This is a genomic window from Pandoraea morbifera, assembly GCF_902459575.1.
In the GTDB taxonomy this organism is placed as follows: Bacteria; Pseudomonadota; Gammaproteobacteria; order Burkholderiales; family Burkholderiaceae; genus Pandoraea; species Pandoraea morbifera.
The window spans coordinates 284,700-381,905 of record NZ_CABPSD010000004.1; the positions used below are offsets into that span (position 1 = coordinate 284,700).

The 97,206-nt window shown below is 64.5% G+C and carries 90 protein-coding genes and 1 tRNA gene (1 of these 91 cut by a window edge); 39 read left to right on the forward strand and 52 right to left on the reverse strand.

What is annotated here, in order from left to right; translation table 11 throughout:
- From PMO31116_RS09430 to PMO31116_RS09445, 4 genes are all read left to right on the forward strand, one after another.
- Nucleotides 1–120 carry the 3' portion of a spermine/spermidine synthase domain-containing protein gene (locus PMO31116_RS09430; protein WP_174971045.1) on the forward strand. Its footprint begins 807 nt before the window's first position, so the window shows 120 of its 927 coding nt (coding positions 808–927); its start codon lies off the left edge, out of view; it ends in the stop codon at nucleotides 118–120.
- A 144-nt stretch (nucleotides 121–264) separates the two neighbouring features.
- Nucleotides 265–687: a VOC family protein gene (locus PMO31116_RS09435; protein ID WP_150566472.1), complete on the forward strand. Its 423-nt coding sequence runs from the start codon at nucleotides 265–267 to the stop codon at nucleotides 685–687.
- Between the two features lie 176 nt (nucleotides 688–863).
- Nucleotides 864–1,601 carry a 16S rRNA (uracil(1498)-N(3))-methyltransferase gene (locus tag PMO31116_RS09440; protein ID WP_150566473.1) on the forward strand — a complete coding sequence of 246 codons (738 nt, stop codon included), beginning with the start codon at nucleotides 864–866 and terminating at the stop codon, nucleotides 1,599–1,601.
- Nucleotides 1,602–1,648: 47 nt separating this feature from the next.
- Nucleotides 1,649–2,281, forward strand: coding sequence for a YidB family protein (locus tag PMO31116_RS09445; RefSeq protein WP_150566474.1), 633 nt, complete (start codon nucleotides 1,649–1,651; stop codon nucleotides 2,279–2,281).
- 153 nt (nucleotides 2,282–2,434) lie between these two features.
- On the opposite strand, the gene PMO31116_RS09450 is transcribed toward PMO31116_RS09445, so the two are convergent.
- The 3 genes from PMO31116_RS09450 to PMO31116_RS09460 all read right to left on the reverse strand — a co-directional run bounded on the left by PMO31116_RS09450 (nucleotide 2,435) and on the right by PMO31116_RS09460 (nucleotide 5,986).
- Nucleotides 2,435–2,983, reverse strand: coding sequence for a barstar family protein (locus PMO31116_RS09450; protein WP_150566475.1), 549 nt, complete (start codon nucleotides 2,981–2,983; stop codon nucleotides 2,435–2,437).
- Between the two features lie 7 nt (nucleotides 2,984–2,990).
- Nucleotides 2,991–3,386 (reverse strand): guanyl-specific ribonuclease, encoded by a 396-nt coding sequence (locus PMO31116_RS09455; RefSeq protein WP_023594184.1) that lies wholly within the window; start codon nucleotides 3,384–3,386, stop codon nucleotides 2,991–2,993.
- A gap of 296 nt (nucleotides 3,387–3,682) precedes the next feature.
- Nucleotides 3,683–5,986: an NADP-dependent malic enzyme gene (locus PMO31116_RS09460; RefSeq protein WP_150566476.1), complete on the reverse strand. Its 2,304-nt coding sequence runs from the start codon at nucleotides 5,984–5,986 to the stop codon at nucleotides 3,683–3,685.
- A gap of 380 nt (nucleotides 5,987–6,366) precedes the next feature.
- Here PMO31116_RS09460 and thiL point away from each other — a divergent pair, with 380 nt between their 5' ends.
- From thiL to PMO31116_RS09475, 3 genes are read left to right on the forward strand one after another with little or no spacing between them, the layout of a single operon-like run.
- Nucleotides 6,367–7,428, forward strand: a complete 1,062-nt coding sequence (gene thiL, locus PMO31116_RS09465) for a thiamine-phosphate kinase (protein WP_150566477.1) — start codon at nucleotides 6,367–6,369, stop codon at nucleotides 7,426–7,428.
- On the forward strand, nucleotides 7,425–7,946 hold the full coding sequence (locus PMO31116_RS09470) for a phosphatidylglycerophosphatase A family protein (RefSeq protein ID WP_150566478.1): 522 nt from the start codon (nucleotides 7,425–7,427) through the stop codon (nucleotides 7,944–7,946). Before thiL ends, PMO31116_RS09470 begins: the two co-directional genes overlap by 4 nt.
- Nucleotides 7,947–7,959: 13 nt before the next feature.
- The gene (locus PMO31116_RS09475; RefSeq protein WP_150566479.1) at nucleotides 7,960–8,463 is read left to right on the forward strand and encodes a CinA family protein; all 504 of its coding nucleotides are present in this window, start codon (nucleotides 7,960–7,962) and stop codon (nucleotides 8,461–8,463) included.
- Between the two features lie 220 nt (nucleotides 8,464–8,683).
- On the opposite strand, the gene pyrF is transcribed toward PMO31116_RS09475, so the two are convergent.
- Both pyrF and corA read right to left on the reverse strand, forming a co-directional pair.
- Nucleotides 8,684–9,496: an orotidine-5'-phosphate decarboxylase gene (gene pyrF / locus PMO31116_RS09480; RefSeq protein WP_150566480.1), complete on the reverse strand. Its 813-nt coding sequence runs from the start codon at nucleotides 9,494–9,496 to the stop codon at nucleotides 8,684–8,686.
- A gap of 213 nt (nucleotides 9,497–9,709) precedes the next feature.
- A complete protein-coding gene (gene corA / locus PMO31116_RS09485) occupies nucleotides 9,710–10,672 on the reverse strand; it encodes a magnesium/cobalt transporter CorA (protein WP_150566481.1) in 963 nt (320 codons plus the stop codon).
- Between the two features lie 257 nt (nucleotides 10,673–10,929).
- On the opposite strand from corA, the gene PMO31116_RS09490 reads away from it, so the two are divergent.
- Together PMO31116_RS09490 and PMO31116_RS09495 are read left to right on the forward strand one after the other, a co-directional pair.
- Entirely contained in the window at nucleotides 10,930–11,805 is an 876-nt protein-coding gene (locus tag PMO31116_RS09490) for a mechanosensitive ion channel family protein (protein WP_150566482.1), read from the forward strand.
- A gap of 201 nt (nucleotides 11,806–12,006) precedes the next feature.
- Nucleotides 12,007–13,551: a zinc metalloprotease gene (locus tag PMO31116_RS09495; protein WP_150566483.1), complete on the forward strand. Its 1,545-nt coding sequence runs from the start codon at nucleotides 12,007–12,009 to the stop codon at nucleotides 13,549–13,551.
- Between the two features lie 28 nt (nucleotides 13,552–13,579).
- On the opposite strand, the gene mtgA is transcribed toward PMO31116_RS09495, so the two are convergent.
- The 7 genes from mtgA to mpl form a co-directional block, all read right to left on the reverse strand.
- On the reverse strand, nucleotides 13,580–14,323 hold the full coding sequence (mtgA, locus tag PMO31116_RS09500; protein ID WP_150566484.1) for a monofunctional biosynthetic peptidoglycan transglycosylase: 744 nt from the start codon (nucleotides 14,321–14,323) through the stop codon (nucleotides 13,580–13,582).
- A 10-nt stretch (nucleotides 14,324–14,333) separates the two neighbouring features.
- Nucleotides 14,334–15,206 (reverse strand): shikimate dehydrogenase, encoded by an 873-nt coding sequence (aroE, locus tag PMO31116_RS09505; RefSeq protein ID WP_150566485.1) that lies wholly within the window; start codon nucleotides 15,204–15,206, stop codon nucleotides 14,334–14,336.
- Nucleotides 15,207–15,295: 89 nt separating this feature from the next.
- The gene (lpxO, locus tag PMO31116_RS09510; protein ID WP_150566486.1) at nucleotides 15,296–16,192 is read right to left on the reverse strand and encodes a lipid A hydroxylase LpxO; all 897 of its coding nucleotides are present in this window, start codon (nucleotides 16,190–16,192) and stop codon (nucleotides 15,296–15,298) included.
- 101 nt (nucleotides 16,193–16,293) lie between these two features.
- Nucleotides 16,294–17,253, reverse strand: a complete 960-nt coding sequence (locus PMO31116_RS09515) for an energy transducer TonB (RefSeq protein ID WP_246185222.1) — start codon at nucleotides 17,251–17,253, stop codon at nucleotides 16,294–16,296.
- A complete protein-coding gene (locus PMO31116_RS09520; protein WP_150566487.1) occupies nucleotides 17,247–19,382 on the reverse strand; it encodes a ribonuclease catalytic domain-containing protein in 2,136 nt (711 codons plus the stop codon). The genes PMO31116_RS09515 and PMO31116_RS09520 overlap by 7 nt, the downstream gene beginning before the upstream one ends.
- A gap of 77 nt (nucleotides 19,383–19,459) precedes the next feature.
- Nucleotides 19,460–20,071, reverse strand: a complete 612-nt coding sequence (locus PMO31116_RS09525; RefSeq protein ID WP_150566488.1) for a YqiA/YcfP family alpha/beta fold hydrolase — start codon at nucleotides 20,069–20,071, stop codon at nucleotides 19,460–19,462.
- 49 nt (nucleotides 20,072–20,120) lie between these two features.
- The gene (mpl, locus tag PMO31116_RS09530) at nucleotides 20,121–21,515 is read right to left on the reverse strand and encodes a UDP-N-acetylmuramate:L-alanyl-gamma-D-glutamyl-meso-diaminopimelate ligase (protein WP_150566489.1); all 1,395 of its coding nucleotides are present in this window, start codon (nucleotides 21,513–21,515) and stop codon (nucleotides 20,121–20,123) included.
- Between the two features lie 118 nt (nucleotides 21,516–21,633).
- On the opposite strand from mpl, the gene PMO31116_RS09535 reads away from it, so the two are divergent.
- From PMO31116_RS09535 to PMO31116_RS09580, 10 genes are all read left to right on the forward strand, one after another.
- Nucleotides 21,634–22,290 carry a UDP-N-acetylmuramate--alanine ligase gene (locus PMO31116_RS09535; RefSeq protein ID WP_150566567.1) on the forward strand — a complete coding sequence of 219 codons (657 nt, stop codon included), beginning with the start codon at nucleotides 21,634–21,636 and terminating at the stop codon, nucleotides 22,288–22,290.
- 122 nt (nucleotides 22,291–22,412) lie between these two features.
- Nucleotides 22,413–22,937: a TlpA family protein disulfide reductase gene (locus tag PMO31116_RS09540; protein ID WP_150566490.1), complete on the forward strand. Its 525-nt coding sequence runs from the start codon at nucleotides 22,413–22,415 to the stop codon at nucleotides 22,935–22,937.
- A 147-nt stretch (nucleotides 22,938–23,084) separates the two neighbouring features.
- Nucleotides 23,085–23,531 carry a type II 3-dehydroquinate dehydratase gene (aroQ, locus tag PMO31116_RS09545; RefSeq protein ID WP_150566491.1) on the forward strand — a complete coding sequence of 149 codons (447 nt, stop codon included), beginning with the start codon at nucleotides 23,085–23,087 and terminating at the stop codon, nucleotides 23,529–23,531.
- A 69-nt stretch (nucleotides 23,532–23,600) separates the two neighbouring features.
- The gene (gene accB, locus PMO31116_RS09550; RefSeq protein ID WP_150566492.1) at nucleotides 23,601–24,062 is read left to right on the forward strand and encodes an acetyl-CoA carboxylase biotin carboxyl carrier protein; all 462 of its coding nucleotides are present in this window, start codon (nucleotides 23,601–23,603) and stop codon (nucleotides 24,060–24,062) included.
- Nucleotides 24,063–24,161: 99 nt separating this feature from the next.
- Entirely contained in the window at nucleotides 24,162–25,526 is a 1,365-nt protein-coding gene (accC, locus tag PMO31116_RS09555) for an acetyl-CoA carboxylase biotin carboxylase subunit (protein WP_150566493.1), read from the forward strand.
- 38 nt (nucleotides 25,527–25,564) lie between these two features.
- Nucleotides 25,565–26,458 (forward strand): 50S ribosomal protein L11 methyltransferase, encoded by an 894-nt coding sequence (gene prmA, locus PMO31116_RS09560; RefSeq protein WP_038618846.1) that lies wholly within the window; start codon nucleotides 25,565–25,567, stop codon nucleotides 26,456–26,458.
- A gap of 34 nt (nucleotides 26,459–26,492) precedes the next feature.
- Nucleotides 26,493–27,683: a DUF3426 domain-containing protein gene (locus PMO31116_RS09565; protein ID WP_150566494.1), complete on the forward strand. Its 1,191-nt coding sequence runs from the start codon at nucleotides 26,493–26,495 to the stop codon at nucleotides 27,681–27,683.
- Nucleotides 27,684–27,715: 32 nt separating this feature from the next.
- Nucleotides 27,716–28,216, forward strand: coding sequence for a thiol peroxidase (gene tpx / locus PMO31116_RS09570; protein ID WP_150566495.1), 501 nt, complete (start codon nucleotides 27,716–27,718; stop codon nucleotides 28,214–28,216).
- A 193-nt stretch (nucleotides 28,217–28,409) separates the two neighbouring features.
- On the forward strand, nucleotides 28,410–29,345 hold the full coding sequence (locus tag PMO31116_RS09575; RefSeq protein ID WP_150566496.1) for a carbohydrate kinase family protein: 936 nt from the start codon (nucleotides 28,410–28,412) through the stop codon (nucleotides 29,343–29,345).
- 19 nt (nucleotides 29,346–29,364) lie between these two features.
- Nucleotides 29,365–29,844: an outer membrane lipoprotein gene (locus PMO31116_RS09580; protein WP_150566497.1), complete on the forward strand. Its 480-nt coding sequence runs from the start codon at nucleotides 29,365–29,367 to the stop codon at nucleotides 29,842–29,844.
- A 381-nt stretch (nucleotides 29,845–30,225) separates the two neighbouring features.
- On the opposite strand, the gene PMO31116_RS09585 is transcribed toward PMO31116_RS09580, so the two are convergent.
- From PMO31116_RS09585 to PMO31116_RS09595, 3 genes are all read right to left on the reverse strand, one after another.
- Nucleotides 30,226–30,846 (reverse strand): histone H1-like DNA-binding protein, encoded by a 621-nt coding sequence (locus tag PMO31116_RS09585; RefSeq protein WP_150566498.1) that lies wholly within the window; start codon nucleotides 30,844–30,846, stop codon nucleotides 30,226–30,228.
- A 28-nt stretch (nucleotides 30,847–30,874) separates the two neighbouring features.
- On the reverse strand, nucleotides 30,875–31,177 hold the full coding sequence (locus PMO31116_RS09590) for a hypothetical protein (RefSeq protein WP_150566499.1): 303 nt from the start codon (nucleotides 31,175–31,177) through the stop codon (nucleotides 30,875–30,877).
- 399 nt (nucleotides 31,178–31,576) lie between these two features.
- Nucleotides 31,577–32,728: a ribonucleotide-diphosphate reductase subunit beta gene (locus PMO31116_RS09595; RefSeq protein WP_023594157.1), complete on the reverse strand. Its 1,152-nt coding sequence runs from the start codon at nucleotides 32,726–32,728 to the stop codon at nucleotides 31,577–31,579.
- 573 nt (nucleotides 32,729–33,301) lie between these two features.
- On the opposite strand from PMO31116_RS09595, the gene PMO31116_RS09600 reads away from it, so the two are divergent.
- Entirely contained in the window at nucleotides 33,302–34,300 is a 999-nt protein-coding gene (locus tag PMO31116_RS09600; RefSeq protein ID WP_174971050.1) for an aldose epimerase family protein, read from the forward strand.
- Nucleotides 34,301–34,410: 110 nt separating this feature from the next.
- On the opposite strand, the gene PMO31116_RS09605 is transcribed toward PMO31116_RS09600, so the two are convergent.
- From PMO31116_RS09605 to PMO31116_RS09625, 5 genes are all read right to left on the reverse strand, one after another.
- Nucleotides 34,411–37,371 (reverse strand): ribonucleoside-diphosphate reductase subunit alpha, encoded by a 2,961-nt coding sequence (locus PMO31116_RS09605; protein ID WP_023594155.1) that lies wholly within the window; start codon nucleotides 37,369–37,371, stop codon nucleotides 34,411–34,413.
- A gap of 373 nt (nucleotides 37,372–37,744) precedes the next feature.
- Complete coding sequence (gene ampD, locus PMO31116_RS09610; RefSeq protein WP_150566501.1) at nucleotides 37,745–38,344, reverse strand: 1,6-anhydro-N-acetylmuramyl-L-alanine amidase AmpD; 600 nt, start codon at nucleotides 38,342–38,344, stop codon at nucleotides 37,745–37,747.
- A gap of 546 nt (nucleotides 38,345–38,890) precedes the next feature.
- Nucleotides 38,891–39,403, reverse strand: coding sequence for a DUF1269 domain-containing protein (locus tag PMO31116_RS09615; protein ID WP_023594153.1), 513 nt, complete (start codon nucleotides 39,401–39,403; stop codon nucleotides 38,891–38,893).
- Between the two features lie 205 nt (nucleotides 39,404–39,608).
- Nucleotides 39,609–39,893: a PP0621 family protein gene (locus PMO31116_RS09620; RefSeq protein ID WP_150566502.1), complete on the reverse strand. Its 285-nt coding sequence runs from the start codon at nucleotides 39,891–39,893 to the stop codon at nucleotides 39,609–39,611.
- A 6-nt stretch (nucleotides 39,894–39,899) separates the two neighbouring features.
- Nucleotides 39,900–40,784 (reverse strand): cytochrome C assembly family protein, encoded by an 885-nt coding sequence (locus PMO31116_RS09625; protein WP_150566503.1) that lies wholly within the window; start codon nucleotides 40,782–40,784, stop codon nucleotides 39,900–39,902.
- A 136-nt stretch (nucleotides 40,785–40,920) separates the two neighbouring features.
- Between PMO31116_RS09625 and ffh the strand changes: the two genes are divergently transcribed.
- Together ffh and PMO31116_RS09635 are read left to right on the forward strand one after the other, a co-directional pair.
- A complete protein-coding gene (ffh, locus tag PMO31116_RS09630; RefSeq protein ID WP_150566504.1) occupies nucleotides 40,921–42,285 on the forward strand; it encodes a signal recognition particle protein in 1,365 nt (454 codons plus the stop codon).
- Between the two features lie 106 nt (nucleotides 42,286–42,391).
- The gene (locus tag PMO31116_RS09635) at nucleotides 42,392–42,940 is read left to right on the forward strand and encodes a hypoxanthine-guanine phosphoribosyltransferase (protein WP_023594149.1); all 549 of its coding nucleotides are present in this window, start codon (nucleotides 42,392–42,394) and stop codon (nucleotides 42,938–42,940) included.
- Between the two features lie 116 nt (nucleotides 42,941–43,056).
- Here PMO31116_RS09635 and PMO31116_RS09640 read toward each other — a convergent pair whose 3' ends face one another.
- Nucleotides 43,057–43,650: a MarC family protein gene (locus PMO31116_RS09640; protein ID WP_023594148.1), complete on the reverse strand. Its 594-nt coding sequence runs from the start codon at nucleotides 43,648–43,650 to the stop codon at nucleotides 43,057–43,059.
- Between the two features lie 111 nt (nucleotides 43,651–43,761).
- The gene (locus PMO31116_RS09645; protein WP_150566505.1) at nucleotides 43,762–45,501 is read right to left on the reverse strand and encodes a proline--tRNA ligase; all 1,740 of its coding nucleotides are present in this window, start codon (nucleotides 45,499–45,501) and stop codon (nucleotides 43,762–43,764) included.
- A 214-nt stretch (nucleotides 45,502–45,715) separates the two neighbouring features.
- On the opposite strand from PMO31116_RS09645, the gene PMO31116_RS09655 reads away from it, so the two are divergent.
- Both PMO31116_RS09655 and PMO31116_RS09660 read left to right on the forward strand, forming a co-directional pair.
- On the forward strand, nucleotides 45,716–46,363 hold the full coding sequence (locus PMO31116_RS09655; RefSeq protein ID WP_246185223.1) for an RNA pyrophosphohydrolase: 648 nt from the start codon (nucleotides 45,716–45,718) through the stop codon (nucleotides 46,361–46,363).
- Nucleotides 46,364–46,505: 142 nt separating this feature from the next.
- Nucleotides 46,506–47,081, forward strand: a complete 576-nt coding sequence (locus tag PMO31116_RS09660; RefSeq protein ID WP_174971053.1) for a CNP1-like family protein — start codon at nucleotides 46,506–46,508, stop codon at nucleotides 47,079–47,081.
- A gap of 212 nt (nucleotides 47,082–47,293) precedes the next feature.
- Here PMO31116_RS09660 and proB read toward each other — a convergent pair whose 3' ends face one another.
- The 4 genes from proB to rplU all read right to left on the reverse strand — a co-directional run bounded on the left by proB (nucleotide 47,294) and on the right by rplU (nucleotide 50,422).
- Nucleotides 47,294–48,427 (reverse strand): glutamate 5-kinase, encoded by a 1,134-nt coding sequence (gene proB / locus PMO31116_RS09665; protein ID WP_150566508.1) that lies wholly within the window; start codon nucleotides 48,425–48,427, stop codon nucleotides 47,294–47,296.
- A 106-nt stretch (nucleotides 48,428–48,533) separates the two neighbouring features.
- Nucleotides 48,534–49,673: an Obg family GTPase CgtA gene (gene cgtA, locus PMO31116_RS09670; protein ID WP_150566509.1), complete on the reverse strand. Its 1,140-nt coding sequence runs from the start codon at nucleotides 49,671–49,673 to the stop codon at nucleotides 48,534–48,536.
- Between the two features lie 148 nt (nucleotides 49,674–49,821).
- The gene (gene rpmA / locus PMO31116_RS09675) at nucleotides 49,822–50,082 is read right to left on the reverse strand and encodes a 50S ribosomal protein L27 (RefSeq protein WP_023594142.1); all 261 of its coding nucleotides are present in this window, start codon (nucleotides 50,080–50,082) and stop codon (nucleotides 49,822–49,824) included.
- 28 nt (nucleotides 50,083–50,110) lie between these two features.
- Nucleotides 50,111–50,422, reverse strand: coding sequence for a 50S ribosomal protein L21 (gene rplU, locus PMO31116_RS09680; protein WP_023594141.1), 312 nt, complete (start codon nucleotides 50,420–50,422; stop codon nucleotides 50,111–50,113).
- Between the two features lie 327 nt (nucleotides 50,423–50,749).
- Between rplU and PMO31116_RS09685 the strand changes: the two genes are divergently transcribed.
- Both PMO31116_RS09685 and PMO31116_RS09690 read left to right on the forward strand, forming a co-directional pair.
- Nucleotides 50,750–51,679: a polyprenyl synthetase family protein gene (locus PMO31116_RS09685; RefSeq protein ID WP_246185234.1), complete on the forward strand. Its 930-nt coding sequence runs from the start codon at nucleotides 50,750–50,752 to the stop codon at nucleotides 51,677–51,679.
- Between the two features lie 23 nt (nucleotides 51,680–51,702).
- Nucleotides 51,703–51,779 (forward strand) — tRNA-Pro (locus PMO31116_RS09690).
- Between the two features lie 165 nt (nucleotides 51,780–51,944).
- Here the strand turns inward: PMO31116_RS09690 and PMO31116_RS09695 are convergent.
- Together PMO31116_RS09695 and PMO31116_RS09700 are read right to left on the reverse strand one after the other, a co-directional pair.
- Nucleotides 51,945–52,475, reverse strand: coding sequence for a cytochrome b (locus PMO31116_RS09695; protein WP_150566511.1), 531 nt, complete (start codon nucleotides 52,473–52,475; stop codon nucleotides 51,945–51,947).
- Entirely contained in the window at nucleotides 52,475–53,566 is a 1,092-nt protein-coding gene (locus tag PMO31116_RS09700) for a catalase family peroxidase (RefSeq protein WP_150566512.1), read from the reverse strand. Before PMO31116_RS09700 ends, PMO31116_RS09695 begins: the two co-directional genes overlap by 1 nt.
- A gap of 156 nt (nucleotides 53,567–53,722) precedes the next feature.
- Here PMO31116_RS09700 and PMO31116_RS09705 point away from each other — a divergent pair, with 156 nt between their 5' ends.
- The 9 genes from PMO31116_RS09705 to yacG all read left to right on the forward strand — a co-directional run bounded on the left by PMO31116_RS09705 (nucleotide 53,723) and on the right by yacG (nucleotide 61,755).
- Entirely contained in the window at nucleotides 53,723–54,253 is a 531-nt protein-coding gene (locus PMO31116_RS09705; RefSeq protein WP_063598601.1) for a sigma-70 family RNA polymerase sigma factor, read from the forward strand.
- On the forward strand, nucleotides 54,250–55,005 hold the full coding sequence (locus PMO31116_RS09710) for an anti-sigma factor family protein (RefSeq protein ID WP_150566513.1): 756 nt from the start codon (nucleotides 54,250–54,252) through the stop codon (nucleotides 55,003–55,005). The genes PMO31116_RS09705 and PMO31116_RS09710 overlap by 4 nt, the downstream gene beginning before the upstream one ends.
- Before the next feature lie 113 nt (nucleotides 55,006–55,118).
- Nucleotides 55,119–56,411: an HlyC/CorC family transporter gene (locus tag PMO31116_RS09715; RefSeq protein WP_150566514.1), complete on the forward strand. Its 1,293-nt coding sequence runs from the start codon at nucleotides 55,119–55,121 to the stop codon at nucleotides 56,409–56,411.
- A gap of 120 nt (nucleotides 56,412–56,531) precedes the next feature.
- The gene (locus tag PMO31116_RS09720) at nucleotides 56,532–57,752 is read left to right on the forward strand and encodes a GspE/PulE family protein (protein ID WP_150566515.1); all 1,221 of its coding nucleotides are present in this window, start codon (nucleotides 56,532–56,534) and stop codon (nucleotides 57,750–57,752) included.
- A 156-nt stretch (nucleotides 57,753–57,908) separates the two neighbouring features.
- Nucleotides 57,909–59,129, forward strand: coding sequence for a type II secretion system F family protein (locus tag PMO31116_RS09725; protein ID WP_174971056.1), 1,221 nt, complete (start codon nucleotides 57,909–57,911; stop codon nucleotides 59,127–59,129).
- Nucleotides 59,126–60,049, forward strand: coding sequence for a prepilin peptidase (locus PMO31116_RS09730; protein ID WP_150566517.1), 924 nt, complete (start codon nucleotides 59,126–59,128; stop codon nucleotides 60,047–60,049). The genes PMO31116_RS09725 and PMO31116_RS09730 overlap by 4 nt, the downstream gene beginning before the upstream one ends.
- Complete coding sequence (coaE, locus tag PMO31116_RS09735) at nucleotides 60,046–60,669, forward strand: dephospho-CoA kinase (protein WP_150566518.1); 624 nt, start codon at nucleotides 60,046–60,048, stop codon at nucleotides 60,667–60,669. The genes PMO31116_RS09730 and coaE overlap by 4 nt, the downstream gene beginning before the upstream one ends.
- Nucleotides 60,670–60,800: 131 nt before the next feature.
- On the forward strand, nucleotides 60,801–61,556 hold the full coding sequence (gene zapD, locus PMO31116_RS09740; protein ID WP_023594072.1) for a cell division protein ZapD: 756 nt from the start codon (nucleotides 60,801–60,803) through the stop codon (nucleotides 61,554–61,556).
- 4 nt (nucleotides 61,557–61,560) lie between these two features.
- On the forward strand, nucleotides 61,561–61,755 hold the full coding sequence (gene yacG / locus PMO31116_RS09745) for a DNA gyrase inhibitor YacG (protein WP_023594071.1): 195 nt from the start codon (nucleotides 61,561–61,563) through the stop codon (nucleotides 61,753–61,755).
- 144 nt (nucleotides 61,756–61,899) lie between these two features.
- Here yacG and PMO31116_RS09750 read toward each other — a convergent pair whose 3' ends face one another.
- The 4 genes from PMO31116_RS09750 to secA all read right to left on the reverse strand — a co-directional run bounded on the left by PMO31116_RS09750 (nucleotide 61,900) and on the right by secA (nucleotide 67,724).
- Nucleotides 61,900–62,334 carry an NUDIX domain-containing protein gene (locus PMO31116_RS09750; RefSeq protein WP_150566519.1) on the reverse strand — a complete coding sequence of 145 codons (435 nt, stop codon included), beginning with the start codon at nucleotides 62,332–62,334 and terminating at the stop codon, nucleotides 61,900–61,902.
- An 83-nt stretch (nucleotides 62,335–62,417) separates the two neighbouring features.
- Entirely contained in the window at nucleotides 62,418–63,302 is an 885-nt protein-coding gene (locus tag PMO31116_RS09755; protein ID WP_150566520.1) for an ATP-binding protein, read from the reverse strand.
- Between the two features lie 218 nt (nucleotides 63,303–63,520).
- On the reverse strand, nucleotides 63,521–64,750 hold the full coding sequence (argJ, locus tag PMO31116_RS09760) for a bifunctional glutamate N-acetyltransferase/amino-acid acetyltransferase ArgJ (RefSeq protein WP_150566521.1): 1,230 nt from the start codon (nucleotides 64,748–64,750) through the stop codon (nucleotides 63,521–63,523).
- A gap of 163 nt (nucleotides 64,751–64,913) precedes the next feature.
- A complete protein-coding gene (secA, locus tag PMO31116_RS09765; protein WP_150566522.1) occupies nucleotides 64,914–67,724 on the reverse strand; it encodes a preprotein translocase subunit SecA in 2,811 nt (936 codons plus the stop codon).
- A gap of 302 nt (nucleotides 67,725–68,026) precedes the next feature.
- Between secA and PMO31116_RS09770 the strand changes: the two genes are divergently transcribed.
- Nucleotides 68,027–68,494 carry a DciA family protein gene (locus tag PMO31116_RS09770; RefSeq protein WP_174971062.1) on the forward strand — a complete coding sequence of 156 codons (468 nt, stop codon included), beginning with the start codon at nucleotides 68,027–68,029 and terminating at the stop codon, nucleotides 68,492–68,494.
- 92 nt (nucleotides 68,495–68,586) lie between these two features.
- Here the strand turns inward: PMO31116_RS09770 and lpxC are convergent, their stop codons facing one another.
- From lpxC to coq7, 17 genes are all read right to left on the reverse strand, one after another.
- Nucleotides 68,587–69,501 carry a UDP-3-O-acyl-N-acetylglucosamine deacetylase gene (gene lpxC / locus PMO31116_RS09775; protein WP_150566524.1) on the reverse strand — a complete coding sequence of 305 codons (915 nt, stop codon included), beginning with the start codon at nucleotides 69,499–69,501 and terminating at the stop codon, nucleotides 68,587–68,589.
- A gap of 540 nt (nucleotides 69,502–70,041) precedes the next feature.
- Entirely contained in the window at nucleotides 70,042–71,232 is a 1,191-nt protein-coding gene (gene ftsZ, locus PMO31116_RS09780) for a cell division protein FtsZ (RefSeq protein WP_023594064.1), read from the reverse strand.
- 106 nt (nucleotides 71,233–71,338) lie between these two features.
- The gene (ftsA, locus tag PMO31116_RS09785) at nucleotides 71,339–72,571 is read right to left on the reverse strand and encodes a cell division protein FtsA (RefSeq protein WP_010806905.1); all 1,233 of its coding nucleotides are present in this window, start codon (nucleotides 72,569–72,571) and stop codon (nucleotides 71,339–71,341) included.
- A 22-nt stretch (nucleotides 72,572–72,593) separates the two neighbouring features.
- Nucleotides 72,594–73,427, reverse strand: coding sequence for a cell division protein FtsQ/DivIB (locus PMO31116_RS09790; RefSeq protein WP_150566525.1), 834 nt, complete (start codon nucleotides 73,425–73,427; stop codon nucleotides 72,594–72,596).
- 56 nt (nucleotides 73,428–73,483) lie between these two features.
- The gene (locus PMO31116_RS09795; protein ID WP_150566526.1) at nucleotides 73,484–74,542 is read right to left on the reverse strand and encodes a D-alanine--D-alanine ligase; all 1,059 of its coding nucleotides are present in this window, start codon (nucleotides 74,540–74,542) and stop codon (nucleotides 73,484–73,486) included.
- Nucleotides 74,469–75,878: a UDP-N-acetylmuramate--L-alanine ligase gene (gene murC, locus PMO31116_RS09800; RefSeq protein WP_023872391.1), complete on the reverse strand. Its 1,410-nt coding sequence runs from the start codon at nucleotides 75,876–75,878 to the stop codon at nucleotides 74,469–74,471. Before murC ends, PMO31116_RS09795 begins: the two co-directional genes overlap by 74 nt.
- Before the next feature lies 1 nt (nucleotide 75,879).
- Nucleotides 75,880–76,983, reverse strand: coding sequence for an undecaprenyldiphospho-muramoylpentapeptide beta-N-acetylglucosaminyltransferase (gene murG / locus PMO31116_RS09805; protein ID WP_174971067.1), 1,104 nt, complete (start codon nucleotides 76,981–76,983; stop codon nucleotides 75,880–75,882).
- A complete protein-coding gene (ftsW, locus tag PMO31116_RS09810) occupies nucleotides 76,980–78,248 on the reverse strand; it encodes a putative lipid II flippase FtsW (protein WP_150566527.1) in 1,269 nt (422 codons plus the stop codon). The genes murG and ftsW overlap by 4 nt, the downstream gene beginning before the upstream one ends.
- Nucleotides 78,245–79,771: a UDP-N-acetylmuramoyl-L-alanine--D-glutamate ligase gene (murD, locus tag PMO31116_RS09815; protein ID WP_150566528.1), complete on the reverse strand. Its 1,527-nt coding sequence runs from the start codon at nucleotides 79,769–79,771 to the stop codon at nucleotides 78,245–78,247. The genes ftsW and murD overlap by 4 nt, the downstream gene beginning before the upstream one ends.
- Nucleotides 79,772–79,903: 132 nt before the next feature.
- On the reverse strand, nucleotides 79,904–81,073 hold the full coding sequence (mraY, locus tag PMO31116_RS09820; RefSeq protein WP_023594057.1) for a phospho-N-acetylmuramoyl-pentapeptide-transferase: 1,170 nt from the start codon (nucleotides 81,071–81,073) through the stop codon (nucleotides 79,904–79,906).
- Between the two features lie 15 nt (nucleotides 81,074–81,088).
- Entirely contained in the window at nucleotides 81,089–82,492 is a 1,404-nt protein-coding gene (locus PMO31116_RS09825) for a UDP-N-acetylmuramoyl-tripeptide--D-alanyl-D-alanine ligase (RefSeq protein ID WP_150566570.1), read from the reverse strand.
- Nucleotides 82,492–84,030 carry a UDP-N-acetylmuramoyl-L-alanyl-D-glutamate--2,6-diaminopimelate ligase gene (locus tag PMO31116_RS09830; RefSeq protein WP_150566569.1) on the reverse strand — a complete coding sequence of 513 codons (1,539 nt, stop codon included), beginning with the start codon at nucleotides 84,028–84,030 and terminating at the stop codon, nucleotides 82,492–82,494. Before PMO31116_RS09830 ends, PMO31116_RS09825 begins: the two co-directional genes overlap by 1 nt.
- A gap of 32 nt (nucleotides 84,031–84,062) precedes the next feature.
- The gene (locus tag PMO31116_RS09835) at nucleotides 84,063–85,838 is read right to left on the reverse strand and encodes a peptidoglycan D,D-transpeptidase FtsI family protein (RefSeq protein ID WP_145864594.1); all 1,776 of its coding nucleotides are present in this window, start codon (nucleotides 85,836–85,838) and stop codon (nucleotides 84,063–84,065) included.
- Nucleotides 85,835–86,179, reverse strand: a complete 345-nt coding sequence (ftsL, locus tag PMO31116_RS09840; RefSeq protein WP_145864595.1) for a cell division protein FtsL — start codon at nucleotides 86,177–86,179, stop codon at nucleotides 85,835–85,837. The genes PMO31116_RS09835 and ftsL overlap by 4 nt, the downstream gene beginning before the upstream one ends.
- On the reverse strand, nucleotides 86,176–87,105 hold the full coding sequence (rsmH, locus tag PMO31116_RS09845) for a 16S rRNA (cytosine(1402)-N(4))-methyltransferase RsmH (protein ID WP_425494785.1): 930 nt from the start codon (nucleotides 87,103–87,105) through the stop codon (nucleotides 86,176–86,178). The genes ftsL and rsmH overlap by 4 nt, the downstream gene beginning before the upstream one ends.
- A gap of 46 nt (nucleotides 87,106–87,151) precedes the next feature.
- Nucleotides 87,152–87,580 (reverse strand): division/cell wall cluster transcriptional repressor MraZ, encoded by a 429-nt coding sequence (gene mraZ, locus PMO31116_RS09850; protein WP_010806918.1) that lies wholly within the window; start codon nucleotides 87,578–87,580, stop codon nucleotides 87,152–87,154.
- Between the two features lie 501 nt (nucleotides 87,581–88,081).
- Nucleotides 88,082–88,732: a 2-polyprenyl-3-methyl-6-methoxy-1,4-benzoquinone monooxygenase gene (gene coq7, locus PMO31116_RS09855; protein ID WP_145864597.1), complete on the reverse strand. Its 651-nt coding sequence runs from the start codon at nucleotides 88,730–88,732 to the stop codon at nucleotides 88,082–88,084.
- A gap of 318 nt (nucleotides 88,733–89,050) precedes the next feature.
- On the opposite strand from coq7, the gene PMO31116_RS09860 reads away from it, so the two are divergent.
- A complete protein-coding gene (locus tag PMO31116_RS09860) occupies nucleotides 89,051–90,208 on the forward strand; it encodes a porin (RefSeq protein WP_150566530.1) in 1,158 nt (385 codons plus the stop codon).
- Between the two features lie 153 nt (nucleotides 90,209–90,361).
- On the forward strand, nucleotides 90,362–90,841 hold the full coding sequence (locus PMO31116_RS09865) for a MarR family winged helix-turn-helix transcriptional regulator (RefSeq protein ID WP_023594048.1): 480 nt from the start codon (nucleotides 90,362–90,364) through the stop codon (nucleotides 90,839–90,841).
- A 199-nt stretch (nucleotides 90,842–91,040) separates the two neighbouring features.
- Here the strand turns inward: PMO31116_RS09865 and PMO31116_RS09870 are convergent, their stop codons facing one another.
- Nucleotides 91,041–92,198, reverse strand: coding sequence for an aminopeptidase (locus tag PMO31116_RS09870; RefSeq protein WP_246185225.1), 1,158 nt, complete (start codon nucleotides 92,196–92,198; stop codon nucleotides 91,041–91,043).
- A gap of 146 nt (nucleotides 92,199–92,344) precedes the next feature.
- Nucleotides 92,345–94,420 carry a molybdopterin-containing oxidoreductase family protein gene (locus tag PMO31116_RS09875; RefSeq protein ID WP_150566531.1) on the reverse strand — a complete coding sequence of 692 codons (2,076 nt, stop codon included), beginning with the start codon at nucleotides 94,418–94,420 and terminating at the stop codon, nucleotides 92,345–92,347.
- 212 nt (nucleotides 94,421–94,632) lie between these two features.
- Here PMO31116_RS09875 and PMO31116_RS09880 point away from each other — a divergent pair, with 212 nt between their 5' ends.
- A complete protein-coding gene (locus PMO31116_RS09880) occupies nucleotides 94,633–95,829 on the forward strand; it encodes a M20 aminoacylase family protein (protein ID WP_150566532.1) in 1,197 nt (398 codons plus the stop codon).
- A gap of 95 nt (nucleotides 95,830–95,924) precedes the next feature.
- Here PMO31116_RS09880 and PMO31116_RS09885 read toward each other — a convergent pair whose 3' ends face one another.
- Complete coding sequence (locus PMO31116_RS09885) at nucleotides 95,925–96,764, reverse strand: DUF3047 domain-containing protein (RefSeq protein WP_174971070.1); 840 nt, start codon at nucleotides 96,762–96,764, stop codon at nucleotides 95,925–95,927.
- Nucleotides 96,765–97,206 lie beyond the last annotated feature (442 nt).

Below are 97,206 nucleotides of genomic sequence, written 5' to 3' on the forward strand. Positions count from 1 at the left end.
TCCTCCGACGTGTTGCCGCAACCCCTGCGGGGCTTGCGCCACTTCTCGCCGGCACGTATGTCCGCCTTGCTGGACATCGCACCGGAGCTGGCCGACATCCTCGGCGAAAATGGGCCGTGATGCGATGGTGCGCAAACGGTGAAGCGCATTCGCGTTCCTTGTATATTTAGGGCTAGTCACGACCGTCGGCGCCGCCCGTTCCCGCCTTCGAAGGCAGGGCTCGCCCCCGTTGCCCTGTGCCGGCGGATTTACCGGAGCCCATTCATGCCCGATCCCCGTCCGTCTCACGTGCCATGGCTGACGCCATATCTGACCGTGCACGACGCCAAGGCCGCCGCCGCGTTCTACGAGCAGGCATTCGGCTTCACCGTGCACGACACGATGGACGACGACGGCGCCATCATGCACGTCGAGATGTTCTATCAGGGTCAGTTGATCGTGATGTTTGCGCCCGAAGGCGCTTTCGGCACCACGGCGCGCACACCGCGCACCTCAGGCGTGGAAGCGCCGCAAAGCTTCTACGTCTACACCGAGGATGTCGATGCCCTGTATGCGCGCGCCACCGCTGCGGGAGCGAAAGGATTGATGCCGCCCAACGACCAGTTCTGGGGCGACCGCTTCTGCCAGCTGGAAGACCCTGACGGGTATCGCTGGGGCTTCGCGCGCCCTATCGCCCCGCGCGGCTGACGCCGCTTGCGGCCTGCGTTGGGGTATGCTGCCGGTCCCGGCGTGATGCCCCGGCGCTTCGGCATCGTGTGTCGTGCACTGTCCCCTGCGCCAGTTATCCGCTCGTGCTTGCGTGGCCGTTGCCCTTTGTTCCTTCCAGCGCGCCCCTTGGCGCCGTTTCCTGATCCTCCATCCGTATGCCTCGCTTTTTCATCGACGCGCCGCTCCACGCGGGCGCACTGCTGGAACTCCCCGAAGGGGTGGTGCGCCACGTTCAGGTGCTGCGCCTGAAGGTCGGCGACGCGCTCACGCTCTTCAACGGCACGGGCGGCGAGTATCCCGCGGTCCTCACCACACTGGAAAAACGTCACGCCACCGCCCAACTGGGTGAGCATGATGCGCGCGAGGCGGAGACACCCTATCGCGTCACACTCGCCCAAGGCGTCGCCGGCGGCGACAAGATGGACTGGCTGATCGAGAAAGCCATTGAGCTCGGCGTGTCGGAGATCCAGCCCCTCTCCACCGAGCGCTCGGTGATCCGCCTCGACGCCGAACGTGCCGCAAAGCGCATCGCACATTGGCAGGCACTCGTCCAGGCGGCGTGCGAGCAATGCGGGCGAAACCGGGTGCCTCGCGTGCTGCCGCTCCGCCCGATCATCCCCTGGCTGCAGGACAGGGACACGGTGACGAGCTACGAATGGCGTGTGCTATTGTCACCTAGAGCAGACGGCGGTCTCGATTCGCTACCGCCTGACTCGCCGACACAACCCGGCGTACTGCTCTTTGGCCCCGAAGGCGGGCTGGCGCCTCAGGAGGAAACGCTTGCGCGGGCGGCTGGATTCACGGCAATTCGACTCGGCGAGCGAATCCTGCGTACAGAAACGGCGGGAATCGCGGTCCTCGCCGCACTGGCCGCGCGCTGGGGCGGTTGGTAAGTCACAATGACTCGAAAAATGGCCTCACAAGCCAAAGGAGTGTCGTCATGGGTATCCTCGATTCCATTCTCGGTGGTGCGGCCGGCAATGAGGCCGGTGGCAATAGCGGCGGCGGCAATACGAAGATGTTGCTGCTCATGGGCCTGCTGGCGATGATCGCCAGTCGATCGGGCGGTGCGCAGGGTCAGGGCGGTCAGGCCGGCGGCGATCTGCTCGGGTCACTCGGCGGCGCCTTGGGGGGCATGTTGGGCGGCGGCGCAGCCAGCGGCGGTCTGGGAGGCCTGCTGGGAGGGCTGCTCGGCGGTGGACAAGCCCCGGCCACAGCGGGTCCCGGTGCACCGGCGACGTCTGCCGGTGATCTCATTGGTGCGCTGGGCGGGTTGGGCGGGCTGACGCAGGTTCTGGAAAGCGGTGGCCTGGGTGACGCCGTGCGTTCGTGGGTCGGCACCGGCAGTAATCAGGCCGTCTCGCCCGATCAGGTGGCGCAGGCGCTCGGCCCGGGCGGTCAATTGCAGCAACTCGCCGACACGGCGGGGGTGAGTCAGGGCGAGGCGGCGCAACAATTGTCGTCGCTGTTACCCGAGGTCATCAACCACCTCACACCGAATGGCGACGTGCCGCAGGGCCCGCTCGATCTGGCGAGCCTCGCGCAGCAATTCCTCGGCGGACGCACCGGCTAACGCGCGTCGTCCGCACGGGAAAACAAAAAAGGTCCGCCATGCGGACCTTTTTTCGTGGAGACCGACGCGTCGACGCGACCTGTGCCGACGTCACGGCCGTCAACACCGAACGCGGAACACGCGCCCCCTGAGGGACAAGACGCCGGCGAAATCTCAGGCGAAAGAGTAGAAAACGCGGAACGTGACGCGGCGCTCGGCCCAGAATTCGGCCGCATCGCGGAAAACGTCGAGCAGGGTTTCGCGCCCATCCTTGTCGAACTTGGTCGCAATCGGCAACCCTTCGAGCACCACCACGAAACCCGGCTGCGGGCCGCTATGGCTCACGAGATCGGTCAGGCAATCGTGCAGCGCATCGTAATTCTTTCCGAAGTGCCTGGGGAAAAGGAACGACGTCGCGATCGTCTCCAGCACCTCGGCCTTGCTTTGCGCCTGGGAACAGTTGGCGTACAGGAAGTGCTGACCGAGTCGCTCGGCCTCTGCGGCCAGTTCCGGCACGCGGAATGCGCGGATCGACTGCACGATATTCGGCCTGACGGTCTTGAAAAGACTCATATCTCCCTCTTCCGATAAGGTATGGCGGTGGCCGGCCCGCGCTACAGCATGCAGGCCCAGCACCTGCTTGAACAAGTTGCCCTCGCCCGCACCGAATGGATCTGCCATAAGATCTTTCCCGCGTTCCTGTGCGAAAACCGGCTCACTCATACTGCTGTCATTCCCTTATGCGTTTAAAGCTGTTGTAGTGATCTTTGGTGTAGTAGCACGGATCGACCGCGCGTTGATTACCGCCGCAGATGATGCGCCTCGCGCCTCTGTTGCGAGCACCAGGCGTCGGCACCGTATATTCATGGTAATAGCCACGCGGCATTTTGGGCAGGCGCTTTTCGTAGTTCCCAAACACGATGCCGTCTTTGGCATAGGGATACGGCCCGCCCTGGGCAATCAGCGACAGCGTGCGCTGTGCTTCGCGTGGCAAATCGGCAACGGATACCTCTGCCGTTTGATCCGTGACGTATGGCGCGGTTTCACGCGCTACGGCATGCGCCCCCAGAAACACACTGCCAGCCGCCGTCAGCGCCACGATGCCCCGGTGAAGCCAACGTGCCATTGTCATAGCTAGCCTGTCGCCCCGACGCCGTTTTGCGCTGCGGGCTTGTTCTGGTGGGTGAAGCCGTAAGGTTATCGCTATTGGTCACGAGAATCAATGTCGGCTTACATTTTGCAACCAAACCACTCAACAAATTCATGAAAACACAGGGATTTTCACGACAGTGAGTGCCTACATGACGGTATACGACGCATGACGATCGTCGTCAAAATGACAAAACGCCGCCCCGAATGGGTGCGGCGTTTTGTCGTTAACGTGTGCCTAACGGCGGCGAACCGCCGATGGCGATCGACAGATCAGCGTGCTTCTTGCTGCGCTGCCGCATCGGCCACCACGAGCGCGGCCATGTTGATGATGCGACGCACCGTCGCCGACTCGGTCAGGATGTGCACCGGCTTGGCCGCCCCAAGCAGGATCGGCCCGATGGCGACGTTGTTGCCTGCGGCGGTCTTGAGCAGGTTGTAGGCAATGTTGGCGGCGTCGATGTTCGGCATGACGAGCAGGTTCGCGGCACCGGTCAGCGTCGAATCCGGCATGATGCGCGCGCGCAACTCCGGGTCCAGCGCGCAATCGCCGTGCATTTCGCCATCAACTTCGAGATCCGGCGCGCGCTCTTGCAGAATCGCCAAGGTATCGCGCATCTTGCGTGCACAGTTCGCGTCACTCGTGCCGAAATTCGAATGCGAGAGCAGCGCGACCTTCGGCTGGATGCCGAAACGGCGAATCTCCTCGGCGGCCATGAGCGTAATCTCGGCCAGATCCTCGGCGCTCGGGTCCTGGTTGATGTGAGTGTCGACGAGGAAGATCTGCCGGTTGGGCAGAATCAGTGCGTTCATGGCGCCATAGACGTGGCCGCCCGCGCGCTTGCCGATCACGCGATCGATGAAGTGCAGGTGACGCCCTGGCGTGGAAACCGTGCCGCAGATCATGCCGTCCGCCTCGCCCTTGCGCACCAGCATGGCGGCAATGAGCGTGGTGCGGCGGCGCATTTCGACGCGCGCGTACGATGCCGTCACGCCCTTGCGGTTGGTCAGTTGGTGATAAGTTTCCCAGTAATCGCGGTAGCGCTCATCGTGCTCGGGGTTGACGATCGTGAAGTCGACGCCGGGCGTGAGACGCAGACCGTACTGCTGGAGGCGATGCTCGATCACGGCCGGGCGCCCCACCAGAATCGGCGTGGCGACGCGTTCGTCGACCAGCACCTGCACGGCGCGCAGCACACGCTCCTCTTCGCCCTCCGCGAAGGCGATTCGCTTCTTGTCCGCCGGCACGCTGCGCGCCACGGAGAACAGCGGCTTCATCAGACCACCGCTGTGATACACGAACTGCTGCAGCGACTGCGAGTATGCGTCGAGATCCGCGAGCGGGCGCGTGGCGACACCGGCCGCCATCGCGGCTTCAGCGACGGCCGTGGCCACCTTCACCAGCAACCGCGGATCGAACGGCTTGGGAATCAGATATTCGGGGCCAAACGACAGATTCTTGATGCCGTAGGCCGACGCGACGATGTCGCTCTGCTCCTGACGCGCCAGTTCCGCCAGCGCGTTCACTGCCGCGATTTCCATCGACCGCGTGATCGTCGTGGCGCCCACGTCGATCGCGCCCCGGAAAATGAACGGAAAGCACAGGACATTGTTGACCTGGTTCGGATAGTCGGTACGGCCCGTCGCCATCACGCAATCGGGGCGCACCTCCTTCGCGAGCTCCGGCGTGATTTCCGGATTCGGATTGGCCAGCGCGAAAATGAGGGGCTTCTCCGCCATGGTCTTGACCATTTCCGGCTTGAGCACGCCAGCCGCCGACAGCCCGAGAAAAACGTCCGCGCCGCCGATGACGTCGGCCAGTTCGCGCGCATCGGTCTTCTGCGAGAAGCGAATCTTCTCCGGGTCCATCAGTTCGGTGCGGCCCTCATAGACCACTCCCGCGAGGTCCGTCACCCAGATGTTCTCGATGGGAAGCCCCATGTCGACGAGCAAATCCAGGCATGCGAGCGCCGCAGCCCCCGCGCCGGAGGTCACGAGCTTCACCGAGCGAATATCCTTGCCGACGACCTTCAGGCCGTTGATGAGCGCCGCCGCGACCACGATGGCCGTGCCGTGCTGATCGTCGTGGAAGACCGGAATCTTCATGCGCTCGCGCAGCTTGCGCTCCACGATGAAGCATTCGGGGGCCTTGATGTCCTCGAGGTTGATCGCCCCGAACGTGGGCTCGAGCGCGGCAATGATGTCGACGAGTTTCTCGGGGTCCTTCTCGTCGATCTCGATATCGAACACGTCGATATTGGCGAACTTCTTGAACAGCACGCCCTTGCCTTCCATCACCGGCTTGGAGGCGAGCGGACCGATGTCGCCCAGTCCGAGCACGGCCGTGCCGTTCGAAATCACGCCGACAAGATTGCCGCGCGCCGTGTAGCGCGAAGCGTTGAGTGGATCGACGACGATTTCCTCGCACGCGGCGGCAACGCCCGGCGAGTATGCGAGCGCCAGATCCCGCTGGTTGAGCAACTGCTTGGTCGGCGCGATGGCGATTTTGCCGGGCGTGGGGAATTCGTGATACTCGAGCGCAGCTTCGCGCAATTTCGGATCGATCGGCGTGGGCATGGGGAGAAGCTCTGGGCGGACAAGACAAGTCAAATTTTCAGTGCGAATTGTAGCCCCATTTATTCACGCCATTTATGCAAAAAGCGGATAACGGCCGCACCCGCACTGGGCTGCTTTCCTGTCGATAGTGTCCAAAAACCGGGGCAAACACAACGCTGCATCGCACCATCGGGCGCCTTTTCGGACCACGGATGAAACATGACCGGGGGGTTGTCCGAGACAGCCATCGGAAACCCTCTGAATTCGCACGCGCGGTGCGTTTGTCCGCTTGGGAAAGCGAGGATGCCCTCTTAGAATAGGGGTTCGCGCTGTGCCTCGCGCAGCCCCTGATGATTCGCCCGTCGCGCCGCCTCGCGCGCCCGGCACCCGTGCCGCCGCCCATGACCAACCGTTCCGACTTGCCGTCACCCTCGTCGCCCCCCTCTTCCGCGACTCGTTCGCCGTCCGCACGGGACGAGGCATCCGAGGCGCGGCTGTCCGAGTTCTCGTTGATCGACCGCTTTTTCGCGCGGGCGACGCGCCAGGGCGAACAGGTGACGCTCGGGATCGGTGACGACTGCGCGCTGCTGCGAGTACCGGCTGGCGAGCAACTCGCGGTGTCCACCGACATGCTCGTGGAGGGTCGCCATTTCTTCGCCGACGTCGATCCGCGCTCGCTGGGCCACAAAACGCTCGCGGTCAATCTGTCCGACCTCGCGGCCATGGGGGCCCGCCCGCTGGGTTTCACGCTGGCGCTTGCGTTGCCTGACAGCGACCCCGCGTGGCTCGCGCCGTTCGCCGAGGGACTGGCCGCGCTGGCCGACCGTTTCGCCTGTCCGCTGGTGGGCGGCGACACGACGCGCGGGCCGCGCAATCTCTGCGTGACCGTCTTTGGCAGCGTACCGGGTGCCCACGCCTTGCGCCGCGACGCCGCGCGACCGGGCGACGACATCTGGATTTCGGGCACAGTGGGCGATGCGCGTCTGGCGCTTGGTGCGATCCGGGGGGAATGGTCGCTCACGGACGACGATCGGGTCGTTGCAAGTCGCGCGTTGGAGTGGCCCGAACCGCAGGTGGCGCTCGGCCTCGCGCTGCGCGGCGTGGCGCACGCGGCACTCGACATCTCGGACGGTCTGCTGGGCGATCTCGGCCATATCCTGACGCGCTCCGGTGTCAGCGCGCGCATCAACGTGGACGACGTACCGCGCTCGCCGCTGCTCGCCGCACAGGCGCCGGAAATACAGCGACTGTGCACGCTTGCGGGAGGCGACGACTACCAGCTTTGCTTTTGCGCCGACGCCGCGCAGCGACAGCGGATCGAGGCCATCGGCAACGAACTGGGCATGCGGCTCACGCGTATCGGTACAATAGCGTTACTCGACGCGCGCCATATGATGCAACTCCACGACAATACCGGCGCTGCCGTCGCCGCCGACTTCAAAAGTTTCGACCATTTCCAATGAGCACTGATCAGACGGCCACCGTCAACCCGGGCAGCGGCCCGCGCCGGCCGACCTCGCGTTTCCTGCTGTCGCATCCCGCCCACCTCTTTTCGCTCGGCTTCGGCACAGGCCTGTCTTCGTTCGCACCGGGCACGGTCGGCACACTGTTCGGCTGGGCGTCGTACCTGGTGCTCAATCTGTATCTGACGGTCACGGGCTGGGGGGTGCTGATTGCCGCGTCGATTCTCGGCGGCATCTGGATCTGCGGCTTTTCGGCGCGCAAGCTTGGGGTGCAGGACCCGAGTGCGGTGGTCTGGGACGAAATCGTGGCCTTCTGGATCGTGCTGTTGCTCATTACCCCGGCGAGCTTCGTCGGGCAATTGGTGGCGTTTGTCCTGTTCCGCTTCTTCGACGCGGTCAAGCCGCCACCGATCAGCTATTTCGACCGAACCGTCAAGGGCGGCCTGGGCATCATGCTGGACGACCTTGTCGCTGCGTTCTGCACGTTGCTCGTTATCGCGCTGTGGCGCTCGATTTGATAGGTAGGTTCACGTGGTCTCAGAACAAGCGCTTCTCGCGCAACTGTCGGTCAAGGTCGGCAATCGTCTGCGTGACGAGCGACTGATGCTGGTGACGGCCGAGTCGTGCACCGGCGGCCTCGTTGCCGCGGCGATCACCGACATTTCCGGCAGCAGCCACTGGTTTGAGCGTGGATTCGTCACGTACTCGAATCAGGCCAAGGCAGAGATGATTGGCGTGCCCGCCGAGCTCATCGACAAGCATGGCGCCGTGAGCGAACCCGTGGCACGCGCCATGGCCGAAGGAGCGCTGCTCAATAGCCGGGCGCAAATCTCCCTGTCGATCACCGGCGTGGCCGGACCAGGCGGCGGCACCGTGGACAAACCGGTGGGCATGGTGTGCTTCGGGTGGAGTAACCGCGTGACGACCGTCGTCGAGACGAAGCACTTCAAGGGTGACCGCACGCAGGTGCGGAGCCAGGCCGCGCAGCACGCGCTTCGCGGCGTTCTCGAGCTACTCGACAAAGGCGACGCGTAAGACACCGCGTCAAGAGTGCGTCGTCATCGCGTCGCCACCTACCGATTCGCATCATTCGTGCAATTCGCTCAAGTCACTCGATTAACTCGATTAACTCGATTAACTCGATTAACTTGATTAACGCGATTCGGTCGATCTCGTCCGAGCTGTCCGGGCTGACCACCTCGTCCGGTCTGTCCGCTTCACCTCGCGTTGCCCGCACGTAAGGCGGGCAACGCGATCAGCGATAAGCGTTGATGCTGTCGCGCGTCTTTTGCGCGGCGGACGCGGCGGCGGCGGCGAATTGTTCGTCACGGCCGGCGTAGATGATGGCACGCGACGAGTTGATCATCATGCCCGTGCCGTTGGCGGTGCGACCGGCCTTGACCGTCGCTTCGACGTCGCCGCCCTGCGCTCCGACGCCGGGAATCAGCAGCGGCATGTCACCGACGATGGCGCGCACCGTCGCGATTTCCGCCGGGAAGGTCGCCCCGACGACCAACCCGATCTGCCCGCTCGTGTTCCACGGGCCGGATGCCAGACGCGCCACCGTCTGATACAGGGGCTTGCCGTCCACATCGAGGAATTGCAGATCGCTGCCACCCGGGTTCGACGTCCGACACAACACGATGACCCCCTTGTCGGCGTGCGCCAGATAGGGCTCGAGCGAATCGAAACCCATGTACGGGTTCACCGTCACGGCGTCGGCGCGATAGCGCTCGAACGCCTCGCGGGCATATTGCTCGGCCGTGCTGCCGATATCTCCGCGTTTGGCGTCGAGAATCACGGGCAACCCCGGATGATCGGCGTGGATATGCGCAATCAATTGCTCGAGCTGGTCTTCGGCGCGATGCGCGGCGAAGTAGGCAATCTGCGGCTTGAACGCGCACGCGAAAGGCGCGGTGGCGTCCACAATCTCGCGGCAGAACTCGAAAATCGCGTCCGGCCGTGCCTGCAGATGCGCGGGAATGCGCGAAGGCTCGGGGTCGAGCCCCACGCAGAGCAGGGAATTGTTGCGCGTCCAGGCGGCGCGCAGCGCTTCGGTGAAGGTCATGACGGTGTTCCAGCGGAATGCCGCGCCGGGCGCGGCGCAGCGTGATTCAATTCGGGCCGATCCGTCGTTGGATCGAGCAAGGCCGTTATTTTACCCGCTCGGCGGCCCGCCCCCCACCGCGCACGGCAAATCGTCACGAATCGTGTCGAATCCTTATCCACCGCCGCGCATCACCCCGGCCGGGCATCGCGACGGACGCGCAGCGCCTGCCGCTCAGTCGAGCCAGCCCCGGTGCCGGAAGTACAGGAACGGCGCAATCGCCGAGAGAATCATCAGGCCGATCGCGAATGGGTATCCGACCTCCCAGCGCAGCTCCGGCATCATCTGGAAATTCATGCCGTAAATGCTGGCGATGAGCGTCGGCGGCAAAAACGCCACCGCCGCGACCGAAAAGATCTTGATGATCTTGTTCTGGTTGATGTTGATGAAGCCGATGGTGGCGTCCATCAGAAAGTTGATCTTGTCGAAGAGGTAAGCCGTGTGATTGTCGAGCGATTCGATGTCGCGCAGGATTTGCTTGCCCTCCTGGTATTGCTCGTCCTTGAGCATGCGCGCGCGCATCAGGAATGAGACCGCACGACGCGTATCCATCACATTACGGCGGATACGCCCGTTCAGATCCTCTTCGGCGGCAATGCTCTCGAGCGCCTTCGCGGCATCGGCGTCGGTGAGGTTCTTACCCAGAACCCGCTTGCTCACTTCCTCGAGCGCCGCATACACGCCTTCGAGCGCATCGGCCGAATATTCCGCATCGGTCGAGTAGAGATCAAGCAGCACGTCCATCGCGTCGCGCACCGAGCCGGGGCGAATGCGCGCACGCATGCGAACCAGGCGGAACACCGGCAGATCTTCGTCGTGAATGGAAATCAGCAGATCCTTGAGCACCACGAACGCCACCGGCACGTTGCGCGATTGCTCTTCGTCGTCGAGCAGGAAATCCGTGCGGATATGCAAGACGCCGTTATCGTCCTCGTAATAGCGGGCCGACGCCTCGATATCGGTGATCTCGTCGCGCGTCGGCAATTTGACCTTGTAAGCCTCTTCAACCCAGCGGCGCTCCTCTTCCGATTCGCTGTGCAGATCCACCCAGACCGGCGACACGCTGGTCAGGTCACTGGGATGGTCACAAGTCACCTGTTGCAGGCGGCCATTATTGATGACGAAAGCATTGATCAAACGAGAGTCTCCCTGCGACACGGCGACGCCAAGTGTAGCAGCCGCGCCACAGGCACGCCAAGCGCGGCACATCGGCGCGCCGGAACGCGCGCCGCATGTGGACCATTGCAGAACCCATCGGTGGGATCGGCCCTAAATTCCTCGATGTCGGCCCGTGTGGCGGCGATCGACGGCAAGCGGATCGAACCAATCCACGCCCTTTGCGTCAACCTTGATATCGGCACCGCCCGGTGCCCGTCGAAAGGGAGAACAGCAAAATGACGGAAGTGACGACCCCGCTCGCGTCGATCGACGCAGTCATGGGTTTTTTGGCGGCGAATGCCGTCCGATACGGCTTGTCGTTCGTGCAGGCCGTGCTGATCCTGCTGATCGGCTTCTGGATCGCCAAGCGACTGTCGCGCGTGGTGCACACCACGCTCAACCGCTCACCTCACTTCGACGCCACGCTCAAGCCGCTCATCGAGTCCGTGGTGTTGTGGTCGGTGCGCCTGATCACGATCATTGCGGTACTTGCGCAGTTCGGTGTGCAAACGGCGAGCATCATCGCCGTGCTCGGCGCGGCCGGTCTCGCGATCGGTCTCGCATTGCAGGGCACGCTGCAGAATATCGCCGCGGGCACCATGCTGCTCGTGCTACGCCCCTTCCGCAATGGCGACTACATCACGGCCGGATCGGCGGTGGCCGGCACGGTCGAGGAGATCGGCCTGTTCACGACCACGCTCACCAGTGCCGACGGTATCTATGTCTGCGTGCCGAACAACCAGATCTGGGGCCAGCCGATCACGAACTTCAGCCGCAATGCCACGCGACGCATGGAAATCACGGTGGGCATTGGCCTGAGCGACGACCTCGACGCCGCCATGCACGCCTTGCGCAGCCACGTGGGCGACGACAGGCGTGTGCTCAAGGCGCCGGCGCCGGAAATCATGGTCAAGCAGGTCAGCGACAGCGCCATTATCGTGAATGTGCGCGTCTGGGCCTCGCAGGGCGATTACTGGGGGCTGTACTGGGATCTCCAACGCGGCGTGAAGGAGACCGTCGAGCGCGCAGGCTGTTCGCTGCCTTATCCCACCCGCACCATCGTGCAGGTGCCTGCCCCCGCAGTGGAGGACGCCGCGCAACCCCGCCACTGATGCAGCCCGCCGCAAGTCCGTCGGCTTTGCGGGACAGGCGTCCTGGCTGCCGATCCGCCGAACTTCCCGGTGTTGGCGCGTCAGGTTCAGCTTGGCCTGTCGCCCAATGTCACCGGAGGTCTTCCCAAAGCCATCCGCGATCGTTAGCAAAACGAACTTTGCTTTCTATCGTTGAGAGATCCCGTTCGAAGAGGATCTCCAATGAAGCCCGGTCTGCTCGCCCTGGTCTGTGTTGCGTTTCTCGCGACACTCCCGCCTGTCGACGCCTTCGCGGCACCCGCCCCGTCTCTCCCGGAGGCTGGCTATGCGCCGTTGAAAATGACGATCGGTGGAGAAACACGGTGTCTCACCGCCGACGGCGACGAGACGAAATCATGGCAATACGTCGCCCTGAAAGCCTGTGAAGACGGCTCGCGATTGCAGAACTGGAAGCTCAAGTCCATCGGCAACGCCCGCTATTTCATCTTCAACGAATACTTCGGCGAGAAGCGATATCTGCGGACCTACAGCAAGGCATCATCGATCGCGCTCGATAGCGACACGAGCGGCTACTCCACGATGCGAAGCTGGGAAGTTTCGAACGGCGCCCTCAACGACATCCGCCTGTGGAACGTGTACAGCCGGGATATCGGTCAGTGGAAGACGCTCGATGCCGATCCGCAGAGCCAATCGGTCGGCATTTCCATCCCCGGCGGCACGAGGGTGGACGTCTGGCAATACGGCATCGACATGCCGACCCCGCAGTTCCCGGTCGCCGGCACGAGGAAGATTCTCGTCATGGCAACGCACTTCAGCGATGAGACCTCGGCGGATTCAGCGCCCGTGCGCGACACGGTGCTCGGCGTGTTCGGTACACCGTATTACGAGGATCGGTCAGCCCGGAACTACCTTATGCAGGCCTCGGGAGAACGATTGACGCCAAACATGGATTTCCTCGACGAGGTCGATATCGGCGAGCGTCCCGACGCCTGCAATGCCAGCCAGATACTCAGCGCCGCGCGCGATGCGGCCCGGCATCGCGAAAAAAATCCACAGGACTACGATTACCTGTTCGTCAGTATTCGCCAATGGCGCCAGTGCCCCTGGGTCGGACTGGCCTCGGTTCCGGGCAACTGGGTGCTGGCTCAGGGCAGCTCCGCCCACAAGTTCTGGACCTGGACGCACGAATTCGGCCACGCACTGGGCTTCCATCACGCCCGGATCCTCTACGGCTGCCCGCCACGCGACGGCGTGGCGCAACTCGGCGGCGACTGCACCACGTACAACTACGGCAAGGCACCGACCGACCCGATGGGCGGCGGCGGCGCGTCGATGTTTCCCGTGGCGTATCAACACTTCGCCGGCTGGCTGAGCGATGCGGACGTTCCGTGGATCAAGCACGACGGCACCTACAAGCTCGATCCGCTCTGGCGACGCGGCAGCGCGGCCCAGGGTTATCGGATAAGGCGTTCGGACGGCTCGGTGCTGTTCGTCGAATTTCGTCGGCCCAGTCAGCCGTTCGAGACGTGGTGGGGCGCCTCCCCCTACGTGAGCGGCGTCACCGTCTATGTCGTCAACTACGCGCCCAAGGCCCGATCGATGACGAGCACGTTGGTCAACACCACGCCCGGCAGCGGGCGGTCGATGGGCGACGCCCCGTTGCTGCCGAATCATTCGCTGGACGATACATTGTCGGGCATGCGTCTCACCGTGACGCTGGCGCACAACGACGGCGCGGAACTCAAGGTCGAGAAGCTACCGAAGTGAAGCCGCGCGTTGTGCGGCCCGGAAACGGTCATTGCGGCAATTCGGCCGCGCCCATGCGACGCGCGATGACACCGGCGCGCTGCGAGAGGTACGGGGAATTGCGATGCGCATCGAAGTAACGCGGCCGCGGCAGCATCACCGCGAGTCGCGCCGCCTGCCACGGCGAGAGTCTCGACGCCGGAATGCCGTAGTAGTAGCGCGACGCCGCTTCGGCGCCGAACACACCTTCGCCCCACTCGACCGAATTCAGATAGATTTCGAAAATCCGCTGCTTGTCCATCCAGAACTCGAGCATCCAGGTGATGCTGAGTTCCTCGGCCTTGCGCAGATAGCTCTTCTCGCTCGAGAGAAACAGATTCTTCGCGAGTTGCTGCGAAATGGTCGAGCCTCCGGCGACGATGCGACCTTTCTTCTGGTTCTTCTCCCACGCGCCGAGCATCGCATCGATCTCGAAGCCGTCGTGATTGACGAAGTTCGCGTCTTCGCTGGCGATGATCGCGCGCTTCAGATTGCGCGAGATCTGGTCGTACGGCACCCATTGATGCCGGAGTGTCGCGTTGGGATCCGTCTCACGCAGACGCGCCTCGGCAGCGCGCATGAATGCCGTCGATTGCGGGTCGAAGTGCACCCACCACCCGATCTGCAGGAAGTAATAAAGCTGCGTGGCCAGCACGCCCGCGATCAGCAGCGTGATGACGTATGCCGTCCATTGCCAGGGTCCCCACTGGCGTTTGCGGGAGGGGGTGCGGGCGTGACGTCTCTGCGAAGGCATCGGGATACGATCAGCCTTTTGCGTTGAGGCGTGCGCGCAATGCGGCACGCACCGCATCGGTGGACGGGCGCACGCCGCGCCACACCGCGAACGCTTCGGCCGCCTGTTCCACCAGCATGCCGAGGCCGTCGGCGGCCCGCGCGGCGCCGTCCGACAAGGCCCGCGCCATGAAGACGGTCGGCTGCGCCCCGTACATCATGTCGTAAGCCAACGCTCCTGCCGCGTACACGCCGGCGGGCAGCGGTGGCACATCGCCCTGAAGACTCCCCGCCGTGGCATTGATCACCACGTCGAAACCGGCGGGCACCGCGTCCCAGCCGCCGCCGGCCAGCGCAACGCCGTGACGCCGTGCCGCATCCGCGAATCGGGCGACCAGTTCATCCGCGCGCGCGGCCGTGCGATTGGCCACGAAGACCGCCGCCGGCGACGCCTCGATCAAGGGCAGCATGGCGCCGCGCGAGGCACCGCCGGCGCCGAGCAGCAATACGCGACGCCCCTTGAGCGACACACCCAACGGACCTTCGATGTCGCGTACGAGCCCCACGCCATCGGTGTTGTCGCCCGTAATGCCCTGCGCATCGAAAATCAACGTGTTCACAGCGCCCGCGGCCTGCGCGCGCGGCGTCAGGCGATCGGCAAGCGCGTGTGCTTCCAGCTTGAAGGGAACCGTCACGTTGGCGCCCCTGGCACCATGTTCGATGAACGTGCGAACGGTCGCGGCAAAGGCGTCGAGCGGCGCTAGCAGGCGTTCATACGTCAATCGTTGTCCGGTCTCTCGCGCAAACTCGGCGTGGATGAACGGCGACTGGCTGTGTTCGACAGGATGACCGATCACGGCGTAGCGATCGGCCGGAAGGTCACCGGTAGGCGTATGGTTTGTCATCGTTGTCAAAGCTGCGGCGCCTGGCTTTCGCGCAGGCGCCGCTTTTGCGTCCATCGAATTGGCGGAGGGCCGGGTTCAGACGGCGTCCGTCACCAGAGAATCCACAGCAGGATGCCCCCGAACAGCGCCCATTTCACCGCATAGTACACATACCGGTTCCAGGCCTTGAGGCGTTTGCCGACGATGCGGATCGAGTAAATGTACTTGAAGGCCTTGTTCAGGCCGCCGGTACGATCGCCTGCGTCGTTGGGCGACGCCGCCGCGCCGACCAGATGGCGGCCGAACCAGTGATTGACGGCCTGCGTCCAGCGGTAGCGCATGGGACGCTCGACGTCGCAGAACAGGATGATGCGATTCTGCCCGCTCTGGTTCTCGGCGTAGTGAATGTACGTCTCGTCGAACACCACGCCTTCGCCGTCGCGCCAGCTGTAGCGCTGGCCGTCGACGTCGATGTAACAGCGGTCGTCGTTCGGCGTGACCAGCCCGAGGTGATAGCGCAGCGACCCGGCGTATGGATCGCGGTGACGCACGAGTCGGCTGCCATGCGGCAGTTCGGCGAACATGGCCGCCTTGATCGTGGGTATCTTGCGCACGAGTTCGGTCGTCACCGGACACAGCTCGCTCGCCGACGGATGGGCTTCGTCATACCACTTCAGATAGAAGCGCTTCCAGCCGCTCTTGAAGAACGAGTTGAAGCCGACGTCGTTGTACTTGTCGGACGCCTTGATCCGGCTCGCTTCGAGCAACGACACGGCCTCGGCGCGAATCGCCTCCCAGTTCTGCCGCAGCGGCTCGAGCTCGGGGAAATTGTCGGTCTTCAGATACGGCGTCGTCGGCACACGCGAGAACGCGTACATGAACACGTTCAGCGGCGACAGAAACGTCGAATGGTCGGACAATTGCCGGAAGAATTTGTGGCGAACCTTGCCTCGCAAATGCACGTACACCGCGCACGCCGCAATAATCGCCAGGACAATCCATTTCATTACAGACTTTCCAGGTCGGGGAAAACCCCGTAATTATAGAAATATTTGGAAAGCTTGACCGGGCACGCCCAACGCCGGTGACACTGGCGCCCGCGACTTCGCTATCGGCCCGCACCGCCCGTCGGCGTCGCCAGCGTCTCGGCACGGACCCCCTGACGGGAAAACGTCATTCGGGTGACGATCTCGAGAATGTCGTAGCGCTGCTTCATCTCCTGCGAAAAGTCGCCGAACGGCGCGCTCGCCTGGACGATGGCGACCGCGCGCCGATCCAGATCCCGATTGCCCGAACTGCGCGTGATCTCCACGCCCGCGACGTTCCAGCCGTCCTTGTGATAGCCGAGCCCACCACGCTGGTTGACGTTGAGCGTGACGATCAGCTCGCCGTACAGGCGCTCGTTGCCGATTTGCGGGAAGTGCTCCGTGCCGTAACGCTCCACGCGATGGCGCAACGCATCGAAATAGCGGGCGTATGCCACTTCACGCGTGTTGGCCGTGACTTGCCCCCGTTTCGGGCGTGTCTGGTAGGCGCGTAACTGCTTGTCGATTTCCGCCTGCAAGCGAGCGATCTGCTGATCGACGTTCTGGTCGTCCACACCCTGACCGTGCTGCGGGGCATCCGCGCGTTTGCGCTGCGACGCCGGCGCCGCCGCATACTGGCTGCGCAGTTGTGACAGCAGTTTTTCCTGCATCGCCTCCAGTTCGCTCACGTTGCGCTGCATTTGCGCCACGGGAGCGCCATCACGCTCGAGCGCACGCGAGGGCAGCGGCGACGCGGCACGCTCCCCGTCATGCTCGCCGCCGCCCACGAGATTGGCTTGTGCGAGCGCGGTGGCCTTGTCGGGCGCGCTCGCCGATTTCGCGTTGACGAGCACGACCTCGAGCGGGGTGTCCGCGCTGTGCAACCGGAAACTGTCGGGTGCGACGAAATGCACCCCCAACGCGAGCAAGTGAACCAGGGCCGAAAATACGAGGCCCGTGGCCAGTGGATGCTCGCGCATGAGCGACCAACCACGGCGACGCGCCGCGTTGACGTTCCCGGAGGCGAGCGCCGGTTTCAGCACGCGGTACTGGCGGATGCGTCGCGCGCACCCGCGGCCATCAGTGCGGCGGCAAGCGGCGAGGCGTCAGCGGACGCGGCGCCGCCGCCAGCGCGATCATCCGAGCCGTCGGCATCCGCGGAACCGTCTTCGCCATCGGTACCTTCGGCACCCTCATTGCCCTCATTGCCCTCATTGCCCTCGCCGCCCTCACCTCCCCCGCCATCGCCCTCGTCATCGTCGTCTCCGAGCAGCGTCTGGCTGGCGTCGAGCACCTGCGAGACGCGCACCGAGATGCTCAGGGTGACGACGTCGAGCGAAAGTACGTCGAGCATGATCTGCGTGCCGCGCGCGTGCAATCCCAGGCCAGGCACGATCAGCGTGAGCGGGATGTCGTTCAGGCGAACGGTATCGCCCTTGAGTACGCTCGCCTGCACCTGAGACTTGTTCTCCTGGATCAACCAGCGCAGGCACCAGTACCGCTCCATGCGGCTCTGGTGCTCCCCATACGCCGCATAGGCGGCCTCGAAGCTCGACACCGTGGCATAGAGGTCGGCATCCTTCGGCTTGAACGGGGCCGCCAGCTTGGCGGTGACGCCGTGGCGCACGCAGGCGATCAACTGCCACTGGTTCACCAGATCAACGTAGCGGCGCAGCGGCGACGTGCTCCACGCGTACTGCTCCACGCCGAGCCCCTCGTGCGGCGCGGGCGAGGTCTGCATGCGCGTGCGATTCACGCCGTAGGCACGTTGTGCACGATAGATGCCGGGCACGCCGCATTCCGCGAGCAGGCGTCCCCAGCGGCTGTTCGCGAGAATCGCCATCTCGGCAACGATCAGATCGAGCGGCGCGCCACGCAGACGCTGCTTGATCGTCACATGCTCGCCGTCGACATAGAAGTTGAAGTCGGTCTTGTTCTGCACCTCCGGACGCAGGCCGTAGCCCACGCGCGCCGCCTGGCGCTTGTCGTAGAGCGACTGCGCGAACGGCCACAGCAGGCGAAGCTCATCCTTGTGCGGATAGTCGCCGCTGCCGTCGGCCAGCGTTTCGGCGGTGATGATCGAATCGAGCTCGTTGTGACGCAGGTTCGCCGAGATCGGCACCCGCTCGGCCCGGGTCTCGGTCGCCACGATCTCGTAGGTATCCGCCTTGACCACGACGTAAAGCGAGAGCGCCGGGCGAGCGCCACCCTCGGCGAGGGTATAGGCCTCGACCACGGCATCGGGCAGCATCGTGATCTTCTCGCCGGGCGCATAGACCGTCGACAGGCGCACGCGCGCGATTTCGTCGATGGGATCGCCGCGCGACAGCCCCAGCGCCGGCGCCGCAATGTGGATACCCACGCGCAGCAGGCCATCGGGCAGCACCTGCACCGAGAGGGCGTCGTCGATCTCCGTGGTCGTGGAGTCGTCGATCGAGAATGCCTGCACCTCGGCCAGCGGCAGGTCGTCGGCCGGCAGGGGCACGGGCCCCACGTCGGGGAAGCCGGTGCCACGCGGGAAGTGCTCATAGAGGAACGCCGCCTCGTGATACGCGCGCGGCGACGCAATGCCGCCGCACGCCAGCATCACCTCGGCGTGCGTCTTGCCCAGGGCAATCGCCGCCGCGTCGAGCGCCTTCCACTCGATGGTGTTCTTGTCCGGACGGAACAGCAGCACCAGTTCCTTGCCCCTGAGCGCGTCCGGCAGCGTACCGGCGATCAGCTGATCGGCGTACCCCGCCTGCAGTTCGGCTTGCTGCTGCTTGCGCGCCAACCCGGCGAGCGCGGCCTGCAACTGCTCCTGCGGCGCGCGCTGATACTGTCCGCGCCCCTTGCGCCGAAAGTAGATCGGCGACGCCTGCAGGGCCAGTGCCAGCCCCGCCTGCTGGGCAACGCTCGCCCCTTCGCCGAAGTATTCGGCGGCGAGCGTCGGGAACGGAAATTCTTCGGCAGGCGCGCACTCCCACAGGAAACTCATGTCGATGTCCTGTGCCGCGGCCTGCGCTTGCGCGATCAGTTCGGCGGGGGTGGGCGTCTCGAAGCGCAACAGAACGTCGCGCCCCTTGATCTTGCTCCGGCGCCCGCCGGGCAGCTCCACCTGGTACGACTCGCCCTGCTGCGACAACACCGTGCCAGCCTTGAAGCCGCCGGATTCCTCAAAAAAAATGTTCATGAAACAGCCATCGATCGCAATAGGCGATATTGTAGCCCGCCAATGTACGGCGGTTTAGCGCGGAACGGGCAAACGTGTCATTCGCCCGCGGAGAGGCCCGCGGCGGCGGGCGAAGGGGGAACGTCGATGCCGGCGAAACGCAGCACGTCGTCCATATAGTCGACGAAATCGGAAATGCCGTGGTCGCTGCCCTCGATCAGCGTGAGCTTGGCCCCGGGGAACTTCGCCACCATGTCGCGGTAATCGAGCGTCTGATCGCCCGTCGCGGCCACGAGGTAGTAGCGTTGCGCCCGCGTGATCTGCGGCACGTCGATCATGCGCAGCTCATCGAGATGGCGCGGCTCCACGACGATCGTCCCGCCCCCATGCCACATCGGCTGCTCGCCGAGCCATTTGCCGAGGTCGTCGTACGGACGGGTGGCCGGATTGAGCAGCACCGCTCGACACCCGAGCTTTTCGGCCAGGTACGTGGCGTAATATCCGCCGAGCGAGCTGCCCACGATGGTCAGGTCGTCGCCGTCCACGCCGGCCAGCAACCGCTGCGCATCGACCACGGCGGCCAGCGGCGAGGGAGGTAATTGCGGGCACGCCCACTGGTGCCCCAGTCCGAGCCGGTGCATGCGCGCGGCCATCAATTGCGCCTTGAAGGAACGCGGCGACGATCGGAAGCCGTGCAGGTAAAGAATCATGGGAGCTCCCGATAGATACGAATGAAGCGACGTGCCAGCCGGTCGCGCATCAGGCGCGCGCCGCGAGCGCGTCGAGCAGTTTCTGGTGGATACCGCCGAACCCGCCGTTGCTCATCACCACGATCTGATCGCCCGGCCGGGCGGCCGCGCTCACCGCGCGCACCAGACCGTCGATGTCGCTGAACGCCTGGGCACGCGCGCCCAGCGGCGCCAGCGCTTCGGCCAGATTCCAGCCCAGGGCGTCCTTCCCCGAAGGAGCGCCATAACCGAACACCAGATCGGCGTCGGCGAGACTGGCCGGCATTTGCGCCTTCATCACGCCAAGCTTCATCGTATTCGAGCGCGGCTCGAGCACCGCCAGAATGCGGGCATTGCCCGCGCGGCGACGCAGCCCGGCAAGCGTTGTCTGAATCGCGGTCGGATGATGCGCAAAATCGTCATAGACGGTCACGCCCGCCGCTTCACCGCGAACTTCCATGCGGCGCTTCACGTTCTGGAACCGGCCGAGCGAGCCAGCGCCCTGCTCCGCGGGTACGCCCACATGGCGGGCGGCAGCCAGCGCGGCCAGCGCGTTCATCCGGTTGTGCTCGCCTTGCAGCGCCCACTTCACCTCGCCCGCCGCTCCCGGGCCGTGATGCACCCAGAACGCTTCCTGGGTTGCCGCGGCGCTCGGGGTGCCGTCGTCCTTGGCCGGTGTGGCGTGCCAGCCGTCGGCCACGCCAAAGCGTTCGACCTCGCTCCAGCAGCCGCGAGCCAGCACTCGCTCGAGCGCCGGTTCGCGACCGTTGACGATCAATCGTCCCTGCCCGGGGACGGTGCGTACCAGATGGTGGAATTGCGTCTCGATCGCGCCAAGATCCGGAAAGATGTCGGCATGATCGAATTCAAGGTTGTTCAGGATGGCGGTACGCGGCCGGTAGTGGACGAATTTGGAGCGCTTGTCGAAGAACGCCGTGTCGTATTCGTCCGCCTCGATCACGAAGAAGTCGCTGTCGGTCAGGCGCGCGGAAATGCCGAAATTCATCGGCACGCCGCCCACGAGAAATCCCGGATCGTAGCCCGCATCCTCGAGAATCCAGGCGAGCATCGACGTCGTCGTCGTCTTGCCGTGCGTGCCCGCCACCGCTAGCACCCACTTGTTGGCGAGCACATGCTCACCGAGCCACTGCGGGCCCGATGTGTAGGGCAAGTTCCGATTCAGGATTTCTTCCATGAGCGGATTGCCGCGCGAGACCACGTTGCCGATGACGAACAGGTCGGGCGCGAGCGACACCTGGTCGGCATCGAAGCCTTCGATCAACCGGATACCCTGTGCCTCGAGCTGGGTGCTCATCGGCGGATAGACGTTGGCGTCGCAGCCCGTGACGGTGTGTCCGGCCTGGCGCGCGAGCACGGCCAGACCGCCCATGAACGTGCCGCAGATGCCAAGAATATGAATATGCATGGATGGGGAGCGTGATGAGACGGGCCGAACCCGTGCGGGAAATGGAGATGCACAAACGACAAGGGCACCATTGTACCTGCGGCATGCGCCGCCATGCCTTTCGGGTATCATCGCTCGCATGACACGTAAATCCTGGACCGATGCCCAACGCCTGCGCGAAGAGATCGCGCTGGCCGCCGCCCGCCTCATTGCCGAGGAAGGCGCCGATTACGCCACGGCCAAACGCAAGGCGGCGAAGCAGGTCACCGGCGAGACGCGCATTGCCGGCGAATGGCTGCCGGATAACGATCAGATCGAAGCGGAAGTGCGCGAGTACGTGCAGACGTTTCTCTCCGATACGCAACCGGCCGAATTGGCGCATCTGCGGCGGGTGGCGCTCGCTGTCATGACCGAGCTGGCCCGCTATCGACCGTATATCACCGGTGCGGTCCAAAACGGCACGGCGACGGCGATGTCCGATATCTATTTGCAGGCTTTTTGTGACAACCCGAAAGATGTAGCGATCGATCTGCTCAATCGCGGCATCGACTACGAAGTCTCGGAGAGCCGTCACTTCAACGGACGCGGCATGGTCGAGACGCTGAGCTTCCTGTGGCGCGAGCGTGGCCAGCGAGGTGAACCGGCGGGGGTGCATCTGTCGCTCTATTCGTTAGACGACATGCGCGGCGCGTTGAAAGCCACCGACGGCAACGGTCGCGCGATCCGCACGGATGCCGACGGCCTGCGCACCCTGATCACACAGGCCGACGCCCCGGAACATGAACCCAGCCATTGAGCGAGTGCTGGCAGTTGACACCGGATTCGCCTCAAATCGCCACGACTTCTTCGCAATTGCCGCTTTCGAAACGCGCCCTTTTCGTCTAACGTCGACTCCCGGATCTCTCGGCCCTACTCAACATGGCAAAGCGCATCGTTATTCTGGTGATTCTGGCACTCTCCGGACTGGCGGCCGGTTTCTGGCTCGGCCAGCGTAATACGGCGCCCAGCGGAGCGTCGAACGCCGCCGTCGCGCAACTGCTGGCGACCCGACTGCCCGACCTGAGCGGCAGCGAGCAGGCCATGTCGCAGTGGCGTGGCAAGACCCTGGTGGTGAACTTCTGGGCACCGTGGTGCGGCCCGTGCGTGGAAGAAATGCCCGACCTTCAGGCGCTTTCCAGCGAATTCCGCAGCAAAAACGTCCAATTCGTTGGAATCGGCATTGATACGACGCAGAACATGATCGCATTTGAGCAAAAGGTAAAAGTCGACTACCCATTGCTCGTGGCAGGGTATGCGGGCACTGACCTCGCCCGCGCACTGGGTAACAAGGCCGGTGCACTGCCCTTTACCGTCGTGATCGACCCGCAGGGGCGCCTGCATTACGAAAAGCTGGGCCGGATTACCTCGGACGAGGTTCGCGCCGCACTCAAGCCCCTGATCTGACCCCATTGACGGAAAGCGGCGACGGCGGGGAAGCCCCGCCAGATTTGAGTCGCGGGAACCAGGGACACGGCACCTATTTCGCCCCACTGGACAAAATCCACCAACTGGCGTTTAATTGCGCCCAATTTCGTGAAATTTGATTCGCCGATGCCTCACCGCATTCTCGTGCTCCACGGCCCTAACCTGAACCTGCTCGGTACTCGCGAGCCGGAGGTGTACGGTCGCACGACGCTGGCGGACATCGACGCGGCGCTTCTGGCTCAGGCCCAGTCCGCCGGCGCCGAGGTCGCAACGTTTCAAAGCAATCACGAAGGCGCACTGGTTGACCGGATCCAGGCGGCGCGCGCAGAGTCGATCGACTTCATCGTCATCAACCCTGCGGCCTATACCCACACCAGCGTGGCGATACGCGACGCGTTGTCGGGCGTAGGCATTCCGTTCGTGGAAGTTCACCTCTCGAATGTCCATGCGCGCGAGGCCTTTCGGCATCACTCGTACTTTTCCGACATTGCGCAAGGCGTGATCTGCGGCCTGGGCTGGCGCGGGTACACCTACGCACTCGATTTTGCCCTGCGGCGACTCGCCGGCGGGTAGTCCTCTCATCTCCATTTCCCATCGCGGGGCGCTGCCCCCGCGTCGATACAGAATCAAGGAGCTTCCTTCATGGATTTGCGCAAACTCAAGACGTTGATCGACCTCGTGGCCGAATCGGGTATTTCCGAACTCGAAGTCACCGAAGGCGAAGGCAAGGTCCGCATCGTCAAGGCGCCGCCCCAGGTGATCGCAGCCCCGATGCAAATGGCCATGCCGGCTGCCGCGCCGCAGATCGCCGCGCAAGCGCCCGCCGCGGCAGCGGCCCCGGCCGCACCGGCCGCGCCGGCGGTCCCGCAAGGTCATATCGTGACCTCGCCGATGGTCGGCACGTTCTACCGTGCGCCGTCGCCGGGCGCCGATCCGTTCGCCCAGGTTGGCGACTCGGTCAAGGAAGGCCAGACGTTGTGCATCATCGAAGCCATGAAGCTGCTCAACGAAATCGAGTCCGACAAGGCCGGCGTGATCAAGGAAATCCTCGTCGAGAACGGTCAGGCCGTCGAATACGGTCAACCGCTGTTCGTGATCGGCTAATGCCGGTTGTCGGACACCCGCGCCCGCGCAGGCATTCTCCGTGCGGCGCCATCCGGTGTCCGGCCCCGCTCCTCTCCCCTACGGGCAGGACTGCACATAATGTTTGAAAAAATCCTCATCGCCAACCGCGGCGAAATCGCTCTGCGCATCCAGCGCGCGTGCCGCGAGATGGGCATCAAGACCGTTGTCGTCTATTCGGAAGCGGACAAGGAGGCGAAGTACGTCAAGCTCGCCGACGAGGCCGTTTGTATCGGCCCGGCCCCTTCGCCCCAAAGCTACCTGAACATGCCCGCGCTCATCAGCGCGGCCGAAGTGACCGACGCCCAGGCGATCCACCCGGGCTACGGTTTCCTCTCGGAAAATGCCGACTTCGCCGAGCGCGTCGAAAATTCGGGCTTCACGTTCATCGGCCCGCGCCCCGACACCATTCGCCTGATGGGCGACAAGGTCTCGGCCAAGCAGACGATGATCAAGACGGGAGTGCCGTGCGTGCCGGGTTCGGAGGGCGCGTTGCCCGACGATCCCAAGGAAATCGTGCGCATTGCACGCCAGATCGGCTACCCGGTGATCATCAAGGCCGCCGGCGGCGGCGGCGGTCGCGGCATGCGCGTGGTGCACACCGAAGCGGCACTGGTGAACGCGGTCAACATGACCCGCGAGGAAGCCGGTCGCGCTTTCGGCAACCCGGAAGTCTATATGGAGAAGTTCCTCGAGAACCCGCGCCATATCGAGATCCAGGTGCTTGCCGACAAGCACAAGAACGCCGTCTGGCTGGGCGAGCGCGACTGCTCGATGCAGCGCCGCCACCAGAAGGTGATCGAAGAAGCCACCGCTCCGCTGATTCCGCGCCGTCTGATCGAGCGTATCGGCGATCGCTGCGCCGACGCCTGCAAGAAGATGGGCTATGTCGGCGCCGGCACGTTCGAATTCCTGTACGAGAACGGCGAGTTCTATTTCATCGAAATGAACACGCGCGTCCAGGTCGAGCATCCGGTCACCGAGATGATCACGGGCGTGGATATCGTGCAGGAACAGATTCGCATCGCGGCCGGCGAAAAGCTCGCATTCCGCCAGCGCGACATCCAGTTCCAGGGGCACGCGATCGAATGCCGCATCAACGCCGAAGATCCGTTCAAGTTCACGCCGTCGCCGGGTCGCATCACCGCGTGGCACATGCCGGGCGGCCCGGGCATCCGCGTCGACTCGCACGCCTACAACGGTTACTTCGTGCCGCCCAACTACGATTCGATGATCGGCAAGCTGATCGCCTACGGCGCTACGCGCGAGCAGGCAATTCGTCGCATGCGTGTGGCGTTGTCGGAAATCGTGATCGAAGGCATCCAGACGAACATTCCGCTGCACCGGGAACTGATGCTCGACGCCAAGTTTGTCGAAGGCGGCACGAGCATCCATTATCTGGAACACAAGCTGGCGCAGAAGTCCGCCGTCGGCGGCGGCAATTAAGCAATTCATCAGTCGTTAATCAGTAGGAAACGCTCGCCATGTATCGCGAACTCGTCGTAGAAGTTGCCCGCGCCCAGGCCGAGGCCCTGTCAGACGCCCTGCTCGACCTCGGCGTGCTGTCGGTCTCCGTTGAAGACGCGGACGCCGACACGCCCGACGAGCAACCGATGTTCGGCGAGCCGGGACTCACCCCGCCGGACACTGCGTGGCAGCATTCGCGCGTGGTGGCCCTGGTGGGGGAAGACCAGGACGCCGCCGTGCTGCTCGCGGCGGCCGTCAACGAACTGGGGCTCGCCGAGTCCCCCGCGTTCACGTTGCGTGACGTGGAGGAGCAGGACTGGGTGCGCCTGACACAATCGCAGTTCGAGCCAATGCAGATCGGTCAGCGGATCTGGGTCGTGCCGTCCTGGCACGACGCCCCCGATACCGACGCGCTCATCCTCGAGCTCGACCCCGGCCTCGCGTTCGGCACCGGCAGCCATCCGACCACGCGTTTGTGCATGGAATGGCTCGAGCAGCATGTTCAGCCGGGCCAGTCGCTACTCGATTACGGCTGCGGCTCAGGCATTCTGGCGATCCTCGCACGCAAGTGCGGCGCCGATCCCGTGATCGGTATCGATATCGATCCGCAGGCGGTCGAGTCGGCCCGCTACAACAGCGAACGCAACCACGCGCCGGTCGAATACGGTTTGCCCGACGACCTGCGCGACGGTCAGTTCAACATCGTGGTCGCCAACATCCTGTCGAATCCCCTCAAGCTGCTCGCGTCGATGCTGACGTCGCGCGTGGCACCGGGCGGGCGCCTCGCGCTGTCAGGCGTGCTCGAACGACAGGCCGACGAGGTGATCGCGGCCTACGCGCCCTATATGAAGATGTCGGTCTGGCGCGCTCACGACGGCTGGGTCTGCCTGCACGGGCAGGCCGCCGGCTAAGGCGCGCGCCACGCGCCGAGTCTCCCGGAGTCCCATGACCCAGTCCTCGCGCGTTCTCGCTACTCGCTGCCCACACTGCCATACGGTCTTTCGCGTCGTCGCGGACCAGCTCAAGCTGCGTGACGGTCTGGTGCGTTGCGGCCATTGCCGGGAAGTGTTCGACGGCCGCGCCTATCTGTGCGACCCGCCAGCCGACGACGAGAGCGGATCGACTCCGGACATGTCGCCTGACGCCACGGGCGCCCCTGCGCCGACAGCGGCCGAAGCGCCTCGCGCCGAGAACCGCGAGCCCGATGTCGTCGCCTCGGAATCGGCATCCGGGGCCGCACCCAATTCCCCCTTCCCGGCGCCCGTTGCCGTGGCGTCGGCGTCCGGCGATGCGCCCCCGGGCGACAGGGCTGACAGGGCTTCGGCGGGCAAACCGCCGGTGCCCGAAATGCTTACCCCTACCGCCATCGCCGCCCTGCTCGGTGCGCCGGACGAGAGTCGGGCGCAGATGCGACACGGTCCGGGCCGCTACATCGACGACGAGGGCGCCACCGCCCTCACCGCACCGACAGCGACAGGAACGACAAAGCCCGCGCAAAAGGCCGACGCGTCAGCGACGACGAATCGCGCGCGGCCGCAGACGCCGCGGCCCGGCGTCGCCCGAATGATCTGGCGCACGGCGATGGCCCTTGCCGTCGCTGCCATGCTCGCGCAGTGGGCGTGGCTGGAGCGCGCAGCCCTCGTCGACCGCATGCCCGCGCTGCGCGGCGTCTTCGCGGTGATCGGCCGCCCGCTGCACGTGTCGATCGCGCCGCCACGCCAGCCGGACATGATCCAGATTTCGAGCGTAACGCTCGTGACCGACCCCGACGCGGGACGCGACAGCGCGACGGGCGCGGCCGGCGACTCGGCGAACCTCCCCGGGAATATCGCCGCGAACGACGGCACGGCGAGTGGCGCCTTCGCCCCGGCTGACGGCACGGTGCCGATGACGCTCACGGTGTTCATGCGCAATCAGGCCAGCTACGCCGTGGCCTGGCCATCGCTCGAGCTGACGCTGTCCGACATCGACGGCCAGCCGGTGGTGCGTCGCGTTTTTTCAGCGAATGACTACGTAAGTGATGGGGCACAGCGCGAAGCCGGTTTGTCCCCACGCAATGAACGCACGATTCGGTTACGATTGTCGGCGCAGGCAGCGCTAGCCAGTAATTACCGGGTGCTCGCGTTCTATCCGTGATAGCGCTGTTGCACTCAACCTAGGAGATATCGATGTCCCAAGTCACGCTCGGGGGCAACCCCATCGAAGTCAACGGCCAGTTCCCGCAGAAGGGGCAGACCGCACCGGCGTTCTCGCTGGTCAACGCCAAACTGCAGGACGTCAAGCTCGACGACTTCGCTGGCAAGCGCAAGGTCCTCAACATTGTGCCGAGCCTCGACACGCCGACCTGCGCCACCTCGACCCGCAAGTTCAACGAAGCCGCCGGCAAGCTCGAGAACACGGTCGTGCTCGTCATCTCGGCCGACCTGCCGTTCGCGATGAGCCGCTTCTGCGCCACGGAAGGCCTTAACAACGTCGTTCCGCTCTCGCTCATGCGCGGTCGCGAGTTCCTCGAGAACTATGGCGTCGCCATCGCCACCGGCCCGCTCGCCGGTGTGACGGCGCGTGCCGTGGTCGTGCTCGACGCCGACAATCGTGTCGTGCACGCCGAGCTGGTGCCGGAAATCAAGAACGAACCGAATTACGACGCTGCGCTCGCCGCACTCTTGTAATCGATAAGTCGTCGCCGTTGCGCCGGCACGTCCGATCCTTCGGTTCGTGTCGGCGTCGCAGTTCGCACGCCGGCCTGGTGGATATCCCGGCCTGAAGTTTCCCGCGGCATCGCAAACATTGCGCCCCGCGATGGCGCAGGCGTTCGCCGCCCTGTGCCGCCCCCCCTGCTCACCCTTTAGAAGGACTCACTCCGTGACTACCGTGATCTGCGGCTCGCTCGCCTACGACAACATCATGACGTTCGAAGGCCGCTTCGGAGAGCATATCCTGCCCGATCAGGTGCACATTCTGAACGTCAGCTTCCTCGTGCCGACGATGCGCCGGAACTTCGGCGGCTGCGCCGGCAACATCGGCTACAGCCTGAAGCTGTTGGGCGGCTCGCCGGTCGTCATGGGCGCCGTGGGCGAAGATGGCGGCGCATACATCGAGCGCCTGGAGTCGCTCGGCATGTCGACGGCATTCGTTCGCACCATCGCCGACAGCATGACCGCCAATGCGATGATCACCACCGATCTGGACAACAACCAGATCACGGCCTTCCACCCGGGCGCGATGATGTTCTCGGCACAGAATCGCGTGGCCGACGTCAAGGACGCCACCCTGGGCATCGTCGCGCCGGACGCGCCCGACGCCATGCTCACACACGCCGAGGGTTTCGCTGCCGCGGGCGTGCCGTTCGTGTTCGATCCGGGCCAGGGCCTGCCGCTGCTCTCGGCCGAGGCACTGCGTCGCATGGTGGAACTCGCCACTTATCTCGCGGTCAACGACTACGAAGCCAAGCTCCTCTGCACGAAGACCGGATGGTCGATGGACGATCTCCAGTCACGCGTCGAGGCACTTGTCGTCACGCGCGGAGAACACGGGGCCCTGATCTTCGCCGACGGCAAGCAGCACGACATTCCCGCCGTGACCGCCAAGCGAGTCGTCGACCCCACCGGGTGCGGCGACGCTTTTCGTGGCGGGTTGCTGTATGGCATCGAAAAGGGCCTCGACTGGCCGACCACTGGCCGCCTGGCCAGCCTGATGGGTTCGCTCAAGATTGCCGAGCAAGGCCCGCAGACCTACGCACCGACGCGCGCCGAGATCGAGGCGCAATATCAGGAAGCGTTCGGCCACCGCTTCGAATGATTCTACGAAAGGCATAACGATGGCACGACTGACCACACCGCTGATTCTTCTCACCGCCGCCGCATCGCTCTCGCTGTCCGGTTGCACGGCGTTCGGCCCGAGCAACTCCGCGAGCGTCTACAGCAGCCGCCAGGCGCAACGCGAGCAGGTCGTGCGCATGGGCACGGTCGAATCGGTTCGTCCGGTCACGATCGACAGCAGCAATGGCGACCCCGGCATTCTGGGGATTGCCGGCGGCGGCGCGCTGGGTGCGATTGGCGGCAGCGCCATCGGTGGTGGCCGGGGGTCGATCGCCACGGGCATCGTGGGCGGCCTGCTCGGTGCCGTGGCCGGTCAGGCCATCGAAAGCCGCATGAGCAAGAAAGCCGGGCTGGAGATCACCGTGCGACTCGATAACGGCGAGCTGCGTGCGATCACGCAAGATGCCGACGAATCGTTTCAGCCGGGCCAGCGCGTGCGCCTGCTCTCGAGCGGCGGCGTGACGCGCGTGACGCACTGACGTCACCCCGCGCCCGCGCATCGCCTCCCCGGCGACGCTCGGTCACGTTCGGTAATGCTTGGTAACGCGGTATCACGAAGCGACCCACGGGCGACAGATGTCGCCCGTGATTCGTTTACGTCAGGTGACGCACGCGGACGTCGCCCGACGCGTCAGGGAGCCATCTCGCTCGCGTTGCTTCGGCGTACGCCCGAGCGCGTATCAACGAACTCGCGAGCGCGAACGGGCCTGATGACGTGGGAGCGTGGAGGGACAAGGCCAGTCGGCAGGGCCATGAAAAAACCCGCTGTGACGATCGCTCATCACAGCGGGTTTCGGATCGAGTAGGCCTACTCGATCAAGAGACACCGAAGTGCCTTGGTTCCTGCATCGGCACTCGAATTACGGACGGCTGCCGGTCGGGAACGGCCATGCCGCTGCCGGATTCAGCGCCGTCTTCGGTGCTGCCGGCGCTGCGGCCGGAGCGGCAGCAGCGGGCTTGGCGGCAACCTTCTTGACTGCCGGCTTCTTGGCAGCAGCGGGCTTCTTCGCCGCAGGCTTGGCAGCCGCCTTCTTCGCAGCAGGCTTCTTGGCCGCAACCTTCTTGGCTGCCGGCTTCTTCGCAGCAACCTTCTTCACCGCGGCCTTCTTGGCGGCCGGCTTCTTGGCGGCAACCTTCTTCACTGCGGCCTTCTTGGCGACCGGCTTCTTGGCGGCAACCTTCTTCACCGCTGCCTTCTTGGCGACCGGCTTCTTGGCGGCAACCTTCTTCACCGCTGCCTTCTTGGCAACCGGCTTCTTGGCGGCAACCTTCTTCACTGCTGCCTTCTTGGCGACCGGCTTCTTGGCGGCAACCTTCTTGGCTGCCGGCTTCTTGGCGGCAGCGGCCTTCTTCGCGACCGGCTTCTTCGCAGCCACAGCCTTCTTCGCGACCGGCTTCTTGGCGGCGGCAGCCTTCTTTGCTACCGGCTTCTTGGCAACAGCCTTCTTTGCTGCGGGTTTTTTCTTAGCAGTAGTAGCCATCACTTTGCTCCTTAACGTGAGAGATCACTCAAACATAACCACCTGAGAAGGAAACCCGACCACCGTGCGGAAAACCGCCGGCGAGCGGGCTATTCATCGGCGTACGCATCGGACTTCGACGGCTTACGCTAATGAATTCGGCGCTGCGCGCATGACGCGAACCGTGAGTGGTCACGCGCGCAAAAAAATTGCCGGCGACATTGCCGCCAGCAATTCGAATGTCTTGAGAAAGGGGATTCGCCAGATTCTTCGGGGGGTAGCTTGCCTGTCCCGTCATCGGGATGGAGGAGATTGCGATAGCGGATAAGCGATACTGCTTGCTATGCACCAAGGTTTTTACGCTCCGTAACTACCAGCTCTCTGTCGCGGGAGGAAAGCAGTGAGTGCTTTCGTGAGTTCATCGAGACTGCAATTTATTTGAGCGAATAATAATTCTTTTGTGATGCGATGTTAATACTTTGTGCGTAAAAAAGCGCACATCATTCGCACCGAAGAAGTCAATCTGTTGTATTTGATGCACATCGCGCCCGCGTGTCGATGCACATGAAGCGCATGCGAAGCTCGACGACAGCGACGCGAGCGAGGTGAGTGAGACGATGATGTGCGTGACGTGCGCGTTCTCTTTTGCTTCTCTTGCTGCCAGTCACGCGTGCTCGACAAGCACACACCACCCTCTCGAAACCCGCATGGATGCTCGCTTTCCAGCGAGCATCCATTTCACTGCAACCACTCAGTCCCAGCTCAGCGCGCCACCGGTCTGGTACTCGATCACTCGCGTCTCGAAGAAGTTGCGCTCCTTCTTCAGGTCGATCATCTCGCTCATCCACGGGAACGGATTTTCTTCGTTCGGGAAGAGTGCCTCGAGACCGATTTGTGCGCAGCGACGGTTCGCGATGAAGCGCAGATAGCTCTTGAACATGCCCGCATTCAGACCGAGCACGCCGCGTGGCATCGTGTCTTCGGCATAGCGGTACTCGAGCTCGACTGCCTTCTTGAACAGTTCGCGGATCTCTTCGCGGAACTCCGGCGTCCACAGGTTCGGGTTTTCCAGCTTCACCTGGTTGATCAGGTCGATGCCGAAGTTGCAGTGCATCGACTCGTCGCGCAGGATGTACTGATATTGCTCAGCGGCGCCGGTCATCTTGTTCTGGCGACCCAGTGCGAGGATCTGCGTGAAGCCGACGTAGAAGAACAGGCCTTCCATGATGCAGGCGAAGACGATCAGCGAGCGCAGCAGCTTCTGGTCGGCTTCCTGCGTGCCCGTCTGGAACGACGGATCGGCCACCACCTCGATGAACGGCAGCAGGAACTCGTCCTTGTCGCGAATCGACGGCACTTCATGATAGGCGTTGAAGATCTCGCCTTCGTCCAGACCCAGGCTCTCGACAATGTACTGATACGCGTGCGTGTGGATGGCCTCTTCGAACGCCTGGCGCAGCAGGAACTGGCGGCACTCCGGCGCGGTGATGTGGCGATAGGTGCCCAGCACGATGTTGTTCGCGGCGAGCGAGTCGGCCGTCACGAAGAAGCCAAGGTTGCGCTTGATGATGCGGCGCTCGTCCTCGGTCAGACCGTTCGGATCCTTCCACAGGGCGATGTCGCGCGACATATTGATTTCCTGCGGCATCCAGTGGTTCGCGCAGCCGGCGAGATACTTCTCCCAGGCCCACTTGTACTTGAACGGCACCAGCTGGTTCACGTCCGTCGTGCCGTTGATCACGCGTTTGTCCGAGGCGCTCACGCGACGCGTCGACTGCGAGGCGATCACACTCGGGGTATCCCCCTGGGTGCCGAGGATGTTCGACGCAGGCGCAGCGGCCGGGCTCGGAGCGGCGGCCGGAGCCGGCGATTTGGCAGTGGTGTCTTCTTCCCAGTTCAGCATAGGGTCTCAGTCCGTTCAGGTTGATGCGATACACGCGCGAACGTGCATCGCCGAAGTGACAGATCAGCCGTTCGGGTTCGAAGGCTGACGAAAAATTTGCGATCCGGCGACCGACAGCTCGTTGCCGGTGGCGTAACGTGCATGACGTCCATCAGATCCGCCGGAAAAATTGCCGTGTTTCGGGGGTAATGCAGATGCGCTGATGCGCAATGTTGACCAACAACGCCGACGCGAGAGCGGTAACAACATCATGTCCTCCCGACGTCGAATTGAACGTCTCCAATTTAGCACAATTACGTCACTCATTCCAGCACGCAACACTACATATAGTGCCGCATCGCACGACGACCACTATACCTAGTGTCCAGCGGGTTTCCCCTCGTGCGCCCCGGGCGGCCTCGCGGGACCGGCATCTTGCCACGAAACGCCGCCGCGCGACAGCGGGTCGCACGCGTCGAAATGGCGCGGCGCGACATTGGCGTATCCTTGTCAGCGAGCGCCACCGCATGGACAGCCGGCACGACAGATTGCGGCGCATGCCACATCACGGCGCAGACGAAGGAGATACCGACGATGACTTCCCCAGGCCCCGACGGCCGACCGGCGAATACCCCGCCGACACCCAGCGACTCACCTTCCGCCGCGCCGCCGTCACCCGGCCCGACACCGCTCGTCCTCAGCCCCGGCAAACCGATTCGCCTGACCAGCGGCGCGCTCCTTGCCGAGGTACAGCCGGGCGCCGGCGGCCGCCTCTCGCGGCTCGCGCGCCGCGACACGCGCGGCGATCTGTTCGACTACCTGGTTCCGCTCGGCAACGACCCGTTCCCGTCGGACGAGTGGCCGAAGGCCGGCGCATTCCCGATGCTGCCCTATACCAATATGCTGCGAGACGACAGGTTGCACTGGCGCGATCGCACGATCACCGTTCGCGAGCAGCCGGCGGCGTCGAGCTCGCTGCACGGCTGGGGGCTGCGCCGCGAGTGGGAAGTCGTCGACGAAAGTCCCCACTGCTGCGTGCTGCAACTCGACTGCCCCGCCCAGCCCGAGTGGCCCTGGCACTATCAGGCGTACCTGTCGGTCACGCTCGACGCGCAGGGCGTCGACATGCAGCTCTCGCTCACCAATCTGTCCGCCGACGCCATGCCTGGGGGGCTCGGTCTGCATCCCTACTTCCGCTGGCCGGCCGGCGCGCGACTGACGTTCGAATCGGAGGCCGTCTGGCATTCGCCCTCCGAAGACGTGAGATGGCCGAGCGAGCAACGCATTCATGTGGGCGCCATCGAGGTGGTGTCCGTCGGCGGCGGGCTTGACATGGAGGGCCGCTCGACGTGGTTCGCCGAAGCGCCCTCCGGTTCCGGGTGCTTCGATGCCCGCATCGACTACGCCGGTGGCCTGCGCTCTGCCACGGTGCGCAGCAGTGACGCACCTTGGCTCGTGGTGCACTCGCCGGCGGGTCGCCCCTACCTGTGCCTGGAGCCGTCCACGCATCGCGTGGGCGAGTTCGACCACGATCACGTTGTCATCGCTCACGGCCAGACACTCGATCTGACGATGCGCATCGATCTGGCCTGACGCCCGGGCGCCGGCAAGAAAAAACCCCGTCGGCCCGCAAGGGCGACGGGGTTTTTTTGCGACCGGGGCAACGTGCACGCCACCCCGGTGCGCCAGGCGCGAGCTTCAGCTTACTGGCAGGCTTCGCACTCGTCGAAGCCGGGGTCGCCCGGGCGCATCGTGCAGACCGCGCCTTCGGCGTCCGGCATCGGCTGGGCCAGCGGCGAGAGCGGCGCGCTCGGTTCGGCCGAGAAACCACCCGACATGCCGCCCGAGCTCGGCACCGCGTTCAGCGCACCGTGGCTCACCGTGGACTTCTCGACGTGCGTCGCGGCCATCGTACGGAGGTAGTACGTGGTCTTCAGGCCGCGCGTCCATGCCAGCTTGTACGTCTCGTCGAGCTTCTTGCCCGAGGCACCGGCCATGTAGATATTGAGCGACTGGGCCTGATCGATCCACTTCTGACGACGCGACGCCGCCTCGACCAGCCACTTCGGCTCGACTTCGAACGCCGTGGCATAGATCTCGCGCAGGTCGGCCGGCACGCGGTCGATACGCGAGAGCGAACCATCGAAATACTTCAGGTCGGCGACCATCACTTCATCCCACAGACCGCGGGCCTTCAGGTCACGCACCAGGTACTCGTTGACCACCGTGAATTCGCCCGAGAGGTTCGACTTCACGTACAGGTTCTGGAACGTCGGCTCGATGCAGGCCGACACGCCGATGATGTTCGAGATCGTTGCCGTCGGCGCAATGGCCACGCAGTTCGAGTTGCGCATGCCGTGCGCGGCGATGTGCTTGCGCAGGCTGTCCCAGTCGAGCGAGCTCGACAGGTCGACGTCGACGTAGCCGCCGCGCTCTTCGGCCAGCAGCTTGAGCGAGTCTTGCGGCAGGATGCCGCGATCCCACAGCGAACCCTTGTACGACGAATACTGACCGCGCTCCTTGGCCAGCTCGGTCGACGCCCAGTAGGCGTAGTAGCACACGGCTTCCATCGAACGATCGGCGAACTCGACGGCAGCGTTGGACGCATACGGCGTACGCAGCAGGTGCAGGCAGTCCTGGAAGCCCATGATGCCCATGCCCACCGGACGGTGATGCAGATTCGAATTGCGCGCCTTCGTCACCGCGTAGTAGTTGATGTCGATCACGTTGTCGAGCATGCGCATCGCCACGCGGATGGTGCGCTGCAACTTCTCGTGATCGAGCTCGTAGCCGTTGGCGGTCTGCTTCAGGTGAGCCACGAGGTTGACCGAGCCGAGGTTGCACACGGCGATTTCGGTCTCGCTCGTGTTCAGCGTGATTTCCGTGCACAGGTTCGACGAATGCACCACGCCCACGTGTTGCTGCGGCGAGCGGATGTTGCACGGATCCTTGAACGTGATCCACGGGTGGCCGGTCTCGAACAGCATGCCCAGCATCTTGCGCCAGAGCGCCTGCGCCGGAATCTTCTTGAACAGCTTGATTTCGCCGCGCGCCGCCTTCTCTTCATAGGCGGTGTACGCCTGCTCGAAGGCCTTGCCGTACTTGTCGTGCAGGTCCGGGCAGGTCGACGGCGAGAACAGTGTCCACTCGGCGCCCTCCATCACACGCTTCATGAACAGATCGGGAATCCAGTTCGCCGTGTTCATGTCGTGCGTGCGGCGACGGTCGTCGCCGGTGTTCTTGCGCAGCTCGAGAAATTCCTCGATGTCCAGGTGCCACGTTTCCAGATAGGCGCACACCGCGCCCTTGCGCTTGCCGCCCTGGTTCACGGCGACGGCCGTGTCGTTGACCACCTTCAGGAACGGCACCACGCCCTGGCTCTTGCCGTTCGTGCCCTTGATGTGCGAGCCGAGCGCGCGCACCTGCGTCCAGTCGTTGCCCAGGCCGCCGGCGAACTTCGAGAGCAGCGCGTTTTCCTTGAGCGCTTCGTAAATGCCCTCCAGATCGTCCGAGACGGTCGTGAGGTAGCACGACGAGAGCTGCGAGCGGCGCGTGCCCGAGTTGAACAGCGTCGGCGTGGAGCTCATGAAATCGAAGCTCGACAGGATCTGGTAGAACTCGATCGCACGCGCTTCGCGTTCGACCTCGTTCAGCGCCAGCCCCATGGCCACACGCATGTAGAACGCCTGCGGCATTTCAATGCGATGACCGTCGATGTGCAGGAAGTAACGGTCGTACAGCGTCTGCAGGCCGAGGTAGTTGAATTGCAGGTCGCGGTTGGCGTCGAGCGCGGCGGCCAGCTTGGCCAGATCGTACGAGAGCAGTTGCTCGTCGAGCAGCTCGGCCTCGACACCCTGCTTGATGAAGCGCGGGAAATAGTCGATGTAACGCGCGGCCATGTCGCCCTGCAGCACTTCCTCGCCGAGAATCTCGCGGCGGATCGTGTGCATCAGGATACGGGCGGTGACCTGGCTGTAAGCCGGTTCCTTCTCGATGAGCGTGCGCGAGGCGAGGATCGCCGAGTCGTAGACCTGCGACAGCGGCACGCCGTCGTACAGGTTCTTGATGGTCTCGGTCAGGATCGGCTCGGCGTCGACTTCATTGCCGAGGTTCTCGCAGGCGGCCTGCACCACGCCACGCAGGGCGGCCATGTCGAGCGGGCGCGACACGCCGTTGTCGGTGACATGCAGCACCGGCATGTCGGGCGCGGCGGCTTCGGGCGCAGCCTCGACCGCATGAGCGCGCTCCTGCGCGCGCTTCTCGCGATACAGCACGTAGGCGCGGGCCACGTTGTGCTCGCCTTCGCGCATGAGCGCGAGTTCGACCTGATCCTGAATGTCTTCGATGTGGAACGTGCCGCCGTTCGGGCGGCTGCGCATCAGCGCGCGCACGACGTTTTGCGTCAGTTGCTCCACGAGCTCGCGAACACGTGCCGACGCCGCGCCCTGACCGCCGTTCACGGCCAGGAACGCCTTGGTCACGGCGATCGCGATCTTCGACGGCTCGAAACCCACCACCGCGCCGTTGCGTCGAATCACTTTGAAGTCGGCGTTGGTCGCCGGCTCGAAGGCACCCGTCGTCTGGGGCGCCGACGCACCCGGGCCGGTGCCGGTCGTCGCGGCGGGCGTCGGGTTCGGGCGGGTGAGGTTTTCGTTAGTCTGCATGTAAAAACTCCCGTTCCAATGAGATGGTGCTGTTAGCGCGTCTCTACCAGTTTCACGACCGGCAAAAATACGCCCTGGGGGCGCCGATGGAGCGAAGTGCTGAACACCGCACGACCGACGGACGGCCAAGGGTTCAAGGTGTCCGCTGCACGGCTTTGCTGCTGCGCCGCCCCACAAAACGCCGCGGGACAAGCACGGTATTGATGGTTACTGCCTCCGGTGCCGGACTTCACATTAACCACTACATATAGTGGTCAGCACCGGAATTGGCACTAAGTATAGTGGAGATGACGCACTCCGCAAACCTGAAAATTTGATCCCCGGGAAGGCCCGTGGCATCGCCCTGTCAAGCAAAACCTACCCCGTCATCGGGTTAATCCGCTGCCCGAAACGGCAACGTTTCCGGAGCCAGGTCCGCCATTTCGCGCAACCGCCGCCACTCGAAGTGCGGCCCCGGGTCCGTCTTGCGCCCCGGTGCGATATCGGCGTGTCCGGCCACGGCTTGAATCGGATAATGCTCACGCAAGACGCGCGTCAGCGCCGCCAGCGTCACATACTGCGCCGCGGTGAACGGCAGGTCGTCGGTGCCCTCGAGCTCCACGCCGATCGAGAAATCGTTACAGCGGGTGCGTCCTTCGAACGTCGACGCACCGGCATGCCAGGCCCGCGCATTGCACGACACGAACTGCTGCAACGCACCATCGCGTCTCACGAGGAAGTGCGACGAGACGTGCACACCGCGAATCTCGTCGAAGAACGGATGCGCATCGTGATCGAGCCGGTTCTGAAAGAACGCCGCGATCTCGCCACCACCGAACTGTCCCGGCGGCAACGAGATGTTGTGCACCACGAGCAGGTCCGTCGGCATTCCGGGCGGCCGCATGTCGAAGTTGGGCGACGGCAGGCGCTCGGCCTCGACGATCCAGCCGTCGGCGTCGAGCGTGAGCACGGGCAGATCGCGTGGCGCGTTCATACGGCGCCTCGCGCGAGCGGGGCACGACGCACGGCATGCGCACGCGACCGGGGGAAAACGTTATGGGACGCAGAGGAATGGAGCATGACGGGCACCAAGAACTCCCGTAGAGCGAGGGGCGCCATTGTAGCCCACTTGAGGTGACGTCGTCGGCGCGTGGCCCGGGCCAACCCGGGCCGGCCTCCCCCGATGTCGCCGCTCGTCCGGCGAGTCGCACCGCGCACGGATGCCTGGCGTGGCGTCCCCGCACATCGGCATTCGTCGCGACAGATATCCACGTCCGGCGCTGCGGCGGCAGGTGCCCGTGCCCGCCGGCGCGCAACGTCCGACAAAGAAGAAGCCCCTCGCCCGACCTGGCCGAGAGGCTTCCATGGGCGTGACCACGCCCGGGGATGGCGTCGCTCTCGTGTCGTACGACACGCGCACCATCCCGCGCCGCTCACAGGTGCGGCGCCCTGGGCCGTTGCCGGCCGGTAACACTCTTGCGCTGCGTGACGCCGTTCACTGTCAATACGCTTGCCTCGCTTGTCTCGTACCGCAAGCCGATCAGGGGAATGCCGGAATCGCGGCCTCGACCCCTTCCATGTGCGCCTCCGGATGATGCGCCTTGAGCATATCGCGAATCTCGTCGACGCGGCTGTCGCGCACATCCACCATGAGCAGGATCATGCCGCGCTCGAGCGGTTCGCGGAACGTCTTGAGTCGCGAGTTCGGCACCGAGACGCCGATCATGCTCGACACCCACGCGCCGAAGAGCGCACCGAGCGGTGCCGTCACGATCATCAACTCCCACTGGGGACGTGTGCCCACGATGGGGAAAAACGCGGCGACCGCACCGACCGCCAGACCGCAGAAGCCGCCGATCACGAGTCCGGCTTCGGCGCCGTGCACGATATCGGACGTCTGCAGCAGGTTGGCCTCGTGCAGTCCCTCCAGGTCCATTTCGTCACGTGCCATGAAGTGGATGTGACGCTCCTCGATCCGCGCGAGCAGCAAGTCGCTCATCGTGCGCTGCGCACTGGCCAGATCCGGGAGAAGGAAATACATCCGTCTGCGCATTAGCATGTCGCGCCCTCCTGTCGTCGCCCCCTGAGTTGTCGTTCTTGTGGACGGGGTCAGTAACTGTGTTTTAGTGCATGCGAAAGGCATGCGCAAGCCACCCCGCGGGACGACCGCGAGAAAGTGACGAAGTCTGGAGAGAGTCTGTCGCGAACCCGGGGAGGAATCGGGACGCTCGCCGCGCGATCTGGCCGCGCGGCGGCATTCAGACGCGGTGTTCGCGCGCGAGGTACGCGTCGCGATGCGCGCCGCTGCAAAAATGCTTGCCGTCGGCACCGGCGACGGCGTCACTCTCGGGAAGATACGTATCGCACTCGCTGCAACGCACCATTCGCTCGGCGGGCGGCAACGACTGACGCGGCGACGCGCCGGCCCCGTTGGGCGACGACGCCCGCATGCGCGCATCGCGAGCGTTGCGCTTGCGTTCGTTGTTTCGCATCCACCAGGTGCCCGCAATCAACAAAAGCAGTAACAGCAGGATATTGCGCATCGCGCCTCAAGTCTCCGTCATGCGATGCAGCACCACCTCAAGCACGAAGCGAGAGCCGACATACGCCAGCAACAGCGCCACGAACGACGCCAGAACCCAACGCAGCGCGACCTTGCCGCGCCACCCGTAGAAATGCCGGCCCAGCAGCACCGCGCCGAACATCAGCCACGACACCACCGCGAACACGGTCTTGTGATCGATGCGCACCGCGCGCCCGAACAGCGCCTCGGAGAACATCACACCGGAGACCAGCGTCAGGGTCAGCAGCACGAACCCGGCGCCGATCAGCCGGAACAGCAGTTTTTCCATCGTGAGCAGCGGCGGCAGCGTCTCGAGCCAGCGCGAGAGCCATCCGGTTGCCTCGCCGCCGCGCGACGGGTGCAGTTGCCGCTCGGCATAGATCATCAGCAATGCGTGCAGCGCCGCGAGCGCGAACAGTCCGTAGGCCATGTTCGCGATGATGAAATGCGCCTTGAAAATCGGTTCGGCGGCGAAGCCCAGAATGCGCACATCCGGAAAGATCATCGGCACCAGGCACGCCACGGCCGCCACGGGCGTGACCATCAGACGCAGGCTGTCGAGCGGGAAGAAGAAACTCTCGATCCAGTAGATCCCGACCGACAGCCACAACATCGCCGAGAGCATGTACGCAAACCCGAAGTGCATGCTGTCGGCGCGGAAGATCGTCTGATGCAGCAGCACCCCGTGCAACACGAGCACGACGAACAGCGAGAGCTGCATCGGCCAGCGCGATGCGGTGCCCGTGACCGGCGCAGGCGCGACCTGCCCGCCCGCGAGTGCGAGCGCGGCGTCGCGCCGATACCCTTGCCACGAACAAACCGCCAACCCGGCGTAGAGGATGGCGGTCAGCGCATACAGTAAAATAGTCATGCTTGAAGTTTACACCAGCCCATGACGGGCGCGCTGCCGTCCCCGCAGACATCCCCGCTTCGGCCCGCCGGCGGCGGGTCGCGGTCCGCGGGCGGGGCCGAACCGGGCCACTTGCAGGTTTTACTGGATACGTTTCATGCTCGACAATCTCACTACGCGCCTCGCCAAGGTCGTCAAGACGTTGCGCGGCGAAGCCCGCCTGACCGAGGCCAACACGCAGGAAATGCTGCGCGAAGTGCGTCTCGCCCTGCTCGAGGCCGACGTCGCCCTGCCGGTGGTCCGCGATTTCATCGCCAAGGTCAAGGAAAAGGCCCTGGGCGAGGAAGTCCTCGCCAGCCTTTCGCCGGGCCAGGCGCTCGTCGGTGTGGTACAGCGCGAACTGACCGCACTCATGGGCGGCGACTACGAAGGTCGCGCCGCCGAGCTCAATCTCGCCACGACTCCGCCCGCCATCATCCTGATGGCCGGTCTGCAGGGCGCCGGCAAGACGACCACCGTCGGCAAGCTCGCCAAGCTGCTGCGCGGCCAGAAGAAAAAGGTGCTGACGGTCTCCACCGACGTCTACCGCCCCGCCGCCATCGCCCAGCTCGAGACGGTCACGCAGCAGGTCGACGCCGACTTCTTCCCGTCGCAACCCGACCAGAAGCCGGTCGACATCGCCCGTGCGGCCGTGGACTGGGCGCGGCGTCACCATCATGACGTGCTGCTCGTCGATACCGCCGGCCGTCTGGGTATCGACGAAGCGATGATGCAGGAGATCAGCGCCCTGCATGCCGAACTCAAGCCGATCGAGACGCTCTTCGTCGTGGACGCCATGCTGGGTCAGGACGCCGTGAACACCGCGCGCGCGTTCAACGACGCCCTGCCGCTCACCGGCGTGGTGCTCACCAAGCTCGACGGCGACTCGCGCGGCGGCGCCGCGCTGTCGGTGCGCCACATCACGGGCAAGCCGATCAAGTTCGTCGGCGTGGGCGAAAAGCTCGACGGCCTCGAAGTCTTCTACCCGGATCGCATGGCGAACCGGATTCTCGGCATGGGCGACATTCTCGCGCTCGTCGAGGAAGCGCAGCGCGGTGTGGACGTGCAGGCCGCACAGAAGCTCGCCGACAAGGTCAAGAAGGGCGGCGACTTCGACCTGAACGACTTCAAGGCGCAAATCGGTCAGATGAAGAAGATGGGTGGCCTGTCGTCGCTCATGGACAAGCTGCCCGCGCAGTTCCAGGCTGCGGCCAGCCAGACGAACATGGACCAGGCCGAGAAGCAGGTGCGCCGCATGGAAGGCATCATCAATTCGATGACGCCCGCCGAGCGCGCCAAGCCGGAACTCATCAAGGCGAGCCGCAAGCGCCGCATCGCCGCCGGCGCCGGTGTGCAGGTGCAGGAGGTCAACCGCATGCTCAATCAGTACGACCAGATGCGCACCATGATGAAGAAGCTCAAGGGCGGAGGCATGATGAAGATGATGCGCAGCATGAAGGGCATGATGCCCGGCATGCGCTGACCTTTGCTCGTCCGGCAGCGGTTCGGACGTAGCGCCGGGTTTTCCGGCGATACTCCGGGCCGCCGTTAGCGACATCCCCGCAACACGTTCCACAGGGTCGCCCCATATGAACCGCGAAGAAGCCCTCGAAGTATTCCGTAATTCCGAAGAAATCGTCACCGCCGAGCAGGTGAACCGCTCCGTCGACACGATGGCCAAGGCCATCAAGGACGCCATCGGCGACGAGTTCCCGATGGTGCTGTCGGTCATGGGCGGCGCGGCCGTCTTCACCGGCATGCTGCTCCCGCGCCTGGACTTCCCGCTGGAGTTCGACTACATCCACCTCTCGCGGTACAACAACACCACCACCGGCGGGGCCATGCAGTGGCGCGTGGCGCCGCGCGACTCGGTGCGCGATCGCGTGGTGCTCGTGCTCGACGATATCCTCGACGAGGGCGCCACCATGGCGGCCATTCGCGACCGGATCCTCGAGATGGGGGCGTCGAAGTTCTACAGCGCCGTGCTGTGCGAGAAGATCCTGACCAAGGACAAGCCGTCGCACCCGGACTTCTGCGGCTTCACCGTGCCCGATCGCTACGTCTTCGGCTGCGGCATGGATGCCAAGGGCTACTGGCGCAACCTGCCGTCGATCCGCGCACTGACGACACCGCGCTGAGCCGGGCGGGACATTGTCCCCGGAACGAAGTCAAAGGGGCCTTGCGAGGCCCCTTTTTCATTGCCGATCCTCCGATTACCCACCGCGCCGGGCGGTGCGTCCCCGTACGAAAGGTCTCAAAACTGATGCACGAAGACCTTCACGCCCTTGAGGATCATCTCGACCGAGATCGCCACCAGAATCAGTCCCATGAGCCGCTCGAAGGCCGCCACCACGCGCGAGCCGACCCAGCGCTCGATGCGATCGGCGAGCAGCAACACCACCGCGCACACGGCCATCGTCACGCACAGCGCGGTAATCCATTCGACCATGCGTCCCGGTTGCTGCGACACGAGCAGCATGACCGTGGCAAGCGCGGAGGGCCCGGCGAGCGCCGGAATCGCCAGCGGGACGATGAGCGGCTCGCCCGCGTCGGGCAACGAGCCTTGGTCGGGGCGGGGAAAGATCATGCGCAGCGCGATCAGGAAAAGCACGATGCCGCCGGCGAGCTGCAGCGACAAGTCGGTGAGACTCATCATGCGCAGAAAGCGCTCGCCCACCAGCATGAACAGCAGCAGGATCGCGAAGGCGATCATCACCTCGCGCACGATCACGCGTGGGCGCCGATGGGCGGGCACGTTTTTCAGCGCGTTCACGAAAATCGGGATATTGCCGAACGGATCGGTGATGAGCAGCAGCAGTACCGTGGCCGATGCGAAGGTGTATTCCATGCGCGGATCGCTTGCAGATAAGACAACGGCAGCCGCGGGGGCGACTGCCGTCGGGGATTGCCATGGCCGTCGGGAGACGCGGGAAGCCTCTCCCGGACCGATGCCAGGAACTCAGACCGCCTTGGCGGCGCGCACCTTGCCGGCGACCAGGTCGGCGACCGACGCGGCGTCGAGCAGTTGCGCCTGCTCGTCTCGACGGCCCTGATATTCGATCTTCCCCTCCTTCAGGCCGCGGTCGCCGATCACCACGCGATGCGGCACGCCGATCAGCTCCCAGTCGGCGAACATCACACCGGGACGCTCGCCACGGTCGTCCAGAATCACGTCGATGCCGGCGGCGAGCAGATCCTCGTACAGTTTGTCGGCGGCGGCGCGCACCGCGTCGCTCCGGTCATAGCCCATCGGGCACAGCACGACCTCGAACGGCGCGATCGATTCCGGCCAGATGATGCCGCGATCATCGAAGTTCTGTTCGATCGCGGCGCCGAGAATACGCGTGATGCCGATGCCATAGCAGCCCATTTCCATCGGTGCCGGCTTGCCAGTCTCGTCGAGGAAGGTCGCGTTCATGGCGTCCGAATATTTGGTACCGAGCTGGAACACGTGCCCCACTTCGATACCGCGGCAAATCGCGATTTCGCCCTTGCCGTCCGGCGAGGCGTCGCCCGCCACCACGTTGCGCAGATCGAACACCAGGTCCGGCTCGGGCAGATCGCGGCCCCAGTTCACGCCGGTGATGTGGAAATCGACTTCGTTCGCCCCCACCACGAAATCGCTCATCTTGGCGACCGTGCGATCGGCCACCACCTTGACCGGCTTCTTCGTGCCGACCGGGCCGAGGTAGCCCGGGGGCGTGCCGAACCATTCGACGATCTCGGCCTCGCTGGCGAAGCGGAAGCCCGAGAGCCCCGGTACCTTGCTCGCCTTGATCTCGTTGAGCTCATGATCGCCGCGCAGCAGGAGCAGCCACACGGTCGTGCCGGCATCCTCGCTGTCGGTTGCCAGCACGATCGACTTGACGGTGCGCTCGAGCGGGATCGACAACAGTTCCGCGACCGCCTCGCACTTTGCCTTGCCCGGCGTGGCGGTCCTGGTCATGGCTTCGGCGGGCGCGGCGCGCTCGCCTTGCGGCGCCATGGCTTCGGCCATCTCCACGTTGGCGGCATAGTCCGACGTGGGGCAGTAGGCGATGGAATCCTCGCCAGTCTCGGCGATCACGTGAAATTCGTGCGAGCCCGAGCCGCCGATCGAACCGTTGTCCGCGACCACCGCGCGGAACTCCAGACCCAGGCGCGTGAAGATGCGCACGTAGGCATCGAACATCTTCTGGTAGGAAACCTGCAGGCCGGCGCGATCCTTGTCGAAGGAGTAAGCGTCTTTCATGATGAACTCGCGCCCGCGCATCACGCCGAAGCGCGGGCGGATCTCGTCGCGGAACTTCGTCTGCACCTGATAGAAGTTCACCGGGAGTTGACGGTAGCTCTTGATCTCGCGACGTGCGATGTCCGTCACCACTTCCTCGTGGGTCGGCCCGACGACGAATTCGCGGTCATGACGATCCTTCAGACGCAGCAGCTCCGGGCCGTACTGCACCCAGCGCCCCGATTCCTGCCACAGTTCGGCCGGCTGCACGGCCGGCATGAGCAGTTCGAGCGCGCCGGCGCGGTTCATTTCTTCACGAACGATGGCTTCGACCTTGCGGATCGAGCGCAGGCCGATCGGCAGGTAATCGTAGATACCGCCGGCAACGCGGCGGATCATGCCGGCACGCATCATCAGCTTGTGGCTGACGATTTCGGCGTCGGCGGGAGCTTCCTTGAGGGTGCCGATGAAGAAACGGGAGGCTTTCATGCAGATTTCCGGAAAAATGAGGGTCAACGGCGCGCGCAGCGGTTCGGTCAATGGTCGGGAGCGAGGCCGGGGCGTGCCAGAACGGCGTCGCAGCCCCTGAGACACCCGCCGGCCGTACGCGCCGCCCCGGTCTTACCCGAGCCGCCGCCGGCCGCCGCGCCGGTGATTATCTGTTTATAATCGAAGCAATTTTAAAGGATTCAAGGGTGGTTGTATGCTGGACCGTGAAGGCTTTCGCCCGAACGTCGGCATCATCCTCTTAAACGCACGCAATGAAGTGTTCTGGGGCAAGCGGCTGGGAGAGCACTCCTGGCAGTTTCCGCAAGGCGGCATCAAGTACGGCGAAACGCCGGAACAGGCCATGTTCCGCGAATTGCACGAGGAAACCGGGCTAAAGCCAGAACACGTCAAAATCATCGGTCGCACACGCGACTGGCTGCGTTATGAGGTGCCGGACAAGTTCATCAAGCGCGAAGTGCGCGGACATTACCGGGGCCAGAAGCAAATCTGGTTCCTGCTGCGCATGGTGGGTCGCGATTGCGATATCTGCTTGCGTGCGACCGATCATCCCGAGTTCGATGCCTGGCGCTGGAACGAGTACTGGGTGCCGCTCGATGCCGTGATCGAGTTCAAGCGCGAGGTGTATCAACTCGCCCTGAACGAACTCTCGCGCTATCTGCGACGCTCGGCGGCGCGGGCCCAGCAGGACCGGCGGCGATTTCCTCGCGCGGGCGCACGGGTCGGCGAGTTGCCACCGGGGGGTACGAGCGGACAAGACGCTCCGGACAGTGGGGCCGGCGTGACCAACATGTCCGGCGCCAACGGGCCGGCAGGTACCGACGCCCCCCACCGGGAGCACTGAACCACCGCCGGCAACGGCGTGTCACATCACCGGACGCGGGCGTCGTGCCCGCGTCCGCTTTCGATCCGGCGTCCTGCGGGATGCCATGCGGATGATCCGCTCTCGTTCACCAGACATCCAACCGATTTCCCGACCACATTCCATGCGCTCCTCCCTCGCCCGCCGCGCGCCGCGCCTGGCCACGCTCGCCTCTCTGGCCGCCCTGTCGCTGATCGCCGCCTGCAGCAGCACGCCTTCGCAACCCGTGCAGGATTTCGACGAATACCTCGCCCAGCAGGAGGCCGCCAAGGGCAAATGGAAGGAAGCCGAGGTCACCCTGCCCACGGCCGCGCCGAACGACGCCGATCTCGTGAGCTTTCCCACGCTGCCCAATGCGACGCTCGACTACGCCATCGACGCGAAATCGGTGCAGGTCACGGACGACGGCGTGGTCCGCTACATCGCCGTGATCCGCAGCAAGCAGGGCGCACGCAATGTTTCGTACGAAGGCATGCATTGCTCGACGTTCGAGACGCGTCTGTACGCGACGGGCCGTCCCGACGGCACGTGGGTTCCCGCGCGCAACAGCGAGTGGCGCCCCATCCGCCCCTACGGCGCGACAGCCTATCAGGGCATTCTGTACCGCGACTACCTCTGCCAGGACAAGACGCCGCTGGGCAACGCCAAGGCCATCGTGCAAGGTCTGCGCTACCCGACCACCCACCCCGAATACCGCTGATCGTGCAGGGCGACACCCGCCCCGCATGATCGGCTCCGCACGGCTCGTCGGCCACATTCCGCGCGCCGTCGCGGGTGGTGGATCGCAGGTTCTGGGGCGTGGGGCGTGGGTCGCGACACGGGCGCCCGCCCCCGCCGCGCGCCTCATGAAAAAAACGCCGGTCGCGTCTCGCGGGCCGGCGTTTGCTGCCTGAATCGAACGTCGTCGGACGTTCAGCGCAGGATCAGATTGTCGCGATGGATCAGTTCGGGCTCGTTGGCGAAGCCCAGCACCTGCTCGATGTCAGTGCTCGGGTGGCGGCGAATCAGTCGCGTCTCCGAGGCGCTGTAGTTCGACAGCCCGCGAGCGACTTCATGACCGGCCTCATCCACGCAGGCGATCACTTCGCCGCGGGCGAACGTGCCTTCCACATCGATCACACCGATCGGCAACAGGCTCTTGCCCTCTTCCACCAGCTTCTTGCAGGCGCCGGCGTCGATCACGACGCGGCCACGCACCTGCAGATGGTCGGCCATCCACTGCTTGCGCGCCGTGAGGACGGCCGTGCGCGCCACGAGTTGCGTGCCGATGGCCTCTCCGCCGGCCAGGCGTACGAGCACGTCGGCCTCGCGACCCGATGCGATCACGGTGTGCGCACCACTCGTTGCGGCGCGTTTGGCGGCCAGAATCTTGGTCAGCATGCCGCCGCGCCCGATGCTGGAACCGGCACCGCCGGCCATCGCCTCCAGGCGCTCGTCGCCCGCCTTCGCTTCGTGCACGAATTCAGCGTCAGGATGCTTGCGCGGGTCGGCCGTGTACAGCCCCGACTGATCGGTCAGGATGACGAGGGCGTCACCGTCGATGAGGTTGGTCACGAGCGCGCCCAGGGTATCGTTGTCGCCGAACTTGATTTCGTCGGTCACGACCGTGTCGTTCTCGTTGATGATCGGCACCACGCCCAGACGCAACAGTGTCAGCAGCGTCGTGCGCGCATTCAGATAACGCTCGCGATCGGCCAGGTCGGCATGCGTAAGCAGGATCTGCGCGGTACGCACGCCATGCTCGGCGAAGCGCGTTTCGTAGACCTGCGCCAGGCCCATCTGCCCTACGGCGGCGGCGGCCTGCAATTCGTCGATGGCCTTCGGACGGCGCGCCCAGCCCAGGCGCTGCATCCCCTCGGCGATCGCGCCCGAGCTCACCAGCACGACCTGCTTGGGTGCGCGCCCGTCTCCACCGTGGCGCAATGCGGCGATCTGCTGCGCCCATCGCGCAATCGCGACATCATCCAGCCCGCGACCGTCATTGGTTACGAGACTGGACCCCACTTTCACCACGAGCCGCTTGGCATCGGCGATGACCGAACGCATGGACCTGGATTCTCCTGCGGATGTATTGGGAAGACTGGCCGCGGGGCGCGGCCGGATCGCCGACACGGACACAAGGGCCCACGCCGGCGTTTCGAGTGATGGGAGTTTACGCCTTTGGCGCGTCGTCCGGGGACGTTTGTGGGGGCATGCCGGCTGCGTCGGCAACCGGCGCGGCGCTGCCTGCGCGGAAGCGCGGATCGAGTGCGGCGTCCTCGATCGCTTCCTCGACGGCGCCACGTTGCTGATACAGATACTCCTGCACGGCCAGGCAGAGCTTTTCGCAGCCCTCGCCCGTCAGCGCGGAGATTTCGAACGTGGGCCCGCCCCAGCCGAAGCGCCCGAGGAAATCGGCCACGCGCTCTGCGCGCTCGGCCTCCGGCACCATGTCCACCTTGTTGAGCACCAGCCAGCGCGGCTTCTGGAACAGCGCTTCGTCGTACTTCTGAAGCTCGAGCACGATGGCCTTGGCGTCGGCCACCGGATCGACGCCTTCGTCGAACGGCGCGATGTCCACGATGTGCAGCAGCAAGCCGGTGCGCTGCAGGTGACGCAGGAACTGGTGACCGAGGCCGGCACCCTCGGCCGCGCCTTCGATCAGACCGGGAATGTCGGCAATCACAAAGCTCTTGCCCGGCGCGGTGCGCACCACGCCCAGGTTCGGATGGAGCGTCGTGAAGGGATAGTCGGCGACCTTCGGTCGCGCATTCGACACCGAGGCGATGAACGTCGACTTGCCCGCGTTGGGCATGCCGAGCAGTCCGACGTCCGCGAGCACCTTGAGCTCGAGCTGGAGCATGCGGCGCTCGCCGGGCTTGCCGTCGGTCTTCTGACGGGGCGCGCGGTTCGTGCTCGACTTGAAGTGGAGGTTGCCCAGGCCGCCCGCACCGCCCCTGGCGAGCACGACTTCCTGACCGTGTTCGGTCAGGTCGGCGATGGTCTCGCCCGTGTCCATGTCGGTGATGATGGTGCCGACCGGCATGCGCAGGAAGATGTCTTCCCCACCCTTGCCGTAGCAATCCGAGCCCCGACCCGATTCGCCGTTCTTCGCCAGATGCTTCTTCGAATAGCGATAATCGATCAGGGTATTGATGTTGCGATCCGCCACGGCAAACACGCTGCCGCCGCGACCGCCGTCGCCGCCGTCGGGTCCGCCGAACGGCACGAATTTCTCGCGGCGCATCGATGCCGAGCCGTTGCCGCCGTTCCCGGCGATCACCTCGATACGCGCTGCGTCAATGAATTTCATGGGGTTCCGTTCCGCTCAATCGACCGTCCGCAGACGATCCTAACACTGTCCAATGGCCCTCACCCGGCGCCTTGGACGGCTGCGCGGGCAGGACAAACAAAAAAGGCTCCGCATGGGAGCGGAGCCTTTTGGTGGCAAAAGGCTTAGCTTACGCTGCCGGCACCACGCTGACCACTTGCTTCTTCGCTGCGCCCTTGACGGCGAATTGCACGTGACCGTCGGTCAGTGCAAACAGCGTGTGGTCCTTACCGATACCGACGTTTTCGCCGGCATGCATACGAGTACCACGTTGGCGAACGATGATGCCGCCAGCCAGGATTGCCTGACCGCCGTACACCTTCACGCCAAGGCGCTTCGACTCGGAATCGCGGCCGTTACGGGACGATCCGCCTGCTTTTTTGTGTGCCATGACTTAACTCCTTACCTAGCTCGATCGATTAGCCGTTGATGCTGTCGATGCGCAGCTCGGTGTAGTTTTGGCGATGGCCTTGACGCTTTTGGTAGTGCTTGCGACGGCGCATCTTGAAAATCTTCACCTTGGGGTGACGACCTTGGGCGACAACGGTAGCCTTGACGGAAGCCCCACTGACCAACGGCGCACCGAACTTAATCGATTCGCCCTCGCCAACGGCGAGAACCTGGTCGATGGTGATTTCAGCGCCAATGTCAGCCGGTATCTGTTCTACTTTGAGCTTTTCGCCAGCAGCAACCTTATATTGCTTACCGCCGGTTTTTATGACCGCGTACATTGTTGAACCTCACTCATAAACAAGAGAATTTTCGCGCAGACCGAGGGTCCCGAAAGGACTCGACTTACCGGCCAGCACCCGCGCCGCGAACCGTCATACCGAAGTATTTTCGGACTCGGCGCAATGAATGCGCGCACGAAAACCGGGGATTATACAGAGTTTCTCCTTTTGCGTCAAAGACTTCCGTGAACCCAGTCATTCCGCGGGGCTGGTACCCGAAAGTGCCCGCGCCCACTATATAATTTGGGGCGAATTTTTCCTCACCCGAGCCTTGTCTTGACTGCTTCGACTTCTTCCCAGAACGTACTGGCCGCCATCGCCGACGACATGCGTGCCGTCGACCAGCTTATCCGCCACCGGCTGGCCTCCGAGGTGGTCCTGATCAATCAGATCTCGGAGTACATCATCAACTCGGGCGGCAAGCGGCTGCGCCCGGCGCTGCTGCTGCTCGTGGCCAATGCGCTCGGCGTGACATCGCCGGCGCGTTTCGAACTGGCGGCCGTCATCGAGTTCATTCATACGTCGACTTTGCTGCACGACGACGTGGTCGACGAATCCGACCTGCGTCGCGGCAAGCAAACGGCCAATGCCTTGTTCGGCAATGCCGCATCGGTGCTCGTCGGCGATTTCCTCTACTCGCGCTCGTTCGAGATGATGGTGAGCGTGGACAACATGCGCGTGATGCAGATTCTCGCGCGTGCGACGAACGTGATTGCCGAAGGCGAAGTGCTGCAGTTGCTGAACATGCACGACCCGGACGTCGATGAAGCGCGTTATCTCCAGGTCATCAAGTACAAGACCGCCACGCTTTTCGAGGCCGCCACGCAACTCGCAGCAGTGCTCGCCAACGCCGACGCGCAGACCGAAGCGGCGGTGCGCGAATACGGCGGTCGTCTCGGCACGGCCTTTCAACTGATGGACGACTGGCTCGATTACGCCGGCGACACCGACGCGATGGGCAAGAACGCGGGCGACGACCTGCGTGAGGGCAAACCGACGCTGCCGCTCATTCATGTGCTGCAACATGGCACGCAAGCGGAGCGCGCCCTCGTGCGCGAAGCCATCGAGAATGGCGGCACCGACAAGTTCGAACCGATCCTCGCAGCGATCACGCGCACGGGCGCACTCGATTACACGCTGGCACGCGCGAAGGAAGAGGCGGACGCCGCCGCGCAAATTATTTCTGCGCTCCCCTCTTCCAATTACAAAAATAGCCTGCTAGAATTATGTTCTTACTCGATAGCGCGACGCACTTAAAAAGCGAAGTAGCAGTATCGAAGCGGGGTGTAGCTTAGCCTGGTAGAGCGCTACGTTCGGGACGTAGAGGCCGGAGGTTCGAATCCTCTCACCCCGACCAAACATTTGTATGACAAAGCAGCGGGTTATCCAACCCGCTGTTTTTGTTTGTGCGGTCGGCATTGGCGATTCCCTCGCCATTGTCCCTCGGTTCTGCCGCCAGGCTTCCACCGTTGCCGACCGTCACAGCGGCGAGACGCACAAGGCGCATCTCGCCGCGCCTCTCTCACCTCCCCACCATCGTTCGCACAACTCCGTCCCTGCGAATCAGGCCGTGATAAAGCGCCGCCGCGAAATGCGCCAGGAATGTCAGAAAGAACAGATACGCCAGCACGCGATGCGCGACCCTGAGCCAGGCAAACGTCACCGGACTGGCCGATACGATTGCCGGCAACTGCACACCGCCGCCCAGCGTCACCGGATACCCGCCCGCCGAGAGCATCGCCCATCCGATCAACGGCATTGCGATCATCAACGCGTACAGCGCGACATGCGATCCGTGCGCGGCCGCCTTCTGCCATCGGGGCAGATCCTCGGGCAACGCGGGGGGCTTCGACGAAAACCGCACCACGATCCGCACACACACCAGCATCAGCACAGCGATTCCCAGTGGCTTGTGCAACGCGACCAGGAATTCGTGCCGCTCGGACACGGACGCCACCATCCCCACGCCGACGAACAACATCGCGAGCACCATCGCCGCCATCACCCAATGCAACACGCGCGCCGGCAAACCAAACGTCTTGGAAGCCCTCATCACCGTCCCTCCGCACTCAATCGCGCCACACCGGCCACACCGGCCTCTTCACTCGTTCGGCGCAGATACGAATCCGCATACGCAGCCGACCTCGCCGCCAGCAACGGATCACCGGATACCTGAATGCCCTGCGGCAGCACCGTAGGGTCGTAATTCACATCCCGGCACGGCCCGCTGTCCTGCGGCGCCACGTGGTCAAGCACCAGCGTGCCCGCGTCGATCGTCGTGCGCTGCGCGGGCCAGACCTTCGTCGCGTCGTCGACCGGATCGCCAGGGGCTGCAAGCGTGATCAGCAGCTTCCACTTCTGCGCGCCTTGCGCGATGCGCCGCGTCAGATCCTGCGACAGCACGTCGGGATCCGAAGCTGTCGCGACCTCGCCCGCGCCTGCCGTTTGCTCGGGCTCGACACGCCACCGCACCGCGCGTCGCTTTCCGGCCGCGTCGACAAAGTAGAACGCGTTCAATCCGTAATAGCGCTCGGTGACGAAACTCGCGCTCGGCTTCGCCCCCTTGATCCAGTCGCGAAACGCGGCGGTCTCCGGATGTGCGTCGAAGAACGCCTTCACCTTCGCGGCGTCCGGCTTGCCAGTCTTCGGATCGGGCCGGGTCGCGACCGTCTGCTCGTAGAATGCCTGCGGCGTCGCCACGGGAAACACGGGCATCGCGTTCATCCCGGTGCGCCACTGCTCACCGTCCGGCGCCGTCAGCTTCAACGCCAGGCTCCGGATCGGCACGCTGCTGTCGGGCGCGTACGGATTGCCGCCCGGCAGCGCGAAGCGCCCGACTACCGGTGTGCGCCCGGCCTTGAAGACCTGCGCGATGGAATACTCGCTCGCGGCGCCATTGCCTTCGAAGTACCCCGTCACACACACGCCCTTCGCGTGATTGCGCCGAAAGCCGGGATACACGCCGCTGTTGGCCTGCAACGCGTTGACGAGCCGATGCGGCGTCAGGCGCGCGGGCGCCAGCCAGCCGCCGACATATCCGAACGCGACGGCCACGCCGGCCACCGCGCCGCCAATCACGGTCCAACGCCACGCGCCACGCGCCGGCCCGCGCGTCGGCGGCTGCGAGGAAGAAGATCGCTCCATGAATTCACTCCCGATCGTCAGATCATTGTCGAACGCGCTTAGGACGCCGGCCACGCCGCCTTATTCCATCACCGGATTTTTTGTATGCTGATGGAATAGACGGCGCTGACCGGCGTCTTACGTGGCATCTCCACGCTTTCGGCAACCGGCCCGGCCATGCCCTCAAACGCTCCTGACGCCCCCGACGACGACGCGTTACGCGAACTCATCCCCAGGCTGCGACGTTTCGCACTCTGGTTGGCACGCGACGTCCACGCAGCGGACGATCTCGTGCAGGCGACGCTCGAGCGCGCGCTCTCGCGCTGGACGAGCCGCCGCGAGGATGCATCGCTGCGCAGTTGGTTGTTCACGATCCTTTACCGGCAGTTTCTTGACGGCAAGCGCAGCGCAAAGCGTTACGCCTGGCTACTCGGGCGCATCCGCGACGACGACGAATCGCACTGGCCCTCCGCCGAGCGCGAGGTGGCCGCGCGTGCGACGCTCGAAGCGTTCGGCCGGCTGTCCGACGAGCAACGCAGTCTGCTGCTGCTCGTTGCGGTCGAGGGCTGCACGTATCAGGAAGTCGCCGATTTGCTCGATGTGCCGATCGGCACGGTGATGTCGCGGCTTTCACGCGCACGCCAGGCGCTGCGTCAACTGAGCGACGGCGAACCTGCCACCCCTTCTTTGCGGTTGATGAAGAAATGAACATCCGTCCCGACGAACACGATCTCCAGGCTTATGTCGACGGACAGCTCGACGACGATGCGCGCGCTGCCGTGGAGCGTCATCTCGCGCTGCATCCGGCGCAGGCCGAGCAGGTCCGGCAGTGGCGCCAGGATGCGCAGCGACTGCGCGCGGCGCTCGAAAGCGTGCGCATGCCAGGCGACAATCCGGCGCTCGACCCGCGAGCGATCCGCGCGCGGCGCGCGGCACGCTCGCGCATGCGGTTTGCGATGGCCGCGTCATTCCTGTTCTGCATCGGACTGGGCACGTTCGGCGGATGGCAGGCGCGGGGCTGGAACGCGTCACCGGGCGTGCCACCGATGAGCGATGCGGTCGAGGCGTACCGGATGATGGTGGTCGACGGGGCGGCAAAGGTGGACTTCAAGCCGTCGAGCGCGGGCGAATTGCAGGCGTGGCTCACCACGCGCGTCGGCAAGTCGGCGGTGTTGCCTGATTTGAGCGCGGCGGGATTCCGGCCGGTCGGCGCACGCTTGTTCGCGACCGGGCACGGCGCCGCCGCAATGGTGCTTTACGAGAACGGTGCGGGAAGCACGCTGAGCTTCTACCTGCGGCCGCCGGAGTCGGCGCGGCAACTGATGGCGGCCGGCGAACGCATGGATGGACCGTTGCTGGCGCGCTACGGGTCGGTCAACGGGATGAATTACGCAGTGGTCGGGCCGGCGGACAGTCTCGCGCAAAAGGCGGTGGTCCGGGCGCTGAATCAGCAGACGTGAGCCGTTCGGGCCGAGCCCCCCGTCATCCACCGCCGAGACGCCAAACGCCGCGATGCCCTCTGCTATAGTGGCAACTCATTGTCACCCCCTGCGCCATTCGCGCACCCCATCGCTTGGAATCCTTGCCCTTATGGGCGCAGCTTTGCGCCGTCGCTCTCCTGATCATCTGCTCGGGATTCTTTTCCATTTCGGAAACGAGCATGATGGCGCTCAACCGTCATCGCCTGAAGCATCTCGTGCGCATGAACGTGCACGGCGCGCGGTCGACGCAAGGGCTCCTGTCGCGCACCGAGGACCTGCTCTCGACGATCCTCGTCGGCAATAACGTCATCAATACCGTCGTTCCGGTGCTCACCACGTCGATCGCGGTGCGTTACTTCGGCAACGACGCGCTCACGCTGTCGATCGCGACCGCCGTGATCGCGCTGCTCATCATCATCTTTGCGGAAATCGGTCCGAAGATCGTCGGCGCGACCTATCCCGAGCGCATCGCGCTCTCGGTCAGCATGCCGCTCAAGCCGATCGTCACGGTCGCCACGCCCCTGGTATGGGTGCTCAACGGATTCGTGCGCGGCCTGCTGCGCGTGCTGCGCATCGACACGCGCCGCGCGGCCGGCGATGTGCGCCTCACCACGGAAGAGCTGCGCACGATCGTGCTCGAAGCCGGCAACTACATGCCGACCAAGCCGCGCAGCGTGCTGCTCAACCTGCTCGATCTCGAGAACATCACCGTCGACGACGTGATGGTGCCACGCGCGCGCATCGAGGCGCTCGACATCTCCGCGCCGCTCGACACCATTCTCAGCCAGCTCGAGACGTGCTACCACAACAAGCTTCCGGTGTACGACGGCGACATCGATCGCGTGATCGGCATCCTGCCGGTGCGCCGCACGCTCTCGGCGTTACGTCATCCCGATGACCTCTCGGCGGACACGTTGCGCGCCCTGCTCGTCGATCCGTATTTCATCCCGAGCGACACGCCGGCCCTGCGTCAATTGCAATACTTCCAGGAGAACCACCGGCGTGTCGGCCTTGTCGTCAACGAATACGGCGAAGTCGAGGGCCTCGTCACGACGGAAGACATCATCGAGGAGCTCATCGGCGAGTTCACGACCAGCGTGCCAGGCGCCGGCGGCAGCCGTTCCGGCTGGACGACGCAAGGCGAGTGCCTGGTCGGCGGCGGCGTGGGACTGCGCGACCTGAACCGGCGCCTGGGGCTGCATCTGCCGACCGACGGCCCGAAGACGCTCAACGGCCTGATCCTCGAAATGCTGCGCGAAATTCCCGAGGCGGCCGTCAGCCTGGAGATCGGCGACGTGCGCATGGAGATCGTGCAGATCGACAACCAGGCGATCAAGACGGTACGCCTGTTCAGGCCCGCGCCCCGCACGCCGTCTCGCGACTAGACACGCGTCGACGGGTCGATCACTGCGCGTGACAGCGCTCATTTTTCGGGCAATTCCGATTGAGCAGGCCCGGGGTTTTGACGAGACTGAAGCTTCACGAAGCTCTCGTCATTCCTTGCCATGTCCTTGCCTCCTTCCGATGCTGCCGCCGGGGCGCCCCCATCCGCTCGCACAATCGCCTCGCCACCGGCAGCGCGTGACGCCGAGAGTAGCGCGGTCGGCAATGCCACGTCGCCGCTGCGCCTGCTCGAACAGGTGTTGAGCGACGCGATTCGCGCCGGCGCTTCCGACATCCATTTCGAACCGATGGCCGAACGCTTTCGCGTTCGACTTCGTGTCGACGGCCAACTGCAGGAGCATCACGACGTGCCCTTGCCGTGGCGCGACATGCTCGTCTCGCGGCTGAAGGTGCTGGCCAACCTGGACATTGCACAGAAGCGCCTGCCGCAGGACGGCCGCATGGTGTGGCGCGACGCGGGCGACCCGGTCGAATGCCGGGTGAGCGCCCTGCCAACGCTGCATGGCGAAAAACTCGTCGTGCGGCTGCTCGACGGCGCCAAGGTCCCGTTGTCGCTGGAGGGCCTCGGCTACACGCCGAAGCAGTATCTCGCGCTTGCACGAGCGATCGCGCGACCGCACGGCATGATTCTGCTCACCGGCCCGACCGGTAGCGGCAAGACCGTCTCGCTGTACAGTTGCCTGCGTCGTCTGAACGACACGTCGCGCAATATCGTCACCATCGAGGACCCGGTGGAGATCCGGTTGCCGGGGGTCACACAGGTCAATCTCAACGAGCGGGCCGGGCTCGACTTCGCCACGGCCCTTCGCGCGTTTCTCCGTCAGGACCCCGATGTGCTGGTCGTCGGCGAAATCCGTGACGCGCAAACGGCGGAGATTGCCGTGCAGGCGGCCCAAACCGGACATCTGGTATTTGCCACCGTTCACGCCAACGATGCGCCGGGTACACTGGCGCGCCTGTTCGACCTTGGCGTCGCACCGTTCAATCTCTCGTCCACACTGCTCCTCATCAGCGCGCAGCGGCTGCTGCGACGCCGCTGCCCTGCCGGGTGCGAGCCGAATCGCGCCCGCGAGACGGCGATATGCGCGGGCCACGCGTGCATGCGATGCCACGGCACCGGCTTCGCGGGACGTATCGGCGCCTTTCAGGTCATGCCGATCAGCGCGGCACAGGCGACCAATATCGCGCAGGCGCGAAGTCCACACGAACTGGCGGCCCAGGCCGAGAGCGAGGGTGTGATGAGCTTGCGCGAGGCGGGGCTTTGGCACGCGGCCTCGGGCACTGTCAGCAAGGAGGACGTCGATGCCATCATGCCGGCCTGACGCCATGGAACCGATGACGGACGCGCCGATGTGCCCCCCCGCGCTGGCATTGGCATCGCCTGCGCTCGCCGCAGGCGCCGATCGCCGACCGACCGGGCAACTGCCGTACCGGTATCGCTTGTCGATGGCCTTGCACGAATGGCGAGGTCACGCCTCATGACCCGCGCTTCAAGGCCACGCCGCTGGCACTGGGAGGGGCGCGACGCCAACGGTCAGCGCAGACGAGGCGAAGTGATCGCCAATGGCGAAGCCGCCGCACGACTCGTATTACGGGGCCAACGCCTGAACGTCACGCGATTGCGCCCCGGGCGGCGCCATGTCGCGTCGGGCCGTGTCGCGGCAAGCGATGCCACGGACTTCGTTCGACGCCTCGCCACGCTGCTCGGCGCGGGGGTGCCGCTCACGTCCGCGCTCGACGTGCTCGCGCGCGGCGCGCACACGCGCGGACTCAGACAACTGGCGTCGGACGTGGCGCTGGACGTCGGGCGGGGGCATCCGCTGGCACAGGCGCTCGCGCGAACGAGTCATCGCTTCAGCCGAGTCGACTGCCAATTGATCGCCGCCGGGGAACTCGGTGGGCAACTGGGCCCGACATTGGCGCGACTGAGCGCCCAGTACGACCACACGCGCGCCGTTCGCGAGAAGCTGCAACGCGCCCTGGCCTACCCCCTGACCGTGCTCGCCGTGGCGATCGTCGTTGTGGTCGCGCTGCTGCAATGGGTCATTCCGGAGTTCGAACGCCTCTTCGCCAGTGCCGCCGGCGGCGGCGTGCCGCTCCCGCCGCTCACCCGATGGTTGATCGACGTCTCGCGCGCGTCACTCATGAACGGGCCCTGGCTGCTGGCCGGTGCGGGTGGATGCGGCCTCGTGATGGCGGGCGCGATGCGGCGGAGCGCACGCATGCGCACAGCAAGGGACCGCGTGCTGCTGGCGCTGCCGGGCGCGGGCCGAATCGTGCGCCTGTTATGTGCGGCACGTTGGGCGAGAACGCTCGGCACGCTGCTCGACGCCGGGGTTGCGCTGCCTGATGCGATGGACGCCGCAGCGGGCGCCTGCGGCAATCTCGTCATGCAACGCGCGGCTCATGACGTGCACCGTAACGTCGTGCGCGGCGGGCGGCTTGCCACGTCGCTCGAAGCCGGTGCGCAGTGGCCTTTGATCCTGGCACAACTGTCGGTAATCGGGGAGGAATCGGGTACACTCGGGCGCATGCTCAACCAGGCCGCCGGCCTGCTCGACGAAGAAGCCTCGCATGCACTGGTTCGTGCGTGCGCGACGCTGGAACCCATGATGATTACGTTTCTCGGCCTGCTGATCGGCGGCATGGTCCTCGCCATGTATCAGCCGATGTTCCAACTCGGATACGGTGTCGCATGAACGGCATGAATGGCTTCGCGGAACCGCTTCTCGTCGATTGGCTCGCACAACTGGAGCCCCATTGGCGCCTGGCCTTGTTTGCGCTGGCGGGCGTGGTGGCCGGGCTCGGCCTCGATGTGGTCATTCGCCGTGTGCCGGCAGCGGTCGAGCGGGCATGGCGCGAAGAGATGCAGGCAGCCGACTTCGCGCGGGAGCCATTCACCGCGGCCTCTGGAGCCTCTGGAGCCGCGGCACCTTCGGCGCGCTGCGATTCCGACGCGCCCGACTTTCGGCGCGCGGGCGCGGCGCATCAGAGCGACCATCCCTGCGTGGCATTGACGTACGGCGCTTACCTCTGCGAGCCGGGCCTCGCGTTGTCCGCGATGGCCCCGCACCGTCGATGGCAGTTGTCGGCGCTTGCCGGTGTACTGAGCGCGGCGATCGGCTGGCGCTTCGGCCCGACGTGGCAGAGCCTTGGCGCGCTCGCGTTGGTATGGACGCTCATCGCGCTCGCCTACATCGACTACGACACGCAACTCCTCCCCGACATTCTCACGCTGCCGCTGCTCTGGGCGGGCCTGCTCTGCAATCTCGGCCATTGGTTCGCGGCGCTGCCTTCGGCCGTCATCGGCGCGGCCGCAGGCTACCTGAGCCTTTGGGCCCTGTACTGGGTGTACTGGTGGCTGCGGCGTCGCGAAGGCATGGGTTTCGGCGACTTCAAACTTTATGCCGCGCTGGGTGCCTGGTTCGGATGGAGCGCATTGCTGCAGATCATCACGCTCGCCTGCCTGCTTGCGATCGGCGTGGCAGGTGCGGCGTGGCTTGCCGGGCGGCTGCGCAGCGACCAGATGTTCCCGTTCGGCGCTTTTCTCGCGGCAGCGGGCATGATCACGCTGTTCGGCGGCAATGGACTGATGATCTGGATCGGAGGAACCCCATGACTTACGCCATCGGCCTCACCGGCGGCATCGGCAGCGGCAAGACGACCGTCGCCAATCTGTTCGCCGCGCATGGCATCGCCATCATCGATACCGATGCCATCGCGCACAGCATCACGGCGCCCGGCGGCGCGGCGATGCCGGCGATCCGGCGCGAATTCGGCGACGCATTCGTGGCCCCCGACGGCTCGCTCGACCGGGCCCGGATGCGCGACGCGGTATTCACCGACGACGCGGCAAAAGCCCGTTTGGAGGCGATTACCCACCCGTTGATCCGGACTGAGTGTGAACGGGCCGCGGCCGAGGCCGACGGGCCATATCTGATATTCGTCGTGCCACTGCTGGTGGAGTCCGGCACATGGCGAGCCCGCGTGCAACGCGTGCTCGTGGTCGACTGCTCGGAGGAAACACAAATCGCACGCGTGATGTCGCGCAATCGCTTCTCGCGCGAGCAGGTGCAGGCGATCATGGGGCGTCAGGCAACGCGCGCGCAGCGCCTGGCCGAAGCAGACGACGTGATCGACAACGACGTCCAGCACGCGCCGCTTGCACCGCAAGTGGATCGGTTGCACGCGGCCTATCTGAGGCTCGCGGCGCAGGAAAAGGGGGGCGAATCGGTGTAGTGCACTGCATTTCCCGCGCAACGCGCGAGCTTCGGCCTCGATTGAGCGCCCACTCGCGTTGCACCTCGACAGATTCCCGCATTAGAATGTCGCCATTACGCTGAACAGCGCCAACTTTTGGGCCAACGCGCTTGATCCTGTACGAATATCCGCTCAACGAACGCATTCGCACGCTGCTTCGGCTCGAAGAGCTGTTCGGGCGCTTTGCCTTCTTCGTGGGACAGGATCAGCCGCTCGATCACCATGCGGCGCTGACCACGATGTTCGAGATCGCCGACATTGCCGGGCGCACCGACCTGAAGAATGAACTGGTCAAGGAGCTCGACCGGCAGCGTCAGACCCTGCAAACGTATCGCGGGAATCCCGATATCGCTTCCGACGCGCTCGAACAGTTCATCGGCGAAGTCGAGCTGGCGATCGCGAATCTCAACCAGATTCCCGGCAAGCCCGGCCAGCACCTGAACGACAATGAGTGGCTCGCGAGCATTCGCAGCCGCTCGGTCATTCCGGGCGGTACCTGCCGCTTCGATCTCCCGTCCTACTATGCATGGCGTCACAACGACACCGAGCAGCGTCGTAGCGACATCGACAAATGGATCGGTCCGCTTCTGCCGCTGCGCGACGCCATCGGCATCGTGCTGGGCCTCGCCCGCGAGTCTGGCCACGCGAGCAAGGCGATGGCGCAGCAGGGCAGCTATCAGCAGATGCTGACCGGGCGCGTGTACCAGCTCATGCAGGTGCGGGTCGCCGCCGATCTGCGCGTCATCCCCGAGGCGAGCGCCAACAAATACATGCTGTGGGTACGCTTCACGACGCAGGACGGTGATCTGAAGCCGCGTCCTGTCGACAACGACGTACCATTCCTGCTCACGCTCTGCAATCTGTAAGGCCATGACGACTGTCGTGAACTGTCCGACCTGCGGCAAGAAGGTGGTTTGGGGGCCGCAAGCCAAGTTCCGTCCGTTCTGCTCCGAACGTTGCAAGCAGATCGACATGGGCGCCTGGGCCGCCGAAAAGTACACGATTCCCGCCGAATCGCCGGACGATCCTTCGAGGGACGCACCGCTCGATCCGACGGACCGCTGAGCGGCATCGCTGCGCCGGCATGGCATCGTCGAGTGTGTCTCGGCGATCGCTTCAAATCCCCCCTATCACGCGTCCCGGCACCCAATCTCGTTCCATCGCCCCACGCTGCCGGCGCGACGGCAGTCGGCGCGCGGCCCGTGTCGGTTACGATCGTGCCGCCAACTCTTCGGCAAGCCACGTCAGGGGGGGAAGTGCCGCAGGCAACAGGGGTTCGACGCTCACGGGGGGGTGCTCCCACGCCAGCGCCTGGCCTTCCTTGCCATGCGGCTCGCCCTGCCATGCCGTGACCTTGCAGAAATGCAGCCGCACGTAAGCGTGCGGGTAATCGTGTTCAAGCACGCGCCACGGCGCGCAGCGCTCGACGGTCACCCCCAGTTCCTCGTGCAGCTCTCGCGCGAGCGCCGCCGCGACCGACTCTCCGGCCTCGAGCTTGCCGCCCGGAAACTCCCAGTAACCGGCGTAAGGCTTGCCTGCCGGGCGCTGCCCGAGCAACACCGCTCCGTCCGGGCGCACCATCACGCCGACGGCCACTTCCGTGATGGGACGCCCATCGGGCGCCACTTTTTTCGAATCTGTCATATCACCGCACAAAGCCTGCTGAATTTCCGTTGCGGGCGGTGCCTGGCCTTTGAACCAGGCCAGACCCCGCGCGCGCCGGATCGTTACGATGCCGACGACGCTGCACCGCGCTGCTTGCCCGCCCAGTCGCGTGCGAACTGAAACGCGACACGGCCCGAGCGCGATCCGCGCTCCAGCGCCCAGATCAGCGCTTCATGGCGTGCGCTCTCCGTCTCGCGCTCGGGCACCCCGAAATGCTGCAGCCAGTGAGAGACGATCGTCAGGTAGTCGTCCTGCTTGAACGGATAAAAGCTCACCCACAACCCGAAGCGCTCGGACAGCGAGATCTTCTCCTCGATCACTTCGCCCGGATGGATTTCCCCGTCGTCGGTATGGCGGTAGCTCTCGTTGTCCTTCATGTACTCGGGCAACAGGTGACGGCGGTTCGACGTCGCATAAATCAGCACGTTGTCGGACTGCGCGGCGACTGAGCCGTCGAGTGCGACCTTCAATGCCTTGTAGCCGGACTCACCGTCTTCGAACGACAGATCGTCGCAGAACACCACGAACCGCTCCGGTCGCTGCGAGATCAGGTCGACGATGTCGCCCAGATCGGTCAAATCGTCCTTGTCCACCTCGATGAGACGCAGCCCCTGCGAGGCGTACTGATTCAGACAGGCCTTGATCAGCGACGACTTGCCGGTGCCGCGCGCGCCGGTGAGCAGCACGTTGTTGGCCGGCTCGCCTTGCACGAACTGGCGCGTATTCTGTTCGATAAGCGCCTTCTGACGCTCGATATTCTGCAGGTCCCCCAGCGTGATGGCGGAGACGTGCGCCACCGGCTGCAGAAACCCGCGGCCTTGCTTCTTGCGCCAGCGAAACGCGACGGCCGAATCCCAATCGATCTCGGGCGTCGCCGGGGGCAGCATGGCCTCCAGGCGGGCGAGCACGCCTTCGGCGCGCGTTAGGAATTGCTCAAGCTTGTCCATGATTCGAAATCCCCGCGCCACTCGCGGGCGCCTGTGTGGATGCTTCGTCGTGTTGCGATGTCCCTTCGCTGTGCGCCACGGTGCTTGTGTCACCTGCCGGCGTGGACCGATGGAGATCGGCCGCTTCCACCGACGCATGCGCGACGCCGGTTGGGCGTCGCCGCCCTGCGTCGACGACTGCGCTTCCGGTGAGAAGCGCCAGGCCGTCGCGTCAGGGCTTAGGAGCGGTAGTCGGCGTTGATGCTCACGTAATCGTGCGAAAGGTCGCACGTCCACAGCGTCGCGGAGGCATCGCCCCGGCCGAGCACCACGCGCACCGTGATCTCGCTTTGCTTCATCACGCGCTGGCCGTCTTCCTCGCGGTAATCCGCGTTGCGCCCACCGGCGCGGGCGACCAGCACGTCGTCCAGATACAGGTCGATCTTGCTGACGTCGAGGTCGTTCACGCCGGCATACCCGATGGCGGCCAGAATGCGGCCCAGGTTCGGATCGGAGGCGAAGAATGCCGTCTTGACCAGCGGCGAGTGCCCGATGGCATAAGCGATCTGGCGGCACTCCGCCACGTCGCGACCGCCTTCGACCGTCACGGTGATGAACTTCGTGGCGCCCTCGCCGTCACGCACGATCAATTGCGCCAACTCCTGCGAGATCGACAGCAGGGCGTCGCGGAATGCGGCGAATGCGGGCGTGTCCGTGCTGGCGATTTCCGGCAGATCGGTCTGTCCGGTGGCGGCCACGATGAACGAGTCGTTGGTCGACGTATCGCCATCGATGGTGATGGCATTGAACGAGCGGTCCGCCACGTACTTCACGAGGGCGTCGAGCACCGGCTGCGCCACGCGCGCGTTCGTACCGACGAAGCCGAGCATGGTCGCCATGTTCGGCTTGATCATGCCGGCCCCCTTGCTGATGCCCGTGAGCACGATGGACTTGCCGTCGATCACGATCTCGCGCGACGCGGCCTTGGGCAACGTGTCGGTCGTCATGATCGACTGCGCGGCTTCGTACCAGTGCGCCGGCGCCAGGTTGGCAATCGCCTGCGGCAGCCCCGCCACGAGGCGATCGACCGGCAGGGGCTCGAGAATCACGCCGGTCGAAAACGGCAGGATCTGGTTCGGCGCCACCGACAGAAGCTTGGCCAGCGCGTCGCACGTGGCGCGGGTGGCGGCCATGCCGGGTTCGCCGGTCCCGGCGTTGGCGTTACCGGTGTTGACCACGAGCGCGCGGATGCCCGCTTGCGCCGCGAGATGCGCCTTGCACACCGTCACCGGCGCGGCACAGAAGCGGTTCGTGGTGAACACGCCCGACACGGTGCTGCCGGCGGCCAGTCGCATGACCAGCACGTCCTTGCGATTCGGTTTGCGGATGTTGGCTTCGGCCCAACCCAGCTCGACGCCGGGCACGGCGCGCAGTTGGGAGGCTTCGATCGAGGGGAAATTGACGGCCATGTGGGTTCGCCCGCGAGAGGAAAGGGTTGCAGCTCCCGCCCAGGCGATGTCGGCACGACAGCCCGCCGGGGCGGCGGTTGATCGGTGCGGCCGGCGGAAAAACCGGCGCCACAAACGACGCGGCGCCGATCCTGAGTCGGCGCCGCGTCGATCGGTTCACATCTTAAGACAGTTTGCCGTGGCAGTGCTTGAATTTCTTGCCGCTGCCGCACGGGCACGGGTCGTTGCGTCCAACCTTCGGCATCAGGTCGCCACCGCCGACCGCGCTGGCGCCCGTCATGCCCGCGGCCGCCTGAGCGAGCGCCGCGACCACCGGGCGACCGGCGTCCTCGTCGACTTCTCCCTCACCGCCCACCGTCTCGAGTTCGTCATGCTTGAACTCGATGTTGACCAGACCGCCCGAGCTCTCGTCGAGCGACTCGGTCGCCTGCTCCAGTTCTTCCTGCGACTGAATGCGCACGTTCATGATCACGCGCGTGACTTCGAGCTTGATCGTCTCGAGCAGTTGCGCGAACAGCTCGAAGGCTTCGCGCTTGTACTCCTGCTTCGGATTCTTCTGCGCATAGCCGCGCAGGTGGATGCCCTGACGCAGGTGATCCAGTGCCGCGAGGTGCTCGCGCCAGTTCGAGTCCACGCTTTGCAGCATGACCGAGCGCTCGAAGCCCGAGAACGACTCGCGCCCCACGAGGTCGACCTTGGCGTTGTACGACGCCTCGGCGGCATCCATCACTTCCTTGAGGATATCCTCGTCGTCGATCTCTTCGCTACCTTCGATACGGGACTGCAGCGGCAGATCGAGTTGCCACTCTTCGCGCAGCGTCGTCTCCAGCCCCTTCAGGTCCCACTGCTCCTCGACGGTACCGGCTGGCACATAGGTGCGCACGAGGTCCTGGAACACGCTTTGACGCATGCCCGCAATGGTTTCCGAGACATCCTGCGCCTCGAGCAATTCGTTGCGCTGCTGGTAGATCACCTTGCGCTGGTCGTTGGCAACGTCGTCGTACTCGAGCAGTTGCTTGCGCACGTCGAAGTTGCGCGCTTCGACCTTGCGCTGCGCCGATTCGATCGAACGCGTGACGATGCCCGCTTCGATTGCCTCGCCTTCCGGCATCTTCAGACGATCCATGATCGCGCGCACGCGGTCGCCCGCGAAAATGCGCAGCAGCGGATCTTCCAGCGACAGGTAGAAGCGCGACGACCCCGGGTCGCCCTGGCGGCCGGAGCGGCCGCGCAACTGATTGTCGATGCGGCGCGACTCGTGGCGCTCGGTGCCGATGATATGCAGGCCGCCGGCGGTCTTCACCTGCTCGTGCAGCCCTTGCCACTCATCCTGCAATTGCTTGATGCGGGCCTGCTTGTCGGCCTCGGCCAGGCTGTCGTCGGCTTCGATGAAGGCCGACTGCTTCTCCACGTTGCCGCCCAGCACGATGTCGGTGCCGCGACCGGCCATGTTGGTGGCGATGGTGATCACGCCGGGTCGGCCGGCCTGCGCCACGATCTCGGCTTCGCGCGCGTGCTGCTTGGCGTTGAGCACCTGGTGCGGCAGCTTTTCGCGCGTGAGCAGTTGCGAGAGGTATTCCGACGTTTCGATCGACGTCGTGCCCACCAGCACCGGCTGGCCGCGCTCCACGCAATCGCGAATATCCTTGATGACGGCGTCGTACTTTTCCTTGGCCGTCTTGTAGATCTGATCCTGACGGTCGATCCGCTTGGGCGGACGGTTCGTCGGAATCACCACCGTCTCGAGACGATAGATCTCGTTGAATTCGAAGGCTTCCGTATCCGCCGTCCCGGTCATGCCCGAGAGCTTGGCGTACATGCGGAAGTAGTTCTGGAACGTGATCGATGCGAGCGTCTGGTTCTCGTGCTGGATCGACACGCGTTCCTTGGCCTCGACGGCCTGATGCAGGCCTTCGGACCAGCGGCGGCCGGCCATCAGGCGCCCCGTGAACTCATCGACGATCACGATCTCGTCATTCTGCACCACGTAATGCTGGTCCTTGTGGAACAGCGTGTGCGCGCGCAGCGCGGCGTACACGTGGTGCATGAGGGTGATGTTCTGCGGCGCGTAAAGGCTGTCGCCCTCGGCGATCATGCCCCACTCGGCGAGCAGTTGCTCGGCCTTCTCGTGACCGCGCTCGGTCAGGAACACCTGACGCGCCTTTTCGTCGAGCGTGTAATCGCCCGGGACTTCGACGCCGGTACCGTCCGACTTCTCCTCGCCGATCTGGCGCTCGAGCATCGCCGGCAGGCGATCCATCTTCACGTACAGCTCGGTGTGATCTTCGGCCTGGCCCGAGATGATGAGCGGGGTGCGCGCCTCGTCGATCAGGATCGAATCCACTTCGTCGACGATGGCGTAGTTGAGCGTTCGCTGAACCCGCTGCTCGGTCTCGTAGACCATGTTGTCGCGCAGGTAATCGAAACCGAACTCGTTGTTCGTGCCGTACGTGATGTCGGCCGCGTAAGCGGCCTGCTTCTGGTCGTGCGGCATCTGCGACAGGTTGATGCCCACCGACAGGCCGAGGAAGTTGTACAGACGCGCCATCCACTCGGCGTCGCGCTGTGCCAGGTAATCGTTGACGGTCACCACGTGCACGCCCTTGCCCGACAGCGCGTTCAGATAAGCGGGCAGCGTTGCGACGAGCGTCTTGCCCTCACCCGTGCGCATTTCGGCGATCTTGCCGTAGTGCAGCACCATGCCGCCGATGAGCTGGACGTCGAAGTGGCGCATCTTGAGCACGCGCTTGCCGGCTTCGCGGCACACCGCGAATGCTTCGACGAGCAACGAATCGACGCTCGCCCCCTGGGCGATGCGCTGCTTGAATTCCTCAGTCTTTCCGCGCAGTTGCTCGTCGCTCAGCTGGGCGATCTGCGGCTCGAGGGCATTAATCGCCGCGACGGTTTTCTGGTACTGCTTGATGAGCCGCTGGTTGCGGCTGCCAAATACTTTTTTAAGAAGACCGGGAATCATCGGATCACTGGTTAGGGCGGCAAATGTCGATCGCGATCCCGCAGTCGATCAAGGGAAACGGCTCGCGCCCGCGGCGTGGTGCCCCGTGCGTGCCGCCCCCGATCGTCTGCGCGATGCGGGTCACCGGTGTTTGGCACTTCGGCCTCGTCCCGGTTCGATACCTGTACTGAAAAATGGATTCTAGCATGCTGTCGCGACGCGTCCGGGCGGCGCAGGGCGCCGGTCGGACGGGGATGACGAGGGACGGGCGAAGGCGACGCCCAATGGCGGGGTAAAATATGCGCCAACCTCTGTCTCATCATATGAAACGACCCAAAGCGCCACGCATCGCCCGTCCGCTGACCGACCTGCTTTCCGCCTCCGACGGCGCCGGATCGCTGCTGGTCGCCGCCGAGCAGCTCGGCCGGCTCGAGCGGGACGTCCACGCGCTGCTGCCGGCGCCGCTCACGGCCAGCGTGAAGGTCACCCCGCCGCGCGACGGTGCACTGGTGTTACTCGTCGCGAACAACGCGCTCGCCGCCCGGCTGCGTCAGCAGACGCCCTCGCTGATCGAAGGTCTGGCCAAACGCGGATGGCTGATCCGCGCCATCCGGATCCGGGTGAGCATCGCCGCGCCCGAACCGCTCAAACCGCCCAAGGAGGCGAGGCTCTCGCGCCAGGGGCTCGTCAGCTTTCGCGACCTGCGCGACTCGCTCGAACCCTCGCCGTTGCGCGACGCCCTCGCCCGACTCGTGGCCCGCCACTCTCACGGCGGCACGCGCAAGCCCTGAAACATTTCTCGCGCGTCAAATAAAAAAGCGCCGGATCGCCGGCGCTTTCGTTTTGTTACATTCGTGCCGCGGCACGCGACATCTTGCGTGACTTACGCGAAGTGTGTCTGCGGTTCGAACTGGAAACCGCGCGGAGCGTCTTCGGCGCGCTCGAAAGTAACGATCTCATAGGCTTCCTGCGCGAGAAGCTCGCGCAGCAGCTGGTTGTTCAGGCCGTGGCCCGACTTGTATGCGGTGTACGACGCGAGCAAGGGATGCCCAATCACGTACAGGTCGCCGATCGCGTCGAGCATCTTGTGCTTCACGAACTCGTCGTCGTAGCGCAGGCCGTCGTTGTTCAGAATGCGGTACTCGTCGAGCACGATGGCGTTATCCATGCTGCCACCGCGCGCCAGCCCCAGCTCACGCAGCATCTCGACCTCATGAGCGAAGCCGAACGTGCGGGCGCGTGCGATTTCCTTCGCGTAAGACGTGTCGGCGAAATCGACTTCAAGGGCCTGGCCCGTGCGATCCACGGCCGGATGGCGGAAATCGATCGTGAACTTGAGCTTGAACCCGTCGTACGGGTCGAGGCGGGCGAACTTGTCGCCTTCGCGAATCTCGACCGGCTTCGTCACACGGATGAATTTCTTCGCGGCGGCCTGCTCTTCGATACCCGCCGACTGGATCAGGAAGACAAACGTCGCGGCGCTGCCGTCCATGATCGGAATTTCTTCGGCCGTGACATCGACATACAGATTGTCGATTCCCAGCCCGGCACACGCCGACATCAGGTGTTCCACGGTCGAGACGCGCGCACCATCCTTCTGCAGCACAGACGCCAGGCGCGTGTCGCCGATTGCCATTGCCGACGCCGGAATCTCCACAGGAGGATTCAGATCGGTACGGCAAAAGACAATGCCCGTATCGGGCGGCGCCGGGCGCAGCGACAACTCGACCTTGCGACCGGAGTGCAAGCCGATGCCGACTGTCTTGGCGATGGATTTGAGTGTGCGCTGCTTGAGCATGCTATTTATTAAAGCTATCGGACGCTAATGACCATAGGTGTAATTATACCAGATCGGCGCCGTCATCGCTGTGCCACAAACACAACGATTCGTTACTGAACATTCCGGAGTCTGCCCCATCCATTCGTTTGCACCCATACCACGATACGAAATAGGTCGTTTCGATTTCAGACGCCGGCCACGTAGCCGCGTCACGTCGATTTTCGGGGCACCCCGTCCGCTGCGACGGAGGCATGCCGCAGCGGGCGGGGGGACAGATCCGCGAGACCGGGTCCGGGATCACGGACGCTTACCCGTAACGTCCGTCATCTGTGGGGCGTTGACATCTCTTGCGACTCTGGCTGTCGCAACTACGAGACATCGCGCGCCGTCACAACCTTGCCGTATCGTCGTTCGAATTCGTACTGCGGCGCGCCGTCCCCACGCCACACGGCATGGTCGATGGAGCGACGACGAATCCTCACGACGACCTGCGTAGGTCTCGCGATTCCCAAGGTGCGGCGGCGCCAGGCACTGGCACCCGGCCCGCGCGCAACCCTGTCAGTCGGCTTGCTTGCGCAGGAACGCCGGGATGTCGTACGTATCGACACCCTTCTCCTGCAACGCGGCTACGTGCGAGGCTGCGGTCTCGCGCGTGCTGCGCCACACGGCCGGCGTATCGAGCGCGCCGTAGTCCGTACCGGCTGCCTGACCGACGTTCGGCACGTGGCCCGTCGCGATCGGCATGTTGTCGGTACCGGTCTTGAGCAGCGTCATCGGTGCGGCGGCCTTCTTCGCGACGGCACGGCCCAGGCCGGTCGCCACGACGGTCACGCGCAGTGCATCGCCCATCTTGTCGTCATAGACGGTACCGAAAATCACGGTCGCGTCTTCGGCGGCGTAGCTCTTGATGGTGTTCATCACTTCACGCGTTTCCGACAGACGCAGCGAACGCGATGCCGTGATGTTGACCAGCACGCCACGCGCGCCCGACAGGTCCACGCCCTCGAGCAGCGGGCTCGCCACGGCCTGTTCAGCCGCCAGACGCGCACGATCGACACCGGCAACGGTCGCCGTACCCATCATCGCCTTGCCCTGCTCGCCCATCACCGTCTTCACGTCTTCGAAGTCGACGTTCACGAGACCGTCGACGTTGATGATTTCGGCGATGCCTGCCACGGCGTTATGCAGCACGTCGTCGGCGCACTGGAAGCACTTGTCCATCTCGGCGTCGTCGCCCATGACTTCGAAGAGCTTGTCGTTGAGCACGACGATGAGCGAGTCGACGTTGTCCTCGAGCTCCTGCGCGCCCGTCTCGGCCACACGCATGCGCTTGCCGCCTTCGAACTCGAACGGCTTGGAGACCACGCCCACGGTCAGAATGCCCATTTCCTTGGCGATCTGGGCCACGACCGGCGCCGCCCCCGTGCCCGTGCCGCCACCCATGCCCGCGGTGATGAACACCATGTGCGCGCCACGCAGGGCGTCGGCCACACGCTCGCGCGCTTCTTCCGCGGCGGAGCGACCCATTTCCGGCTTGGCGCCCGCGCCCAGACCGGTCTTGCCGAGCTGGATGTTGACGCTCGCCTGCGAGCGGCCGAGCGCCTGGGCGTCGGTGTTCATGGCGATGAATTCCACGCCTTGCACACCACGGTTGATCATGTGCTGAACAGCGTTGCCGCCAGCGCCACCAACACCCACCACCTTGATGATGGTGCCGTTGGTTTCCGTTTCCAACATTTCAAAGTTCATATCGCCTCCAGTGACATAAAAGCGGATCCGGTATTGCGGGTCACGTGTTGCTCGGGTAAGCCGCGCGTGTTTTCAATGCCGAATCCACACCCCTCAAAAAAACACCTTAAAAATTGCTGAAGAACCAGTCGCGCATGCGCGTCCAAACCTGGTTCGCCTGTCCCGACTGCACGGCGACCTTGCGCCCGCGCATGCGTTGGGAGCGTCCTTCGAGCAGCAGGCCCATCGCCGTCGCGTAGCGCGGGCTGCGCACCACGTCGGCCAGACCGCCGGCATACTCCGGCACGCCAATGCGCACCGGCTTGAGGAAGATGTCCTCGCCCAGCTCGACCATGCCCGGCATCATTGCCGCGCCGCCGGTGAGCACGATGCCCGAGGACAGCAACTCTTCGTAACCCGACTCGCGCACCACCTGTTGCACGAGCGAGAACAACTCTTCGACGCGCGGCTCGATCACGGCCGCAAGCGCCTGGCGCGAAAGCGTGCGCGGCCCGCGCTCGCCCAGGCCGGGCACCTCGATCATCTCGTCGGGATCGGCCAGCGACTGCTTGGCGATGCCGTGCTGAATCTTGATGTCCTCGGCATCCGGCGTCGGCGTGCGCACGGCCATCGCGATATCGCTCGTGATCTGGTCGCCGGCAATCGGGATGACCGCGGTGTGACGGATGGCACCTTCACTGAAGATCGCGATGTCGGTCGTGCCGCCGCCGATGTCGATCAGCACCACGCCCAGCTCCTTCTCGTCCTCGGTGAGCACCGAGATGCTCGACGCGAGCGGCTGGAGAATCAGGTCGTTCACCTCGAGACCGCAGCGACGCACGCACTTCACGATGTTCTGGGCCGCCGAGACCGCGCCGGTCACGATGTGCACCTTCACCTCGAGGCGAATGCCGCTCATGCCGATCGGCTCGCGCACGTCTTCCTGACCGTCGATGATGAATTCCTGCGTGAGGATGTGCAGCACCTGCTGGTCGGTCGGGATGTTGATCGCCTTGGCCGTCTCGATCACGCGCGCCACATCGGCCTGCGTCACCTCCTTGTCCTTGATCGCCACCATACCGCTCGAGTTGAAGCTGCGGATGTGGCTGCCGGCAATGCCGGTGAACACATTGGTGATCTTGCAGTCGGCCATCAGCTCCGCTTCTTCGAGCGCACGCTGAATGGACTGCACCGTGGCCTCGATGTTCACCACGACGCCCTTTTTCAGGCCGCGCGATTCACTCTGGCCGAGGCCGATCACCTCATAGCGGCCTTCAGGGCGCAGTTCGGCCACCACCGCCACGACTTTCGACGTGCCGATATCCAGGGCGACCAACAGATCCTTGTAATCTTTGCTCATAGCGTGTGTAAGTCCTGAAGTCTCACTGGCTTCGCTTGGCCGGCGCGGCAGGTTTCGCTGCCGGCTTCTGCGAATCCCGCTTTTGCACCGGCGCCGTGGCTAGCTTCTTGGCCTGTTCCTCGCTCAAGAAACGCATGCCCGCGGCACGTACTGCAAAACCGTTCGGGTAGCGCAGATCGGCATACTCGATCTGGCTTCCCCAGCGCGCCGCTACCTGCGGATACGCCTGTACGAAGCGCCGGCTGCGCGTGGCCAGGGTTTCGGGGGTGCGTTCCCGACCCAGCGCCAGTTGCACGCCACCTGCGAGTCGCACGCTCCATGCGTAGCGATTCGACAGCGTGACCGCTTCGGGTTTCATGTTCAACGGCGCAAACCACTTCACGAAGTCGTAGTACCGCGCCGTAACGTCTTTCTCGCTGCCCGGCGGTCCCGCAAACTCGGGCAGCTTGCCCTCGTCCTCGGCTTCCGCCAGGTTGGCCGCGAAGAGCTCGCCGTCCACGCTCACCAGCCGTCCGTCGTTCCACGTGGCCAGCGGCTTGTATTCCTCGATCGTCACCGCGAGCTGGTTCGGCCAGACGCGCCGCACGCTCGCATGACGCACCCAGGGCACCGCTTCGAACGCCGCGCGCGTGGCATCCAGATCGATGGTGAAGAAGTTGCCCTTGAGCCGCGAGACGGCGTTCGCCCGCAACGTCGGCCCGTTGATGTGGGATACATCCCCATCGATCTGAATCGCCTTGAGCGTGAAGACCGGCCGCTGGATCAACCAGTGGCCGCCCGCCGCGAGCGCCGCCAGCACGACGAGTGCGACGAGCGCACTCGCGATGGCGTTGAGCAGGCGTACGTTGTGCCACATGGCGATTTGCTTTCCGTATCAGGGCGTTGTTCAACGCGTTCAATGTTCGACTCGGTTCACTCTGGCTTCCACTGCGCGTTCGGGTGCAGATCGAGCGTCGCGGTTGCCAGGATTTCAACGACCAGGTCTTCATACGACAGGCCCGCCGCACGTGCCGAAATCGGCACCAGCGAGTGACCGGTCATGCCCGGCGACGTATTGATTTCCAGCAGGTACGGCTTGTTGTCGCGCTTGCGCAGCATCACGTCGGCACGCGCCCAGCCCCGGCATCCCAGCACCAGGTAGGCGCGCAATACGAGGCGCTGCACTTCCTCCTGCAACGACACCGACAACGGCGGCGGGCACTCGTAGCGCGTGTCGTCCTTGAAGTACTTGTTCTGATAGTCGTAGTTCGCGTCCGGCGCCACGATGCGGATCACCGGGAGCGCGCGCGCGGCGGCCGCGCCTTTCGTGCCCACGCCCAACACCGGCACGGTCAGCTCGTCGCCATCGATGAACTCCTCGGCGAGTACGTCGGGATCGAGCGCGGCAGCCTTCTCGTAGGCCGCCTTGAGCTGCGACACTTCCGTGACCTTCGTGAGGCCGATGGTCGATCCTTCGCGCGACGGCTTGACGATCAGCGGCAGGCCGAGATCGCGCGCCACGGCGTCGAAGTCGCTGTCGGCGTCGAGCATCTTGAAGCGCGGCGTGGACAGCCCTTCGTTGATCCACACGCGCTTGGTCATTTCCTTGTCCATCGCCAGCGCCGAGGCGAGTACGCCGCTCCCGGTGTAGGGAATACCGAGATGTTCGAGCGCGCCCTGCAGCGTGCCGTCCTCGCCGTAGCGCCCATGCAGCGCAATGAACACGCGGTCGAACTTCTGCGCGGCCAGCGCCGCCAGATCGTTCATGCCGGTATCGAAACCGTGGGCGTCCACGCCCTTGCTGCGCAGCGCCTCGAGTACGCCTTTGCCCGAAATCAGCGAGATCTGACGCTCGGCAGAGCGCCCGCCCATCAGGACGCCAACCTTGCCGAAACGTTTCGGATCGAATGCACTCACGTCAGACTCCTTGCTGAACTTGCAACTTGCCGGGTACCGCGCCGATGGAGCCGGCACCCATGGTGATGACAACATCGCCCGCCCGGGCGACTTGCAGAATGGCATCGGGCAACTGCGCGACGTCTTCCACGAAAACCGGTTCCACCTTGCCCGCCACGCGTACCGCGCGGGAGAGCGAACGGCCGTCGGCCGCCACGATGGGCGCCTCGCCGGCCGAATACACTTCGCCGAGCACCACGGCGTCCGCGTCCGAGAGCACCTTCACGAAGTCCTCGAAGCAATCGCGCGTGCGCGTGTAGCGATGCGGCTGAAACGCCAGCACGATGCGACGCCCGGGGAACGCGCCGCGCGCGGCCGCGAGCGTGGCGGCCATCTCCACCGGGTGATGCCCGTAATCGTCGATGAGCGTGAACGTGCCGCCGCCGCTGGCCTTCGGCAGCGCAATCTCGCCGTAGCGCTGGAAGCGGCGTCCCACGCCGTTGAACTCGGCCAGTGCCTGTTGAATCGCGGCATCCGGAACCTCGAGTTCGGTGGCGATCGCAATGGCCGCGAGCGCGTTTCGCACGTTGTGCTCGCCCGGCAGATTGAGGGTGATGTCCAGCGGCGCGGCGCCCGCGCCGAACTGGCGCAACACGGTAAAGCGCATCTGACCGGCGTCGGCGCGCACGTCGATGGCGCGCACCTGGGCGTCGTCCGACAGGCCGTAGCGCACGATCGGCTTCGAGACGAACGGCAGGATCTCGCGCACGTTCGGGTCGTCCACGCACAGCACGGCAATGCCGTAGAACGGCAGGCGCTGCGTGAAGGCCACGAACGACTGCTTCAGACGGGCGAAGTCGTGCCCGTAGGTGTCCATGTGGTCGGCATCGATGTTCGTGATGACTTCGATGACCGGATTCAGGTTGAGGAACGACGCGTCCGACTCGTCGGCCTCGACCACGATGAAGTCGCCCGTGCCGAGCTTGGCGTTGGCCCCGGCGCTGTTCAGACGCCCCCCGATCACGAAGGTCGGATCCAGCCCGCCCTGCGCGAGCACGCTCGCCACGAGGCTCGTGGTAGTGGTCTTGCCGTGCGTGCCGGCGATGGCCACGCCCTGCTTCAGGCGCATGAGTTCCGCGAGCATCAGCGCGCGCGGCACGATGGGAATCTGGCGCGCGCGACCGGCGAGCACTTCCGGATTGTCGGCCGTGATGGCCGTGGACACGACGATGGCGTCGGCGCCTTCGATATGTTCGGCCGCATGGCCGCGGGCGATGCGCGCACCGAGGCTCGCGAGACGCTGTGTTACCGCGTTGTCGCCGAGATCGGAGCCGCTCACCTGGTAACCCAGGTTGAGCAGTACCTCGGCAATGCCGCTCATGCCCGAGCCGCCAATGCCGACGAAGTGAATGTGTTTGACGATGTGTTTCATTTCAATCCTTGGCCAGAGCCGCGCACACGCGCGCCACTTGTTCGGTGGCGTCCGGCTTGGCGAGCGCCCTGGCTTTCTCTCCCATCGCGAGCAGCGACGCGCGCGTCTGGCGGCGCAGCCACTCGGCCAGGGTCTCGACCGACAGCTCGCGCTGGTCGATCAGCGTTGCCGCGCCCTTGTCGGCGAGGAAACGCGCATTCGTCGTCTGATGGTCGTCGACCGCGTGCGGGAACGGCACGAACAGCGCCGCCACCCCGGCCGCGGCCACTTCGGCCACCGTCATCGCACCTGCGCGGCAGATGACCAGATCCGCCGCCGCGTATGCCGCGACCATGTCGTCGATGAACGGCACGGCCTCGACCGTCACCCCCGCCGCGGCGTAATTCGCCTGCAGGGTCTGAATATGTTTGACGCCCGCCTGATGCGTGACTTGCGGGCGATCTTCGCGCGGCAGCTTCGCCAGCGCCTTGGGCACGATCTCGTTGAGCACGGTGGCCCCGAGGCTGCCGCCGACCACGAGAATGCGTAGCGGCCCGGTGCGCGCGTTGTAGCGCTCGGCCGGCGACGCCATCTCGTCGAAATCGGCCCGGATCGGATTGCCGACCCATTCGCCGCCGGCGATGGTGTCCGGGAACGCGAGCAACACCTTGTCGGCCACGCGTGCGAGCACCTTGTTCGCCAGGCCGGCCACCGAATTCTGTTCGTGCAGCACGAGCGGACGGCCGAGCAGCGACGCCATCATGCCCGCGGGGAAGGTGATGTAGCCGCCCATGCCCAGCACGACATCCGGCTTCACGCGGCGCACGGCGCCCAAGCTCTGCCAGAACGCGCGCAGCAGGTTGAGCGGCAGCAGCAGCTTGGTCATCAGGCCCTTGCCGCGCAGCCCGCCGAATTTCACGAATTCCATCGGGATGTCGTACTTCGGCACGAGCGTCGCTTCCATGCCCGACGGATTGCCGAGCCACACGACGCGCCACCCCTGCACGCGCAGGAAGTTGGCGACCGCGAGCCCCGGGAAGACGTGACCGCCCGTGCCGCCGGCCATGACCAGCAGCGTGCGTGTCTTCGTCTGCGGTGCCGGCATCGCGGTAGCGCGCTCGGTCATACTTTGCCTCCCCGCATCAGCACGCGGTTTTCGTAATCCACCCGCAGCAGGATCGCCACGGCCACGCAGTTGAGCAGAATGCCTGAGCCACCGTAGCTCACCAGCGGCAGCGTGAGCCCCTTGGTCGGCAGCAGGCCCAGGTTCACGCCCATGTTGATGAAGGTCTGCGCGGCCAGCCAGACACCCACGCCCTTGGCGAGCAGTCCCGCGAACGTGCGCTCGAGCGCCAGCGCCTGACGTCCGATCTCGAAGGCACGGCGCACCAGCCAATAGAACATCAGGATGACGACGACCACGCCGACAAAGCCGAATTCCTCGCCGATCACGGCGAGGATGAAGTCGGTGTGCGCTTCGGGCAGGTAGTGCAACTTCTCGATACTGCCGCCGAGCCCGACACCGGTCCACTCACCGCGCCCGAACGCGATGAGCGAGTGCGTGAGCTGATAGGCCTTGCCGAGCGCGTAGTCTTCGCGCCATGGATCGAGGTACGCGAAAATCCGCTCGCGGCGCCACGGCGAGAGCCAGATCAGCATGGCGAACGTGCCCACGGCAGTGAGCGCCAGGCCGCCGAACAGGCGTCCGTTCACGCCGCCGAGAAACAGAATGCCCATGGCGATGGCGGCGACCACCATGAATGCCCCCATGTCCGGCTCGAGCAGCAGCAGCATGCCGACGAACACGACGGCAATGCCCATCGGCAAGAAGCCCTTGCCGAAGCTCTGCATGAACTCCTGCTTGCGCACCGTGTAGTTCGCGGCGTACAGCGTGACGGCGAGCTTCATGATTTCCGACGGCTGCAGGTTGAGCACGCCAAACGGAATCCAGCGCTTCGAGCCGTTCACGCCCTTGCCCACGTGCGGGATCAGCACGATCACCAGCAACACCAGCGCCAGCAGGAACAGCTTGGGCGCGAGCTTATCGAGCGTCTTGACCGGAATCCGGAGCGTGATCATGGCCGCGATCAGTCCCATCGTCAGCGAGATGACGTGGCGCGCGAGGAAGTGGTACGTCGAGTAGCCGCTGTATTTCGGCGAGTCGGGCAACGCGACCGACGCCGAGTACACCATCACCAGGCCCAGCGACAGCAGCGAGATCACCACCCACACGAGCGCGTGATCGTATTCGAGCATGCGCGAGCGCGTGGGCTTGATGCTGCCGAGCGTGCGACTGGCGGCCTGCGTCGCGGCACCGGGCGCGCTCGCCGTGCCGGCCCCTGCGAACCCCGCCTGACGCTTCTTGCTGAAGAACGACTTGATACGGTTCATAGCATCACCCCCGCGTCGGCGGCCAGTTCAACCACGGTATCGCGGAATACCTGCGCGCGATGTTCATAGTTGCGGAACATGTCGAGGCTCGCGCACGCCGGCGAGAGCAGCACGGCGTCGCCGGGCTGGGCCAGCTTCGCGGCCTGACGCGTGGCGTCCTCGAGCGTCGGCGCGTCGATGAGCTCGACGCCGGTGTCGGTCAGCGCCTCGCGCAGAATCCCGGCGTCGCGACCGATGAGCAGCACGGCGCGTGCGTGATGCGCCACCGGATTGGCGAGCGGCGAGAAGTCCTGGCCCTTGCCGTCGCCGCCGGCGATCAGCACGAGCGTCTTCTGCAGTCCGGAAATCGCGGCGACCGTGGCGCCCACGTTGGTGCCCTTGCTGTCGTCGTAGTACTCGACTTCGTTGATGCTCGCGATCAATTGCACGCGATGTGGCTCGCCCGGGTATTCGCGCAGGCCGTGCAACAGCTTGGCCATGGGCAGGTCGATCGCGCGAGCGAGTGCGAGCGCCGCCAGCGCGTTGGCGGCATTGTGCTGTCCGCGAATGCGCAGCGCGTCGGCGGGCATCAGACGCTTGCCGAACACTTCGACGCTCGCCTCGACGGCGCCAGCCTTGCGGCGCTTCGGCGCGGGCGGCGCATCGTCGCGCGTGTAACCTTCGACCAGCCACCACATGCCGCCTTCCATCTCCAGCCCGAAGTCGCCCACGGCGTCGGGCTTGCCCGTGCCGAAGGTCACGACACTGGCCTCGGGCGACGCGAACGCGATCACGCGGGCGTCGTCGCGGTTGAGCACGCGCACGGTCTGCGGCCCGAAGATCCGCGCCTTGGCATTGGCGTAGGCGTCCATGTCGCCGTGCCAGTCCAGGTGGTCCTGCGTAATGTTGAGGATCGCCGCCGCATCGGGCGCGAGGGAGTACACGGTCTCGAGCTGGAAGCTCGAGAGTTCGAGCACCCACACGTCGGGCAGCGTGGCCTCGGCAATGCATTCGCTCAGTCGGTCGAGCGCCGTCGGACTGATGTTGCCCGCCACCGCCGTGCGCTTTCCGGCGCGGCGGCACAGCAGTCCCGTCAGGCTGGTGGTGGTCGTCTTGCCATTGGTCCCCGTGATGGCCAGCACCTTCGGCGCATAGCCGCTCGTGGCCTGCATGTGACGCAGCGCCTGCGCGAAGAATTCGATCTCGCCCCACACCGGAATCCCGCGCTGCGCAGCTTCGGCCAGCAGCCCGGCCACGTCGGGCGCGAGCGGCGAGAGACCCGGGCTGATGCCGATCAGCTCGATGTCGTCGAGCAACGCATCGATCTGGTCGGCAAACTTGCCGCCCACGAATTCGGCCTGCGGCGCGTCGGCGCGCAGGGTCGCAACGTTCGGCGGTGTCTCCGACGACGCATAGCGCGTATCGGCTGCACGCACACGGCAGCCGTAACGCGCGCACCAACGCGCCATCGCCAGGCCGGACTCTCCCAGACCCAGGATCAGGACACGCGGTTGCCAGGATTCACCAAACTTCTCGCCGAACACGTCGCTCTTTTCCTTATCGATTCAAACAACCTACGAATGCATCGCTTGCCAGACGCCGATATTTCGCTATCGGCGCGAGCGGCCCCACCTTTAGTCCTGCCACCGCACATCGCGCGGTCGTGCGTCGCCCGGTCAGCGCAGCTTGAGCGTCGACAGACCGATCAGCACCAGCATCAGCGTGATGATCCAGAACCGGACCACCACCTGCGTTTCCTTCCATCCCGACAGTTCGAAGTGGTGATGCAGCGGCGCCATCTTGAAGATGCGCCGCCCCTCGCCGAACCGGCGCTTGGTGTACTTGAACCAGGTCACCTGCAACATCACGGAGAGCGTCTCGGCCACGAACACCCCCCCCATCACGAAGAGCACGACTTCCTGGCGCACGATCACCGCCACGGTGCCGAGTGCACCGCCGAGCGCCAGCGCGCCCACGTCGCCCATGAACACCTGGGCGGGATGGGTGTTGAACCAAAGGAAGGCGAGCCCCGCCCCCGACATGGCCGAGCAGAACACGAGCAACTCGCCCGCGCCGGCGATATGCGGGAACAGCAGGTACTTCGAATACACCACGTTGCCCATCACGTAAGCGAACACGCCCAGCGCCGCGCCGACCAGCACCACCGGCATGATGACCAGGCCGTCGAGACCGTCGGTGAGGTTAACGGCGTTGGACGAGCCGACGATGACAAAGTACGTGAGCGCAATGAACCCGAACACGCCCAGCGGATAGCTCATCGTCTTGAAGAACGGCACGATGAAGTCGGCCTTCGGCGGCAGATCGAGCGGAAAGCCGTTGCGCACCCAGCTAATGAACAGCTCGAACACCTTCAGGTTGCTCGTCTCCGACACCGAAAATGCCAGGTAAATGGCGGCGAACAGACCGATCAGCGATTGCCAGAAATACTTTTCGCGCGACGACATGCCGCGCGGGTCCTTGTAGACCACCTTCCGGTAGTCGTCGATCCAGCCGATGATGCCGAAGCCCAGCGTCACAGTCAGCACGATCCAGATGAAACGGTTGCTCAGATCCGCCCACAGGAGCGTGGCCACGGTGATGCCGATCAGAATCAGCACGCCGCCCATCGTGGGCGTACCCGACTTCACCAGATGGGTCTGCGGGCCGTCGGTGCGCACGGCCTGGCCCACCTTCATTTCGGTCAGCTTGCGAATGACCATCGGCCCGAACGAGAGCCCGATCACCAGCGCCGTGAGGCTTGCCATCACGGCCCGAAACGTCAGGTAGTTGAACACGCGCAAATAGCTCGCATCCGCTTGCAGCCATTGCGCCAACGTCAGCAACATTCCATCAATCCTTTATCACTTGGCCGGGGCGTTACCGCCCCCGCTTTCACTCGTAGCGCGCAACTGCTCCAGCACGCGCTCCATCCGCATGAAGCGGCTTCCTTTCACCAGCACCGTGGCCGGCGCACTCAGCGTGGCGTTGAGTTCGGCCACGAGGGGAGTTACATCGTCCACGTTCGAAAAATGTTGACCACCGTCGCCGAACGCCGCCACGCTGGCCCGCGCCAATTCGCCCATCGCCAGCAAGCGATCGATGCCGCGCCGCGCCGCGTATTCGCCCACTTCGCGGTGAAACGCCGGACCGTTGTCGCCCACCTCGCCCATGTCGCCCAACACCAGCACACGCGGCGCAGGCGTCGAAGCGAGTACGTCTATAGCGGCCAGGACCGAATCGGGGTTCGCATTATAGGTGTCGTCGATCAGCGTGACACCGGCGAGCGGCCCTTTCGAGAGCGTCGACACCTGAAGCCGACCTTTGACGGCCGAGAAGCCTTCAAGTGCCCGCACGATCGAGCCAATGTCGACATGCGCGCCCAACGCGCAGGCGATCGCTGCCAGGGCGTTGCGCGCGTTGTGCTCGCCGAGCAGCGGCAACGTGAGCGAAAACTCGCCCGCCGGCGACGTCACGCGCAGCATGCGGGTGGCCACGTCGTAGCGCCCCGAGACGGCGGCTCGGGCGTCGAGCGCGAAGTCGAGCACGCGGCGCTTGCCCGCGATCTCGCGCCACATCGACGCAAACTCGCTCTCGGCGGGAAATACGGCCACGCCGTCGTCGGCCAGTGCCGCGAGCACCGCCGAGTGTTCCTGCGCAACGGCCGCGACGCTCACCATGAACTCCTGATGCTCGCGCTGGGCGTTATTGATCGCCGCCACCGTGGGTTGCGCAATCCTGGCCAGATAAGCCGTCTCGCCCGGGTGGTTCATCCCCAGCTCGAGCACGGCCAGTCGGTCGCCGTCCTTCAGACGGAACAACGTGAGCGGCAGCCCGATGTCGTTATTGAAGTTGCCTGCGGTGGCCAGACGCGACTCGGCGCCGACGGCCTCGGCGAAGATCGCCGAAATCATTTCCTTCACCGTCGTCTTGCCGTTGCTGCCCGTCACGGCGACGACCGGAATCGCGAAGCGGCGGCGCCATGCGGCAGCCAGCTCGCCCAGCGCGATGCGCGTGTCCGGCACGATCAGGGCCGGCGTCTCGAAACCGTCGGGCACGCGCGAGGCGACCACGGCGGCCGCGCCGGCGCGCGCCACGTCGGCCAGGAAGTCGTGAGCGTCGAAGCGCTCCCCCTTGATCGCGACGAACAGGTCGCCCGGCTGTACCGAACGACTGTCGGTCACAATGCGCGCGAAGGCGGTCGTCTGCGCCCCCGCCACGCGCGAATCGGTCACCGCCTGCCGGGCGTCGTTCAGCGTCCAATGCATCATTCACCTCCCCCGCGCACAGTCGTCGCGCGCGCGGCGAGTGCCAGTCGCGCATGCTCCTGATCGGAGAACGGCCGCTTCTTGCCCATGATTTCCTGTGTACTTTCGTGGCCCTTGCCGGCGATGAGCACCACGTCGGCCGCCTGCGCGCCGCGGACGGCCTGCAGGATCGCGCTCGCGCGGTCTTCGATCCGACGCACAGCGTCGGGGTTCGCGAGACCGGCGGCGATCTGCGCCATGATCTCGGTCGGCACTTCGGTCCGCGGGTTGTCGCTCGTGAGCACCACCGCGTCGGCCAGACGCTCGGCCACCGCGCCCATCTGGGGACGCTTGCCTGCATCGCGGTCGCCGCCGCAGCCGAACACGCAAACCAGCTTGCCGCCGCGCGCCGTCGCCACCGGACGCAGGGCGTCGAGCGTCTTGTCAAGCGCGTCCGGCGTGTGCGCATAATCGACGACGACCAGCGGTTGCCCCGGCTGCCCGATCTGCTCCATGCGCCCGGACACCGGCGCGAGCGCAGCGAGCCCGGCGATCGCGGCGTCCTGCGATACACCGCCGGCCAGCGCCGCGCCAAGCACGGCGAGCGCATTGCTCACGTTGAACTCGCCGATCAGCGGCACCGTGATCTGCTGACTCCGGTCGTCGATGTGCAGCGTAAAACGTGTACCGGACGTCGTCGCCCGAATGTCCTCGGCGCGCAGCACGCGGTTGCCGTGTGTCGACGAGGCGTCGCCGTGAATGCCGTATTCGATGACCGGCGTCTTCCCGGCCAGGCGCGCGAGCAGGCGCTTGCCCATGGCGTCGTCACGATTGATGACGGCAGCCTTCAGGCCCGGCCAGTCGAACAGGCGCGTCTTGGCTGCCTCGTACTCGGCCATCGTGCCGTGGTAATCGAGGTGGTCCTGCGTCAGATTGGTAAATACGGCAATGTCGAACGCGACGCCGTTGACCCGCCCCTGATAGAGGCCGTGCGACGACACTTCCATGGCAAGCGCGGCAGCGCCTTGCGCACGCAGGTCAGCCAGGCTGCGCTGCAGTTGCACGGCGTCGGGCGTGGTGAAACCGGTCACCGTCAGATGCCCCGGAAAGCCGCTGCCGAGCGTACCGATCACGGCGCTGCGCGTGCCCGCCTTGGACAGCAGTTGCGCGAGCCATTGGCTGCACGAGGTCTTGCCGTTCGTGCCGGTCACGCCGAGCATCGACATACCGACGCTCGGCTCGCCATACCACAGCGCCGCGAGCGGACCGGCGAGCCAGTCGAGGCGAGGCACGCCGAACTGCGGCACGTTCCCGAGGCTCGCAAGCGACGCCGGCCAGGTAAAGTCATCGCTTTGCCAGACGACCGCGGCAGCGCCGCGCTCGACCGCGTCGGCAATGAACCCGCGGCTGTCGGCGCCCTTGACGGCATACGCGACGAATACGTCGCCCGGCATCACGCGGCGGCTGTCCGCGTGCAGGTTCGCCTCGGCCGGCACCGTGCGGCGCAGCCAGTCCCAGGCCTGCGCGAGCGCGGCGCGCTGCGCGGCGTCGGCGATCATGCCGAGCGTGACGGGGGGCTTGGGCGTCGAAGTCACGGTGCCCATGGCTCGCTCTCCTCCACCTTGTCGCTCACGACGAGCTTCGTCACCGGCGAATCCGGCACGACGTTCAGCGCCCGCAGCGTGCCACCCACGATTGCGGCAAACGCCGGTCCGGCCGCCACGCCGCCGTAGTGCGAGCCGCGTCCCGGCTCGTCGAGCGTGACCGCCACGATGATGCGCGGCTCGGACATCGGCGCCATGCCGACGAACGATGCGCGATACTTGCTCTTGTCGTAACCCCGACCCGACTGCTTGTAGGCCGTCCCGGTCTTGCCGCCCACGCGATAGCCCACGACCTGGGCGCGCGTGGCGGTGCCGCCTGGCGACGTCACCATTTCAAGCATCTTGCGCACTTCGCGGGCCGTGTTCGGCGAGATCACCGGCGTGCCCTTCACCACGCTGCCGTCCGTCTTGTAGATGGAGATGGGCAGCAGCTCGCCGTCGTGGGCGAACACCGTGTACGCCCGGGCAAGTTGAATCAACGAGGCGGACAGGCCATAGCCGTAGCCCATCGTCGCCTGCTCGATCGGACGCCAACTCTTGGCCGGACGCAAACGCCCCGCCACTGCGCCGGGGAAACCGATCTTCGGCGCCTGTCCGAGGCCAACGCTGGTAAACATGTCCCACATTTCCTGTGGCTTCATCTGCAATGCGATCTTCGCCGTACCGATGTTGCTCGACTTCTGGATCACGCCGGCCACGGTCAGCAGCCCATAGTCGTGCGTATCGGTGATGTTCGCGCCGAAGAAGTTGGCGCGGCCCGTGGTCATGACCGTCGACGTGGGCTTCACGTGCCCGTTCTCGATGGCTGCGGCGATGGTGATCGGCTTCATGATCGAGCCGGGCTCGAACGTATCGGTGATCACGCGGTTGCGCAGCTGCGCACCGGTCAGGTTCGTGCGGTTGTTCGGGTTGTAGGTCGGCAGATTCACGAGCGCGAGCACTTCGCCCGTGCGCACGTCGAGCACCACCGCGCTGCCGGCCTTGGCGCCGGTGCGTTCGATGGCATCCTTGAGTTCGCTGTAGGCGAGGAACTGAATCTTGCTGTCGATCGACAGCGTGATGTCGTGACCGTCACGCGGCTGGGCCAGGATGTCGAGATCCTCGACCACGCGCCCCAGCCGGTCCTTGATCACGCGCCGGCTGCCCGGCGTGGCCGCCAGCGCCTTCTGCATCGACAGCTCGACGCCTTCCTGGCCGATGTCTTCCACGTTGGTAAAGCCAACCACGTGCGCGGCGATCTCGCCTTCCGGATAGAAGCGCTTGTATTCCTTGCGCTGATACACGCCCGGGATGTCCAGATCGGCCACCTGCTTGGCCACGTCGGGCAGGACCTGGCGCTTCACGTAGACGAAGCTCTTTTCCTGGTTGAGCTTGCGGCGCAGGTCCGGCTCGCTCATCTCGAGCAAGCGGGCGAGCTGGCGCACCTTCTGCGCCGAAATGTCGTCCGGCACGTCTTCGGGAATGGCCCAGATGGCTTTCACGGGAAGACTCGTGGCGAGCACCTGGCCGTTACGGTCGAACACTTTGCCGCGCGTGGCGGACATCTCCAGTGTGCGTTCGTAACGGCTCTCGCCCTGACGCTGATAGAAGGCGTTGCCCGGTCCCTGGATCCAGAACGCGCGCGCGACCAGTGACGCGAATGCGCCGAAGATCACGAACACGAGCATCTTCGAGCGCCACATCGGCAGACGCACGGACAGGACCGGGCTGGCAGAGAACTGCACATCCTTGGTCTTGGCCTTGGCGTCCTTGCGGCGAATCATCGCTTGCCTCCGCTCGCAGGGGCGGACGCGGCGCTCGCGCTCGGCACCGGCACATCCACCATGGCGCCGGCGCTGCCGGCGGGCGCGGAAAGATATTGCGTGCGGCCCGGCGAGACGGCCTGCATCTTCAGATCGTTGCGCGCGACGCTTTCGATGCGCGCGCTTTTGCTTTGCGCGCTCTGCTCGTATTGGAGGCGGTCCCAGTCCTGGAGCAATTGATGCTCGAGCGCCTGCTCGCGGTTGAGTTCGACGAACGTACCGCGCGCACGATATTGCGCGTTGATCAACGACAGTGCGCAGCCGATGAGCAGCGCGAGCAGGAGGACGTTGAGCCGACTCATGTCGACACCCGCTCCATGACCCGCATGATGGCCGAGCGCGCACGCGGGTTGGCCTCCACCTCGGCGGCGGACGGCTTGATCTTGCGGCTGGCCTTGAACGGCGGCTCGGGAATTTCGTGGGCGCGCAACGGCACGCGGCGATCCACCGCCGGCGCGCTCGCACGCGCTTGCATGAAGCGCTTCACGATACGATCTTCCAGCGAATGAAAACTGATCGCCACGAGTCTGCCTCCCGTTTCGAGGACATCGGCCGCCACATCGAGTGCTATCTGCAGGTCCGCAAGCTCTTGATTGACGTGAATCCGTAGAGCCTGAAAGGTACGTGTTGCCGGGTCCTTGCCCTTCTCACGGGTCTTGACGGCACCCGCCACGATCTCGGCAAGCTCGCGTGTACTGACGAGTGGACCGAGGCGATCGGCGTTTGCCCGGCGAGCAACAAGCGCCTTTGCAATCTGAAAAGCAAACCGTTCTTCCCCATAGTCCTTGATGACCTCCGTCATTTCTTCCAGCGTTGCCCGGGCCAGCCAATCCGCCGCCGACTCGCCGCGCGTGGGATCCATGCGCATGTCGAGCGGGCCGTCGTAACGAAAACTGAATCCGCGCGCAGGGTCGTCGATCTGCGGCGACGAGACGCCCAGGTCCAGCAATACGCCCGACACCTTCTCGATACCGCGTCGGGCCAGCGCTTCGCGCAACGTCGCGAAGCTCTCGTGCTCAATCGAAAATCGCGGATCGGCAATCTTCGCCGCCTCCGCGATCGCTTGGGGATCCTTGTCGAACGCGATCAATCTCCCCTTTGCGCCCAGCCGCTCCAGAACCCTGCGACTGTGCCCGCCGCGGCCGAACGTGCCGTCGACGTAAACACCGTCGTCGCGCCACAGCAAGGCGTCCACGGCCTCCTCCAGCAGGACCGTGCGGTGCTGCATTACCGTTTCCACCGCGTGCGCCATGCTCGTCGGACCACCTGATCTGTCAAAAAGTGAAGTTCTTCAGTGCTTCCGGCATGCCCTGCGCCATCGCCGCCTGCTCCTTGGCGGCGTATGTCGCGGCATCCCAGAGTTCAAAGTGACTGCCCATGCCCAGCAGCATGACTTCCTTGTCCATGCCCGCAGCCGCGCGCAATTCCGGCGCCACCAGGACGCGCCCCGCCGAATCCATCTCGACGTCGGCTGCGTTGCCCAGGAAAATGCGCCGCCACCAGTGCGCGTCCATCGGCAGTGCGGCGATCTTGCCGCGGAAGATTTCCCATTCGGGCCGCGGGAACAGCAAAAGACAACCGTCGGGGTGCTTCGTGATCGTCACCTTGCCTTCAGCGTCGCCCTGAAGCACGTCACGATGCCGGGCCGGAATCGACATCCGTCCCTTCGCATCCAGTGAAAGTGCCGAGGCTCCCTGAAACACGTGCGCTCCCGTGAGGTTTCGTCCGCCTGCCCGTCATGCCGAAAGAGAAAGATTTCGTGCCTTACACCACACAAAAATACACTTTCTCACACTATTTCCCACTTTAGAGGAGAGTGTTTGGCCGGTCAAGCGTTTCACCCGTTTTTCCAGGGGAATTTGTCAGACAGAACAATGACTTAGCGCACTTTCCTAAAGCCGGAAAACGGAATTTTGTCAGGAAAATTAAAGACATAACTGCGATAGTGAAAGTGGAACCTCAAACTTTGTGCATCGCCTCGCAGGAGGCCCGCCAGCACTATCGATACCGGGTAGTGCGCGCTCACGCCGTGCCAGAACCCGGTCGATGCCGGTCGGCAGCCGTGAGGCGAAGGGAAAATCGACACGGGAGGTGGGGTCGGTCGGGGAGGTATTGCCGTCGCGCGATGGGGCTGTTCTGCTGCTTCGTCGTCCTGTTGCCGTTGTGGGTCGGGCGGGCGCACTGTCGTCGCACCGCGCATCCCTCTATATATAGTAGGCGGTGGTCGTCATGACTTTGGCCGCGGCGCGCATGGTCCGCTGCACAGGCACCGGCAACGCCACACCGCCGGCATCGCGCGCGGCCTGGCCGTGCTCGATCTCGTCGCGGCGCATCTGATCGACGATCGCGCGCGAGCGCAAATCGTGCGGAGGCAGGTCGTTGAGGTGACCATCCAGATGGTGCTCGACCTGGCGCTCGGTCTCCGACATGAATCCCAGGCTGACCTTGTCGCCGCACTTGCCGGCCACAAAACCAATGGCGAACGCCCCGGCATACCAAAGGGGATTGAGCAAGCTCGGGCGCGAGCCAAGCTCCGTCAGCCGATGCGCCGTCCACGCGAGGTGGTCTTCCTCCTCTTTGCCCGCGTGCTCGAACGCCGCCCGCAACTCAGGACGCTTCGTCGCCAACTTCTGTGCCTGATAGAGCGCCTGCGCGCAAACCTCGCCCACATGGTTCACCCGCATGAGCCCGGCCACGTGGCGTCGCTCTTGCGGGGTCAGGGCATCGTCGCCGATCGGTGCATCCTGATGGGAGGAAGGTGCCGCCGCGACGGGCGTCGGGCGAGAGGCCCGGGTCACGCCGGCGATCGCTCGCAGGCCGCGGTCAAGTTCGGAGATCAGGCTGTCGGGGAACATCGTACATTCAACTCGCTTCAATCTTTCACAATGTGGGATGCTGGACGATTATTTCGTGTCCGCCGCCGATGATACGCCCCTTTGCCCGGCGCGCCTTGCGCGGGCGCAAACGCACGGAAGCCCCGCCAGAAGCCGGTTTCCGGGATGTTGCGTAAACGAAACAAAGGCGCCCGCAAACCCGCGCAAAACCGGCCTTTTCCTTTGCCGCCCACAGTGAATTTGTTACATTACGTCCAACTTCTCGCGAAGTTGATTAGCAAGGACGTTATCACTAGTGACCTTGTTAAACAAATCTCACAATCCTTTGGAGATCACTCAATGAAAAAGTCGCTTCTCGCTCTGGGCGTGCTCGGCGCATTCGCTGGCGCTGCTCACGCACAAAGCAGCGTGACCCTGTACGGTATCATCGACGCCGGCCTGCAATACGTCAGCAAGACTGGCGGCAACCTGGCTGGCACGGGCAATGCATCGAAGAACTTCCAGTTCGCCAACGGCAACCTGCAAGGTTCGCGTTGGGGCCTGAAGGGTGCTGAAGACCTCGGCGGTGGCCTGAAGGCGATTTTCGTCTTGGAAAGCGGCTTCAACCTGGGCAACGGCACGCAAGGTCAAAACAGCCGTATCTTCGGTCGTCAAGCCTACGTTGGCCTGAGCAGCGCAACGGCTGGTACGCTGACCATCGGTCGTCAGTACGACTCCGTGGTTGACTTCGTCGGTCCGTACGCTTCGGGTAGCCAATGGTCGACGTTCGCGGGCGCTCACCCGTTCGATAACGACAACCTGAACAACTCGTTCCGCGTGAACAACGCTGTCAAGTACACGACCGTGAACTACGGCGGCTTCAGCGCTGGCGGTATGTACGGCTTCTCGAACTCGGCAAACAACGGTTCGACGGGTTCGGGCTTCGCCAACAACCGCGCTTACTCGTTCGGCTTGGGCTACGCTAACGGCCCGGTGTCGTTCGGCGCTGGCTACTTGTACATTGGTTCGCCGGCCAGCAACGCTTCGGGCGTGATCAACAACAGCGGCGATGCTACCACCCCGATGACGCTGGGCGGTGCACTTGCTAGCGACAAGGCATGGATCGCATCGGCAGGCGGTTCGTACGCCTTCGGTCCGGCTACGCTGGGTCTGGTCTACGGCCACAGCGTGTACCAATACATCGGTGGCGGCAGCTGGAAGTTCGACAACGTCGAAGCCAACGCCAAGTACATGCTGACCCCGGCTCTGCAACTGGGCGCTTCGTACACGTACACGTGGTCGACGCTCAACGCACTGGGCACGAACGTGTCGCCGAAGTACCACCAAGTCAACCTGGGCGTCGACTACTTCCTGTCGAAGCGCACGGACACGTACCTGGTTGGTCTGTGGCAACACGCCAACAACGACGCTCCTGGCGGCGCATCGTTGAACGGCCTGGGCTTCTCGCAAAGCACCAACCAGTTCGCCGTTACGGCTGGTATCCGTCACAAGTTCTAAGCTGACAGCTTCTGTCACTTAGTCTTTGACGAAAGGGCACCTTCGGGTGCCCTTTTTTTATGTCCTCCGCCCCCCCTGCGTAGCGCCCCCAGCTTGACCCCGGGTTTATTTCAAACCTAAAATTTCCACACTGTAAATTTCACGTCATCCATCATGAGCCTCGCCGACTCCGACTCTCTCGATCTCGAAACGCGAGCCCACGATCGCGAGCACGACGCCCTTCGGCTTTGGCTGCGGCTGCTGACATGTGCCAATCTGATCGAGACGGATATCCGGTCCCGCCTGCGTCAGGAGTTTGATTGCACACTGCCCCGCTTCGACCTGCTCGCCCAGCTCGATCGGCATCCTGAAGGGCTGAAGATGGGGGAGCTGAGCAAGCGGATGATGGTCACCGGCGGGAATGTCACGGGCATCACTGACCAATTGGAGAAAGAGGGCTGGGTCACACGCGAGACGGTCGCGAACGACCGGCGCGCCTTTCTCATCAAGCTCACGCCGCGAGGCAAGAAGGCGTTCTCCAATATGGCGCGGGCGCATGAAAGTTGGATCGAACAGCGGCTGGGCCGGCTCCCGGAGGATCGGCAGCAGCAACTCTACGGCCTGCTCGGCGATCTGAAGTCGGTCATCGGTTGATCCTTGTCCATCCTCGCCTCATCGGCGTCGGTCGAGGCCTCGAACGCTTGCGAAGTCGCGGCACCATTACGGGCGTATCGCCCTATTGTTGCTCTATTGCTGCTCTATTGCCGCGTGACTGCAGGTCCACTTCCGCCGTGTTGCGGCGCGGCCCATTGTGGCCCCCGACGCGGCGCCCCCTCGTTACGAGAAAGGTTGTCTATCGATTCGCCTGCAACGGAGCATCGAGCAGGGCACGGGCAGCGGCGGCCGCCGGCGTGCCATTCCATGCGGTGAGTTCTCTGTTGCGCTCTATTTCGGGACGCTTTGACAGCGCTTTCACCGCCTTGTAGAAGGCCGGCAAATTGTTGCGCTCCTGCGCCAACAGGGCCATGAATGCCGGCACCCACTGGTTGTATGTGGCGAATGAACCGATCTTGGCGTTGTTCAGATCGCTCGCAAACCATCGGTCGAAGCCGTTATATCCACCCCACGAGGCCTTTAGGGCTTCATAGTCGGCACGCATGCCGGCGAAAAGAATGTCCTTCTGCCTGGCCTTCTCGGCGTCTGTCCCATCCCCCCCATACAGCGCTTCCAGACGCTTGCGATAACCGTCGACCAACTTACGGAACTGGCGTCGATGCGCGTCGTAGTGCTCGTACTCCAGGGCCGCATCCGGATGTGATGCCAGCCATCGCCGCACCCCCACGGTTTCCACCGTCACCGCAAACGACTCATTGAACGGTGTATCGCCCCGGACAAACAGAATCTGGTGCGCAAGTTCGTGGAAGATCATGCGAGCGACTTCCGCGCGGGGAAGATAAATAAAGGTGTTCAGCAGCGGATCGTCGAAGTAACCCAACGTCGAATAGGCGGGGATTCCCGCGACGAACGTCTCCCAGCCATCGCGGTGCAGCTCGTCGGCATAAGCTTGCGCCGACTCCCGCGAGTAATAGCCGCGGTATTCGACGCACCCGACGACCAACAAGCACGACTCGCGGAGCTTCAGTGACAATGCCGGCGCTGCGAAGACGTTGTACACGACGAAGGGTCGCTTGAGATCCGCATAACTGCGATAACTGCCGTTGTCCGGCTCACTAAGCGCCGTAACGGCGTAGCTGCGAATTTGCTCGGCTTCGACTAGGCGCGCGCGCAAACGCGGATCGAGCGACGGATCGGCGAGTAAATCGGCCACGGGCTGCGCATCGTGAAGCACGGTGAAATGACCATTGATCGACTGCGCGTAGTAGCCGATCTGGCCACATCCCGCCAGGACAAGCACCAGCCCGCACGCGAACGATGTCCCGGCCGACCGATTCAGGCGGCGCCGCACGACAACCGGCTTCCCGGAGGACGCCCGCACGTTCGTCAAACTCACGGGAAGCCGCACACGCGCGTCCGACAGGCCCCCCGATATGCGGCCACTCGGCCACCATTCCCGCGCGAGTCGGCACCAACGCGCCGGGAGCTTCGCAAACAAAGATGGCATCGCGCCCCCCCTCGCCGGCAGCACGAATGATCGGATCAGGCCGGCGCGACTTCTACCAGGCAGTCGTAAAACGTGGGAGCCCGGCCCAGATCCGTCAACTGTTGACTCGTCACTTCGTTGGCGTTCTTGCCATCCGGCGCCAGCTTTTTCCACCAGATCGACAGTCCCACCACAACGCCTTCGCGCGCCTTTTCGGTGACTCTGGCCTTCGCGCGCAACGTCCCCCGGTCGTTGAAGATACGCACGCCGGCACCGTCGGCAATGCCACGCGATGCGGCGTCCGACGGGTGGATGTCCAGCGTTGGCTCCCCTACCGAAGCACGCAAGCTCTCGACATTCACAAAGCTCGAATTCAGGAAGTTGCGTGCCGGCGGCGAAATCATCGCGAGCGGATAACGCGCGGCCAGATCCGGATTACTTGCCACCGACTCGTATGGCGGCACCCAATCGGGCAAAGGGTCGAAGCCCTCTTCCAACATGCGTTCCGAGTAAAACTCGCATTTCCCGGACGGCGTGTAAAACCCGCCGTTCGCGAACGGCGCTTCGGGCAGATCGTATCGAATCCAGCCGTCCCGTTTGAGCGTTTCCCAATCGCTTCCCGCCATGCGTGCGTCGTTCCAGCGCATCGATTGCGCAGCGAGTTCATCGTCCGTATCCGAGAAACAGGTGTCCTGCCAACCCATCCGTCGGGCCAGCAGACGAAAGATCTCCGAGTTGGGCTTGGCCTCACCGAGTGGTGCAATCGCCGGATTGTTCGCCAGCAGATAGGTATGGCCGTACGCCTTGTGAATATCGAGGTGCTCGAGCTGCGTGGTGGCGGGCAGCACGAAGTCGGCATAGTCAGCCGTGTCGGTTTGGAAATGCTCCAGCACGACCGTGAAGAGGTCTTCCCGAGCAAAGCCGGCAGCGACCTTACCCGATTCGGGGGCAACAGCCACCGGATTGCTGTTGTACACGACGAGCGCCTCGATCTTCGGACCGAACGTCGCGTCGCCCGGATGACAAAGCGCATCGCCTATTGCGCTCATGTTCACCACCCGCGCCGGCTTGTCCTGACGCGGACGCAGATCCGGACGTGCCTGCGCTGCCGAATCCACCGGCGCATATCCCGACGTCGACATCAGCAACCCACCGGCGGGATCCCGCCAGGCACCGATCAATGCCGGCAGGCAAGCCACGGCCCGCGTCGCCTGACCACCGCCCTTGGCGCGCTGCATGCCGTAGTTCAGCCGGATTGCCGCCGGCTTCGCGCTCGCATACTCGCGCGCCAGTGTGATGATCGTCGCCTCGTCGATACCACAGATCTCCGCCACGCGCGCGGGCGTGTAACGGCGCACACGATCCTTGAGTTGGGCATATCCCACGGTGTGGCGGGAGATGTACTCATGATCGACGAGATCCTCCGCAATCAGCACGTGCATCATCCCCAGCGCGAGGGCGGCATCGGTGCCTGGCAACAGCGCAATGTGCTGATGGCACTTCTCCGCCGTGAGCGAACGATAGGGGTCAATCGCGATCAGCTTCGCGCCGCGGCGCTTGGCTTCCTGCGCAATCGCCCAGAAATGCACGCTCGATGTGATCGGATTGCTGCCCCAGATCAGGATCAGCTTGCTGTCGGCGAAGTGCTCGACATGCATGCCGACACCGGCCCCGTATGTGTATCGCAGCCCCGCGGCGCCGGCGCTGGCGCAGATTGTGCGATCGAGGTCGGATGCACCGAGTTTGTTGAAGAACCGTGCAGCCATGGATTCGCCTTGCACGAAGCCCATCGTGCCAGCATAACTGTAGGGCAAAATGGCCTCCGGCTCACGATCCGCAATGGCGCGCAACCGCGCTGCGATCTCATCGAGCGCCTCATCCCAGCCGACCCGCACGAACTGTCCGCTGCCCTTCGGGCCGACGCGCTTGAGTGGATGGAGCAGACGATCCGGGTGATAGGTTCTTTCGGTGTAACGCGAGACTTTCGTACACAGGACGCCGTTGGTCGTCGGATGGTCCGGATCCCCCTGGACCTTGATCGCGACGCCGTTCTCCACGGTTACGTGCAATGCGCACGTGTCGGGACAGTCATGCGGACACGCTGCCCGAACGACGTGGGTATTGGTCGTCATGAAAACTACTCCTCTCTACCGGATTGTTGCGCCCGGAAATGGTCGTGTGCAGGGCATATTGTATTACGTTCCCCCCCGCAGCGCCCCGCTACACGGGGATCCAGGACGCTTTCCGGACAAATCCGGTGCCGTCCTGAGCCATTTCCTACCAAGCTGTCAGACCTGTCCATTAAGGGTAAGATGAGTCATTGCGCTCCGCAGGAAAATTCGTCATGAAGCTCATTCCAGAAATCGACGCCGCCCGCGGCGAAATCCAGGCCATCCGACGTGACATTCACGCCCATCCGGAATTGTGTTTTGAAGAGAAGCGCACGTCCGACGTCGTCGCCGAGACGTTGACCAGGTGGGGCATCCCGATCCATCGCGGTCTGGGCAAGACTGGCGTCGTGGGCATCATCAAGAATGGCAGCAGCGACCGCGCCATCGGCCTGCGCGCTGATATGGACGCCCTGCCGATTCGCGAAGCCAATACGTTCGAACATGCTTCGAAGCACGAAGGAAAGATGCACGCGTGCGGCCATGACGGCCACACCGCCATGCTGCTGGCGGCCGCGCAATATCTGCAAAAGCATCGCAACTTCGACGGCACCGTCTATCTGATTTTCCAGCCCGCGGAAGAAGGCGGCGGCGGCGCCCGCGAGATGATCAGGGATGGCCTGTTCGAGCGTTTCCCCATGGAAGCGGTGTTCGGCATGCACAATTGGCCGGGCGTGCCGACCGGCACGTTCGCCGTGACGCCCGGACCGATGATGGCCTCGAGCAACGAGTTCAAGATCACGATTCGCGGCAAGGGCACGCACGCGGGCATTCCGAACGCGGGCATCGATCCTGTGATTGCCGCTGTTCAGGTGGCGCAGGCGCTGCAGAGCATCATTACGCGCAACAAGCGCCCGATCGATGCCGCAGTGTTGTCCATCACCCAGATTCACGCTGGCGACACGACGAACGTCGTGCCGGACGTCGCCTGGTTGGGCGGCACGATTCGCACCTTCTCCATCGAAGTGTTGGACCTGATCGAAGCGCGTTTGCGCGAAATCTCCGAATTTGTGGCCAGGGGCCTGGGATGCTCGGCTGAGATCGAATTCCTTCGGAATTATCCGCCGACGATCAATGATCCGCGTATGGCCGCGCTGTGCGCCGATGTCATGCGCCAGGTGGTGCCCGACGAGAATGTCAATGACAAGGTCGAACCGACGATGGGCGCGGAGGACTTCTCCTTCATGCTTCTGGAAAAGCCGGGGGCCTACGTTTTCATCGGCAACGGCGACGGCACACACCGCGATAGCGGGCATGGCCTGGGCCCGTGCAACCTGCATAACGCCAGCTACGACTTCAACGACGACCTGCTCCCACTGGGCGGCACATATTGGGTGAAACTCGTGGAGACGTATTTCGAGCGCAATAAATAGGCTTGCTCAGCGGCTCGACGATCGCAGGATCGGGAGCCCGGCAACGGGCCGGCGGTCATTCGCCGTCCCTTTTGTGTGCGTCGCGCGAATTCGACCTATTTCGACGCTGTTGTCGTGGGAATGCGATCGGTACGAAGTTGGATGTCGCCGTACCAGGCCGTGTATTTGGTCTGCGTGTTATCGCCGTCGCTCATGATGGCGATGCCGATGAGGCGCCCCGGTGGTTCACCGAATGCCTTCTCGTAATCTTTGGCGACATCGCGGGAATACGTTTGCCAATTCCCCAGATGCGCCGTGCCGCGTTCTACGACAATGGAGCGGATGCGCGAGGTGTATGGGTTGGCAACCACCTCGTCGGCGGCGAAGTTGTCGTCACCCCACGTGTACATGAGCGTGGCATATGGCAGTTCGCGGCCACTGACCAAGCGCGCCAGTTCCCGGTGAAGATGATCCTGGACCGTCAGTTTCGACGGGTCTCCGTCGAACGCCAGCGCGATCCGTACGGGTGCATCGTCATACCGCTTGGTGCGAATGTCCGCATTCGTCGGTATGGCCTCGGCACGCCAGCGCCATGTCAGACGTGCTCCCGGATAGATAGGAATGTCGAGTTTCTGCGCGAGCCCCGAAGCCGATCCATCCACCGTCGCACGAATAATGGCAACCCCGCTGCCGTCCGTGGTTTGCTCATATCTCGTGAGATGCTTCTGGCGTGTCACGAGATAGGTTTCCCAATACGGCGGAAGCCCTTCCGAATTCGTCGCGGCTGACAGCGGCGCAATGTCGTCGCGTTGCGGCGAGATATCCGTTAAGGGGTGATCGGGCGCGGAGCTCGGCACGGCGCATCCGCCTAACCCGAAGGAGATTACTACAGCGATCGCAAAGAACTCACCTATGCGCACGACAATCGGACGCTTGCTTCGAACTTGATTTACCACCCGTTTCGCTCCTCGAACTACCACTAACCCCGAGGCGGAATGCTAAGCGAGAAACAGGCGCGGATCTAGCGGGATTATCACTTCATGACGCCGACGCAACAGGGAGCGAAGGTGAGGGAGAGTGGGCTGAATCGGATAGAGCATCGCGTGCGTCCGGGCCTTCGCAACACGAAACGTGAGCAGGGGCGCTCGGGCCCAAAGCAGCGCGGACCAGCTCGACGCAAGCCGGCAGCAGCCGACATCTGCGTCACCCCCACAAGCCCATGCACTGCAAGGCGAGGGCCAAGCCCATCGTCGCTCATCGTGCACGTGCCGGGCAGTTAGCGCAGGAGTCCGAGCCTGCAAAAGCAAAAACCCCCTGCTATGAGGTAGCAAGGGGTTTTTAAGGGGAGCCTGACGATTACCTACTTTCACACGGGTATCCGCACTATCATCGGCGTGG

Coding starts and splice junctions, on each gene's coding strand:
- PMO31116_RS09605 (WP_023594155.1), bottom strand. CDS start 37,371: ATGCAGACTAACGAAAACCTCACCCGCCCGAACCCGACGCCCGCCGCG.
- prmA (WP_038618846.1), top strand. CDS start 25,565: ATGTATCGCGAACTCGTCGTAGAAGTTGCCCGCGCCCAGGCCGAGGCC.
- PMO31116_RS09770 (WP_174971062.1), top strand. CDS start 68,027: ATGAAACGACCCAAAGCGCCACGCATCGCCCGTCCGCTGACCGACCTG.
- PMO31116_RS09730 (WP_150566517.1), top strand. CDS start 59,126: ATGAACGGCATGAATGGCTTCGCGGAACCGCTTCTCGTCGATTGGCTC.
- accB (WP_150566492.1), top strand. CDS start 23,601: ATGGATTTGCGCAAACTCAAGACGTTGATCGACCTCGTGGCCGAATCG.
- rplU (WP_023594141.1), bottom strand. CDS start 50,422: ATGTACGCGGTCATAAAAACCGGCGGTAAGCAATATAAGGTTGCTGCT.
- argJ (WP_150566521.1), bottom strand. CDS start 64,750: ATGGCCGTCAATTTCCCCTCGATCGAAGCCTCCCAACTGCGCGCCGTG.
- PMO31116_RS09490 (WP_150566482.1), top strand. CDS start 10,930: ATGACGGAAGTGACGACCCCGCTCGCGTCGATCGACGCAGTCATGGGT.
- murC (WP_023872391.1), bottom strand. CDS start 75,878: ATGAAACACATCGTCAAACACATTCACTTCGTCGGCATTGGCGGCTCG.
- PMO31116_RS09710 (WP_150566513.1), top strand. CDS start 54,250: ATGAACATCCGTCCCGACGAACACGATCTCCAGGCTTATGTCGACGGA.
- PMO31116_RS09595 (WP_023594157.1), bottom strand. CDS start 32,728: ATGCTGAACTGGGAAGAAGACACCACTGCCAAATCGCCGGCTCCGGCC.
- coaE (WP_150566518.1), top strand. CDS start 60,046: ATGACTTACGCCATCGGCCTCACCGGCGGCATCGGCAGCGGCAAGACG.
- PMO31116_RS09645 (WP_150566505.1), bottom strand. CDS start 45,501: ATGAAAGCCTCCCGTTTCTTCATCGGCACCCTCAAGGAAGCTCCCGCC.
- PMO31116_RS09875 (WP_150566531.1), bottom strand. CDS start 94,420: ATGACGACCAATACCCACGTCGTTCGGGCAGCGTGTCCGCATGACTGT.
- PMO31116_RS09470 (WP_150566478.1), top strand. CDS start 7,425: ATGAGCACTGATCAGACGGCCACCGTCAACCCGGGCAGCGGCCCGCGC.
- rpmA (WP_023594142.1), bottom strand. CDS start 50,082: ATGGCACACAAAAAAGCAGGCGGATCGTCCCGTAACGGCCGCGATTCC.
- secA (WP_150566522.1), bottom strand. CDS start 67,724: ATGATTCCCGGTCTTCTTAAAAAAGTATTTGGCAGCCGCAACCAGCGG.
- pyrF (WP_150566480.1), bottom strand. CDS start 9,496: ATGACCTTCACCGAAGCGCTGCGCGCCGCCTGGACGCGCAACAATTCC.
- aroE (WP_150566485.1), bottom strand. CDS start 15,206: ATGACAAACCATACGCCTACCGGTGACCTTCCGGCCGATCGCTACGCC.
- PMO31116_RS09565 (WP_150566494.1), top strand. CDS start 26,493: ATGACCCAGTCCTCGCGCGTTCTCGCTACTCGCTGCCCACACTGCCAT.
- PMO31116_RS09585 (WP_150566498.1), bottom strand. CDS start 30,846: ATGGCTACTACTGCTAAGAAAAAACCCGCAGCAAAGAAGGCTGTTGCC.
- PMO31116_RS09615 (WP_023594153.1), bottom strand. CDS start 39,403: ATGCGCAGACGGATGTATTTCCTTCTCCCGGATCTGGCCAGTGCGCAG.
- ffh (WP_150566504.1), top strand. CDS start 40,921: ATGCTCGACAATCTCACTACGCGCCTCGCCAAGGTCGTCAAGACGTTG.
- PMO31116_RS09700 (WP_150566512.1), bottom strand. CDS start 53,566: ATGGAGCGATCTTCTTCCTCGCAGCCGCCGACGCGCGGGCCGGCGCGT.
- ampD (WP_150566501.1), bottom strand. CDS start 38,344: ATGAACGCGCCACGCGATCTGCCCGTGCTCACGCTCGACGCCGACGGC.
- PMO31116_RS09600 (WP_174971050.1), top strand. CDS start 33,302: ATGACTTCCCCAGGCCCCGACGGCCGACCGGCGAATACCCCGCCGACA.
- PMO31116_RS09455 (WP_023594184.1), bottom strand. CDS start 3,386: ATGGCACGTTGGCTTCACCGGGGCATCGTGGCGCTGACGGCGGCTGGC.
- PMO31116_RS09445 (WP_150566474.1), top strand. CDS start 1,649: ATGGGTATCCTCGATTCCATTCTCGGTGGTGCGGCCGGCAATGAGGCC.
- ftsL (WP_145864595.1), bottom strand. CDS start 86,179: ATGAGTCGGCTCAACGTCCTCCTGCTCGCGCTGCTCATCGGCTGCGCA.
- PMO31116_RS09725 (WP_174971056.1), top strand. CDS start 57,909: ATGACCCGCGCTTCAAGGCCACGCCGCTGGCACTGGGAGGGGCGCGAC.
- lpxC (WP_150566524.1), bottom strand. CDS start 69,501: ATGCTCAAGCAGCGCACACTCAAATCCATCGCCAAGACAGTCGGCATC.
- PMO31116_RS09830 (WP_150566569.1), bottom strand. CDS start 84,030: ATGATCGCCGACGCCGCGCAGCGCGCCGCGCTCGCGCAGGCCTGGGAC.
- cgtA (WP_150566509.1), bottom strand. CDS start 49,673: ATGAAATTCATTGACGCAGCGCGTATCGAGGTGATCGCCGGGAACGGC.
- PMO31116_RS09790 (WP_150566525.1), bottom strand. CDS start 73,427: ATGTGGCACAACGTACGCCTGCTCAACGCCATCGCGAGTGCGCTCGTC.
- proB (WP_150566508.1), bottom strand. CDS start 48,427: ATGCGTTCGGTCATCGCCGATGCCAAGCGGCTCGTGGTGAAAGTGGGG.
- mraY (WP_023594057.1), bottom strand. CDS start 81,073: ATGTTGCTGACGTTGGCGCAATGGCTGCAAGCGGATGCGAGCTATTTG.
- PMO31116_RS09755 (WP_150566520.1), bottom strand. CDS start 63,302: ATGGACAAGCTTGAGCAATTCCTAACGCGCGCCGAAGGCGTGCTCGCC.
- PMO31116_RS09880 (WP_150566532.1), top strand. CDS start 94,633: ATGAAGCTCATTCCAGAAATCGACGCCGCCCGCGGCGAAATCCAGGCC.
- PMO31116_RS09705 (WP_063598601.1), top strand. CDS start 53,723: ATGCCCTCAAACGCTCCTGACGCCCCCGACGACGACGCGTTACGCGAA.
- PMO31116_RS09865 (WP_023594048.1), top strand. CDS start 90,362: ATGAGCCTCGCCGACTCCGACTCTCTCGATCTCGAAACGCGAGCCCAC.
- mpl (WP_150566489.1), bottom strand. CDS start 21,515: ATGCATATTCATATTCTTGGCATCTGCGGCACGTTCATGGGCGGTCTG.
- rsmH (WP_425494785.1), bottom strand. CDS start 87,105: ATGCAGCACCGCACGGTCCTGCTGGAGGAGGCCGTGGACGCCTTGCTG.
- PMO31116_RS09535 (WP_150566567.1), top strand. CDS start 21,634: ATGACACGTAAATCCTGGACCGATGCCCAACGCCTGCGCGAAGAGATC.
- PMO31116_RS09450 (WP_150566475.1), bottom strand. CDS start 2,983: ATGAGTGAGCCGGTTTTCGCACAGGAACGCGGGAAAGATCTTATGGCA.
- PMO31116_RS09685 (WP_246185234.1), top strand. CDS start 50,750: ATGCGTGCCGTCGACCAGCTTATCCGCCACCGGCTGGCCTCCGAGGTG.
- PMO31116_RS09635 (WP_023594149.1), top strand. CDS start 42,392: ATGAACCGCGAAGAAGCCCTCGAAGTATTCCGTAATTCCGAAGAAATC.
- ftsW (WP_150566527.1), bottom strand. CDS start 78,248: ATGAACCGTATCAAGTCGTTCTTCAGCAAGAAGCGTCAGGCGGGGTTC.
- PMO31116_RS09655 (WP_246185223.1), top strand. CDS start 45,716: ATGCTGGACCGTGAAGGCTTTCGCCCGAACGTCGGCATCATCCTCTTA.
- ftsA (WP_010806905.1), bottom strand. CDS start 72,571: ATGAGCAAAGATTACAAGGATCTGTTGGTCGCCCTGGATATCGGCACG.
- lpxO (WP_150566486.1), bottom strand. CDS start 16,192: ATGAAATGGATTGTCCTGGCGATTATTGCGGCGTGCGCGGTGTACGTG.
- PMO31116_RS09625 (WP_150566503.1), bottom strand. CDS start 40,784: ATGACTATTTTACTGTATGCGCTGACCGCCATCCTCTACGCCGGGTTG.
- PMO31116_RS09825 (WP_150566570.1), bottom strand. CDS start 82,492: ATGCATTGGACGCTGAACGACGCCCGGCAGGCGGTGACCGATTCGCGC.
- PMO31116_RS09495 (WP_150566483.1), top strand. CDS start 12,007: ATGAAGCCCGGTCTGCTCGCCCTGGTCTGTGTTGCGTTTCTCGCGACA.
- PMO31116_RS09795 (WP_150566526.1), bottom strand. CDS start 74,542: ATGTTGTCATCACCATGGGTGCCGGCTCCATCGGCGCGGTACCCGGCA.
- PMO31116_RS09640 (WP_023594148.1), bottom strand. CDS start 43,650: ATGGAATACACCTTCGCATCGGCCACGGTACTGCTGCTGCTCATCACC.
- PMO31116_RS09440 (WP_150566473.1), top strand. CDS start 864: ATGCCTCGCTTTTTCATCGACGCGCCGCTCCACGCGGGCGCACTGCTG.
- PMO31116_RS09750 (WP_150566519.1), bottom strand. CDS start 62,334: ATGACAGATTCGAAAAAAGTGGCGCCCGATGGGCGTCCCATCACGGAA.
- yacG (WP_023594071.1), top strand. CDS start 61,561: ATGACGACTGTCGTGAACTGTCCGACCTGCGGCAAGAAGGTGGTTTGG.
- mtgA (WP_150566484.1), bottom strand. CDS start 14,323: ATGCCTTCGCAGAGACGTCACGCCCGCACCCCCTCCCGCAAACGCCAG.
- coq7 (WP_145864597.1), bottom strand. CDS start 88,732: ATGTTCCCCGACAGCCTGATCTCCGAACTTGACCGCGGCCTGCGAGCG.
- PMO31116_RS09695 (WP_150566511.1), bottom strand. CDS start 52,475: ATGAGGGCTTCCAAGACGTTTGGTTTGCCGGCGCGCGTGTTGCATTGG.
- ftsZ (WP_023594064.1), bottom strand. CDS start 71,232: ATGAACTTTGAAATGTTGGAAACGGAAACCAACGGCACCATCATCAAG.
- PMO31116_RS09860 (WP_150566530.1), top strand. CDS start 89,051: ATGAAAAAGTCGCTTCTCGCTCTGGGCGTGCTCGGCGCATTCGCTGGC.
- PMO31116_RS09620 (WP_150566502.1), bottom strand. CDS start 39,893: ATGCGCAATATCCTGCTGTTACTGCTTTTGTTGATTGCGGGCACCTGG.
- thiL (WP_150566477.1), top strand. CDS start 6,367: ATGACCAACCGTTCCGACTTGCCGTCACCCTCGTCGCCCCCCTCTTCC.
- PMO31116_RS09580 (WP_150566497.1), top strand. CDS start 29,365: ATGGCACGACTGACCACACCGCTGATTCTTCTCACCGCCGCCGCATCG.
- tpx (WP_150566495.1), top strand. CDS start 27,716: ATGTCCCAAGTCACGCTCGGGGGCAACCCCATCGAAGTCAACGGCCAG.
- PMO31116_RS09835 (WP_145864594.1), bottom strand. CDS start 85,838: ATGATTCGCCGCAAGGACGCCAAGGCCAAGACCAAGGATGTGCAGTTC.
- aroQ (WP_150566491.1), top strand. CDS start 23,085: ATGCCTCACCGCATTCTCGTGCTCCACGGCCCTAACCTGAACCTGCTC.
- PMO31116_RS09525 (WP_150566488.1), bottom strand. CDS start 20,071: ATGATTCTTTACCTGCACGGCTTCCGATCGTCGCCGCGTTCCTTCAAG.
- accC (WP_150566493.1), top strand. CDS start 24,162: ATGTTTGAAAAAATCCTCATCGCCAACCGCGGCGAAATCGCTCTGCGC.
- PMO31116_RS09520 (WP_150566487.1), bottom strand. CDS start 19,382: ATGAACATTTTTTTTGAGGAATCCGGCGGCTTCAAGGCTGGCACGGTG.
- PMO31116_RS09660 (WP_174971053.1), top strand. CDS start 46,506: ATGCGCTCCTCCCTCGCCCGCCGCGCGCCGCGCCTGGCCACGCTCGCC.
- PMO31116_RS09540 (WP_150566490.1), top strand. CDS start 22,413: ATGGCAAAGCGCATCGTTATTCTGGTGATTCTGGCACTCTCCGGACTG.
- PMO31116_RS09460 (WP_150566476.1), bottom strand. CDS start 5,986: ATGCCCACGCCGATCGATCCGAAATTGCGCGAAGCTGCGCTCGAGTAT.
- murG (WP_174971067.1), bottom strand. CDS start 76,983: ATGACCGAGCGCGCTACCGCGATGCCGGCACCGCAGACGAAGACACGC.
- PMO31116_RS09435 (WP_150566472.1), top strand. CDS start 265: ATGCCCGATCCCCGTCCGTCTCACGTGCCATGGCTGACGCCATATCTG.
- PMO31116_RS09720 (WP_150566515.1), top strand. CDS start 56,532: ATGTCCTTGCCTCCTTCCGATGCTGCCGCCGGGGCGCCCCCATCCGCT.